Genomic DNA, 95,325 nt, shown 5'->3' with positions numbered 1-95,325 from the left:
CTGGGCGAGCCGGGGGCGTACCCGTACACCCGGGGCGTCTACCCGAGCATGTACACCGGGCGGCCGTGGACGATGCGGCAGTACGCCGGGTTCGGCACGGCGACCGAGTCCAACGCGCGCTACAAGCAGCTCATCGCCAACGGCACCATGGGTCTGTCGGTCGCCTTCGACCTGCCCACCCAGATGGGCCACGACTCCGACGCGCCGATCGCGAGCGGCGAGGTCGGCAAGGTCGGCGTGGCGATCGACTCGATCGAGGACATGCGGGTGCTGTTCGACGGCATCCCGCTGGGCGAGGTCTCCACCTCGATGACGATCAACGCGCCGGCGGCCGTGCTGCTGCTGCTCTACCAGCTCGTGGCCGAGGAGCAGGGCGTGCCGGCGGCGAAGCTGACCGGCACCATCCAGAACGACGTGCTCAAGGAGTACATCGCCCGCGGCACCTACATCTTCCCGCCCAGGCCCTCGCTGCGGCTGATCTCGGACATCTTCAAGTACTGCCGGGCCGAGATCCCGCGCTGGAACACCATCTCCATCTCCGGCTACCACATGGCCGAGGCCGGGGCGACGCCCGCGCAGGAGATCGCCTTCACCCTGGCCGACGGCATCGAGTACGTACGCACCGCGGTCGCGGCCGGCATGGACGTGGACGACTTCGCGCCGCGGCTCTCCTTCTTCTTCGTCGCCCGCACCACGATCCTGGAGGAGGTCGCCAAGTTCCGCGCGGCCCGCCGGATCTGGGCGCGGGTGATGAGGGAGACCTTCGGCGCGAAGAACCCCAGGTCGCTGATGCTGCGCTTCCACACCCAGACCGCGGGGGTGCAGCTCACCGCCCAGCAGCCCGAGGTGAACCTGGTGCGCGTGGCCGTGCAGGGCCTGGGCGCGGTGCTGGGCGGCACCCAGTCACTGCACACCAACTCCTACGACGAGGCCATCGCGCTGCCCACCGACAAGTCGGCCCGGCTGGCGCTGCGCACCCAGCAGGTGCTGGCGCACGAGACCGACGTGACCGCCACCGTCGACCCCTTCGCCGGGTCCTACGTCGTCGAGAGGATGACCGACGAGATCGAGGAGCTGGTCACCGGGCTGATCGGGAAGGTCGAGGAGCTGGGCGGCGCGGTGGCCGCCATCGAGCACGGCTACCAGAAGGGCGAGATCGAGCGCAGCGCGTACCGCATCGCCCAGGAGACCGACTCCGGCGAGCGGGTGGTCGTCGGGGTCAACCGCTTCCAGCTCGACGAGGAGGAGCCCTACGAGCCGCTGCGGGTGGACCCGGCCATCGAGGCCCAGCAGGCCGAACGCCTGGCCAAACTGCGGGCCTGGCGTGACCAGGCCCGTGTGGACGAGTCACTCGTCCTGCTCAGGAAGGCCGCCGAGGGGAGCGACAACGTGCTGTACCCGATGAGGGAGGCGCTGCGCGAGCGCGCCACCGTCGGCGAGGTCTGCAACACGCTGCGCGAGGTGTGGGGCGCCTACACCCCCACCGACACCTTCTGACCACAGGCCCGAGGGGAGAGGAGGAACACGACGATGCGCAACCGAATCCGCGTGGTGATCGCCAAGCCGGGGCTCGACGGCCACGACCGCGGCGCCAAGGTGATCGCGCGGGCGCTGCGCGACGCCGGTATGGAGGTCATCTACACCGGCCTGCACCAGACGCCCGAGCAGATCGTGGACACCGCGATCCAGGAGGACGCCGACGCGATCGGCATGTCCATCCTCTCCGGTGCGCACAACACGCTCTTCGCCAAGGTGCTGGAGCTGCTGCGCGAGCGTGACGCGGAGGACATCAAGGTCTTCGGCGGCGGCATCATCCCCGAGGACGACATCGCCCCGCTCAAGGCCCAGGGCGTCGCCGAGATCTTCACGCCCGGCGCCCCCACCGGCCAGGTGGTGGAGTGGGTCCGCTCCCATGTGGGATCGGTGGCGGCCTGACCCCGTCCGGATCCTGCGACCGCCGGGCCCAGCCCACCGGTCTCCCCGGCCGCAGGGGAGTCGGCGGATCCGGTGGCGCCGACCGTACAGAACGGAATGCGCCGCACACAGGCGCCGTCGACCGAAGGTGGACCTCTCCATGACCAGCGACTCGGCTACACGCACCGCGAACGTGCTCGGCAGGCCCTTCTCCCTGGGAAGTCTCACTGTTCGCAACAGGATCGTGATGGCGCCGATGACCCGCGAGTTCTCACCCGGCGGCGTGCCGGGCGCCGAGGTGGCGGAGTACTACGCCCGGCGGGCTGCCGCTCAGGTGGGGCTGATCATCACCGAGGGCACGTACATCGGGCACCCCGCCGCCGGCGACAGCGACCGCGTGCCCCGTTTCCACGGGGAGGAGGCACTCGACGGCTGGACGAAGGTGGCGGACACGGTCCACCGCGCGGGCGGACGGATCATTCCGCAGCTGTGGCACATGGGCATGGCGCGTGCCGCCGGCTCCCCGGCTTTCCCGGACGTCCCGCGCATGGGCCCCTCGGGCATCCCCCCGCAGGGGAGGGAGCGGGGCCACGCGATGACGCAGGCGGACATCGACGCCGTGGTCGGAGCCTTCGCCACCGCTGCAGCCGAGGCCGAGGCCCGCGGCTTCGACGGTGTCGAACTGCACGGTGCCCACGGCTACCTGATCGACCAGTTCCTGTGGAACTACACCAACCGCCGCACCGACGCCTATGGCGGCGACCTCGTCTCCCGCACCCGTTTCGCCGCCGAAGTCGTCGCGGCCTGCCGTCAGGCGGTCTCCGCGGACTTCCCGATCCTCTTCCGCATGTCCCAGTGGAAGCAGGGCGGCTACCAGGCCAGGATCGCCCCGACGCCGCAGAAGCTCGAAGCCCTCCTGACTCCGCTGGTCGAAGCCGGAGTCGGCGCCTTCCACTGCTCCACGCGCCGCTACTGGCTGCCGGAGTTCGAGGACTCCGACCTCAACCTGGCAGGTTGGGTGAAGAAGATCTCCGGTCGTCCCACCGTCACGGTCGGTTCGGTGGGCTTGGACAACGAGTTCTTCAACGCCTTCCAGGGGAAGGGGAGCGGCGTCGCGGACATCGGCGCCCTTCTGGAAAGGGCGGAGCGAGACGAGTTCGATCTTGTCTCGGTCGGCCGCTCCCTGCTGGGTGACCCGGAGTGGGCCGCGAAGGTCCTCGCGGGCCGCTTCGGTGAACTCCGGCCCTTCGACGCGGAGAACCTCGCCACCCTCTACTGAGTCCGTCGTCCGTGCCGTCCCGGACGGCCGTACGGCAGCACACACGGGAGGCTCACCGAGGCGGGCCGGCTGGACGACCGCCGCGCTCGGCCCCGCCCGCGGCCGGGCCAGGGCTTCGCGCGTGCACCCGGCCACGACCGGCTGCTGTCCCGGACGGCCGTGCCGGTCGGGGGAGGGAAGGACTTCGGCTCGGGTTCGGGTGTGGGGTCCGGTTCGCCGCCGTCGTCCCCGTGCCCACTGAGCCGGTGGGCACGGGGACGCTGTGGCGTCGTCACAGCTCGATCTCGTCCAGCAGTTCCGTCGCCGACGCCCGCGCGCCCGGGGCGACCTTGTGGTCCAGCAGGCGGAAGACCTGCTCGGCGCGGATGGCCGGCCAGTGCTCGGGCAGGTGCTCGGCCGGCAGGTGCGGATCCTGGCGGACGAGCTGCGGCCAGTCGGTGTGCAGCAGGATCTGGCAGGCGAGGTCGTCGTCGGCGACCGGCGGGGTGCTGGTGTCCCACCGCTCCAGGAACGCCCGGTAGCGGGCGGCGACGGCCTCGACGTCGAAGGCGCGGCGGACCAGGTCGGCGGAGTCGGTCAGACCCGTGGGCCGGGCCCGCAGGGTGGTGATGTGGTCCCCCAGGCCGAGGGGGGCCAGGGCCGTCACGACGTCCCGGGTGCCCGCCGCGATCCACAGGCCGCCCTGGAGCGGGGCGAACCCGGCCCAGGTCAGCCGGGAGCGCAGGTCGTGGCGCGCGCTGCCCCGGTCGTTGGGCAGGGTGAAGCCGACCACGGTCCAGGTGCCGTCCCAGTCCCGGTTGATCGCGCCGGTGTCGCGGACCCGGCGGCGCCCGTCCTCCAGCACCCCGGCGGCGTGCTGCGTGAGCCCGAAGTACGCCTTGCGCCCCCTGCGGTGCCGGGCCAGCAGGCCGCGCTTGGTCATACGGGCCAGGGTGGAGCGCACCGCCTCCTCCGACACCCCGAGGCGGGCGAAGACGTCGATGACGCTTCCCGAGTAGACGGCGACCTCGCGGTCCAGCACGTAGATGCCCAGGAAGCTGAACATGAGCGACTGCGGACGGGCCGAGGCCGCCGCGGTGGGCTCGTCGTTGTCGGATGTCACGTCACGAGGGTAGACGAGGCGCCCGATGCTGGTCACGATCTCGACCCAGGCAAAAAAAGTGCCTCACTTTGAGTGGATCGGCCGACCGGGCCGGTCACGGCCCGCCACCCACCGGGCGCCCCGGGCGGTACGGGCAGCCACGTCAGCCGCCCCGGGAACACCGGTTCCCACCGGGCCGGCCCCCCTCGGCCGAGCAAGGAAGCTCACGACATGCAGGCCGCTTCCCCCCGACAGCCACACCCGAAGCCGGCGCACGACCCCGTACAACTGCGCCGGGCGGTGACCTCCAGCTTCATCGGGAGCGTCATCGAGTACTACGACTTCCTCCTGTACGCCACCGCCGCCGCGGTGGTCTTCGCCGAGGTCTTCTTCTCCAACCTCAGCCCGCTGGCCGCCACCCTCGCCGGCTTCAGCACCTTCGCCACCGGATACCTGGCCAGACCGCTGGGCGGCATCCTCTTCGGGCACTTCGGGGACCGGATCGGCCGCAAGCGGATGCTGGTCCTGACGATGTCCCTCATGGGCGTCGCCAGCTTCCTCATCGGCGTCCTGCCCACCTACGAGCAGGCCGGCACCCTGGCCCCGGTCGCGCTGGTGCTGCTGCGCATCGTGCAGGGCGTGGCGGTGGGCGGCGAGTGGGGCGGCGCCGTGCTCATGTCCGCCGAGCACGCCACCGGGCGGCGGGGGCTGTGGGCCAGCTTCACCAACGCCGGGGCGCCCTTCGGCATGGCGCTCTCCACCGTCGCCCTCTCCGGGACGGCCGCCATCGTGGGGGAGGACGCCTTCATCTCCTGGGGCTGGCGCATCCCCTTCCTGCTCAGCCTGATGCTGCTGGCCGTCGGCCTGTTCATCCGGCTGCGGGTCGCCGAGACCCCGGTGTTCGCCGAGGAGGAGAGGCGGCTGCGGCAGGCGCCGCGCCGGTCCCTGCCGCTGTGGGACGTCGTACGCCACCACCCCCGGGTGCTGCTGCTGGGGATCGGGGTCGGCCTGTCCGCGTTCGTCGTGCAGGGCATGCTGACCACCTACCTGATCGCCTACGCGGTGAACGGCGGCTACGAACGGCAGACGGTGCTCTACAGCCTGGCGCTCTCCTCGACCCTGGCGGTGGCCGGCATCGTGGGCTGGTCGTCGCTCTCCGACCGGCTGGGGCGCCGCCCGGTGGTGACGGCGGGCGCGCTGGCGGTGGCGGCCTACTCGTTCGTACTGTTCCCGATGGTCGACAGCGGCAGCACGGGAATGCCCGTCCTGGCGCTCGTGATCGGGCAGTCGCTGCTGCACCCGCTGATGTACGGCCCGCTCGCGGCGCTGTACACGGAGCTGTTCGCCACCCGCAACCGCTACACCGGCGCGTCCCTCGGCTACCAGATCGCCGGTCTCGGCGCCGGTTTCGCGCCGCTGATCTTCACCAAGGTGCAGGCCGAGACCGGGGACAACGCCACACTGGTCATCCCCGTGATCGTCGCCGCGTTCTGCCTGGCGGCGGTGGTCTGCATCGCCGTCCTCGGCGAGCCTGTGGCACTTCGCGGTGAGCGTGCTGCCGGGACTGCTGCAGACCCCGGCGTACGCGCGGGAGGTGCTGGCCGCGGGCGGGCTGGCGGGGGAGGAACTGGAACGGCAGGTCACGGCGCGGACGAGCCGGCGGGAGCTGCTGGAGGGCAAGAACGCCCCGCCGCTGAGGACGATCCTCTCGGAGGCGGTGCTGCGCACACCGCTGCGGAACGCGGGGGAGTGGCGGGAGCAGTTGGAGCACCTGCTGGAGATGGCCGAGCGGCCGAACGTCACGATGCAGGTGCTGCCGCTGAGCGCCGGCATGCACGGGCTGGTCAACGCCACCGTGATGTTCCTGCGGCTCCCGGGCGGACAGACGGCGGCCTACCTGGAGAACGGCTACCGGGGCGACCTCATCGAAGCGGACGCTCCGGTCGAACGCCTGCAACGCGCGTACGATGCGATGCGCGACTCCGCGCTGCCCCCTGCCGAGTCGCAGAAGTTCGTCCTGGCCATCCTGGAGGAAGTGCTGTGCGACGTTCCATCGACCTGAGTGCCGCGACCTGGCGCAAGAGCAGCTACAGCAATCAGGACGGAGGCGAGTGCGTCGAGGTCTGCGACGACTTCGCCGCCGTCGTACCCGTACGGGACAGCAAGACCCCGCAGGGGCCGGTACTCGTCTTCCCGGCGGCGGGCTGGTCCTCGTTCGTGTCGGCGGTCAAGAACGGGCACCCGACCGCCTGAACCCGAAAGCCGGTGGCCCCGCGATCGCCCGGATCGCGGGGCCACCGGCGTTGTCCGGATAAATGGCGGCCACGGGATATCCGTCGCGCCCATGCCGCCGGACCTGCTAGAAAGCCCGTCGGGGGCGCACTCCGGTCGGCCGTCGCGCCGGGCGACATCCGGGCGCGGGGCCGGGGGAACCGGGATGTCTCACACCGCGAGGTGTGTGCGCCGCCCTGTGCACACCGACCACTGCACCGCGAGAGACGGGCGGAAAAAAATCCATATGAGGAAGACTTCACGACGGGCCGCGAGCGGCCCCGGGGGGACCTGCCGGAAGGTACTGTCGGCCGCGCTGGCGACGGCCCTCTCGGCGGGAACGCTCGCACTTCTCCCGGCAGCCGCGACGGCCGCCGAGGGCCCCGCACACGAGGACTCCGCGCGGGTGTCGACGCAGTCGAACACCCCGCCGGACACGCCCTCCAACCACTCCACCGACCCGTCCGTGCCCTGCGCCGACGGCGTCATCGGCACCACCGACTACGTCACGCTGCGCGCCGAGGTGAACGACGCGGAGGACAACAACCTCACCGCCGAGTTCCGCTACGCGCCCGAGGACGGCCCGGCCGTGACCGCCGAAGTCAAGGCGAGCAGCGGCTCCGTGGCGAGCGTGTACGTCCCGTCGGACAACCTCCGGGAAGGGGTGACGTACTGGTGGGAGGTCAGGGCCGGTGACGGCACCGCCCACAGCCCCTGGACCGACAGGTGCACGTTCAGCCTGGACAAGGAGCGCCCGTCGAGCCCGCCCGGGGTGACCTCCGAGGAGTTCCCGGAGGAGGAGGACGGCAACCCGGTCCGTACGGAGGGGAAGTTCACCTTCACCGCGGGCGGTGTGGACGACGTCGTCCGCTATGTGTGGGGGACCGAGGACGGCGCCGGCGGGTCCATAGACGCCGACGGGCCGGGCGGTTCCGCGACGGTCACCCACCGCCCGCTGCGGTCCGGCCCGCAGTACCTGTACGTCCGCAGTCTCGACGCCGCGGGCAACCAGTCGGACCTGAGGCGCTACCTCTTCCACCCGACGCGCCCCCCGCACCGGGACAGGTCCGGTGACCTCGACGGTGACTCCGCCGTCGACCTGTGGCTTGTCGACCCGGACACCGGGGCCCTGCTGTTCCACCGGGGCCGGGGCGACGGCACGTTCGAGCCGGGCCGCCGGGCCGCCGGGTCGGCGACGAGCGGTTCTTCGGAGAGGCGGTCCTCACCCATCGCGGTACCTGGAACGAGGACTACTACGAGGACGTCGTCATCCTGCGCCCCGGCTGGGACGACCCGAGGGTCAAGGAACTGTGGGTCCACGAGGGCAACGGCGACGGCGGCCTTACCTCCCCGGACAGCGGGAGCTGGCAACTGAAGGTCGTGGACGATGCCGACGACCACTGGGCGGACGCCGACCAGATCCTGTCCGTCGGCAGCCTCAACGACGACGACGGCGACGGCAGGGTCGACGACAGCGACGCGCCCGATCTGCTGGTGAAGTCCGGCGGGGAGCTGTGGCTCTACTTCGGCCACCGGGTGAGCCCGTTCCTCGACGAAATCCTGCCGGTCCGGCTCGGCGGCGCCGACTGGCAGGACATGACGCTCCTCGCGCCCGGCGACCTGAACGGGGACGGCCTGCCCGAGCTGTGGGCCCGCGACACCGTGAAGGGCACCGTCCACCAGTACACCAGCCGCCCGAACCCGGTGGCGGACGGTGCCGCCGTCGCGGACCTGAGCGTGTACGCCGACCCGGCCGTCCGTACCACCTCCATCGGCAGTGGCTTCACCGCCGCCGCGTATCCGCACCTGTCCACCGGCGGCGACTTCGAGGGCGACGGTTTCGCGGACCTGTGGGCCCGGAGTGACCGGGGCGACCTGGTCGGCTTCTCCGGCCGTGCCCTCACCGACGGCTCCGCGTTCGGCCCGGCCCGCCCGCTGATCACCGGCGGCACCCCGTAGGACGGGCACCCGGTGGCCTCCCGTCCGGAGGCCACCGGCCGGTGGACGCCGAGCGGCGGCCGCCGGGGCTCCGGCGCACGGTCCCGGCCGCCGGGCACCCCCGGGTGCCCGGCGGCCGGGTCTCACAGGTCGAGGGAGTCGAGCCAGTCGATCAGGAGCCGGTTGGTCTCCTCGGGGCGCTCCTGCTGGACGAAGTGGCCGCAGCCGTCCAGGACGTGTGAGCCGGCGAGGTTGGGCAGGGTGGTGGGATACGCCGCGATGGACTTGGCCAGCCAGGTGGTCGAGGCGTCCAGGGAGCCGCCGATGAACAGCGACGGCTGGGTGATCGGGGCTCCGGCGTGGTCGGCCAGGTCCTCCCAGTCCCGGTCCATGTTGCGGTAGCGGTTCAGGGCGCCGGTCATTCCGGTGCGCTCGAACTCCCCGGCGTAGAAGTCGAGATCGTCCTCGCTCAGCCAGGCCGGAAGCCGGCCGTCGGCGGGGGCGCGGTCGCGCATCGTGCCGCCGCGGCTGACGAAGTACGGGTGCGGGGCGCCGGGCGGGGGCATGGTGTCGGCGGACAGTGCGGCACAGAGGCCGCCCAGCCAGCCGCGCACGTCCGGCTCGATCTCGGCCTCGGCGCGGCCCGGCCGCTGGAAGTAGGAGACGTAGAACTCCTCCTCCCCGCCGTCCCCGCCCATCCGCGCGAAGACCTCGGTGGGCCTCGGCCCGCCGGGTGGGGTGTAGGGCACGCTGAGCAGCCCGACCGCGCGGAAGGTCTCGGGCCTCAGCAGGGCGGAGGTGGCCGCGATCGGCGAGCCCCAGTCGTGCCCGACGATCACGGCGCTCCGCTCGCCCAGGGCGTGCACCACGGCGGCGTTGTCCGCCACCAGGTCGAGCATCCGGTACGCCTCCACGGCCTCGGGCCGGGAGGAGCGCCCGTAACCGCGTACGTCGATCGCCACCGCGCGGTAGCCCGCCTCGGCCAGCGCGGGCAGCTGGTGGCGCCAGGAGTACCAGGACTCCGGGAACCCGTGCACGAGCAGGACCAGCGGCCCGCTGCCCTGCTCCACCAGGTGGATGCGGCCGGCGGGTGAGGGCACCAGCCGGTGGACGGGGCCGGGGGTGGGCGTGTGCTGCATGAATCCTCCACGGTGCGGACGGCCGTTGCCGGCCGTTGTCGGCGGACGGAACGGCCCGGAGCCCGCTGTCGCCGCTCCGGCCGCGCCGGTCCCCATCATGCTGCGTCCCGTTCCGCGCTCGTCACGCCCGTTGCCGTTCCGGCAAGAAACCGGTGTGTACCGGCGCCGCTCCCCTCGCGCCTTGAAAAACGGAACATCGTTCCGTACGCTACCGGAACGACGCTCCGTTTCGGCTGGAGGCCGGCACGGACGTCCCTTCCCACCGCACCCGCCGCCGACCGCACGAGACCGGCCGGCCGGGCGGCGGCCGGTCAGACACGAGAAGAGTTTCAAGATGATCCTGGTTACCGGAGGCCTCGGCTTCATCGGCTCCCACACCGTGCGGGCCCTTTCGGACCTGGGCGAGGACTGCGTACTGGTCCAGCGCCGGGCGGCCGAACCGCCGGCCGCCCTCGACGGCACCCGTACGGTGGTGGAGCGGTCCGACATCACCGACCTGACGGCGCTGCTCGACGTCGGTGCCCGCCACAAGATCACCGGCATCGTGCACCTCGCCGGATCCATGCCCTGGCCGCCCGACCCCGGCCGGCCCGTCGAGCAGACCCGCGAGGTGATCGGCGGCCTGTGCAACGTCTTCGAGGCCGCCCGCACCTGGGGCGTCACGCGGGTGGGCGTGGCCAGCACGATCGGCGTGTACGGCGGCGTCACCGCCGAGGGCGCGCTCGGCGAGGACCTGCCCCTGCCCATGACCGCACCCCACCTGATCCCCACCTTCAAGAAGATCGGCGAACTCCTGGGCGGCCACCTGGCCGACGCCGCCGGCGTCGAGGTCGTCAACTACCGCATCTCCGCGACCTGGGGACCGCGCGACCCCCACGGCCCGCTGTTCTTCGCCGCCCCCGAACTCGTCCGCGCCGCCGCCCTCGGCACCGAGCCGGACCTCTCCCTCCTCGGCAGGCCCGCGTACGCGGAGGACGCCATCGACCTGTGCTACGTCAAGGACACCGGCCGGGCCATCGCCCTCCTCCAACTCGCGGACCACCTGGGCCACCGCACCTACAACATCGGCTCCGGCCGTGCGACGACCAACGCCGAGATCATCGCCGCGATCCGGAAGACCGTCCCCGACGCCCGCATCGACCTGCCCACCGGCGGCACCGCCTCGCGGACCCACCTCGACATCACCCGCCTCCGGGCGGACACCGGTTACCGGCCCGACTACGACACCGAACGCGCCGCCGCCGACTACCTCGCCTGGCTGCGCGCGGGCAACGAGCGCTGAACGGGACCGCCGAACGGGAGCGCCGAACGGAACCGCGGGGTGGTCGTAGCATCCTGCGGTGTCCTCCTCCCGCTTACGGTCCCTGTCGGCCGACTCCGCCGTCGCCCTCGGCTTCGCGGCGGTCACCTGCGTCGCCGGCACCTACTACCAGCCCTCCGGCTGGCGCGCGTTCGACGGGCTCGGCTACGTCCTGGCCGTCCTGACCGCGCTGCCGCTGGCGGCACGGCGGCGGCTGCCGTTCCTGACGGTGCTGGCGTCCGGGGCCTGCTACGCCGTCTACCTCGGCTGCGGCTACCAGCCGTCCGTGAACTGGTGGACGCCGGTCATCGGACTGTTCAGCCTGGCCGGGTGCCGCCCGGTCGCCGTCGCCTGGGCCGCGGCCGTCCCCGTGGCGGCGGTCACGGTGCTGAGCGGGCTCGCCGGACGTCTGCACCTCGCACTGGTGGTCGCCCAGGCCGTTCTCGTCCCCGTGGTGGCCGTCTTCTTCGGCCACACCCGCTACCTCCTCGTCCGCGCCAACGCCAGGCTCCGCGAGGTCACCGCGGAACTGGTGGCCGAGCAGGAGGCACGCGCCCGCGACGCCGTCACGCTCGAACGCATGGCGATCGCGCGGGAACTGCACGACGTGGTGGCCCACCACATGTCGGTGGTCACCATCCAGGCCGGGCTCGCGGAGACGGTGCTCACCTCGGACGTCCCCACCGCCCGCGGTGCCCTGCGGACCGCAGCGGAGGCCGGCCGCGGCGCGCTCGACGAACTGCGGCGCCTGCTCACCGTCCTGCGCGTCCAGTCCGACGACGACGGACCGGAGGCGGCCTCCTACGAGGCGGCGCCCCGCCTCGCGAGGCTGCCGGAACTGGTCGGCGGCGCCGCCGCGGCCGGCCTGGACGTACGGTTCGCGCAGTCGGGGGAACCGGTCCCCCTGCCGCCCACCGCCGAGGTGTGCCTCTACCGGGTCGCACAGGAGGCGCTCACCAACGTCATCAAGCACGCCCCCGGCGCACACGTGGACCTCACCCTCGACCACACCCCGGACGAGGTCGCCCTCGTCGTCCGGGACGACGGCGCCGGCGGCGGCCCGGACGGCCGCGCCCGCCGGAGCACGGGGCCAAAAACCGTCCCCGGCTCGGGACTCGGCTTGGTCGGCATGCGCGAACGGGCCAGGATCTGCGGGGGACGCCTGTCCGCGGCACCGCGGGACGGAGGCGGTTTCGAAGTCGAGGTGGTCCTTCCGGTCCACGCGCGTCACCGTGCGGACCCGGAGGGCCGGGGGGAGCGCAGAACATGACACGCGTGCTCGTGGTGGACGACCAGGAACTCGTCAGAGCCGGCCTGGCCGCCCTGCTCCGGACGGCGCCGGACATCACCGAGGTGAGCGAGGCCTCCGACGGGGAGGCGGCCGTCGAGGCGGCGCGCCGCGAGCGGTGGGACGTGATCCTCATGGACATCCGGCTGCCGGGCATGAGCGGCATCACCGCCACCGAGGAGATCCTGAGCAGCGTGCCGGACCCGCCGCACGTGATCGTGCTGACGACCTTCGACGTGGACGAGTACGTGTACGCGGCGCTGCGCGCCGGCGCCGGCGGCTTCCTCCTCAAGGACACCTCGCCGCGGCGGCTCGTCGAGGCGGTCCGGGTCGTGTCCCGGGGCGAGATGCTCTTCGCCCCGGCCGTCACCCGGCGCCTGGTCGAGGCATACACCCGGCGGCCCGCCGCGGCGGTCGGGCCGGCGGCCCTGTCGGGGCTGACCGCGCGGGAGAGGGAGGTCCTGCGGCTGGTCGGCCTGGGCATCGACAACGAGGCCGTCGCCCAGCGGCTCCACGTCACCGAGGGAACCGTCAAGACGCACCTGCACCGGATCATGGTCAAGCTCTCCCTCAACAGCCGCGCCCAGGCGGTCGTCATGGCGTACGAGAGCGGGCTGGTCGTCCCCGGCCAGGCCCGGTGAGCGCGCGGCGTGCCGCCCCCGTCGACGGCACGCCGCACGGGACGGCCTCAGCCGTCCGCACTCACCCGCGACACCTCGTTGCACCGGCTGAGCGTGTTGTCGCTGTTGAAGAGGCAGACCTTGACGCCCACCTTCTCACCGGCGGTGACGTTGCCGACGGGGTCCCAGAGGACGGCGGCGCCGGCCAGCCCGTTGGTGTTGTTCCTGGCGCCGAGGTACACGCCGTCGACCCAGGCGTACGCCCGGACGCCCTTGCCGTCCGAGCAGTAGTCGTGGATGACGAGGTAGTCGTCGTTGTTGCCGCCGCCCGGCCAGCCCTCGCCGTAGTCGACGAAGTCGACCGAGCCGCATCCGCCGCTCGTGGTGTACACCGAGAAGCTGTCGTTCACGGCGGCGAAGGCGGTCTGGGTGCCGAGCAGCATCGTCGCGGCGGCGACCGCGGACGTGGTGAACGCCGCCCGGGCGGCCGTAGCACGGAAGTTCATGGTGAATCCCCCAATTCGGTGTCGCCGGCCGCGGCGTTCCCGTCGCGGTGGCCGGCTCGCTGACAGGTCGTCGTCCGACCTGGGCATGGACACTACGAGCGCCGCGCCGCCCGGTCGTCCAGCCCAGACCTGAGATGTGCCGGACCGCCGTGTGCCCTGTGCCGTATGCCCGTGGTTGACCTCCGGGCCGCGCCCGGTGCCTCTCACCCCGTGGCCCCGGGCCGGCCGCCCGGTCACGGACCTCGGTCCTGCCGCGCCCCGGCCTTCCGCGACAGTGCTCCGCTCGCCCGGGAGGAACCCGGCCCACCGGTCAACTGCTCGCCCCGCCGTGCCGGTTCGGTTCTCCCGCGGTCCGGGCCGAGGGAGGGCCGACGGCATTCCGCAGTTGCCTGCCGCATATTCTTCTGTCCCCTCCCGTGCACGGACCGCGGCAGAATCGCGGCCCGTGACGGCGGACAAGGCCCGGCCACCCCTTCCGGGCCCACCGGATGACGAAGACCACGGGCCGGAGGAGAACCGACAGCGGCGTGGCGGCATCCGACAGGTCGGGGGGCCTCCACGGGGGCCCACCCGCCGGCCGGGGCCGGCAACGGCCGGAACACCGCGCCGGCACGTACGCCGGGCGGCCGGCAGGCCATACGGCCCTGCGTGACCCGTCCCCCCGGCGGCCGGGGGGACACGCGACAGCACGACCAAGGAGACACGTGATGCCTCGCCAGGAGCGTTCCAGGGACACGGAGACGCCGGCCTCCTCGGGCGGCCCTGCGGAGAACGACTCGTCCGTCCGCCGGGCGGTCGCGCTGCCTTCCGTGGCCGCGGACCCGGGACAGGCGCTGGCCCCGTCCGTCCCGGCCCGGACTCCGGCGCCGGGGAGCGAGGAGAAGGCGGTGCGCCCGGACACCGCGTCGGACGAGCGGACCGCCCGGGCAGCCGATTCGGCGGCGACGGCCGTGTCGGCCGATCCGGAGCCGGAGCCGGAGAAGGCCGAGCCGGAGCCGAGGACGGCTCCGGAGGCCACCGCCACCGCCGCCGCAGCAACCTCGTCCGCAGCCCCGTCCACCGCGCCGGACACCGCTCTGGCCCCGGCACGGGGCCGGACCCGGGCCCAGGACCGGAGCGCCACCGGAGCGGCGGAGCCGGACACCGCCGGGGCCCTCTCGGCCGCCGCGCCCGCCGCGCCGCTCGGCACGGGCGCCGCCGCCGGGAACGGCGACGCCCCTCCCGGCAGCCCGAAGAAGCCGATGCTGGCCGCGGCCGGCATCGCGGGCTCGGTCCTCATCGCGATTCCGCTGCTGATCATGGTCAACGGCGGGTCCGACGAGGAGGAGAAGGACACCGTCGTGGTCGCCGACAGCGCCGACACCTCGCTCGGCGGCGACGAGCTGCGGCGCCCTCCGGCCACCTACGCACCCGCCACGCCGGACTCGAAGTCCGCGAAGGACAAGCCCTCGAAGACACCGTCGGCCGGGACGGTGACCAAGCGGGCCGTGCCGCCGGCCGGTGCCGGGGAGGACGAGGAGAAACCCTCCAAGGAGGCGCAGAAGAAGAAGGTCGTGACGCGGAAGACCGAGACCAAGCCCCCGACCAAGCCCGCGGCCGAACCCGGGATCAGGACGGTCCGGGTCGTCAGCGCCGACACCGGCAAGTGCCTGAGCGCGGGGGACGGAAACCTGGGGGCGAAGCTGGTCGTCTGGGACTGCGACGGCTCCCAGGCGCAGAAGTGGCGCTTCCCCGGCGACGGCACCGTACGGATCGACGACAAGTGCATGGACGTCCAGAACAGTTCGCAGTCGACCGAGGCCGTGATCCAGATGTGGGAGTGCAACGGCACGCAGGCCCAGCAGTTCCAGCTGAGCGCCAAGGGCGAACTCGTGGCCAAGATCTCCGGTCTCTGTCTGGACGTGTGGCACGGGCGGTCCAACGGCACCGGCGTCACGACGTGGCACTGCAACGATCAGCCGAACCAGCGGTGGACCCGCACCTGACCGACCGCCGCACCGGAGCCGCGGGAAGCGGCCGCGCGGCAGTTCCGTGCCGCGCGGCCGCTTCCCCAGGGTGTCTCCCCGGCATACCGTCTCCAGCAGTTCCGGGTCGTGCCCGGCCGCCGCGACACGCTGCCGGACGTGCCGGTGCGCTGCCCGGCGTACGACTCGGGTCGCCTCGGTGTACGAGTACCCTCGCGTGCCCGTACCGTCCCCGCCCTCGTTGAGCAGGTACGACCAGTACGACGAGGCGACGAGGGGTCCGCCATGGCGGACAACAGCAGCCGGCCCGAGACGTCCGACAGCATGAAGGCGTTCGGCGCCGTCCTCAAGGTCTTCCGTGACCGCGCCTCGCTCACTCAGGAGGAACTCGGTCCGCTCCTCAACTACTTCTCCCACTTCGTCAGTTCGGTCGAGCAGGGCCGCCGCCTGGCACCCGCCGACTTCGTCGAGCGGGTGGAGGAGGTCCTGGACGCCTTCGGCGCCCTGCGCGCGGTGGCCAGGCACATGGGGTGGCAGCCGGGGCTGGCCGTGTGGTTCCGGATGTGGGCCGGGCTGGAGAGGACGGCGGTGAGTCTGTGCACGTACGAGTGCCGGGTGGTCCCCGGCCTGCTCCAGACCGAGGCGTACGCACGGGCGGTCATGCGGGCCGTCCCGCCCCTGCCCACCGAGGAGGAGCGAGGCAGCGGATCGGCGCGCGGCTGGACCGGCGGCGCCCCGTCCGGCTCAGCCGTCCTTGCGGACCAGCTTGCCGTCGGGGGCCACGGCGAACCACTCGCCGTCCAGGCCCTGGCCGTTGAGCTCGCCCGGTCCGGCGTCCCCGACGTAGTAGTACAGCGGCCACTCGCCGTACACCGCCTGACTGATGCCGCCGCCGCGCCGGTCCTGCCGGAGCAGGCTCTTGTCCGCGCCCTTCCCGGCCGCCACCTCGCCGGGGCTGATCAGCGCCGGCCACTCCGCGACGCAGTCGGCGTCGCAGTCGCCCGCCCCGTCCTTGTCCTTGGTGAAGGCGTACAGGGTGCGGCCGGAGGAGTCCGCCAGGATGCGCCCGAGGTCCGACTCCACGACCTGGACGGCGACGCGCGGCGCGGTGCGTCTGCTCCGCGCGGTGCCGCCGGAGCCGCCGGACGTACCGGCCGAGGCGTCCCCGGCGTCCTCCCGGCCGTCTGCCGAGCCGTCCCCCGCCCCGTCTGCCGGCCCCTCCGCGGGGGCGCTCGCGGACGGTGCCCGGGACCACGCCTCGACGCCGGAGGAGTCCGCCGACACCGGCGGGGGCGCGCTCGCGGCGGAGCCGTAGCCGTTCGGGTCCCCGCCGCCGCAGGCGGCCAGAACCAGCGCCAGGGGCGCTACGAGCAGAGCTATGCGGGTGCGCATGACGACCGTCCTCGTGTCCGTGATATCCGTGTGCCCGTCGCGGTGCCGCCGCCGGTCGCGGCGACCGCGTCGCGAGGGGGATACGCACGACTCTCGCCCGGTGACTCAGGGTTGGTGCGAAAGCGTCAAAGTCCGGTCCCGGCTGAGTGGCCCACCGCGCCGGTCCGTGGAAGGGGACGACCGGCCGTCCCGTGCGGGGCGGCCCGGCCGACCCCTGGCCTCCCGGAAGGACGCACACATGAGAAGGCGTTTTCTGCCCCTGTCGGCCGCAGCGCTCGCCCTCGCACTGCTGGGCGGAGTCCCGGGCGCGTCCGCTGCCCCGGCCGCCCCCACGCCCGGCGCCCTGCACACCACGAGGGGCGCGTCGTTCTCCCTGGCGGCCAAACTCACCGGCGACCAGGAGGTCCGTGATCCCGGCGGGCCCGCCGCCGGGGACGGCCAGGGCAGGGCGATCGCGCTGATCACCGTCAAGGGCAAGCGGCTGGTCTACGCACTCAAGTGGCAGGGCATCCGGCCGCCGAGCGCGGGCCACATCCACATCGGCGGTGCCGGGCGGAACGGCGACGTGAAGATCCCGCTGTTCACGACGGCCATGCCGAAGACGGCGCGCTCCGCCGCGGGCCGGGTCACGGTGGGCACCAAGGCGCTGAAGGCCCTCGCCGCCCACCCCGGCGGCTTCTACGTCAACCTGCACACCGAGGAGTTCCCGGGCGGGGCGGTGCGCGGCCAGCTCCGGCACCTGAAGAAGAAGGTCAACCCGCTCGCCGTCTTCACGGCGGGCAAGCTGCGCGCCCTGGCCAGTGGCTTCCAGGAGATCGGCGAGGACGGCGAGCCGTTCGCCGGTGACCTGGACGGCTACGGCGTCGGCTTCGTCCAGCCCCGGGGCGGCCGGGCGGACTACTCCGTGGCGTGGCTGAACATCGGCAGCCCCACCGCCGCGCACGTCCACCAGGGCGGGCCCGGTGTCAACGGCCGGGTGCGGTTCCCGCTGTTCACCCAGCCGGTGCCGGAGAACGTCTTCGCGCTGGGCGGCACCGTGGGCGGACTGGACCCCGCCGGTCTGAAGCGCATCGCCGCCAACGCGCCCGGCTTCTACCTCAACCTGCACAACGAGGAGTTCCCCGACGGCGCCGTCCGCGGCCAGCTCGGCCACTGACGGGGCCGGTGGTGAAGAGTGGTGATACCCCGCTGGTATCACAGCGGATCGAAGCGGTCTTGGACAAGATCATCCAGCGCGCGCAGGCTCAGCTTGTCACTTCGACGGTCGTCATCAGAAGGAGCAAGCGGTGAAGAAGCCCGATTTTCGGCGGTGGCGGGCGGCGGCCCTGGTCGGCATCGCGCTGACCGGCGTGGTCGTCACCGGCCCGAGCGCCGCGTACGCCGGTCAGCCGGCTCGCCACAGCGGTGACCTCGACCTGCGGGTCGCGGTCGGGGTCAACGGAGTGGATACGGTCAGGATCCACGCCGAGCGGTACGTCCCGGCGGGGAAGGTCCGCGGGGTGCAGGTCATGGTGCCCGGCGCCACCTACGACCACCACTACTTCGATCTCGGCGGGGGTGGTGTCGTGTCGCAGGCGCGGCAGGCAGCTCGGGAGGGGTGGCTGGTGATCGCGCTCGACCGGGTCGGCACCGGTAAGTCGTCGAAGCCGCCGGCCGCGTCCGTCACGACCGCGGTGCAGGTGGCGTCGATCGACCACTTCGTCGATCGGATCGACGCCATGTACCGGGGGCTGCCGATCGCCCTCGTCGGACACTCCTACGGCAGCGTGGTCGCCGAGGGCGTGGCCGCCCGGTCGGACAAGGTCGACGCGCTGGTCGTCACAGGGTTCCTGTACCGCCGGACAGCGCCGTCGTTCGACGGGTTCCCCGAGCTCGTCCCGGCCGCCACCGATCCCGTGCTCGGCAGGGAGAAGTTCCCCGCGGACTACCTGACCACGTCGCCGGGATCGCGGAAGTTCTTCTACCACCTCCCGAACGCCGACCCGGCGACGGTCGCCGCCGACGAGCGGACGAAGTCGGCCACGACGGCGGCGGAGGTCCCGGGCTTCACGGAGGAGCTCGTGGGCCGCGCCTTCGCGAAGGCCGTGCGTGTGCCGGTTCTGGTCGTCGTCGGAGAGGAGGACTACCTCTATCGGGGCAACGACCCCGCGGCGTTCGAACCCGATCAGCGGAGCGCGTTCGCCGCGGCGGCCGACGTCCGGGTCGTGCTGATTCCCGGTGCCGGGCACGATCTCGCGCTGCACCGCAACGCGCCGTTCACCACCATGGTCATCAACTGGTGGGCGTCCTCGGCGGTCGCGTGACCCGGGAGGAACTCCCGGCCCGAACACCTGGTCCTGACAGGTCACCACGGCGATTCCGCGGAGCTGTCGCGCGGTACCGGGCCCGCCGGTCCGCTGGACGAACCCAACTCCCGCATCGTCGGTCCCGATCCGCGCATCGGGCCCTCGTGCCCGGTGAAGCCAGGTGTCCACCGGGAGGGCGGACTGGAGCGCACCCGGCGCCCCCGGCGTACCGGATCCGGCCGCTGCCGGAAGAGCACCACTACGGCGAGGACACCGACATCGGGAAGCGGTACGGCCTGGCGGCACTGCGCACGACTCCCGGAACGGGGCACGGCGAGAGCCGTGTGGAAGACGTCCCCGAGCCGTGATCGCCGGAACTGCGCCTGATCCGTACCGAGCGCGTCGCCGTGCATGAGGCGTCAGCCGACCGGGTGGCCGGCTGTCCACGGGGGCGGGGCGCGGGTCACTTCACCGCGCCCCGCGCGAAGCCGTTGTAGATGTAGCGCTGGAGGAAGAGAAAGAGCAGCAGCGTCGGCAGGATCACCAGGATCGCGCCCGCCGAGATGTGCTCCCAGTGCGCGCCGAACGGGCCCTTGAAGCGGAACAGCGCCGTGGACATCGTCCCCAGCTCCTGCGAGGGCATGTAGAGGAAGGGGATGTAGAAGTCGTTGTAGACGGTGATGCCCTTGATGATCACCACCGTGGCGACCGCCGGCTTCAGCAGCGGGAAGACGATCCGCCAGAAGATCGTGACGGTGTTCGCGCCGTCCAGCCGCGCCGCCTCGTCCAGCGTGGTCGGGATGCCCCGGATGAACTGCAGGAAGACGTAGATCGACACGATGTCGGTGCCCATGTAGAGCAGGATCGGCGCCCACCGGGTGTCGAACAGCCCGAAGCCGTTGACCACCTGGAACGTCGCCACCTGGGTGGTCACGCCCGGCACCAGCGTGGCGACGAGGAACAGCGCCACCACCAGCTTCCGGAACCGGAAGTCGAAGCGGTCGATCGCGTACGCCGTCATCGACCCGATCACCACCGTGCCCGTGATGGAGAAGGCCAGGATGAAGGCGGTGTTCCCGAACGCGGTGAGCAGGCGCCCGTCGGTGAACGCCGTGGCGTAGTTGCCGAAGTTGAGCCAGTCGCCGGGCAGGGACAGCGCGTCGCCGCCGCCCGTCACCTCCTTCGAGGTCTTCAGCGAGGTCAGGAAGACCACCACCAGCGGCAGCAGCACCACCAGGCAGGCGAGCACCAGCGACAGGTAGGTCAGCGCGGGGCCGAGCCACCGGCGCCGCTCGCGGGGCGGCGCGGCGGCGGATGCGGAGGTGGGGACGAGGGCGGGGGCGGGCGGTGGAGCGGGCACCGGGGTCATACCAGATCAACCCTCTCGTCGGGCACGATACGGCGCTGGATCCAGGTGACCAGCAGGATGATCAGCAGCAGGACGACGGCCGCGGCCGAGGCCAGCCCCGTCTTGTTGAACTGGAAGGCCAGCTTCACCGTCTGGATGACGAACGTCTCGGTCCCCGTCGCCCCGCCGGTCATGATGTACGGGATCTCGAACACCGACAGCGAGCCGGAGACCGCCAGGACCACGCTCAGGCTCAGCACCGGCCGGATGCCCGGCGCGATGATGTACCGGAACTGCTGCCACCGGCTCGCGCCGTCGAGCTGCGCCGCCTCGTACAGCTCGCCGGGGATCGACTGGATCGCGCCGAGGAACAGCACGAAGTTCAGCCCCATGAAGCGCCACACCGACACCCCCGCCAGTGAGGTGTTCGCCGACTCGGGGGTGCCCAGCCAGGCGTGGTCGGTGCCGGCGCCGAACCAGGACAGCAGGGAGTCCAGCGTCCCGCCGTCCTGGAAGAAGTAGAGGAAGACGAAGCCGATGGCCACGCCGTTGACCAGGTAGGGGAAGAACAGGATCCCCTTGAACAGGTTGCGGAAGCGGACGTCGAAGCTCAGCACCGTCGCGAAGTACAGCGCGAGGACGATCTGCACCGCCGAGGCGGCCAGGTAGTAGAAGCTCACGAAGAACACCCGGAACAGCTCGGGCCGGGTGAACAGCTCGGTGTAGTTGCCGGCGCCGACGAAGTCCCGGTCCGGGCTCACCCCGTCCCAGTCCGTGAAGCTGTAGAAGACCATGTTGCCCACGGGGACGTAGGTGAACGTGATCAGCAGCGCCAGCGGCACCGCCAGGAACAGCCACGGGGTGACGCGGCGCAGCGGGTGGTCGCGCCAGGATCTCGGGGGCGGGGCGGGGGAGGCGGTGGGGGAGCGGTCCCGACGGGTGCCGGGCGGCGCGGCGGCCGCCTTGCGGACGCCGAGCGCCGGGGCGGCGTCCGTCGTGCCGGCCGTACCGTCCGCGGCGGGCGTGCCGGGCGTGCCGGTGGTGTCTGTCGTATCGCTCATGTCGGCCCTTCGTCTCGGCCTGTCGTCGTCCGCGGACACGGGAGCGGGGAGAGGGGAGAGAGGAGGCGGGGAGGCGGGGGCGGGGGAGAGCACGGGCCCCGGGGCGGGCGGCCGACGCGTACGCCACCCGTCCCCGGTCCCCGCGGCCGGGTGTCAGCCGGCCGTCCGCACGGCCTCGGACCAGCGCTTGTTGAGCTCGGCGAAGTAGCCCTCCAGGTCGCCGTCCTGCGCGCCGCGGGCGATGTCGACCAGCTTCTTGCGGTAGTCCGGCTTGGCGAGGCCGATCTCGGAGGCGTTGTCGACGGCGTTGACCTCGCCGGTCCTCGCCTCGGATCGCTCGATGAACTCGACATCGTTGTCGAGGTAGGGCCGGAGGGTCTCGGGCATCGGGTCCTCCTTCAGGACCGAGACCGCCCCCTCCGTCTCCGCGTAGCCCGACTCCTCGGTGAACCAGTCGATCCAGGCGCGGGCCGCGGACTTGTGGTCGGAGTGGATGTTCACCGCCTGCTGGTAGTCGGAGAGCAGCGTGGCGCAGAACTTCCCGTCCTTCTGCGCGGGGAACGGCATGAACCCGATGTCGTCCGGGTCCGTGCCCGCCTGCTCGGCGGCGTCCCGCAGCTGCGTGATCGCCCAGGAGCCCAGCAGCATGGTGCCGATCTCGCCCCGGGCGATCATGCCCTTGGAGTTCTCCCAGTTGGTGGTGGTCGGGTCCTTCTCGGTCAGCCCGTCCGCGACGATGTCGTGGAGCAGCTTGTCGATGACGTACAGGTCGCCGCCCTCGGTCCAGGGCTCCTCGGTGTCGGCCAGCTCGTCGTTGGCCTTTGTGTCGCAGCTGACCGAGCCGACGCTGTTGGACCAGGGGCTGGACAGCGGCCAGCCGTCCTTGAAGTTGGTGTAGTAGGGCACCGCGCCGGTCCTGTCCTTGATCGCCTCCAGAGAGGCGAGGAACTCCCCGGGAGTGGTGGGCCAGTCGGTGATCCCGGCCTTCTCCCAGACCGCCTTGTTGTGGACGAAGCCGTTGACGGTGCCGAAGCTCGCGATGCCGTACGTCTTCCCGTCCACGTCGGTCTTGCCGGTGAAGCGGTACTTCTTCGCCAGTTCGGCGGTCTCGCCCAGCGGCGCGAAGAACGTGGGGTAGTCGTTCTGGGCGATCACCCCGGGGATCATCAGCACGTCCCCGTAGTTCTCCGTGTTCATGCGGATCTTGACTTCGCCCTCGTAGTCGGTGATGCCCTCGAACTTCACCTTCACCTTGGGATAGGTCCTGTTGAACTCGGCGGCGTACTTCTTCATCGTGCCGTCCTGGACGAGGTCGGTCCGGTGCGTCAGGACGGTGATGTCCCCCGAGACCCCGGCCGGATCGCCGGGGGCGGTCGCGGTCTCGGTCGAGGGCGTGCCCCCGCCGCCGCAGCCCGCGACGGCCAGCAGTAAGGCGGCTGACAGCGCCCCTCCCAGCGGTTTCGTCCTCATCGTCCGGCTCCTTCCGGTGGCTGACGCCTCGAAGTCATCAGCGGATGCCGGAACTATGTCAGTGAGAGGTGAACCGGTAAAGGAGGATGCGGTCTTCTGTCCCGGAAGCACCGCGGGGCGCGGCCGTACCGGACTTGTGGTGGCGGTGGCGGGGTAGCGGTTGCGGCGGGTTACGGGGCGGCGGGGCCGGTGCGGTGGGACGCCTCGCGGGGGAAGCCCTCCTCGGCGGTCATGTCCTGGGTGCCGATGACGGAGAGCAGTTCGAGCCGGTCGGCGTCCCGGCTGCCGGGCTGGGCGGTGAACCACAGCAGCCGCTGGCGGCCGTCCTCGCTGAACAGGCTGTGGCAGTCCAGTTCGATCACGCCCAGCGCGGGATGGACGAGACGCTTGTGGTCCCTGCGGCGCAGGGCGACCTCGTGGTCGTCCCACAGGGCGGCGAACTCCTCGCTGTGCCGCCGCAGTTCGGCCACCATCGACCTCACCCGGGCGTCATGGCCGCGCCGGGCGGCGACCGCCCGCAGATCGGAGACGAAGGCCCGGGACTGGTGCGGGTGGTCGTCCACCGGATAGAGCGCGCGGGCGGCGGGGTCGGTGAACCAGCGGTAGGCGTAGCTCGCCGACGGGCCGGGCGTCAGCGGCTGCCGGCCGATGAGGGCCACCGCCAGGGCGTTCTGGGCGAGGGTCTCGTGCAGGTCGGTGATGACCTGTGCGGGGGTGGTGGTGAGCCGGTCCAGCAAGCCGAGCAGGGCCGGCTGGACATGGGCCGCCGGACCGTGGGACGTCGGGGGGACGGGCCGGCCGGCGAGGTGGAACAGATGGTCGCGTTCGTCGCCGCGCAGGCGCAGCGCCCGGGCGAGGGCGGCCAGCACCTGGACCGAGGGCTGGGCGCCGCGGCCGCGCTCCAGTTCGGTGTAGTAGTCCGCCGACAGCCCGGCGAGCTGGGCGGCCTCCTCGCGCCGCAGGCCGGGCACCCGGCGCCGGGGCCCGGCGGGCAGGCCGACGTCGGCGGGCCGGACCCGGGCGCGCCGGGACTTCAGGAACGCGGCGAGTTCGGGAAGGTCCATGCCGCCATCCTCGCCGGTGCGGCCGGGCCGAACCAGGGGACGGCGACCCCAGGACCCGGGCTCGGCGCGGTACCGCCCGCCCTACACGGCGACCGGGAGGTGTCCGTACGGCGCGGCGGGCGGGTCCTGGGCGCGGCGCCGGACGATCAGCGCGGCCGTGCCCAGGGCCAGCCCGGTCACCGTGAGCACGCCGCCGCCCAGTACTCCGGAGAGCAGGAGCAGGGGCACCGCCGGGCTCTCCAGGGCCCGGCCGCGCACGGCGGTGGCCGGGACCGTGCCGGGCCGGTCGCCGGTGGCACGCAGCCGGGAGTCGAAGGAGTCGGCGCGGTCGTCGCCGGCCAGGAAGAGCTGCCCGTCGGGCACCCTCACGTCGAACTCCAGCCCGGGGACGCCGACCGGGTCGCCGCCCCGGACGTAGGGCTCGTCGAGCGGCCTGCCGTCGACGCTGATCCTGTTCCCCTCGCAGCAGGTGACCCGGTCGCCGCCGGTGGCGACGACCCGTCCCATGACCAGGCTGCCGTCCGGGCGCCAGGCCAGGTCCTGGAAGAGGACCACATCGCCGGGGCGGGCCTCGGAGCCGTCGATCCGTTCCGCGCCGATCCGCTCCCCCGCCCGGTAGGTCGGCTCCATCGTGGAACCGAACAGGACGATGTCGAGGTAGCCGCCGCGGAGGTGGAGACTCGCCCCTCCGGCGGCCAGTCCCACCACCAGCAGGACGACCGCCGCGATCCCCAGCCTCCGGCCCGGTCTCCGTACGCTTGCCCGACGCACTTCCCCTGCCCCCTGACTCCGTGTCGCTGTAAGCGCAAACAGTAGGATCGCTCCTACTGGTTGTCACGGGCCATGCACCGTTTCTCGCGATCTGACGGCCGCTCGGCGGATACGGGCGCCCCGGGCTTGGCCGTGCCCCGGCGGTCGGTGAGTATCGGAGGGCGGGGACGGCCAGGTGGGGAGAGCGGCGCGATGTTGACCTTGTACGACCTGACCGGCGGAGCCGGACAGATCCTGCGCCACCTGGGCGGGGCGGCCGGCGTACGGCAGGACGCCGCACGGGTGATCGGCCGGGTGGAGCCGTGCGACGACCGCTGGCGGCTCGCCGGCGCCGGCGCGCGGATGCGTGAGGCGCTGGCCGTCGTCCCGGCCGGGTCCGCCGGACCGCCCGGCGAACTCACCGCGGCCCTGCGGAAGCTGGCCGGCCGGGGAGTGGCCGCCGTCGCGCTCGCCACCGGGGACGGCGGCGCCGTACCGGAGGAGGAGCGGGTGGCCGCGGCGGCGCACGCGGCGGGACTGCCCGTGCTGGTACCCGTCTCCCCCTGCGGCGCGGCGGAACTCCAGGCACTCGTGCTGCGGCGGCTGGCCGGAGTGCTGCGCGAGGGTGTCGAGCAGCGCGACCGCCTGCTGCGGCTCTCGGCCCGGCTGGAGCGGCAGGGGGAGGACCCGGGGCGGCTGCTGCGGCTGCTGGCGGACGAGTGCGGCGCCCGGGTACGGCTGATCGGCCCCGGCCCCGGCCCCGGCTCCGGCCCCGGCACCCGGAAGCGGGAGGAGGAGTGGGAGGAGCTGGACGGTCACGGCCGGCTGCTCGACCGGGTCCGGGACGGGCGGGCCCACGCCGCCGCCCTGACCGCCGGAGAGCGGCACGTCCTGCTGCACGCGACGGGCGCCGAGGCCCCGCACCCGGTGCTCGCCGCGGTCCGGTCCGAACCCTGGCCGCCCCGGCTGCGCGATCTGGTCGCGCTGTCCGCCGGGCAACTGGGCCTGCTGCGGCACCCGCTGGAGAGACGCGCGGCGGGCCGCCGGCTGCGCCGGACCGAGATGGCGCTGCGCGTGTCGATCCTGCAGTACCTCATGGTGGGGGGAGTGGCCGCGGCGGTACGGGCGGCCGAACCGCTGGCGCCGGGCGTGCTCACCGCGGACGGCGGCCGGCTGGCCGTGGTGGAGTGCGCGGCCGCCGAGGACCGCGCCGGGGTCGCCCGGGAGTGCGAGGAGGCGGTGGGGAAGCGGGCGCTGGTGGTGCTCTGCCCGGCCGACGACCGGCACGTCATCGTCGTCCTCCCCGAACCGTCCGGTGCCGGTCCGGAATCCGGCGCGGACCCCGACCCCGGCCCGGAGCTGGGGTCCGCCGCCCCGCTGGCCTTCGTCGTCCGCGCGCCCGGCCGGGTGGCCGGGGTCAGCGGCCCCGAACCGTGGAGCCGCGCGGCCCGGGCCTACGAGTCCGCGTTCCGGGCCCTGGCCACCGCCCGGCAGACGCCGGAGCGGATCACCGTCCACACCGGCGGAACCCCGCTGGCCGCACTCCTGCCCGCCGCCGCGGGACAGTGGGCCCGCGCCCTGCTGGAACCCCTGGAGCGCCTGCCCGCCGAGCAGCGCGACCAACTGGTGCACACCACGCGGCTGGCGCTCGGCTACGGCACGGCGTTCGCCGCCCGGCTGGTCGGAGTGGACCGCACCACCGCGGGGAAACGGCTGTCGCTGGTCATGCGGCAGGCCGGGCTGGACCGGGGCAGACTGGCCGACCGCGCCGTACTCGAGCTCGCGTTCCGGCTCGGTGAGCACCCGCGAGCACCGGAGGAGCCCGGGGAGCCCGGGGAACCGGGAGAACCCGGCGGCGGACCGCCGCGGCTGCGGCCCCTGCTGCTCGGGTCCGGTCCGGCCCGGCAGCAGGCGGAGCGTTTCCTCGAACCGCTCGACACCGCCACCCGCGACCTGCTGGCGGCGTGGATCGCGGCCGACGGCGCGGTCGGGAGGACGGCCGCCGGGCTCGGCATGCACCGCAACAGCTGCTCGCAGCGCCTGGACCGGGCCGGGGCGGCACTGGGCCGCCCGCTGACACAGCCCGGAGCCGGCTGCCACGACGTGCTGTGGGCGCTGGTCCTCACCGGCGGACTGCCGGTGGAGATCCTCCACGACCCGGTGGCCGGCGACCCGCGCCCGGGGTGAGAACGGGGCGGCGCCCGCGGTGACGGTCGCCGCACGGGCCGGGGTGCCCGGCCCTCCGTCCGCGCGCATCGCCTGCACAGCCGGCCGCCGCACCTGCACAGCCGTACCGCCGCGCCCGCCCGCCTAACCTTTGGATGTCAGGCGCCGACGGGGTGCCGTGACACGGGGTACGTGCTGTATGGCCGCAGCACGGAGATCCGGCCCCGGCGGCTCCGTATGACGGGGGATGGTGCGAGCGGAGCGCACGCCGGGGCCGGCCGCCCCCGTGGTGGTTCCCTGGCCGGTGCACCGCCACGGGGACGGGCGCGGCGCGCGCGGGGGACGCGCCGCACCGGTGCCTCCCCCGCGCGCGCCGCGCCTCGACGGCGGCCCCGCGCGGACGCGGGCGGCGGCTCCCGCCGTCCCGGGCCCCTCGCCGGGCCCGGGACGGCCCCGGTCCGCCGGTGGCACACGCCACAGCGAGAAAAAGTGTGCCAAGCGACGAAGAAGCCGTCAGCGACGACCCGCAGCCCTCACGCCCACGGCGCCCGCCCCGGTCTATCCGCGGGAGCGGTCCCGGTGGTCCTGGTGATCCCGGTGCCAGGTTGCCAGTGAGGCGAGGACCGCCTGCAGGATGCCCTGCTCCAGGGCCTTCCCTATGTGGCCGTCGCCGAAGCGCTCACCGCGCACGATGTGGGTGGCCAGTCGCATCGCGTCGGCCGGAGGGAGCGGGGAGCCGTCGTCCGGCAGCCGCGGCGGGACGTGCCGCGTCCAGTGGTAGGCCGGAGTGACCGCGCCGACCTCGGACAGTGCCCGGCGGGCCCGGTCCACGCGTTCGCCGTAGACCGGGCGGCCGAAGGACATGCTGCCGTCCGGCTGCCTCCTGGGCATCTCCCAGCGCACGTCGTCCTCGGCGTGCGGACGGGACGCGAACTCGTCGGCCGCCGCCAGCAGACGCTCCCAGGCGTCGGCGCGTCCGGGGGTGGTGTCCAACTGTGCCAACAGCACCGCGTCGTCGGGATCGCCGTTGTCGTTCATCGCAGCACGGTAACCCCCCGGGAAGTGCCCCGTCCCCGATTGGCATGTACTGCGGCATGGTTGCCCGGAGTGTCCCGGAGTGCTGCCCTCCGCGCTGCCCGACGGGGCATCGGGCCAGGGTGTCGCGGAGGCCCCGGTTCCGCGTCTGACTCCGGGCGGCTCGCGTTCTGTGCAGGAAGCGGCGACAGGCGACATCTTGCTCGGTTCCCGGCTCGGTTCCCGGCCGACGGGACGAGGAGGGCGGAGACGGCACGCGCCGTCGGTATCGACCCCGGTACGACGAACTCCGCGGTGAGTGTCCCGGAGGGCGGCGAGCCCACCGTCGTCGCCAACGCCGAGGGTGCTCGAGGCCACCGTCGACATCGACGCCAACGGCATCATGCACGTCTCCGCCAAGGACCTGGGCACCGGCAGGGAGCAGCGCATGACCGTCACCGGCGGCTCGGTGCTGCCCAAGGACTCCATCGAGCGCATGATGCGCGACGCCGAGCAGTACGCGGAGGAGGACAGGCGCCACCGCGAGGCCGCCGGGACCCGCAACCGGGCCGAGCGGCTCGTCCACGCCACCGGGGGGTCCCTGGCGGAGGGCGGGGACAAGGTGCCCGGCGGCGTGCGGTCCGAGGTCGAGGCCGCGGTGGCCGACCTGAAGGAGAAGCTCAAGGGCGGGCCCACCGAGGCCGACACCACCGGTAATGTCGACAACGTCAGTAACACCGACAACACCGACAACACGGCGGCGATCCGTGAGGCCGCCGAGAAGGTCGCCACCACCAGCCAGAAGCCGGGCCGGGCGCTGTACGCCGACGCCCGGGGCCGGCAGCAGATCGCGGGCGGTGCGCAGGCCGGCGGCGGAGCCGGGGGCGACGTGGTCGACGCGGAGATCACCGACGAGGACAGGGGGGAGCGGCGGGAAGGCCGCCTGAGCACGCCCGCCCGGACCCGCCGGCCGGACCGGAGACGGCGTCCGGGCACTTTGTGCGGTGGTTCGGGGGCATTGTCGCCGGTTGTCCGGGAACTCAGGAAGGGCTGTGCCGGACAGCGGGCCGAAAAGAGGCCGGTCGGTCAGCCGGGAAGGAGATGTCGGCGATGAGGTATGACGAGTTCCTCGCCCGGGTCCGTGAGCTCGGGGAGTACAAGAGCAGTCAGGAGGCCGAGCGGATCACCACCTCGGTGCTGGAGGTGCTCGCCTCCCGGATCACCCCCGACGAGAGCGAGGACCTGGCCGCGCAGCTGCCGGGCCCGCTGGGCGACTTCCTCCTGGAGAGCCGCCCGGAGCGGCCCGAGACCTATGGCATGGAGGAGTTCCTCCGCCGGGTCGCCGACCGCACCGGCGCCCGTCCCAGGACCGCGGAGTGGGACGCCAGCGCCGTGCTCGCCACCCTGGCCGGCTCGGTCTCCGGCGGAGAGCTCAACCAGGTGCTGAGCCAGCTGCCCTCCGGCTACGCGGTGCTGTTCGGCAAGCCCGAGCTGAGCGGCTGACGGATGGTGCGCCGGTGTCCGTGCCGCCCGGTGACCGGGCGGCACGGACGCTCCGGGGATCCGGAACGGACACCCGCGGAGCCGTACAGACCCGTACGGCACGGCGCCGGACTCGTACAACAACGCCGTTCCGGTGCGTCACCGCTTGCCACGCTGCGCGACTGCCGTCATTGTCGGAGGTGCGACGCGGCTGTCGCCCAGGCCCCGCCCCGGTCACGAACAGTTGTGCCCGTCTGTGTCCGCACAGCTCCGGCAGACCGTTCCTCCCACCCTCTGTGACCGGGGCGGGGCCCACGGACGCTCCGGGCACTTTCCGGTATGGGTGGCGCGGGCGGCGTGCCACGGGGCCGCCGGGCTCAGAACGCCAGTACCGCCACGCTGCACAGGTAGACGGTCGTCAGCAGCACCCCGTCGAATCCCAGCTTCCACCAGCCCCGCTTCTGCCGCACCAGCAGCCCGCCGAGCAGCACGGTGGTCATCACCAGGGCCGTGCTGGTGAGGAAGAGCTCGCTGGTGCCGGCCGCGTGGAAGAGGGAGCCCCCGCGGAAGACCAGGTCGCCGACCGCGAGGTTGAGGACGTCCAGGCAGTTCCCGCCGATGATCGCCGCGACGGCCAGGGTCAGCGCGCCGCGCCGTACGGCCGCCACGGCCGCCACCGTCTCGGGCAGGGCGTTGACGACGCCCATCAGGACGGCCCCCACGAACCCCGCGTTCATCCCGGTCAGGTCCAACAGGCGCTCCGCGGCCCGGGCCACCGCCCAGCCGCCGGCCATGACCAGGACGGCTATCAGCGCGAACTCGGTCCACAGCGCGCGGGTCCCGCGCCCGGTGGCGGGCTGCTCGTCGGGCACGTCCGGCAGCGTCTCCCGGGTGCGGACCGCGCGCCACATCGGCTCGCCGTGCTCCCGGATGAGCCGGACGCCGCCCCAGTACAGGGCGATCAGCACGATCGAGGCCGGATGCACGCCCAGCAGGGTCACCTCGGGGCTGAAGGAGGCCATCAGGGCGACCCCCAGCAGTCCGGTGAGGAGGCAGCCGAACAGCAGGTTCGAGGGGGAGGCGGCGGCGTGCTCCAGGTTGACCCGCCGGTGGAAGGCGTCCGCGACCACCACGGCCAGGGTCTGCGCCGCGATGCCGCCCACCGCGTTGCTGTACGCGAGGGTGGGCCGGTCGGCCGCCGCGCTGACCGCCGTCATGACGATGCCCGACAGGGAGGTGATCAGACCGAAGAGCACCGCGCCGAACAGCGCCTCGCCCCAGCCCGTGCGGTCGGCGAGGATGTCGCCGAGGGTGGCGAGCCGGACGCTGCACACCACCGTGACGGCGGCGGCCACGAGGAAGACCCCCGTGCTCCACTCCAGGCTCCATGCTCCGGTCAGCAGTGAGAGCACCTGTCCGTTCCTCCTGTGTGGCTGTGCGGCTGTGCGGGATCGAGGGCCGTACGGCGGGCCGCACGGGGCCGGAGTGCGGCCGGGAGCCCGCATACCCGGTCGTGCGGAGGTCAGGCGGGAGGAAAATCTGACGGGGCGTGCGCGGAGGCGGAGGAGGACGGTGGCGGGCGGCGCCCGCCCTACCCCGCGAAGATGAACGGCAAAGGCGTTCCGGGTGTTCTCTCCGGGTGTGCGGCCCGCGTCCGGAAGCCCGGAACGGCGCATGGCGTACACGGGGCCACCCGAAGTGCCTACAGGAACCCTGTTGGCTGTGTGTAACCACTTGTGACGGAGAGCGACGAGCGTCACTGTGGAGGACGTGACGAACGACCTCGCTCCCGCACCCGGCCCCGATCGTCTCCCCGGCCCCGCTTCTCCTCTCCTCCCGCGGTACGGCACGCACCTGCCCGTGCCGTACCCGCCGCGGCCGGTGTGCCGTTCGGCCCGCAGGGGCGCGCGGACCCACGCCTACCGGGCCGAGGTCACCGCGGAGGGGCCGGTGAACGGCGCGACGGTCGCGGTGCTGCTCGGCAGCCGGACACTGCCCAACCGCCGCCTCGCGCTGCGCTGGCTGTGCGGGCAGGCCCGCCGGATCGCCGACGGCCTCGACCCCGACCCGGCGGTGTCCGCCTGGGCCGCGGATGGTGTGCTCGCCTCCGTGCCGGGCCAGTGGACCGACGCCCCCACGGAGCTGCGGCTGTGGTGCGGCAGCGAGGTGCGGCAGGAGGAGGCCGCCGACCGGCTTGCCGAGGGGTTGCCGTTCCAGCTCACCGCCGCCGACCACACCGGGGCGTACACGCTGCGGGCCTGGCCCGCCGGCGTCATCGCCCCCCGCCCCGGCGCGCTGCCGCCCGTGTACCTGGGGTGGGCCCACGGCAACCCGTCCTGGCCGTCCTGGCTGTCGGAGCACCACCCCGGCCCGTCCGCCCCGCACCGGGTGCCGGGCTCACCGGCCCACCTGGGGTGACCGGGGCGGGTCCGGTGCGCCGCCGAGGAGGTTGTCGGCAGGGAGGGCGATGGGGATCAGGAGCCGTTCCGATGCCGCTCGCGCGCCGGATGGGGGCAGGGGTGCCACGAGGGCCGCCACGGCCCCGACAGCCGCGGGGGACCAGTGGCCGCTGTCGCCTCCGGTGACGAGTTCGCCCCCCCGGGGCCGGCGCGATCGCCCAGGTGGTGGCCGCTCCGGCGGCGTCGCACCGCCCGGCCGTTCACCCGCCGACGGCACCTATACGGTGGTGTGGAGGACGCGGCGACCGGGGTGGAGGGGTGAAGTGGGGCGGGCGTTAGGGAGGTTCGCGGTGACGGCGGCCTGTGTGGTGGGGGCCGCGGGCTGGGTGGCCACAGAGGTGCTGGAGAGTGACACCCGGTACGACGGTCCGGCGCGGTGGGTGCCCGCCAGTGAACTCGGGTACCCCGAGCCGAGTGGTGATCCGGGCGCCGAGCTGAACGCGGAGCCGCAGTTCGTCCGCGAAACCGCATGGGAGGACAGGGCGGTTCAGGCGTGCGAGCGGGAGCCCGGTCCGGCGGCGGGTCCGTTCCCGGCTCCGACTCCGACTCCGGCTCCGCCCCTGGCTCCGGGGCCGTCCCCGGCCCCGGACGCGCTCGGCACCGTGATGGTGGACTACGCGGCGGTGCTGTGCGTCGTGGCGGCGGAAGAGTCCGTCGAGTACCGGAAGTGGGGGCTGGTGGCGCCGCCGCCGAGGACGCCGGACCGATGAGCGCGGCGGCCGGGACCGGCTGGTAGATCTGGACGCATGGACCACACAGGGCGCGGTGCGCGGGGCGGCGCGGACGAGGACGGACGGCACGGCGCACCGGGCGGTGACCCGGGCGGGCCCGGGGAACGCCGCCGCCCGCCGGGGCGGGCCGGGGAGCTCCAGGCCAGGCTGGCCCGTTTCGCCGCCGAGCGGGACTGGGGGCCGTACCACACCCCGAAGAACCTGGCGGCGGCGCTGAGCGTGGAGGCCGGGGAGCTGCTGGAGATCTTCCAGTGGCTGACGCCGGAGCAGTCGGCGCGGGTGATGGACGATCCGGTCACGGCACACCGGGTGGCCGACGAGGTCGCCGATGTGCTGGCCTATCTGCTCCAGTTCTGCGAGGTGCTGGGTGTCGACGCACTGGAGGCGCTGGCCGCGAAGATCGAACGGAACGAGCTGCGCTTCCCGGCACCGGAACGCGCCATGGATACGGAGAGTGACGAAGGTGGTGAGACGGGCGGCTCCGAGAGTGACGCCAAGCAGGCCAATCGTCACTCTTCGGAGTGGCATCGTTCGCCATAGTGTCGATATTGTTCACAGTTTCCCCAGAAGCTCTAGCCGATGAAGGGGGCGGGTATCACGCTGAGTAGCGGTTACTCAGCGGAGGGAAAAGGTGGATGCGTTATCACTCATCAAGGACACGCGCGACGCCCTGGCGCACAGTACGGAAGCGCCTGACGTCGTCACCGAAGCGTGGCAGGCGCAGGCGCTCGCCGAGGCGGTCGGGGAACACCTGGTCATGACGGGCCCGCCGGAGGTGCGGGTCCAGGCCGGCCGGCTGTGCGAGGCCGGCGGCCGTGCCTGCGGATCGCTGCGCGCCCCCGGGCAGCGGTCCGACGGGGCACGTGCCGCCCGGCTGACGGAGATCCGCGACCCGCTCTCCGCCCTGCACTGCCTGGGCGGGCTGCTGGACGCGGCGGGCGGCGCGCTGGTGCGGGCCGCGGTCGAGGCGGAGGAGGAAGGGCTCTACTGGCGGTGCATCGAGGGCATCGACGCCGCCGACGACTGCGGGGACCGGGTGGTGGCGATCCTCCGGCGGTTCGACCGGCGGAGGGCCTCCCGGGCCCGGGACGACCCGGCGCGCGGTGATCCGGTGCGCGGCTGACCGCCGTCCGGCGGCCGGGCGGGACGGGCGGGCCGGAGGAAACGGGACGGGGCGGACGCGGAGGGGCGCGCGGTGACCGTGCAGGATGGGAGGCATGGATCTGCGCATCTTCACCGAGCCCCAGCAGGGTGCCGGCTACGACACCCTGCTCACCGTCGCCAAGGCCGCCGAGGAACTGGGCTTCGACGCCTTCTTCCGCTCCGACCACTACCTGCGGATGGGAGACGGCGACGGGCTGCCCGGCCCGACGGACGCCTGGATCACCCTGGCCGGGCTCGCCCGGGAGACCAGCCGTATCCGGCTCGGCACCCTGATGACCGCGGCCACCTTCCGGCTGCCGGGCGTCCTGGCGATCCAGGTGGCGCAGGTCGACGCCATGTCGGGCGGCCGGGTCGAGCTCGGTCTGGGCGCGGGCTGGTTCGAGGCCGAGCACACCGCCTACGGCATCCCCTTCCCGAAGGAGAAGTTCGCCCGCCTGGAGGAGCAGCTGGAGATCGTCACCGGGCTGTGGGGCACCGAGCCCGGCAGGACGTTCTCCTACGAGGGCGCCCACTACCGGCTGACCGACTCGCCCGCCCTGCCCAAGCCCGCCCAGCCGAAGGTGCCGGTGCTCATCGGCGGCATGGGCGCCAAACGCACCCCGGCCCTGGCCGCGCGGTTCGCCGACGAGTTCAACATCCCCTTCGCCTCCGTCGGGGACAGCGAGCGGCAGTTCGGGCGGGTGCAGGCCGCCGCCGAGGAGCACGGCCGCGCACCCGGTGACCTGGTCCTCTCCAACGCCCTGGTCGCCTGCGTGGGCCGCGACGACGCCGAGGTGGCGCGCCGCGCGGCGGCCATCGGACGTGAGGTGGCGGAGCTCAAGGAGAACGGGCTGGCCGGCTCCCCGGCCGAGGTGGTCGACAAGATCGGCCGCTACGCCGGTATCGGCTCCACCCGGATCTACCTCCAGATCCTCGACCTGCACGATCTGGACCACCTGGAGCTGATCTCCACCCAGGTGCAGACCCAGCTGCCATGAGCGCACAGCCCCCGCGCGCAGCCCCGCCCGTGCCGCCGCATCCGCTCGCCGACGCCCTGGCGCACGGCCCGCTCGTCCTCGACGGCGGGCTGTCCAACCAGCTCGCCGCGCAGGGCTGCGACCTGTCCGGCGACCTGTGGTCGGCCCGGCTGCTCGCCGACGACCCGGCGCGGATCGAGGCGGCCCACACCGCGTACGCGCGGGCGGGGGCGCGGGTCCTCATCACCGGCAGCTACCAGGCCTCCCGCGCCGGTTTCGCCCGGCGCGGGCTCGGCCCGGCCGGGGCCGACGCCCTGCTGCGCCGCAGCGTGGCGCTGGCCCGCGCGGCGGCGGACCGCGCGATGCAAGGAGCGGCGGACCGGCCCGTGTGGGTGGCCGCCTCGGTCGGCCCGTACGGCGCGGTGCTGGCGGACGGCGGCGAGTACCGCGGCCGGTACGGGCTGACCACCGCCGAGCTGGAGCGCTTCCACCGCCCCCGGATCGAGGCGCTGGCGGCGGCCGGACCGGACGTCCTGGCGCTGGAGACCGTGCCCGACACCGCCGAGGCCGAGGCGCTGCTGCGGGCGGCGAAGGGCTGCGGCGTCCCGGTGTGGCTGTCCTACACCGTCGCCGGCGGCCGTACCCGCGCCGGGCAGCGGCTGGTGGACGCCTTCGCCCTGGCCGCCGGCGACGACCAGGTGATCGCGGCCGGCGTCAACTGCTGCGACCCGCGCGAGGCCGGGCAGGCCGTACGGCTGGCGGCGCGGATCACCGGCAAACCGGTGGTCGTCTACCCCAACAGCGGCGAGGGCTGGGACGCGGCACACGGCACCTGGACGGGCGAGGCCGTCTTCGACCCGGCCGCCGCCCGCGCGTGGGTGGCGGCCGGCGCCCGGCTGGTCGGCGGCTGCTGCCGGGTGGGCCCGGCGGAGATCGCCCGGCTGGCACGGGAGCTGGCAGGGCAACGGGGGACGTAGGGCCCGCGGGGGACCGCGCGAACCACGGGACCGGGCCGGAGGGCCGATCCGCGGGAAAACCGCTGGGCCCGGCCGTGCCCGCCGGGCCATACTCGCTCGGGTGTTCCTGACGACGACCACCACCGGCAGCGCCGCGCACCCCGCCACCGACCTGGGCTTCCTGCTGCACAAGCACCCCGACCGGGCACAGGAGTTCACCACCTCCCACGGCACCGCGCACGTCTTCTACCCCGAGGCCACCGAGCAGCGGTGCACGGCGGCGCTGCTGCTGGAGGTCGATCCGGTGGCGCTGGTCCGCCGCGGCCGGGGCAAGGGGCGCGGCGGCGCGCCCGACACGGCGCTGGCGCAGTACGTCAACGACCGCCCGTACGCCGCCTCCTCGCTGCTGGCGGTGGCGCTGGGCGCGGTGTTCTCCAGCGCGCTCAAGGGCCAGTGCCGGGCCCGGCCCGACCTGCCCGGCCGGGTGCTGCCGCTGCGGATCGAGGTGCCCGCGCTGCCCGCCCGCGGCGGTCCCGAGCTGGTGCGGAGCCTGTTCGCCCCGCTGGGCTGGGAGGTGTCGGCCGAGCCGGTGCCGCTGGACGTCCGCTTCCCCGACTGGGGCGACTCCCGCTACGTACGCCTGGTCCTGACCGGTGAGGCACGGCTGGCCGACGCGCTGCGCCACCTGTACGTGCTGCTGCCGGTGCTGGACGACGCCAAGCACTACTGGGTCGCCCCCGACGAGGTGGACAAGCTGCTGCGCGCCGGCGAGGGCTGGCTGGAGCACCACCCCGAGCAGCGGCTCATCGCCGGCCGCTACCTCGCCCGCCGCCACCGGCTCACCCGCGAGGCGCTGGAGCGGCTGGAGCTCGCCCGGCTCGCCGAGGCCGACGGCAGCGAGGCCGGGGAACTGGACAACGCCGTGGACGAGGACGCCGACACCGAGGAGCGGCCCGCCCCGCTGGCCGTCCTGCGCCGCCAGGCGATCCTCGCCGCGCTGCGCGAGACCGGCGCCGCCCGCGTCCTGGACCTGGGCTGCGGCCAGGGGCAGTTGGTGCAGGCGCTGCTGAAGGACGCCCGCTTCACCGAGGTGGTGGGCATGGACGTGTCGGTGCGGGCGCTGCACGTGGCCCGGCGCAGGCTGCGGATCGAGCGGCTGTCCGAGCGGCAGGCGGCGCGCGTCGCCCTTGTCCAGGGCTCCCTGGCGTACACCGACCCCCGGCTGGGCGGCTACGACGCGGCGGTGCTCAGCGAGGTGATCGAGCACATCGACCCGCCTCGGCTGCCGGCGGCCGAGTACGCGGTCTTCGGCGCGGCCCGCCCGAAGGCGGTGGTCGTCACCACCCCCAACGCCGAGTACAACGTGCGCTGGGAGAGCCTGCCCGCGGGCGAGGTGCGCCACCACGACCACCGCTTCGAGTGGACGCGGCGGGAGTTCCGCGCCTGGGCCGGGGCGGTCGCCGAACGGCACGGCTACACCGTGGAGTTCCGGCCCGTGGGGGAGGACGACCCCGAGGTCGGCCCGCCCACCCAGCTCGCCCTGTTCCGCGTCACCGACCGGACCGACCGGACCGCGACGAACACATCCGCAACGAGTACGGAGGAGGCAGTCGCATGACGGACCGCGCGACGGCACCGGCGACGGCGCCCACGACGGCGCCCACGACGGCGCTCGGTGTGCCCGACCTGTCCCTCGTCGTCCTGATCGGCACCACCGGGGCGGGCAAGTCCACCTTCGCCCGGCGCCACTTCGGGGCCACCGAGGTTGTCTCCTCCGACTTCTGCCGCGGCCTGGTCGCCGACGACGAGAACGACCAGAGCGCCAGTTCCGACGCCTTCGACGTACTGCACTACATCGCCGGCAAGAGGCTGGCCGCCGGGCGGCTGACCGTCGTCGACGCCACCAACGTGCAGACCGAGGCCCGCCGGCAGCTCGTGAGGCTGGCCCGCGAGCACGACGTGCTGCCCGTGGCGATCGTCCTCGACGTGCACGAGAGCGTCTGCGCCGGGCGCAACGCCGCCCGCCCCGACCGCGCGGACATGCCCGCCCACGTCATCCCGCGCCAGCGGCGCGAGCTGCGCCGCTCGCTGCGCTCCCTGGAGCGCGAGGGCTTCCGCAAGGTGCACCTCCTGCGCGGAACGGAGCAGGTGGACGCCGCCCGCGTCGTGCGGGAGCGGCGCTACAACGACCTGCGGCACCTGACCGGCCCGTTCGACGTCGTCGGCGACGTCCACGGCTGCCGCGCCGAACTGGAGACCCTGCTGGACAGGCTGGGCTACGCCCTCGTACGGGACGCGGCCGGCCGCGCGGTGGACGCCCGTCACCCCGAGGGCCGCACGGCCGTCTTCGTCGGCGACCTCGTCGACCGCGGGCCGGACAGCCCCGGGGTGCTGCGGCTGGTGATGGGCATGGTCTCCGCCGGGCACGCCCTGTGCGTCCCGGGCAACCACGAGAACAAGCTCGGCCGGTACCTCAAGGGGCGCAACGTCCGGCACACCCACGGGCTGGCCGAGACGATCGAACAGCTGGAGAAGGAGACCGAGGCCGACCCGGACTTCGCCGCCCGGGTGGGGGAGTTCATCGACTCCCTCGTCAGCCACTACGTGCTCGACGGCGGCGCGCTGGTGGTCTGCCACGCCGGACTGCCCGAGAAGTACCACGGCCGCACCTCCGGCCGGGTCCGCGCCCACGCCCTGTACGGCGACACCACTGGCGAGACCGACGAGTTCGGGCTGCCCGTGCGCTACCCGTGGGCCGAGGACTACCGGGGCCGGGCCGCCGTGGTCTACGGCCACACCCCGACCCCGCGCGCCGGCTGGCTGAACAACACCATCTGCCTGGACACCGGCTGCGTCTTCGGCGGCTCCCTCACCGCGCTGCGCTGGCCCGAGCGGGAACTGGTCGGCGTCCCCGCCGAGCGGGTCTGGTACGAGCCGGCGAAGCCGCTGGCGAGCGAGGCGCCCGGCGGGCACGAGGGCCGCCCCCTGGCACTGGCCGACGTGCACGGGCGGCGCGTCGTGGAGACCCGCCTCGCCGGCCGGGTCGCCGTGCGGGAGGAGAACGCCGCCGCCGCGCTGGAGGTGATGAGCCGCTTCGCGGTCGACCCGCGGCTGCTGCCGTACCTGCCGCCGACGATGGCGCCCTGCGCCACCTCGCAGCGGGCGGACTACCTGGAGCACCCGGCCGAGGCGTTCGCCGAGTACCGGGCCGCCGGGGTGGCGCGGGTGGTGTGCGAGGAGAAGCACATGGGTTCCCGCGCCACCGTCCTGGTCTGCCGGGACGCGGAGACGGCCGCCGAGCGGTTCGGTGTGCGGGACAGCGGAGCGGGAGCCGTGACGGGTGCGCTGTACACCCGCACCGGGCGGCCGTTCTTCACCGGGCGGGCCGTCACCGAGGAGGTCCTGGCCCGGGTCCGGGCCGCCGCCGACGGCGCCGGGCTGTGGGCGGAGCTGGACACCGACTGGCTGCTGCTGGACGCCGAGCTGCTGCCCTGGTCGCTGAAGTCGGCCGGGCTGCTGCGCAGGCAGTACGCCGCGGTCGGGGCCGCCTCCGGAGCCGTCTTCCCCGGTGCGCTGGGGGCCCTTCGGGCCGCCGCGGACCGGGGGCTGCCGGTGGCCGGACTGCTGGCGCGGCAGCGGGAGCGGGCGGCGGACGCGGCGGCGTTCACCGAGGCGTACGGCCGGTACTGCCGGCCGGTGGCGGACGGCTCGCTGGACGGGGTGCACCTGGCGCCGTTCCAGCTCCTGGCGGTACGCGGCCGCAGCCTGGCCGCCGTACCGCACGGCGACCAGCTCGCCTGGCTGGACCGGCTGGCCGCCGCCGACCCCACGGGGCTGCTGCGGCGCACCGGCCGGATCGCCGTGGACACCGGCGACGAGGCGTCCGTCGCGGCGGGCACCGACTGGTGGCTGGAGCTGACCGCCGCCGGGGGCGAGGGCATGGTCGTCAAGCCGGCGGACGCGCTGGTGCGCGGGCCGGACGGGCGGCTGGTCCAGCCGGGCGTGAAGTGCCGGGGCCGGGAGTACCTGCGGATCGTCTACGGCCCGGAGTACACCCGGGAGGAGAACCTCCGGCGGCTGCGGGTGCGCCATCTGGGGCACAAGCGCTCCCTGGCGCTGCGCGAGTACGCGCTCGGTCTGGAGGCGCTGGAGAGGCTGGCCGAGGGGGAGCCGCTGTGGCGCGTGCACGAGGCGGTCTTCGCCGTCCTGGCGCTGGAGTCGGAGCCGGTCGATCCCCGGCTGTGAGGGCGTCAGGCGGGGGAGGAGGCGGTGCACCGGCCCGTCCCCGTCCCCGCCCCGTCGCCGTCCCCGCTCCGTTGCCGGTCCCGGCGGGCCGGTGCCCGTGCGGCACGCCGTCCCACCGGAACCCGTACGCGGGAGCCGCTGTGGCGGGAAGGGGGGGCGGGGCCCGGCCGCGGCGGCCGGGGGAGTGCCGCGGCGGGCCCGGAGGCGGCCGGCGCCCTCCGGGGGCCGGCCTGCCGGGGCGCGGAAGGCATCAGGTGCCGGGCACAGCCGGTGTGCCGGGTGGTCCTGACGCCGATCTCCGGGCGGCCCGGCCGCCGTGGACGGCTGTGCGGGCCGCCCGGACGCGACGGGCCGGATTCCGCCGCCGTCCCGGCCGCCGTCCCGGCCGCCGTCCGGAAACGGCCGCGGCCCAGCGCGCCGGGGTGCCCGGCCGCCCCGGACCGCCGGGCGCGGGCACCCCGGTGACCGCGACCGGCGTCGCGGTGGTGGCCGCACCCGGCGGCCCCCGGCCCGGCGCCGTATCCCGCGCCGCCGGGTACGGCGCCGGGCCGCGGGGTGTAACCCACCGGTTCGCGGTCAGGTATGGGGCATGGGATTCCATGTGGACTCCGAGGTCGGGCGGCTGCGGCGCGTCATCCTGCACCGGCCCGGCCTGGAGCTGAAGCGGCTCACCCCGACCAACCGGCAGGACCTGCTCTTCGACGACGTGCTGTGGGTGCGGCGGGCGCGCGAGGAGCACGACGGCTTCGCCGCCGTGCTGCGCGAGCGCGGTGTGGAGGTCCACCTCTTCGGCGAGCTGCTGGCCGAGACCCTGGACGTCCCCGCCGCCCGCGCCTACGTGCTGGAGCGGACCTTCGACGAGCGGGAGTACGGCCCGCTTGCCACCGACCACCTGCGTGCCGTCTTCGACGAGCTGCCCACCACCGAGCTGGCCGAGGCGCTGGTGGGCGGCATGACCAAGCGGGAGTACCTGGAACGGCACCCCGAGCCGGTCTCCGTCCGCTTCCACGTGATGGACCTGGACGACTTCCTCCTCGCCCCGCTGCCCAACCACCTGTTCACCCGGGACACCTCCGCCTGGGTCTACGACGGGGTGTCCGTCAACGCCATGCGCTGGCCCGCCCGCCAGCGCGAGACCGTCCACTTCGAGGCGATCTACCACCACCATCCGCTGTTCGCGGACGGCTGCGGCAGGGCCGCTCCCGCGGACGGGGGCGCCGGCGGGGACCGGGGGGACGGCTTCCACCTGTGGTGCGAGGGACAGGGCACCCACCCGTCCACCATCGAGGGCGGTGACGTGCTGGTCCTCGGCGGCGGCGCGGTGCTGGTCGGGATGAGCGAGCGCACCACCCCGCAGGCCGTGGAGACGCTCGCCCACAACCTGTTCGAGGCGGGCTCGGCCCGCACGATCGTGGCGCTGGACATGCCCAAGCGCCGTGCCTTCATGCATCTGGACACCGTGATGACGATGGTGGACGGGGACACCTTCACCCAGTACGCGGGGCTGGGCATGCTGCGCTCCTACACCATCGAACCGGGCTCGGGCGGCCGCGAGCTGAAGGTCACCGACCATCCGCCCGAGCACATGCACCGGGCCGTCGCCGCGGCGCTGGGACTGGACTCGGTCCGGGTGCTGACCGCCACCCAGGACGTGCACGCCGCCGAGCGCGAGCAGTGGGACGACGGCTGCAACGTCCTGGCCGTGGAGCCGGGCGTCGTCATCGCCTACGAGCGCAACGTCACCACCAACACCCATCTGGCCCGGCACGGCGTCGAGGTCATCACCGTCCCCGGCAGCGAGCTGGGCCGGGGCCGGGGCGGACCGCGCTGCATGAGCTGCCCGGTGGAACGGGACCCGGCGTAGGCGCGGTACGGCCCGCGGTGCCGCCGCCCGGCGGTGACCGCAGGCGGTGGCCTGCGGTGCGGCCGGGAACCCGCACCCCAGCCGCATAGCGATGCGTTGCTTCGTATAGACTTCCGGTCTTCCTGTCGCATCCGACCGTTCTCTTAGGAGCCCCCATGGCGATCGATCTCACGGGCCGCCACTTCCTCAAGGAGCTGGACTTCACCCCCGGGGAGTTCCGGTACCTGATCGAGCTGGCCGCCGAACTGAAGGCGGCGCGGCGGGCGGGCACCGAGGAGCGGCGGCTGCGCGGCCGGAACATCGCGCTGATCTTCGAGAAGACCTCCACCCGCACCCGCTGCGCCTTCGAGGTCGCCGCCGCCCAGCAGGGCGCCCACACCACCTTCCTGGACCCGACCGCCTCCCAGATCGGCCACAAGGAGTCGGTGAAGGACACCGCCCGGGTGCTGGGCCGGATGTACGACGCGATCGAGTACCGGGGCAGCGCCCAGGAGACCGTCGAGGAACTGGCCGCCCACGCCGGGGTGCCCGTCTACAACGGGCTCACCGACCAGTGGCACCCCACCCAGATGCTCGCCGACGTCCTCACCATGACCGAGCACAGCGACAAGCCGCTGGAGGAGCTCGCCTACGCCTACCTCGGCGACGCCCGCAACAACATGGGCGACTCCTACCTGGTCACCGGCGCGCTGCTGGGCATGGACGTGCGTGTCGCCGCGCCCCGGAGCCTGTGGCCGGAGGAGTCCGTGATCGCCGCCGCCCGTTCGCTGGCCGAGCGCACCGGCGCCCGGATCACCCTCACCGACGAGGTCGAGGAGGGGGTGCGCGGCGCGGACTTCGTCGCCACCGACGTGTGGGTGTCGATGGGGGAGCCCAAGGAGGTCTGGGAGGAGCGCATCGAGCTGCTGCGGCCGTACGCCGTCACCATGGACGTCCTGCGCGCCACCGGCAACCCGGACGTGCGCTTCCTGCACTGCCTGCCGGCCTTCCACGACCTGGGCACGGCGCTGGGCCGGGAGATCCACGAGCGGTACGGTCTGGAGTCGCTGGAGGTGACGGACGAGGTGTTCGAGTCGGCGCACTCGGTCGTCTTCGACGAGGCCGAGAACCGGATGCACACCATCAAGGCCGTCCTGGTGGCCACCCTCGCGGGCGCCTGACACGAGCGCGGCGCCGGCCGGCGACACGGGGGCGGTCCCGGCGACGAGGGTCCGTTCCCGGCCGGGCGGGCTAGAGTGCGCGCGACACCGTCCTCGCCGAGAAAGGTCCGCCGTGCCCGCTCCCCGCGAGATCGACGACCTGCCCTACGCCGAGTACCTCGAACCGTTCGACGGCCGTCTGGAGCCGGAACGGCGCCACGACACCGTCCACTTCGACGGAACCGGCTTCGAGGACGCCGACTGCGGCGGAGCCGTCTTCACCGAGTGCGCCTTCACCTCGGTGGACTTCACCGGCGGACGCGGAAGCCGGGCGCGCTTCAACGACGTGTGGCTGCACACCGCCCGGTGGGTGGGAACCGAACTGGCCGAGACCGAGTGGCTGGACACCGAGACCGTCTCCGGGGTGTTCGCCGGGGTGGAGATGTTCGGCGCGCGGCTGCGCCGGGCCACCTTCCACAACTGCAAGTTCGACTCGGTCAACCTGCGCACCGCGGCACTGCGGGAGGTGCGCTTCACGGACTGCCTGCTGCGCGACGTGGACTTCGGGGAGGCCGCCCTGACCGATGTCGCGTTCCCCGGCACGGTGCTGGAGGGGGTGCGGCTGGACCGGGCGCGGCTGGACCGGGTCGATCTGCGGGACGCCGCCGTGCTGGGGATCGCCTCCGGCCACGAGGCGCTGCGGGGCGCGGTCATCGGCAGCGTCCAACTGCTGGAGCTCGCCCCGGCGTTCGCCCGGGTGCTCGGCGTCACCGTCCGGGACCACGATTCCTAATGGAGTTGTCAAGCCGCAAGAGTGACGGGCGGTATGGGGTCGTAGCACCGTCCGTCACGCAGGAGTGCCCACAGGACGTTGACCCGGCGGCGGGCGAGGGCCATGACGGCCTGGCTGTGCCGTTTGCCTTCAGCACGCTTGCGGTCGTAGAAGCGGCGGGACTCGTCGCAGCAGCGGACGCTGATCAGTGCGGAGGTGTAGAAGACGCGTTGGAGGCGTCGGCTGTAGCGGGTGGGACGGTGCAGGTTGCCGCTCACCTTCCCGGAGTCACGAGGCACTGGGGAGACGCCGGCGAAGGCGGCCAGCCGGTCCGCGCTGGCGAAGGCGGCCATGTCTCCGCCGGTGGCGGCCAGGAATTCGGCGCCCAGCAGAACGCCGATGCCGGGCATGCTCGTGATCACCTCCGCGTTGCGGTGGCGGCGAAACCGGCCCTCGATGAGCTTGTCGGTCTCCGCGATCTTCTCGTTGAGGGCTATCACCTCCCTGGCCAGAGAGTGCACCACGTGGGCGGTCATGTCCTCGCCGGGGACGGACGTGTGCTGCCTTTCTGCAGCTTGGACGGCCTTGGCGGCGAGTTCGTCGGCGCTGCGGACCTTGCGGTTGCGCAGCCAGGTGGCCAGACGCCGTCGGCCGGCGCGGCGGATGGCGGCCGGGGTCTGGTAGCCGGTCAGGAGTACCAGGGGGCCGACGTTGCCGAGGTCGAGTTCGCGTTCCAGGCCGGGGAAGATCTCGGTGAGGTGACTGCGGAGCCGGTTGATGGTCCGGGTGCGGTCGTCGCTGAGGTCCCGGCGGTGGCGGGTGAGGACCTTCAGCTCGGATACCAGCTCGTCGCCGGGCCGCAACGGGGTGAGGTCGCGCCGGATCCGGGCCTGATCGGCGATCACCGCTGCATCTTTGGCACCGGTCTTGCCATCCCCGCGGTAGCCCTCGGAAGCCCGGTTGACCGCCCGCCCGGGGAGGTAGAGGAGCTGCTGGCCATGGTTGAGCAGCATCGCGATGACCAGGGCGGCCCCGCCGTCCGCCAGGTCGATGCCCCAGACGGCTTCGTCGCCCAGGTCGAGAACGTCCCCGAGGAGCTTGAGCAGCTCGGTCTCGTCGTTGGCGACGCGTCGGGACAGCAGCCGCTTGCCGGTGTCGTCGATCACCACGCAGTGGTGATGGGTCTTCCCGGCATCGATACCGGCCCAGATCGCTGTCACTCGCTTCTCCGCAGGTCGTGTTCGTACAGGCACCACGGACGACCTCGCTGTCGAGTCCCTACTGAGCGACCAGTGCCGCAATTCCTAATGAGCAGCCGAGTCGTCGTGGGGCGCCGGGCGGCGAATCGAGGGAAGCCACAACCACGGCAGACCACTGAAAGCCACCCCCAGCGCCCCTGGGTGAGCCAACCCTACGAATGGCTCGCTCATCCCGATCAACAAGGTAGGGACCACTGACGCGACCATTGACGCGACCGCCGTGCGACCGCGGACGGCCCCGCGCGACCGCCGGGACGGGCGTGGGCGGACCGCTAGCATGAGCCGGTGCAGCGGATCCGGGTGGCGGAGGTACTGGCGGCGCTCTCCCTGACCACCGATGTCGCCGCCGGGATGTCCTTCGAGAAGGGCCTGCGCACCTGCGCGGTCGCCACCACGTTCGCCGAGCGGGTGCTCGGCGCCGATCCGGTGACGCGCCGGGCGGTGTTCGAGACGGCGCTGCTGCGCTCGGTCGGATGCACCTCCTTCGCTCCCGAGCTCTCGGCGGTCTTCGGGGACGACGTCGCGCTGCAGGCGGTCCTGAAAACGCTGGACCCCGGCGACGAGACGGTGTTCGCCGCCCAGCTCCGCGCCTACGCGGAGCGGTCCGGCGCCGCCGGACCGCGGCTGGCCCGCACCCTGGCGGAGACCCTGCCCACCCTCGGGGCGGAGGCCATGCGCAGCGGTTGCGAGACCAGCCGGGCCCTGGGCGACGGCCTGGGACTGCTGCCCCGGTCGCTGGCGGCCCTGGACGACGTGTACGAGCGGTGGGACGGCCGCGGCCTGCCCGACGGCCGTGCGGGGGAGGAACTGTCGCGGGTCGCGCGGATCGTGCACGTCGCGGAGCAGGCGGTCCTCGCGCACGCCCGGGGCGGGACGCCCGGCGCGGTGGCCGAGGTCGCCCGGCGCTCCGGCGGCCAGCTGGATCCGGGGCTGGCCGGGGCGTTCACCGCACGGGCGGCGGACGCCATGGCCCCGCTGGCGGAGCCGGACGCGGTCGCCGCCGTGCTCGGCCTGGAGCCGGAGCCGTACACCACGGTGCCGTTCGGCTCGCTGCCCGGGCTGTGCGCGGTACTCGCCCGGGTGGTGGACCTCAAGAGCCGCTGGCTGCTGGGGCACAGCGAGCACGTCGCGGCGCTGGCCGCGGGCGCCGGCGCGCTCGCCGGACTGGACGGGGCCGCGGTGGACGCGCTGCGCTGCGCCGGACTGCTGCACGACCTGGGCCGGGCCGGGGTGCCGGCCCAGGTGTGGGACCGGCCCGGCCCGCTGGGGACGGCCGAGCTGGAGCGGGTCCGCATGCACACCTACTGGACGCAGCGGATACTGGAGCGGGTGCCCGCGCTCGCGGCACTGGCCCCGGTCGCGTCCGCCCACCACGAGCGCCTCGACGGCGGCGGCTACCACCGCGGCACCCCCTCCGGGAGCCTGCCGCAGGCCGCGCGGATCCTGGTGGCGGCCGACACCTTCGCCGCCCTCACCGAGCCGCGTCCGCACCGTGCCGCCCGCGACGCGGACGAGGCCGCCGACCTGCTGCTGCGGGAGGCGGACAGCGGCGGACCGGACCGGTACGCCTGCGCGCTGGTGATCGAGGCGGCGGGACTGCCCCGCCCCGGCCGGACGCTGCCCGCCGGGCTGACCGGGCGGGAGGTGGAGGTGCTGCGGCTGGCGGCCCGGGGGCTGAGCAACCGGGAGATCGGCGAGCGGCTGCACATCTCGGCGCGGACCGTGGGGCACCACCTGACGCACATCTACGACAAGACCGGCCGCCGCACCCGGGCCGGGGTGGCGGTGTTCGCCATGGAGCACCGGCTGCTGCCCTGACGCGCGCGGCGGGCCGGGCCGGATAGGCCGATCGACCGATGCCGTCCCGGCGGCGGGCGCCGATCATGGTTGCCGCGGCCCGGGACCGGCCGCGTCCCGTCCGACCGGGGCGCCCGCCCGTCCGTACCGCCGCGTACGGTGGCGCGCCACCGCGCGCCGCCGCCACCGCCCGGCCGCACGGCGCGGCCAGGGCCCCACGGATGATCGGAGCGAGGATGAACCCCGCCCAGCCCCTCACGCACAAGGCTCAGGAGCAGGACCAGGACTCCCGGGTACTGCGGAACCAGGAGACGGTGTCCGGGATATACGCCGCCGTCGCCGACGGCGACATCGCGGCGGCCCTGGGCGCGATGAGCGAGCGGATCGAGTGGGTCGTGACCGACGGGCTGCCGTACGGGGGCACCTACCGTGGCCGCGCGGAGGTGCTGACCAACGTCTTCGCCCGGTTCGACACCGAGTGGGACGGTCTGGAGGTGGTGCCGGAGGAGATCCTGGCCGTCCGGGACGCGGTGGTCGCCCTCGGCCGCTACCGGGGGCGGCACCGCGGGACCGGGATCCTGATGACGGCGCGTTTCGCGCACGTGTGGCGCTTCGCCGAGGGCACCGCCCCGACCGCCTTCGAGACGATCGCGGACACCCACACCATGGTCGCCGCCATGCGCTGACCGGCCACCGCGCCGGGTTCCCCGGCCGCCGACTCCCCGTCCGGCGGGCCGCCAGATCCGATCTGGCGGCCCGCCGGACGGCGTCTGGCGCCTCCGGGGTGGGGGACGGCCACCGCACGGCGCGGCGCGGAACGCCGCCCGCGCGGTGCACCCGCCCCGGTCCGCGTGGACCGGGGCGGGTTTCCCCGGCCGGGAGCGATGAGTCCGGCGGCGGCGCGGAGTCTGCACCACGGAACGGCCGCGCCACCACACCGCGCCGCACTCCGCGGAGCGCGGGAGCGGCATGGAAGACGGACCAGGGACAGGGATGAGGACGGCAGACGATGAGTGACAGCGCGACCGGCCCGGCGATCGAGGCGTCCGGGCTGGTGAAGGTGTTCGGGGAGACCCGTGCGGTGGACGGCGTCGATCTGACGGTGCCCGCGGGCACCGTCTACGGGGTGCTCGGCCCCAACGGGGCGGGGAAGACCACCGTCGTCAAGATGCTGGCCACCCTGCTGCGTCCCGACGGCGGCGAGGCCCGGGTCTTCGGCCACGACGTGCGCCACGAGGCCGACGCCGTACGCAGCCGGGTGAGCCTGACCGGGCAGTACGCGTCGGTGGACGAGGACCTGACCGGCCTGGAGAACCTGATCCTGCTGGGCAGGCTGCTGGGACACCACAAGTCCGCCGCCCGGCGGCGGGCCGAACAGCTGCTGGAGGCCTTCGGGCTGGCCGAGGCCGCCCAGAAGCAGGTCAAGAACTACTCCGGCGGCATGCGGCGCCGCATCGACATCGCCGCGTCCATCCTCAACACACCCGACCTGCTTTTCCTGGACGAGCCGACGACCGGTCTGGACCCGCGCAGCCGCAACCAGGTCTGGGACATCGTGCGGGCCGTGGTCTCCCGGGGCACCACGGTGCTGCTGACCACCCAGTACCTGGACGAGGCCGACCAACTGGCCTCCCGGATCGCCGTCATCGACCGGGGGAAGGTCATCGCCGAGGGCACCAAGGGCGAGCTGAAGGCCTCGGTGGGCGCCGGCTCGGTGCACCTGCGGGTGCGGGATGCCGCGCAGCGGCCGGCGGCCGAGCGGCTGCTCGCCCGGGTGCTGGACGCGCGCGTCCAGCTCGACCCCGACCCGGTGTCCCTGACCGTCCGCGTCGGTGTGCGCGGCGAGCACGGCGAGGAGGGCGGCGAGGGGCACGGAGAAGGGATCGGCGAGGGGTACGGCGAGCGGGAGAGCGCCGCCGGGCAGGCGTCCCGGGCGCTGGCGGAACTGGCCCGCGCCGGGATCACCGTCGACAGCTTCGCACTGGGCCAGCCCAGCCTGGACGAGGTCTTCCTCGCCCTCACCGACCGCCCCGCGGTCCACACCACCGCTCCCGCCGCGGGCAGGGAGAACAAGGAAGGAATCCCGGCATGACCACCGCCACCGCACGAGAGCCGAAGACCGGGGAACCGGCCCCCGTCGCCACCGAGACCCTCGCCGGCCTGCTGGTGGCCGGGGAGCGGCCGCCGCGCCCCAGCGCCTGGTCCGCGTCGGCCACCTTCGGCTGGCGGGCGATGCTGAAGATCAAGCACGTCCCCGAGCAGCTCTTCGACGTCACCGTCTTCCCGATCATGATGGTGCTGATGTTCACCTACCTGTTCGGGGGTGCGCTGGCCGGCTCGACCACGGAGTACGTGCAGTTCGTGCTCCCGGGCATCCTGGTGATGAACATCGTGATGATCACCATGTACACCGGGGTGGCGGTCAACACCGACATCGACAAGGGCGTCTTCGACCGGTTCCGCACCCTGCCGATCTGGCGGCCCGCGGCGATGGTCGGCTACCTGCTGGGCGACGTGCTGCGCTACGCCCTCGCCTCGGCGGTGATGCTGACCCTCGGCCTGGTCATGGGCTTCCGGCCCGGGGGCGGGATCACCGGGGTGCTGGCCGGGGTGGCCCTGCTGATCGTCTTCTCCTTCGCCTTCTCCTGGATCTGGACGATGTTCGGCCTGATGCTGCGCACCGAGAAGTCGGTGATGGGCGTCAGCATGATGGTGATCTTCCCGCTGACGTTCCTCAGCAACGTCTTCGTCGATCCGAGCACGATGCCGGGCTGGCTCCAGGCGTTCGTGAACAACAGCCCGGTCACCCATGTGGCCTCGGCCGTGCGCGGACTGATGGAGGGGGAGTGGCCCGCCGCCGACATCGCCTGGTCGCTGGGGTGGAGCGCGGCGCTGCTGGCCGTCTTCGGACCGGTCACCATGCGGCTGTACAACCGCAAGTGACGCCGCACCGCGGGTGACCCCGGGCCCGCGGCGGGGCCGCCCCGCCGCGGGCCGTCACAGGCGCCAGGCGGGCCCGTCCCCGTCGGGCGGCAGATAGCGGCAGGCGGCACCGGTGGAGACGGCGGCCCGCAGATGGGCGGCCAGTTCCGGATGGCGCCGGTCCAGCCTGCGCAGGGTGTCGCGGATGCGCGCGGTGACGGCCTTGCGGGCCCGCTCGGCCTCGTCACCCAGCCGCCTGGTGCGCCCGGCGAGCCCGGCGGCGGCCCGCAGCTCTCCCAGCAGTGCCTCCCGCTCCCGGTCGAACGCGGCGGCCCGGTCGTCGCGGCCCAGCGCGGCGGCCCGGTCGATCTCCTCGTCCAGCCGGGCCAGCCGCTCCCGGTAGCGGGCCTTGGCCTCCTCGTCGAGCACCGGGTCGCCGCCCGGCCGCCGGGCGGCCACCGCGGTCTCGCCGCCGGCCGGGTTCAGCAGCCGTACCGCCGGTATGTCCTCACCCGGGCGGCCCAGCAGCAGACGCAGGTCCCGCAGCCCTTTGGCGTCGGGCAGGTGGACCGTGCGCCCCCGGTACGTCAGGGTCCACACCTCTCCGTCGAAGCGGAAGACGTTCTCCGGCGGCACCGGGGCGGCCCGGGCCTCCCCGGCCTCCGGTGCCGGGAGCCGGACGGGCCCGTGGTCTTCGCGGCCCGCCCCGGTGCCGCCGACCGCCGGACCGGCCGGGCCGACCGGGCCGGTACGGCGCGCCCGCTCGGCGAGATGCCGCATGCCCAGCCCCTCCGCCTCCCGGACCACCCCGGCCAGCAGGGCCTCGGCGGCCGGCCCGTCCCCCGGCCCGCCCCGGGCGAGCAGTGCCCGCGCCAGCTCCAGACGGGCCCGGACCGACCAGGGCCGGGCCCCGAGGCGGTCGGCCGACCGGTGGGCGGCGGTCAGGCGCTTCACCGCCTCGCCCCACCGTCCCCGGGCGGCCGCCACCACCCCCAGCCACAGGTCCATCGGGCCGCCGACGTCACACCCGTACAGCGACACCGTCCACTGGTCGGAGAGCGGCAGCAGGTCCGCGCGGACCCGCTCGCACAGCTCCGGGTCGTCCGCGACCGCCGCCGTCTGCGCCCGCAGTCGCAGCAGCAGCGGCACGAAGAACGGGGACACCGGCCCCGCGGCGTCGATCTCCGCCAGCAGGGCCGGCGCCGCTGCGGCGTCCCCGGGGCCGTCGCGCTCCAGCGCGGTGATGCCCTCCAGGATCCGGTGCTGGGGGTGCCCGTGCCCGGCGAGCGAGCGGTGCAGGTCCGCCAGTTCGCCGAACCGGCCCTGCTGCAGCCACAGCGCCCAGCGCAGATGGCCGATCATGTAACCGATGTGGGGGTGCCGCCGCTTCGTGAAGTACTCCTCGGCCCGGTCGAGCAGCGGCTCCACATCCGCGAAGCGGCCCGTCAGCGTGGCGATGATGCTCCGGTCGACGCACGAGGAGAAGTCGGCGCGGGGCCGCCCGGCCCGTTCGGCCAGGGCGGTGAACGCGCGGTACTGGTCCAGGAAGGCGGGGTCGCCCTGCTCCAGCAGCGCCACCCAGCGGAAGGACGCCGCGAGGTACTCCGTCTCCAGGTCGGCCCGGCGGCGCGCCACGGACATCAGCTCGGTGGTGAGCGCCACCCGCTCCGGCGCGCTGCCCGGGCCCCAGACGGCGTTGTGGCGGGCCCACAGCCCGAAGACCAGTGCCTCGTCGTCACCGCCGCGCCGGGCCCGTACGGCGAGACCGACGGTCAGCTCCCGGGCGAGCCGGTCGAGCGTCGCCGCCTCCCCGGGCGCCGTACCGGCGGCCGGCGCCGACGCGCCGGAGCCGCCGGAGCCCGCGCCGGGGGCCCGGCCGCCCACCAGCCGGTCGTATGCCTCGTACATCAGGCCGGTGGCGGACGGTCCCTCGGCCCCGTCGGGGGAGAGCCGCCGTGTCTCCTCCCGGTGCAGGGTGAGCGCCACCCGGGCCAGCAGCCCGGGATCACCGGTCTCGCGGGCGGCATCGACGGCCTCGGTGAACGCCCGCCGGGCGGCCTCCCGTTCGCCCAGGTACTCCAGTTCGTTGCCCAGATCCAGCAGGATCAGCACCTGCCTGCGCCGGTCGCCGCAGGCGGCGGCCGGCTCCAGCGCGCGGCGGTGGTGTCCGGCCGCCTCCTCGACGGCCAGTCTGCTGCCCGCGTCCCGGGCCGCGGCCAGCAGGATCTCCAGCGCCCGCGGCGCCTCGATCCCGTCCCCGGCCAGCCGGGCGTGCCGGGCCAGGTCGGCGGGGAGCACCTCACCGGCCGGCGCGGTGGCGGACTGGAGCGCGTCGACCGCCGCGGCGTGCAGGCGGCGCCGCTCGGCCTCGCCGAGCGACTCGTACAGCGTCTCGCGGACCAGGTCGTGGGCGAAGGCGTACCGCTCCGGGCCGAGCGCCGTCACCAGCCGGGTGGCCAGGGCCCGTTCCAGCAGTCGGTCCACCCGGGAGGCGGACTCGCCCGCGGTGGCCGCCAGGACGGCGCGGTGGAACTCCCGCCCGAGCACGGCGGCGCGGCTCAGCAGCCGTACGACCGCCTCGGGCAGTAACGACAGCCGGTGCCGCAGGGTGTCGCGGACACCGGGGGCGACGGCGGCGGCCGTACCCGCGCCGTGCCACAGCCGGGCGGTCTGCTCGACGAAGAACGGATTGCCGCCGGTGCGGCGGTGCACCTCCGCGATCAGCTCCTGTGCCGGCCGCCGCCCGGCGGTGCGGGCGATCAGGGCGCCCGTGCCGGCGCGGTCCAGCCCCGTCAGCGTCACCGTCACCGCCCGCGTCAGCAGCGGCAGGACCAGCGGCCGCAGCGGATGGCCGTCCGCCTCCAGCTCGTCGTCGCGGTAGGTGCCCACCAGCAGCAGCCGCTCGAACCAGGTGTGCCCGGCCGCGAAGCGCAGCAGCCGCAGCGACGCCGGGTCCGCCCAGTGCAGGTCCTCCAGGACGACGACCAGCGGGCGGTGCTGGGAGACCGCCACCAGGGCGGCGGTGACCGCGTCGTGCAGCCGGAACTCCCCCTCCGTGCCGCCGGCCGCCGGATCGCCCGTGCCGTCGGCCGCGCCGGGGGCCTCGCCCAGCAGCACGGCCAGGCCGCCGCCGGCGGTCTTCTCGGCCTCCGCCCACTGGCCGGCGGTGGTGCCGCGCCGCAGGGCGCGCAGGACCTGCGTCCACGGCCAGTGGCCGGGCGCGTCGCAGGAGTCCCAGCACGCTCCGCTCAGCACCAGGGCGCCCTGCCGCCGTGCCCGGTCGGCGGCGTCCGTCACCAGCGTCGTCTTGCCGATGCCCGCCTCACCGGTGACCAGGACCAGACCGCCGTGGCTCCGTGCCGTCCGGGCGACCTCCGCCCGCAGCACGGCGGCGGGATGGTCGCGCCCGATGAGCCGGGAGGCGGCGGCCTCGGCGGCGGTGCCGGTGCGGTCTGCGCCGTCGGTGGAGTCGGTGCGGTCGGTCTCGGAAGGCGATGGACGGTCCACGGTCCGAGCCTGGCACACCGCACCGACAACCGCCCCGGGGATTCGGACGGGCGGGCCCGGGGAGGGCGAACCGGGCCCCGGGCCTGTGCCGTGGCCCGGCCTCATGGCCCGGCCCCTGTGCTCCGGCTCCGCTCCGTGCGGAGTCCGGTCCCCGGGCGTTCGCACCCGGGGGTCGCGCCTCGCCCGCCGGTGGTCTCCCCCGCGCTCAGCCGCGAGCCCGCACGGCACGGGGCGCGGGCGTCCGGGCACCCGGCCCGGACGGCACCGATCAGGGGACGCCGGCGGGCCCGGCCCGTCCGTTCACGGCAGGGGAGGCGGGGTCCAGGGATCGGCCAGCGCCCGGGCCCGCGCGTAGTCGGGCGTCTCCGGTGCCCCGGCCGCCGGATCGGCGATCCGGACGGCCAGCTCCACCGCCCGTCCGAGGGCGGCGCGGAACAGCAGCGACCCCAGACTGATCCGGCGCACCCCCAGCCCGGCCAGTCGTTCACAGGTGTGCCGCCCGGGCGCGAACAGGACGTTCAGTGGCGCGTCCAGCTCGCCGGCCAGCGCGCGGATGCCGTCCTCGTCGGCCAGCCCGGGGACGAAGACGCCGTCCGCCCCGGCCGCCAGATAGCGGCGCGCCCGGCGCAGCGCGGCCGCCGTGGTCGGCTCGGCGGCGAGCCAGTGGGTGTCGGTGCGGGCGTTGACGAACAGGGTGGGAGCGGCCTCCCTCACCGCCGCGACCCGCTCCGCCTGCCGCACCGGGTCGGCCAGGGTCCCGTCGGGTCGGCCGTCCTCGATGTTCACCCCGGCCACCCCCGCCCCGGCCAGTTCCGCGGCGAACGCCGCGACTCCGGCGGGGTCGTCGGCGAAGCCGTTCTCGATGTCGACGCTGACCGGCACCGGCAGCCGGGCCAGCCGCCGTCCCAGCTCCAGGGTGCACTCCCGGGCGGCCCCGGTGGCGTCGGCCAGCCCCGCGGCGGCGGCCACCCCGAGACTGGTGGTGCCGATCGCGGGGAAGCCCTGGGCCGCCAGGGCGGCGGCCGAGGCGTGGTCCCAGGCGCACGGCAGCAGCAGCGGGCGGTCGGCGCGGTGCAGCTCGCGGAAGACGGCGGACATGGACGCGGGACTCACGGAATACGGCTCCTGTCGTGTGCGGTGCCGCCCCCGGCGCGGCTCACCCCAGACCGGAGGTGTCCAGTTCCATGGCGAACGGCTCGGGAAGCGGTACGGGGGTGCCGAAGGGGTGCGGCCCCGTCACCCGGGTGTAGCCGAGTCCGCCGGGCTCGGCGAACAGTGTGCAGGTGCGCTCCTGCCGGTCGATCAGCAGGTACAGCGGCGCGCCGTACTCGGCGTACCGGCGGCGCTTGACGGTGCGGTCGGTGTCGGCGTTCGAGTCGGAGGTGACCTCGACCACCAGCAGTGTCTGCTCCGGGAGCAGGGCCCCCGCCCCCTTGGCCAGGTCCCGGGGGACGACGGCCAGATCGGGCACGAACCAGTTGCTGCTCCCCGGCAGGTCCAGATCGCCCGACCCGGTCACGCAGCCGAGCCGCCGTACGACCGGGCCGATCTGCTCGCGGATCACATCCGCCGCCGTCTCGTGGTCCCAACTCGGTGACACCGGCTCGATGATCCCCTCCACGATCTGCACCCGGTCCCCCCGGACGTGCTGGATCGCGTACTTCAGCGCTGTTTCCGGGTCGACGGCTGCGTACGAGTGCGGCTGGGCGCTCATCGGTCCTCCACGGACGGTTCAAGTGCAGCATGACGACATACCCGGGTCTACCGCAATCGGGGCCGCTCCGTTGCCCGCCGCCCCCGCCGTCACCCGGAGGAGTGGCCCGCCGGGCCCCGGCTCTCATGGCGTCCCGTCCGCGGACCCGGCGGCGGACCGGAGGGCGAGGTCGGCGTCCGTGACGCCCAGCAGCTCGTACAGTGCCCGCCGCCCGGCGCCGGTCACCCGCAGCGCCCGCCGGGTGCCGATCCGCTCGCACCACCCGGCCTCCAGGGCGTGGCGGCACAGCTCGGCCCCCGCCACCCCGGCCAGATGGGGGCGGCGCTCGGTCCAGTCCAGACAGGCACGGGCCGGCGGGCGCCGGCCGCGCGGACGGGCCGTCAGCTCGATGCCCAGCCGCCCGAACCAGCGCAGCCCGTCGCAGGTCACCGCGAACCCGGTGTCCCGCTGCAGCAGGCCGCGTTCCAGCAGCGCGTCGGTGACCGCGACCCCCAGCCGTCCGGCCAGATGGTCGTAGCAGGTGCGGGCCCGGGCCATCGCCGCGTCCGCGGAGGCGGCACGCAGCGAACGGGGCGCGGGCGGCGGGCCGGCGTGCGCGGCCAGGTCCTCGACCAGCTGGGCCGCCCATGGGCCGGCCAGCCGCACGTAGCGGTGCCGCCCCTGCCGCTCCTCGGCCAGCAGGCCGCCCGCCACCAGCCGGTCCAGATGGCCGCTGGCCGTGGCCGGGGCGACCCGGGCCAGCCGGGCCAACTCGCCCGCCGTCCAGGCCCGGCCGTCCAGCAGGGCCAGGCAGAAACGGGCGCGGGTGGTGTCGGCGAGCAGCCCGGCCAGCCGGGCGAGGGCGGGGCCGGTGCGGTCGGGGGCACGGTCGGCGGTGCGGTCCATGGGGCCAGCATGCGGGCGGATCGCTTCGGCGGACACCGAAAGGTGTACCAGGCAAGTGATCACATGGGCATCACAATCGCACATTGGTTCGTCATCGGCATGTGCCGGTCATCACCGCACCTCTAAAGTGACCTGGTCACACGGGGTGAAGACGACCGGAGTGCGCTTCTTGCGCCACCGACCGGCTCCGCACCCCCTGAACTCCTCTCAAGCAGAAGGTCCATGCCCATGCCCATGCGTCCTGCCCTCGTGCGCCGTACCGCCCTCGCCGCCTCCGCGGTCTGCCTGGCCCTGCTGGCCACCGCCTGCGGCGGCTCGGACCCGGACGGCGGGAGCGACAAGGGCGGGGACGGGACGAAGGCCGGCAAGGCCGACGAGAAGGCCGCCGCCCAGCCGGCGGTCAAGGCGAAGACCGCCGCCGAGCTGGACGAGCTCGCGCTCGCCGAGGGCGACGTCAAGGACCACGAGATCCAGAAGGTCGGTGCCGGGGAGGCTCCCGACTCCGGTGACATCAAGGTCGACAAGGCCGGCTGCGAGCCGCTGGCGCACGCGATGACGGGCGTGCGGGTCGGCGAGCCCGCGGCGACCGCGCAGCGCGGGGTGAGCCAGAAGGCGAAGAAGCCGGCGGAGCCCTCGCTCGACGAGCTCGCCGAGATGACCGAGGAGGAGATCGCGGAGGCGTTCATCGGGGCCCTCGACATGACGATGACGACGGTCTCCCTGTCCTCCTACGACGGAGCGGGCGCCGAGCAGGCCCTCGCGGACCTGCGCACCGCCGCCACCGACTGCGGCGGCGGCTTCACCTCGACCGCGCCGAGGGACAAGCGGAAGGTCACCGGGATCACCGAGGAGAAGGTCACCGGCGGCGAGGAGTCGGCCGCCTGGACGCTGACGACCGACATGGAGGGCGACGTGGTGTCGGTCAAGCTGGCGGTCGTGCGCCAGGGCGGCACGCTCGCCTCCTTCGTCTCCCTCAACCTGGCCTCGGCCAGCGGCAAGAAGGACTACCCGCTGCCGACCGCGGTCATCGACGCCCAGCTGGCCAAGCTCGGCTGAGCGGCACACCGCACTCCGGCCGCCCCCCCGGCCCCGGCGATCCGCACAGCGGTCGCGCCGGGAGCCGGGACCCGGCCGGAACCGTCACCCAAAGCCGTCCGCCGACCGGCGGACACACGATGCCCACAGGGGGGCCGCTCTTCATGAACCCCGATCATCCGGACTACGCCGAGCACCTGGACGGTTCCAGGAATCCGGCTCGTTCCGCCGGTCCCGTCCCCGTCGCGCCGACGGGACTGGCGAAGGCCGTCACCGTCCTGCTGGGGGCGGTGATCGCCGCGGACGTGTTCTCGCTCTACGGCGGGCTGGCCGTGCACGGACTGGTGGACGACCTCATCGCCGGACGACCCGTCACCGAGGCGGAGTCGGCCCGGGCCGACCGGCTGTACGGGCTCGCGGGTGTCGCACAGTTCGCGACGATGCTGGCGGCTGGCGTCGTCTTCCTGGTCTGGTTCCGCCGGGTGCGGGTCAACGCCGAGGTGTTCGTCCCCGACGGGCACCGTAAGAGCCGCGGCTGGGTGATCTGGGGCTGGTTCGTGCCCGTGGTCAACCTGTGGTTCCCGCGCCGGATCACCCTCGACATCTGGAACGCGAGCTCACCGGTGCCGCTGAACGACCCGGACCCGGAGCGTCCCTCCCGGCCCCTGGTCAACGCCTGGTGGACGCTGTGGCTGCTGGCGACATACGTCGGGAACGGCGCCGGCAGGATGTACGACCGGGACGAGTACGTCGAGACGATCCAGTCGGCACTCGTCATGCTGATCGTGTCCGACATCCTGAGCATCGTCGCCGCCGTGCTGGCGATCCTGGTGGTACGCGCCCTGACCCGGATGCAGCAGGCCCGGATCCTTCAAGGCCCGGGGCCGCTGTACCCGGCGTTCCCCGCCTCCTGACCTGACCCCGGCGGGGCGGGGCCGCCCGGCCCCGGAACGGGCACCGGCCTCCGGGCCCGGCGCGTGTCGCCGGGCCCGGAGGCCGGCCGCCGCCGCACCGCCAACGACACTGTTCGTAATCCGGCCTGGCGAGAAGGCTTTCCGGCCAAAGATGATCGCAATCGACCTGTTGTGACCACATCTCCCTTGACCGAGCCGGTGATCGATCGATTGGATACCCAGGTTTTGAAGATCATGTGAAGCCTGGGGGGAAGCGTGAACTTACGGTGGGGGAGTGGCGCTTCGAGGGTGACTCCCGGGCGACCACGGAAGAGGGCACTCGGCTTCGTCGGCATCACCCTCGTGACAGGGATGACGGCGGGGCTGCTGTCGGCGTCGCCGGCACAGGCCGATGTCAGGACCGGGGAACCCCCGGCCCCGACCGAGGGGCAACGGGCCCTGGCCGAGGCGGAGAAGACCGGGGAGCGGGTCGAGGTGACCGGCGAACGGTCGGAGCACTCGACGGTGTTCGCCAATCCCGACGGCCACACCTTCACCCTGGAGGAGTCCTCGGTCCCGGTACGGGTGGCCGGGCCGGGCGGCGGCTGGCAGGCGCCCGATCCCACCCTGGAGGTCAGGCCGGACGGCTCGGTGGGGCCGAAGGCCGCCGCGGCGGAGATGACCTTCTCCGGCGGGGGAGACGATCCGCTGGTGCGGATCGCCGAGCAGGGGCGCTCCCTGGAACTGGACTGGCCGGACAGCCTGCCGGAGCCGGAACTGAACGGGACGAGCGCCCTGTACCGCGAGGTGCTGCCGGACACCGACCTGCGGGTGACCGCCTCCACCGAGGGCTTCCGGCACGTACTGGTGGTCAAGACGCCCCGGGCGGCGGCCAACCCCGAACTGAAACGGATCGACTACCGGCTCAAGGCCGCAGGACTGAGCCTCCGCGAAGGAGCCGCCGGAAGCCTGACGGCGGTCGACGGGGACGGGAGGACGGTCTTCCGCGCCCCGCCCGCGCAGATGTGGGACTCGGCCGGCGAGGACGCCGAACAGCAGGCCACCGGCCGGCAGACACCGCGCCTCACCACCGGCACAGCGAAAACTTCGGAGCGGGCCGAGACCGGTGACTCCCCCGGCGCCGAGGCCGATCCGGAACCGGAACCGGAGCCGGGTGACACGGTGACTCGGATGGAGGTGGAGGTCACCGAGGACACCCTCACGGTGGTCCCCGACGCCGGGATGCTGACGGACACCGACGCCTCCGTCTACCCGCTGCACATCGACCCGTCGGTCACGCTGAACGAGTCCGAGCGCACCCTGCTGCGCAGTGACGGCTACGAGTCCTACGGCTGGGGCAACGGCAGCGACGGCCGCGGCAAGGGCGCCGGCAAGTGCGGCAGCTGGAGCGGCTACTACTGCGGGCCGGGCTATGTGCAGCGCCTGTACTTCGAGTTCTCGCCCGCCAAGCTGAAGGGCAAGAACATCCTGGACGCCACCTTCCGCGTCACCGAGCCGTGGGCGTTCCAGTGCGACCCGCGGTGGGTGAACCTGGTGCGCACCAACAACATCTCCTCCGCCACCACCTGGTCCTCCCGCCCCAAGGAACTGGACCTGATGGTCGACCGGCACGTGTCGGCGGGCCGCGGCTCACTGTGCGACCCGGACTCGCCGGACGCACCGATCGAGTTCAACGACAACCCGGAGGAATCCAACGAGAACCTCACCCCCACCGTGCGGAACTTTGCGGCGGGCAAGTTCTCCCGGTTCACCCTGCAGATCCGGGCGAAGGACGAGTCCGACACCTCCGCCTGGAAACGCTTCAAGAACGACGCGGTCCTGGCGGTGAAGTACGTGGCGCGGCCGGCGCTGCCGAAGAACGTCGGTCTGCTGTCCGGCGACGGCACGGTCTGCTCGACCAGCGAGGCCGACCCCGACGTGGTCAGCGATCCCACCCCGGCGGTGACCGGCAGGCCGCGGACCGCCGCGGGCGGTGAGGCGGGGGCGAACCTGCGCATCCGCTGGCGCACCGACCGCTGGAACGGCTCCTCCTGGGTACGCGCGCACACCGATGTCGACAGCCCGACCTCCGGGTACGCCGGGAACCTGGCGGTACAGACCAGGAGCCTGCCCGCCCTGTCGGAGGGGGTGAAGTACCGGCTGCGTGCCCTGACCATGTCGTATTACGAGGACGGGTCGAACCGGCTGCACACCGGTTACACCACTGCGTGCCACTTCAAGGTCGACTCCACCGCGCCCAAGGCGCCCAAGGCCAGGATCGGCAGCCCGTACACCGAGTGCACGGTCAACGAGTGCGTGCCCGGCGGGGGGCCTGGGGAGCCGGTCACCTTCACATTCAACGCCGCAGATGGTGAGCAGCTCAGTACAACGGCATTCCAGTACCGGCTTACCACCACCAGCACATGGCTCGACGCCAAAAAAACCTGTTTTCCCACCATACCTGTCTACGCATGCGAGGGTGCGCCTCCGATTCTTGTATCGGTGATCGGGTGGCAGGGCACTTTCACCCCCGACCGGCCGGGCACCTACCGCCTGTATGTCCGGGGCAAGGACGAAGTCGGACGCTGGGGCGCTCAGCAGGTGAAGGACTTCCTGGTCGCCGCGGGCGAAGGGCCGGTCGGCCGATGGCACTTCGACGAGGCCGACGGCGTTGCGAAGGACTCGGCGGCCGGAGGCGGAACCCGGCACGACGCCACCCTCCACGGCGGCGCCGCGCGTGACGATCGCGGAAGGCGCGGTCTGATCACCCATGACGGCGACGGCGCACCACTGGAGACCCCGGTCACGGACAAGGGGCTGGCGCTGGACGGCAGCGGCGGCTACGCGGCGACCGGCGGTCCGGTACTGGAGACGCGCTCGGCCTACACCGTGTCCGCGTGGGTGCGGCTTCAGAACACCGGCTCGGAGGCCATCATCGCCTCACAGGACGGCACCCAGTACTCACCCTTCATCCTGGGGTACTCCAAGAGCAACGGCCGGTGGTTCTTCGGAGTGAAGGAAAAGGACGCGGCGACGGGGACGGCTTACCACGGCGTCATATCCAAGCAGGCACCGAGCACCGGGATCTGGACCCATCTGGCAGGAACCTACGACCCGGCATCCCAGAACCTCTCCCTGTACGTGAACGGAAAGCGGCAGGGTGCCGTCTCGGTCCCGGGTTCCTGGTCGTCGACGGGCGCGTTCCAGATCGGGCGCTACAAGTGGGCCAACGTCCACCAGTACTACTTCCCCGGCTCCATCGACGAGGTCGCGGCGTGGCAACGGGCGCTGACGGCCGAGGAGATCGCCGACGAGGCGCGGCTGAAGATCAGCGAGGGTCATGCGGCGGTCGAACTCGTGGCCCACTGGGACCCGTCCACCGGCAGCGGCACCACCGTGGCGGACACCGTCTCCGGCTACGGGAGGGACCTGAAACTGACCGGCGGGGCCTCACTGGACGGTGAGGCGATCGTCTTGGACGGCGTCGACGGCGCCGCCACGGCCACCGGCCCGCTGGTGGACGACACCGGCTCGTTCACCGTGACGACCGCGGTGGAAGTGGACAGCGCCAGAATCCTGGCCAAGGACGCCGGGTACACCGGCCAGGTGCTCGGCCGGCGCACCTCCGACGGCTCGGCATGGGGTCTGTGGTACGAGCTCACCGGCAAGAGGACCGTCTACGACCCCGAGACGGACACGGACCGGACCGAGGCATCGGGCCGGTGGCACTTCGGGCGGATGAACGCGGACGGCACGTTCTCCTCGGTGGTCTCGGAGGAAACCGCGGAACTCGACAGCGCGGTCCGTCTGACCGGGGTGTTCGACGCCCAGGCCGGAACGATCAGCCTGTACGTGGGCCATCTGCAGAACGGTGACGCGCAGGTGTTCACGGCCCGGGCGGGATCGGGTGACTTCGCCGTGGGCCGGGGCTTCACCTCGGGGCAGTGGAAGCACCACCTGCCCGCCCGGGTGGCGGAGGTGCGGCTGTGGGCCGGGGCGATGACCGGTTCCGAGCAGATCGAGGACCGCGTGGGCGGCTGACGGAACGGCACGACAACGGTGCGGGCGGCGTCCGGTCGAGCCGCCCGCACCCGCCCCGTTCGGGGCTTCGACGGTGGCTTGGCGATCTCCTGTGTGACATGGGTGGGGCATTCTCATGAACTCTGGTACGGGCACCTCAAGGCAGGGCAGAGGCAAGGAAAGACGCCGGGGAGCGCGGCTGCTGGCGCAGTCGTTGATCCTGGCGGTGGTGGTATCGGGCGGCATCACGCCCGTGGCACGGGCCGAGAACGGGAAGCTGCCCGCGCTGCCGGAACCGCCGGAACCGCGCGTGGCCAAGGTCAGAGAGATAACCGGACAAGGCGCGGCGGAAGCCCGTGAGCGGGTTGCCAAGACCCAGGAGGCCAACGCCGAGCAGGCCCGGCGCGCGAAGGCCGAGCAGCGGGCCGCCTGGCCGGAGCCCGGCGAGGCGGAGGTGAGGCTCACCGCCGGAAAGGCGGCCAAGGCGTCACCGGGCGACCTGCCGGTGACCCTGAGCCCGCAGACTGAGGCGCCCGGCGCGGCCGCAGGCGAGGCCCGGGTCGCGGTGCTGGGCCAGAAAGCGGCGCGAGAGGCCGGAGTCACCGGTGTGCTGCTGACCGCCGAGGCGGACACTGCAGGCCGAGCAGCGGTGCGCGTCGACTACGGCGACTTCGCCGGAGTCGTCGGCGGCGGCTGGTCCCAGCGGCTGCGCCTGGTACGGCTTCCGGCCTGCGCGCTGACCACACCGCAGAAGACCGAATGCCGCAAGCAGACCCCACTCGCGTCGAGCAACGACATCACCGGCCAGACCGTCTCGGCACAGGTCCCGCTGGCCGGGACCGAGAGCGGCCTCTCCACGCAGACCGCCGACAACACATCGGCGGCGACCGTGCTCGCGCTCACGGCGACATCCGCGGGAACGGGCCAGTCACCCACGGGAACGGGCGACTACTCCGCCACGGAGCTGTCCGAGTCGTCCTCCTGGCAGGCGGGCGGCAGCTCGGGGTCCTTCACCTGGTCCTACGACTTCATCCTGCCCCCCGCGGCGGCCGGCCCGTCCCCCGAACTGTCGCTGTCCTACGACTCCGGAAGCGTCGACGGCCGCACCGCCACCACCAACAACCAGGGCACCCCGGTGGGCGAGGGCTTCTCGCTGACCGAGTCCTACATCGAGCGCTCCTACGGAAGCTGCGACGACGACGGCCACAAGGACGTCTTCGACCGCTGCTGGAAGTACGACAACGCCCGCCTGGTGCTCAACGGCAAGGCCACCCGGCTGGTGAAGGTGGACTCCGACACCTGGCGGCTGCAGAGCGACGACGACTCCAGGGTGACCCGCTCCACCGGCGCGGACAACGGCGACGACAACGGTGAGTACTGGACCGTGGTCACCGGTGACGGCACCAAATACGTCTTCGGCCGGGACAAGCTCGACGGCGCCGGCGACCAGCGCACCAACTCCACCTGGACCGTCCCGGTCTTCGGCGACGACTCCGGCGAGCCCGGCTACTCCCGGGACGGCTCCTTCTCCGGACGCTCACTGACCCAGGCATGGCGGTGGAACCTGGACCACGTCGAGGACACCCACGGCAACGCCACCACCTACTGGTACGCCAAGGAGACCAACCACTACCGCAAGAACAAGGCCGACAAGGCCAACGCCTCCTACACCCGAGGCGGTTACCTGAAGGAGATCCGGTACGGGCTGCGCAAGGACGCGCTGTTCACCGACGACGCCGACGCCAAGGTCACCTTCACCCACGCCGAGCGGTGCACCGCGACCGACTGCTCGAAGCTGACCGAGGACACCGCCGACAACTGGCCGGACGTCCCCTACGACGCCATCTGCTCCGACGGCGACGATGACTGCGACTCCGCCGGCCCGGCCTTCTTCACCCGCAAGCGGCTGACCGGTGTCCACACCTGGTCCTGGTCGGCCGCTTCCTCCGCCCATGAGCCGGTGGACTCCTGGACACTGGCACAGCAGTACCTCGACGGCGGCGACATCGGAGACACCTCCGACCATGTCCTGACACTGAAGTCGATCAAGCGCACCGGCAAGGCCGCCACCGACCACATCACGGTGAACCCGGTCACCTTCACCTACCAGATGCGCCCGAACCGGGTGGACGGCACCGACGACATCCTGCCCCTGACCCGGCCACGCATCTCCACGATCACCTCCGAGACCGGCGCGATCACCAATGTGGCCCTCTCCGGTGAGGAGTGCCGCCGCAGCGAGGTCATGAAGGCGGCCGAGGACACCAACACACGCTCCTGCTACCCGCAGTACTGGCACATCAACGGCGCCCGGGAGGCGTCGGTGGACTGGTTCCACAAGTACCGCGTCCTGGCCGTTGTCAACGCCGACCCCACCGGGAAGAACGGGTCGGTCGAGCACGAGTACGTCTACTCGGGCGCCGCCTGGCACTACAGCGACGACCCGCTCACCCCGAAGAGCGAGCGGACCTGGTCGGACTGGCGTGGCTACCGTCAGGTGACCGCCTACATCGGCGCCAAGGACGTCACCCGCTCCAAGACCGTGTCCCACTACATGCAGGGCATGGACGGCGACAGGAGGAAGGACGGCAGCACCCGCTCGGTCACCGTCGCCCCGCCGGCCTCGCCCGACCTCGGCGTCGCCGCGATCACCGACAGCGACCAGTACGCCGGCCAGCTGCGGCAGGAGGTCGTCTACGACGGTGCCACCGCCATCAGCGCCACCGTCAACGACCCCTGGTCCAAGGAGACTGCCCGCCAGGACGCACCCGACGTCGGCGACCACATCGCCCGCTACGTGCGCACGAAGAAGAGCACCGACTACACCTATCTGACCGCCTCCCGGACCTGGCGGGCCAGAGCGGTCACCACGACGTACGACGACCACGGCATGGCCGCCACCGTCGACGACTCCGGCGAGGTCGGCAGGAGCGGCGACGAGACCTGCACCCGCACCTGGTACGCCCGCAACACCGCCGCCGGCCTGACCAGCCTGGTCTCCCGCACCCGCACCGTCGGCCGCTCCTGCTCGGTCACCGACGCCCAGCTGAACCTGCCGGCCACCCCGGCCACCCGAGGTGACGCGCTCTCCGATGTCGCCACCGTCTACGACAACCCGCAGGCCACCGGCTGGACGGCGGCACAGAAGCCCACCAGGGGCGCGGCCACCTGGAACGGCCGCGCCACCGGCTACGCCACCACCACGGCGGACGGTGACCGTCTCCCCACCGGCTGGCAGACGGTCACCACCACGACCCACGACGCCCTCGGCCGCCCGCTGACCGTCACCAATGCCGACGGCAAGGCGGTCACCACCGCCTACACGCCCGCCACGGCAGGCCCGCTGACCAAGACCAGGACCGCCGACCCCAAGGGGCACAAGGCCACCGAGTTCCTGGATCCGCGCCGCGGAATGGTCCAGCGCAGCTACGACCCGAACGGCGGGGAGACCCAGCTCGCCTATGACGCGCTCGGCCGGCTGACCGAGGTCTGGCTGCCCAACCGCATCCGCGGCGAGGACCTTCCCAACACCAAGATGGCCTACCACCTGTCCGGCACCAGGCCCTCATGGGTGTCGACCTCGACGGTGCGGAAGGACGGCAAGACCTACAACACCGCCTACACCCTCTACGACGCGCTGCTGCGCCCCCTGCAGACCCAGTCCCCGACTCCGCTGGGCGGCCGGCTGCTGACCGACACCCGCTACGACACCCGCGGCCTGGCCCACGAGACCTACGCGGACATCTTCGACGACACCAGTACCCCGAACGGCACCTACACCCGCGCCGAGCACGGCGAGGCACCCAGGCAGGTCCAGACCGTCTTCGACGGTGCCGAACGGGCCGTCTCCAGCAGCCTGCTCGTCCTCGGCGTGAAGAAGTGGAGCACCACCACCAGTTACACCGGAGACTCCACCGCCACCACCGCCCTCGACGGCGGCTCGGCCCGGCGGGCCATCACCGATGTCCGGGACCGCACCGTCGAGACCCGCGAGTACGCAGGGGAGAGCCCGGCCGACGCCTCCTACGGCACCGGCCCGGGCGCGCCGTACACCGCGGTGAGGACCACCTACACCCTGGACGACCAGCAGCGGACCATCACCGGTCCCGACGGTGCGAAATGGACCTACGGCTACGACCTGTTCGGCCGCCAGGTGAGCGCCGACGATCCGGACAAGGGCGAGACCACCACCGCGTACGACATCCTCGACCGCGCGGTCAAGAGCACCGACGCCCGCGGCAGGACCATCCTGACCGCCTACGACGAGCTCGACCGCGTCACCGGCACCTGGGCGGGGGAGAAGACCGACGCCGCACAACTGACCGCCCGCACCTACGACACCGTCCTCAAGGGGCAGCCGGCCACCTCCACCCGCTATGTGGGCGGCAAGGGCGGACAGGCGTACACCAAGGCCGTCACCGCCTACGACAGTCTGAACCGGCCTGTCGGCACCGCACTGCGGCTCCCGGCGGACGACCCGTTCGTCCGGGCCGGGGCGCCCGCCGAGCTGACGTACGTCAGCGACTACAACATCGACGGCACCCTCGGTCTCGTCCAGGAACCCGCCCTCGGTGGCCTGCCGTCGGAGAACATCACATACGGCCACAACGCGCTGGGCCAGGTCACCTCCGTCAGCGGCGCCACCGGCTACCTCCTGGACACCGACTACTCACCCCTCGGCCAGGCCCAGCAACTCGTCCTCGGCACCTCCAGCGAATCCGGAACCGCCAAGGTGTTCATCAGCAACACCCATGAGGAGGGCACCGGTCGGCTCACCCGCAGCCGTGTCACGGACCTGGACGGTGTGCTGCAGGACCTCACCTACCGTTTCGACGACGCGGGCAATGTCACCTCCATCGCCGATCCCACCACCCTCGGCGGTACGGGCAAGGCCGAGACCCAGTGCTTCGACTACGACGGCCACCGCCGCCTGATCGAGGCATGGACTCCCGCATCCCAGGACTGCTTCGACTCCCGCAGCGCGGGCCGTCTTTCCGGCCCGGGGCCGTACTGGAACAGCTACACCTACAACGACGCCGGACAGCGCACCAGCGAAACCGTTCACAAGACCGACGGCGCCGACACCACCACCTACTGCTACACCGGAGACAAGCCCCACACCCTCACCGGCACCAGTACGGACGCCGACTGCGCCAACCCCGACCGTACCTACGCCTACGACCCCTCGGGCAACACCACCCGCCGCCCCGGTGAGAGCGGCCCCCAGGAACTTGACTGGTCCGAGGAGGGGCAGCTCACAGAACTCACGGAGAGCGACACCTCAACGGGCTACCTCTACGACGCCGACGGCACCTTGCTGATTCGCACCACCGAGAACGGCGAGCGGGTGCTGTACGCCGGAGCCACCGAACTCCACCTCGGAGCCGACGGCACCGCCTGGGCTCAGCGCTACTACTCTGCCGGAGACCTCACGGTCGCCCTCCGCACCAATGCCTCCGGCACCAACACACTCCGGTACCTGGCCGGAGACCACCACGGCACCTCCACCCTGGCCATCAGCTCCGACACCCAGAAGGTCACCAAGCGCTACACCACCCCCTTCGGTGCCGAACGGGGTACACCTGTCGAGGGTCCCTGGCCCGACGACAAGCAGTTCCTGGGCAAGACCCACGACACCACCACCGGCCTCACCCACATCGGGGCCCGCCAGTACGACCCGGGCACCGGTCAGTTCATCAGCGTCGACCCGCTTCTCAACCCCGAACAGCACCAGTCGGTCAACGGCTACAGCTATGCCGGGAACAACCCCGCCACCTTCGCCGATCCCACCGGCAAGGCGTACCCGGAGTGCGCCAGCGGACAGTACGACTGCACCAACGGATCCGGCGGAACCGGCGACATCAAGAAGATCAAGCGCGGCAAGAACTACCACAAGGAGACGGCGGCCCAGGGCGGAACCGGCGGTGGCCGCCAGTACGGCAGCAGGTACGGCAACAGGGGAGGGGGAGGCGGAACCCACCGCAGCAGCAACAAGGTCTTCAAGGTTCAGGTTGCGCCGCCGTCCTGTGCGTGGCGCGCCAACACCTGCTCCCAGCCTCCTGTCGACGAACCGGACTGGAAGTTCCTCTGGGAGACGGGGACGGCTCTGCTGCTGCCCGATGTCGACGCCTGGGACCGGTGTTTCACCGAGGCGGATCTGGCCGGCTGTGGCTGGGCCGCGACGGACCTTCCCTGGCTGAAGGTCGTCAAGGGCGGCAAGATCCTCGCCAAGTCCATGAAGAGCTGCAAGTGCTTCCTGGCCGGCACCGACGTCCTCATGGCCGATGGGGCGACCAAGGACATCGAGGACGTCGAACTCGGTGACAAGGTGCTGGCCACCGACCCCGAGACGGGCGAGACGGGACCCAGAGAGGTCACCCGTCTGATCGTCACCGAGGACGACAAGCACTTCAACAAACTGTCCATCGCCACCGGTGACGGCGTCGAGACCCTCACGGCGACCCATGAACACCCCTTCTGGTCCCCGTCGGAGAAGCGCTGGGTCGAGGCTGAGGACCTGCGTCCCGGCATGACGCTGCTGACGGACGAGAACGAGACCGTCATCGTCACCGCCAACCACCCCTTCACCAAGCGCGCGACGACCTACAACCTCACCGTTGACGACCTTCACACGTACTATGTGCTGGCGGGGGCCACGCCGGTTCTGGTGCATAATTCCGGCGGTCCTGCATGTGGATTTCCGAACGTTGCCGATGGCGATTACCTCTGGCATGAGATGAGCACCCCGCACGGGGTGGTTGGAATTGGCGGCAATGTGGAAGTAAATGGTGCGCGTGTAACCATTTCCAACGTTGCTGTTTATGGAGAGGACGGTCTTGAGCGCGGAAGCCTTGGAGTTGGGCCAGTCCTTTCGGAGCTTCGAGGTAACATAGCTCCGTCTCTGGCAAGGCAGGGGTACGAATCACTTAGGATTGAGGGAGAGAGACTGAGCGGGCCTGTCGGGCATAAGGTCGACTTCACCATCGACCTGACCAGGTATTCTGGAGAATCCAAGTGATCGGACAAGCGCAGTACGAGACGGCTCTGCAGGAGCTTCGACCCAAGCTGAGACAGGGCATGGGAGTCGAAGCCGTGCTTGAATACCTCAAAGGGCGCGGATTCTCGCAGATCGCTTGCATTCGTGCAGTGAATGATCTGGGGATTTGCCCAGCTGCCGAAGCTAAGCGTCTGGTTCATTACAGCCGAGCATGGTCATCGACGCGTGAGCAGAATGAAGCCCTGCATGAAGGGCTTGCGGAAGAGCTGGGCAAGGAGATCTGAGCGCAATAGGTGACCCGTGAAGCCCCGTCAGTTGGGTCCTGGCGGGGCTTCTCACGCGTTTGACGGCAACGCTGACGGCAACGTCAGCGGACGACGGCTGCAGCGGGTGGATCGTCGGGGTCGTCGCCGGCGGAGCCGAGGGCGTGGCCCAGTGAGGTTTTCTCGTGCGCCCAGCAGGACAGGGGGTGACACCGTGACGTAGCGGTGTTCTTGCTGTTCGTAAGCTCGTCGTCGCCTGCCGGTGGAAGTCCGGTCCGGGTAGCTGCCAGGAGGCCCGGTAGCAGGCTGGCGGCGTCGGAGGGAAACGTCCGGCGTCGAAGCCCAGCGTCAAAGGCCCTGTAAAGGGGGAGCGACGATACGGTCCGTAGCATCACGCGAAGCCTGCGGCGTCGTTACTCAGCCATCCTTTCGGGTGGAACGAGGGAGTGCCGAGCCCTTCGAAATCGGGGCGAAGGCCATGGAAGCGGTGAAGATCCTGGACGGGCAGCCGTGAAGGACTCCCCGGCGTATGGGGCGCGGAACGTATCGAGGGTGGCGGCGGGAACTGGGGAGGCCCTCCCCGGCCCGGTGACCTGCGGAGAATCGTCACCGGAAGCGGTGCGCCCTATAACCGGTGATCCCGGGAAGTGGGCGTGAGCCGGGTGGGCGTCGGAGGTGGCCGTAGTACTGCTTGAGCTGAGGAGACAGCACAACTCCCGGTGAGGGAAGGGCCACTGCTTCGTCGGTGCGTCATGGTGACGAGGAGGGGCCCGGTGAGTGCCGGTATGGCTAGTCCCGCCGTCGGGGGACGTTCTCCCTCGGACAAGGTCCGCGCTTTGCAGTATGCGCTTTACCGGTCGGCCAAGGCCGATCCCGGACGGCGGTTCCACGCGCTGGGAGACAAGATCCACCGCAGGGATGTGCTCCGGCGTGCGTGGGCCATGGTGCGCGCCAACAACGGCGCACCGGGCATCGACCGCACCACCCTGGCCGGCGTCGAGGGGTACGGCATCGACCGTCTTCTCGGCGAAGTGGCCGACGAGTTGGGGCGGGGACAGTACCGTCCCCAGCCCGCCCGCCGGGTGTTCATCCCCAAGCCGGGGGTGAAGGACGAGGCAAGGCCGCTGTCCATCCCGACGGTTCGTGACCGCATCGTGCAGGCGGCGATGAAGATCGTGCTCGAGCCGGTCTTCGAGGCCGACATGCTGCCGTGCAGCTTCGGGTTCCGCCCGAAACGCTCGGCGCACGATGCCCTGCAGGTGCTCATCGACGAGCACCATCGGGGCCGGCGGTGGGTGGTGGAGACGGACATCGCCGAGTGTTTCTCGGCGATCCCGCATGACAAGTTGATGCGCGCGGTCGAAGAGCGCATCTGTGACCAGTCCGTTCTCAGGCTCCTGCGGCAGATCCTGCGCGCCGGGGTGATGGAGGACGGGCAGGTGCGGCGGCCGGTGACCGGGACCCCGCAAGGCGGTGTGATCTCACCGTTGATGTGCAACGTCTATCTGCACCGGCTGGACCGGGCATGGGACGAGCACGACGGAGTCCTGGTCCGTTACGCCGACGATGTGGTCGTGATGTGCTTCTCCCGCAGTCAGGCCGAGCGGGCACTCGCCCGGCTGGTCGAACTGCTGGAGGAGTTGGAGCTGAGGCTGAAGGCGTCCAAGACGAGGATCGTGCACCTGGCGACGGACGGGGAAGGATTTGACTTCCTCGGGTTTCACCACCGTCAGGTCCGTTCCCGGGGACTGCGCGGACGCCGACGCGTCGACTTCCTGGCCCGCTGGCCCTCGGACAGGGCGATGCAGCACGCCCGCGACCGGATCCGGGAGATCACCGCCCGGCGTCGGCTTCCGCTGCATCCCGAAGCGATCGTGGGGGATGTGAACCTGTTCCTCCGCGGGTGGATGGCGTACTTCCGCTACGGCCACTCCGCCCGCCGCTTCAGCAAGATCGGACGATTCGCGCGGGAACGCGTCGCGCACTTCATCAGCAGAAAGCACCGGCGCAGCCGGGCCTTCGGCTGGTGGGTACTGACCGTCTCGTCCCCGAATGAACTTGGCCTGATCAGCCCGTATGGAACCGTCGTGGCACCCAGGGCCGGAAAGCCCTGGCGGGAGAGGCCGAATGCCGTCGGTGAACGGCGTCGGTGAGCCGTGTGCGGGAGAACCGCATGCACGGTTCGAAGCGGCGGGGGCTGGAAACGGAGCGGAAGCACTCCGCCACCGCGCCAGCCCCCGACCCTACAGCGGTGATCACTTCCAGATTGTGTTGAGGGTGAGGGCGGCGCGGGCGATGTCGCCGATCCGGCTGGGGCTGAGGGTGATGTGCTGCAGCGTGCGCCAGCGTTGCTTGAGTTCGGCTGCTGCGCGTTCACCGAGCGCTCGGATGCCCCTGATCAGGCTGTTGGCGGTTCGTGTGTCGGCGTGCAGGGTCTGTTCGGAGCGGCCCTTCGGGCGGCGGTGCGGAATGCGGATGCCGATGCCGGCGCCGATGTAGCCCTTGTCGGCCAGGGTGGGCAGCCCGTCTGCGGCCGCCTTGTAGAGGGCGGGCAGGGCGTGGATGCGGGCGGCGGTGATGTCGGGGGTGGAGCCGGGTTCGACGTCGGAGACCCACAGCGGGGTGCCGTCCGGAGCTGCGAGGAACTGCACGTTGCCGCCGAATGCCTTGTGTTTCTGGCTGAACCACAGGTCGTTGCCGTTGTCACGGACGCCGGCGAGGCGGTCCGTTTCGATGAGCGTGCCGTCGAGGATCACGTGGGTCATGCCGTCGCGTCGGCAGTGGTCCAGGACCTCGTGCAGATCCGGGGTCTTCTCGGCGAGGACGTCGATGCCTTCGTGCAGGTAGCGGTAGCCGGTGGCCTGGGAGATGCCCGCGTCGCGGGCCAGGCAGTGCACGCAGCCGCGTTCGCGGAACCAGCGCAGGACCAGCACGGCTTGGCGGAACGGACCGAGTGCCCGGCTGCCGCGCGGAGTGCCGATGCGGCGGCGGTGGGCGGCGAGCAGACGCGAAAGATGATCCACGACGTGGCGCGGGACATCGAGCGTGGCAACATAGGTGACCAACGTGAAGCCTCTGGTGCAGCGGACGATCTTGTGGTGAGACCTGTCCTACCAGGGGCTTCACGTCTGTCTGCAGGCGGGTGCGGCCCATCCGACCTGCTCACGCGTGGAGTGGTTCATGCCGCTTCGCGTAGATCATTTCGCTGAGAAAACGTCACTGCGAAGCTACGGGAGATCGCCCAGCGGTACCCCCGCATGTTCGCGCACTGGCGTCTTACCGTGGACGCCGCCCTGATCTGACGATCAGAGCGACAAGAGCCGTGTAACGGGTGACTGTTACGCACGGTTCTGTGAGAGCCGAGGGGTGAAATTCCCCTCGGCTACTCGGCGGAACGGGTCTGCCAAGATCACGTTCCGTACAACCAGAGGCTTCACATGCCGTCCAGTATCACCTACACCGCTGTCCTCGACGTCCGCAGGGAGACCGCCACGCATCTCGCGATGCTGCTGCGCGGCCACCGCGACCGGCTGGGAACCCGCAGGGGTGCACGGGTTCTGGGCGTCTTCAAGCAGGCCGTGCTGGTACTGCGCTGGTTCGTCGACGGCACGCGTCTGGTCCAACTCGCCCGCGACAACGGCATCTCGCTGCCCACGGCCTACCGGTACCTGCACGAAGGACTGACCGTACTCGCCGACCACGCGCCGGACCTGTCGACCGCGCTGGAGCGGGCCGCGACGGCCGGATACACCCACCTCAACCTGGACGGCACGGTGATCCGCACCGACCGGGTGGCTGCGGCCGGCCCCAACAGAGCCGATCTGTGATGGTCCGGAAAACACCGGCACCACGGCGGGAACGTGCAGTTCACCGCGGCCCCGGACGGCTGGCCCCTGTGGGTCTCGCCGGTCCGCCCGGGCCGCGAGCACGACACCACCTGCGCCCGCGCCCACGGCCTGGTCGACGCCCTCAACCGGCTCGCCGCCACCCTGGGCACCCCCACCTTGACCGACCTCGGTTACGAGAACATCGGCCCCGGTTTCCGCCACCCGGTCAAGAAGCCCCAGAGCGGCGAACTCACCGAGCACCAGCAGGCGTTCAACAAGGTCATCCGGGGCATCCACGGCGTCGCCGAACGCGCCAACGCCCTACTCAAGGTCACCTTCAAGGCCCTACGCCGGGTCAGCCTCGACCCCGCCGCCATCACCCGCATCGCCCGAGCCGCCCTCGTCCTGCTCCAACTCGAACACGGACGCACCACCTGACGAAGATCACAAACCGTCACGAGAAGTTACCGAGAAGACCTCACTCTCACATCCCGGCTATCAGCCATCCCCGAGCCATGCCCGTGAAGGGTGTCAGGGCGATGGCGAGGGCCAGTAAACCGCCCCGGAGGCCGGGGCGGCTCCCGGCCGGTGCCGAGGGTGGAGCGGACGGTGGAGCAGGGGTACGCGCTGAACTGCTCCGGCAGTTCCGGCGGTGTCTCCGTCACCGTGGACCTGTACCAGAACTCCGCGTTCGGCTCGCACACCGGCATCTCCGTCGAGACCCCGGAGGGCGAGTACGGCGGCGGCCGCGGTCCGGTGGAGGACCCGCTGTTCTCCGGTGGAGCCGTCAGCGCCGGCATCCCGATCCGGCGGCTGGACGACACCGGGGAGCCGGCCGGCGAGGCGGTCGTCACCGGCACCTACACGGCCGCCGGGAAGCCCGCCCGGGTGCACGAGGTGACCGAGGACCCGGCGGACCACTACGTGATCACCCGGGGCACCAACACGCCGCTGACGGCGTCCGTCGCCGCGGAGGTCCTCGGCGAGCGCGTGCCGCTGACCTGTTCCACAGCCTTCGCCTTCGATCTCACGGTCACCCGGGTGACCGCGGGCCGGGGCTGACGCGTGCCGGGACGGCGGCGGTGCGGGCTCGGCCGTGTGCCCGGCCGCCCTCGGTCAAGGGGGGAGGCGTGCTCCCGCTCCCCGGCGGTGCGCGGGAGCGCGGAGGTCGCGGGAAGGCGGACCTCAGGAGTCCTTGAGCGGGTCGTGTCCCCAGTTCATCAGCGAGTGGCGCCAGGTGGTGTCGGCGATGTCGCCGGAGGGGCGCTGGGCCAGGTGCCGTTTGATGTAGCCGGTCACCTTGCGCATGTGTGCGAGGTCGTCGTCGCTCAGGTCGGACTTCGAGGTCCGCAGCAGGTCGACGATGCGGCGGCCGGAGGCGTGGCCGGTGCTCTCCCCGTCGTCCTTGTGTTGTCCGGCGGCCTTGGACTCCTCGCTCCCCAGCCAGTCCTCGAGCTGCTTGGGGGTGAGGTTGACCAGTTCGCCGAACTCGCCGACGGTCTCGTCGCGGTCGTCCCGGCGCTCAGTCATCTCCGGAGTCCTTCTCGCGGAGGGCGTCGGGGCGGTGCACCGCTTCGCCGCCGGACTTCTCGCTGCGCACCCGGTACTGCGGATCGTCGGGGGAGGCGTTCACCGTACGGCCCCCGGCCTCGGTGCGGGAGGTGATCTCCTCCTCGACCCGGCCGACGGCCTCGCCGCCGTGGCTCTTCCAGGAGACCCTGTCGCCCTTGCGCGGCTTCCCGCTCTTCTTCGCCATCGTTCCTCCCACAGACAAGGCAGCGGAACCAGAAAGCAGCATCATTATAACTTTTTGCCCGTACTGCGGCTTTTGGTAGTCCTGTCGGCGGGGTCCCGCGGGGGAGCCCCGGGAAGGCGCACGGATGCCGCCGCCGGCGGCTTCGCCGAGTTCGCCGGCCTCGCCGCCGCCTGGCTGCGTCGCGGCGCCACGGTCCATCCGGCTGCCGTGACCGCCCCCACCCTGACCGCCGACGACCTCACGTCCCCGGCCCGTACGCTCACCGATGACTGACCCACCCGCCTCCGCCTCCGCCCTGCGGTCACGCCCGTTCACGAATCGGCGGAAGGAAAAGGAACCGGTCCACAGACCGCCTCCGAACGCGGGGGTCCGGGCGCCGAGCACCTGTGGCCCCGGCGGGTCCGCCGCCCGCCGCCGGCCGGCCACCGTGGAGGGAAGAGCGGACGGGGGAACTGTGCCGCCGTTCCCCCGTCCGTGTTCGTCACCTGCCGGCGGCGAACGCGCGGGTGAAGTGGTCGGCGGCCTGCCGCTGGGCCTGTTCGGCCTTGTCCAGGACGGCCGAGGCGCCGAAGAACTCGTGCATGACCCCGTCGTAGCGGGTGAGGGTGGTGGGCACCCCGGCGTCCTGCAGGTGGTGTGCGAACTCCTCGCCCTGGCTGCGCAGGACATCGCGCTCGGCGGTGATCACCAGGGTCGGGGGCATGGCGGCCAGCCGGTCGGCCAGCAGCCCGAGCAGGTCGATCCTGGGATCCTTGGCGGCGTCGGGCCTGCCGTCGAAGGCGTGTGCCGCCATCCAGCTCAGCAGCGCGCGGTTGAGGGGCCTGCCGTCCGCGGCGTCCTCCATCGACTCCCCGTACTGCTCGGCGGTCGTCAGGGGGTAGACGCAGACCTGTGCCGCGGGGACCGGCTCTCCCGCGGCGGCGAGCTGCAGGACCGTCGCGGGCGCCATGTTCCCGCCGACGGACTCCCCGCCGATGCCGACGCGGGCCGGATCGCCGCCGATGCGGGAGGCGTTGGCGACGGTCCAGCGGTAGGCGGCCAGCACGTCGTCGTGGGAGGCGGGGAAGACCGCCTCCGGGGCGCGCCGGTAGTCGGGCGACACCACGATCGCGCCGGTCCTGTTCGCCAGTCCGCGGCAGGAGGCGTCGTAGGTGTCGATGTCGAAAAGCACCCAGCCGCCGCCGTGGATCCACATGATCACGGGCAGCGGACCGGAGGCCGGGGCGGCGGGGGTGTAGACGCGCAGGGTCTGCTCGCCGCCGGCCGCGTCGGGGATCGTCAGGTCCTCCACGGACCCCACCGGCTCGGGGCCGTCGGTCCCCCGCTCCTCCATCACCTTCCGCACGGCGGCGTCGGGGCCGGGCTGCTTGCGGGCCCGGTCCGGGGTGAGGGTCTCGAAGGGGAGGGGTTCCAGGGCCGAGTGGGCGTCGACGACGGCCTGGGCCTGGGGGTCGAGCAGCCCGGACGCGTCGGTGGCCAGCCGCTTCTTCTTGCCCGTCGCGGCGGCCCTGCCCTCGTCGACGGGCTTGGCGAGCTTGCCGGCGGCCTTCTCGGCGGCGCCGCCGCCGTCGGGCGCGTGCGGGTGCGGGGCGGGCGGTGCCTGCCGCTTTGCGGCGATGAACCGCCTGCCGAGCTCGGCCATCCGCTCCGGGCCCACCTTGGCGCGGAAGGCCGGGAGTTCCTCCCCCTCCTCGTCGGCGACGTGATGGCGCACCAGGGCGACGAGTTCGGTCAGCGCCCGTTCGAACTCGGCCTCGCCAGGTTCGCCGCCGTCAAGGGTGACCAGCAGTTCCTTCATGCCGTGGTGCTCGCCGCGGGCGTCGTGGTTGGCGTCCTGCATGCCCAGTCCGGGCCAGAGCGGGTACAGGACGGTCTCCTCGGCGAAGGCATGCAGCGAGAGCTCGAAGCCGATCTGGTCGACGAGGGCCCGGCGGTCGCCACGGCCCGCCTCCAGGTGCTGGAACTGCCTCTCCACGATCGCGTGGTCGTCGGCGATCAGATGATCGATGTCGCCGGGCTGGGTGGGGTAGGACAGGGCCACGTCGTCGACTCCTTGCCGGGATGCTCGTGCGGTCGCCGGGGTACGGCACCGGCAGGAGTACCCGTGGAGCGGAACGTATGAGCACTGTCGGCGTTTCTTCCCGTGTTCGGTGCAGGGGTGCACCCGAACGCCCGATGACGTGTTGCCGGGCGAGTACGGCTCAGAGCCCGTGTGCGGTTCCGTGGTTACGGCTCGGAGCAGCGGCAGGCGGCGAGGGCCTGCTCCACCTGGCCGGGGTCGTGCTCGCGCACGTGGTCCAGCACGGCGTGCAGCGACTCCCACAGGCTGTAGACGCCGAGTCCGAGGAAGCCGACGCGTTCCCCGGCGGGCAGGGCGAGGTCGTGCCCGCGCAGCCACCGGGCGAACTCCAGCACCTCGGTGTTGGCCCACATCCACCGCGGCCAGCGTCCGAAGCCGTCCAGCACCTCCCCGGGGTCCTCCGGGCTGCCGGGGGCGCCGGTGACGCAGTGGTGCAGTGGTGCAGTGCCCGGCAGTCGGGCCAGTCGCCCTCCACGGCCACCAGTGAGAAGCCCTTCTCCCCGATCAGCCGGCGGGTCAGCTCCGCCCGCCACCGGTAGAACTCCGCGGTGCCGTGGGATGCCTCGCCGACGGCCACGCAGCGGGCGTCGCCGATCCGCTCCGGCAGGGGGTCGAGGGAGTGCGGGCCGGTCAGCGGCAGGGCTTCGTCGCGTATCTCCCGCACCTCCCGCACCTCCCGTGCCTGCCGGCCCTCCCGCGCCGCCGTGCCGTCGGCGGAACCCCCGGTGACTGCCATCGCCGTGCTCTCCCTGGTCGCGCGGATGCCTGCGGACGGGCCCCGGTCCGCCGGCTGCCGGTGCCCGGTCCGCGGTACCCCGGGGCGGGTGGCGTGACACCCCTCCCACGACCGCGGTTCGCGGTTCGCGGAGTGGTGCCCGCTGTTTCCGGTGGCGGGGCCCCGGGCACCCGCGACCCGTTCGGAAGAACGCGACCGACCTGCGAAGGGGTGCGTGCTGATGAAGGCCGTCGTATGGCACGGGGTGGGCGACATCCGGGTGGAGGACGTTCCGGAACCGAAGATCCACGAACCGTACGACGCGATCGTGCGAATCACCTCGTCGGCGATCTGCGGGACCGACCTGCACTTCGTGCGCGGCACGATGCCGGGCATGAAGGAGGGCCGGATCCTGGGCCACGAGGCCGTCGGGACCGTGGCGGAGGTCGGGCCGGGGGTGCGGAACTTCCGCCCCGGTGACCGGGTGGTGGTGCCCTCCACGGTGGCCTGCGGGACGTGCAGCTACTGCCGGGCCGGCTACTACGCCCAGTGCGACAACGCCAACCCCGGCGGGCGCCGGGCGGGCACGGTGTTCTTCGGCGGCCCCGAGGCGGCCGGCGGTCTGGACGGGCTGCAGGCGGAGTACGCCCGGATCCCCTACGCCCACGTCGGGCTGGTGCCGCTGCCGGACACCGTCGACGACGCCCAGGCGATCCTGCTGTCCGACATCTACCCCACGGCGTGGTTCGGCGCGCGACTGGCCGAGATCGGCTCCGGCGACACGGTCGCGATCCTCGGCGCCGGCCCCGTGGGCCAGTCCGCCATCGCCTGCGCCCGGCTGCAGGGCGCCGGGCGGATCATCGTGGTGGACGGCGTTCCCGACCGCCTGGACCTGGCCCGCGACCAGCACGCCGAGACGGTCGACTTCAACGCCGAGGAGCCCGTCGAGGCGGTCCTGGACCTGACCGGCGGCATCGGCGTGGACCGGGTGATCGACGCGGTCGGTGTCGACGCGCAGCGTCCCGCCCGCGGCCCGGCCGCCGAGGCGCTGGCCGGGCGGGCGGAGGAGTTCGACCGCGAGCGCGACGAGGTCGCCCCCGGGCAGCGGCCCGACGGGGAGACCTGGGTCCCCGGCGACGCGCCGTCGCTGGCGGCCCGCTGGGCGGTGCAGATGGCGGCCAAGGCCGCAACCATCGGAACCATCGGGGTCTATCCGCCGCAGGTGGAGCACTATCCGTTCGGCGAGGCGTTCATGAAGAACCTCACCCTGCGGATGGGCAACTGCAACCACCGCCGCTACCTGCCCCGCCTGGTGTCCATGGTCGCCTCCGGCGAACTGGACCCCACCCCGCTGCTGACCCGCTGGGCCGAGGTCCCCGACGCGGTCGAGGCGTACCGGACGTTCGACCGCCGGGAGTCGGGCTGGACGAAGGTGGCCCTCGGCGTGGACGGCCACGGCTCGGTCGCCCCCGGCATGGGGGAGGCGGCCGGCACCGGAGCGGCCACCACCGCGGGCACCAACGGATGACGACGGGTCCTCCCAGGAGACAGGAGGTGAGCGCGGTGGCCGCGCACGCGGGAGAGAAGGCGCAGAAGACCGGCGACTTCTACTGCGCCCAGTGCTCGGAGAAGGTCCACGTGCGACAGGGCGACGAAATCCCCCGCTGCCCCAACGGGCACACCGAGTTCGGGGCCCGGCGCCACGAACCGGGCAACAAGTCCTGAGGTGCCCCTCCACCGCGGTGGAGCACCCCTGGGACCGTGTCTTCCGACACCCGTGAGGCGGGGAGGACGGCCGTGCTCTTCGGCTGGTGGACCTGCCCGCCGATCGAGGGGCGCTCGTTGCGGCCCGCGGGAGCCGACCGCGGGCGCGAAGTCCCGGAGAAGTCCCACAGCTGCCGCCGTAGCCCTTCCCGACCCGTTGCGTCGCAGGTCGGACAGGGTGCGGCGGCATCCGGTGATCAGATGTCGCGGAACGTCTCGATCTGCGCGCCCACCGAGTTCAGCCGCTCGGCCAGCTCCTCGTAGCCGCGGTTGATCACGTAGACGTTGCGCAGCACCGAGGTGCCCTCGGCCGCCATCATCGCCAGCAGCACCACCACCGCCGGGCGCAGCGCGGGCGGGCACATCATCTCGGCGGCGCGCCAGCGGGTGGGGCCCTCGACCAGGACGCGGTGCGGGTCCAGCAGTTGCAGGCGCCCGCCGAGCCGGTTGAGGTCGGTCAGGTAGATCGCCCGGTTGTCGTACACCCAGTCGTGGATGAGGGTCTTGCCCTGGGCGGTGGCGGCGATGGCCGCGAAGAAGGGCACGTTGTCGATGTTGATGCCGGGGAACGGCATCGGGTGGATCTTGTCGATCGGCGCCTCCAGTTTGGAGGGCCGCACGGTGAGGTCCACCAGCCGGGTGCGCCCGTTGTCGGCGTGGTACTCGGCGCCGCGGTCGTGGTCCAGGCCCATCTCCTCCAGGACGGCCAGCTCGATCTCCAGGAACTCGATCGGCACCCGGCGGATCGTCAGCTCCGACTCGGTGACCACGGCGGCGGCCAGCAGGCTCATCGCCTCGACCGGGTCCTCGGAGGGGGAGTAGTCCACGTCCCGGTCGATGTGCGGCACGCCGTGCACGGTCAGGGTCGTGGTGCCCACGCCCTCGATCCGCACGCCCAGCTCCTCCAGGAAGAAGCACAGGTCCTGGACCATGTAGTTGGGGGAGGCGTTGCGGATGACGGTGACCCCGTCGTGGCGGGCGGCGGCCAGCAGGGCGTTCTCGGTGACGGTGTCCCCGCGCTCGGTCAGCACGATCGGGCGGGTGGGGCGCACCGAGGGGTCCACCACCGAGTGGTACGTGCCCTCGGTGGCGGTGACCTCCAGGCCGAAGTGCCGCAGCGCGCTCATGTGGGGCTGCACGGTGCGGGTGCCCAGGTCGCAGCCGCCGGCGTAGGGGATGCGGAAGCGGTCCATCCGGTGCAGCAGCGGGCCGAGGAACATGATGATGCTGCGGGTGCGGCGGGCGGCCTCGGCGTCGATGGCGTCCAGGTCCAGCTCGGCCGGGGGCACGATCTCCAGGTCGGCGCCGTCGTTGATCCAGCGGGTCCGCACGCCGATGGAGCCCAGCACCTCCAGGATGCGGTAGACCTCCTCGATCCGGGCGACCCTGCGCAGCAGGGTGCGCCCGCTGTTCAGCAGGGCGGCGCACAGCAGCGCGACACCGGCGTTCTTACTGGTCTTGACGTCGATGGCGCCCGACAGCCGACGGCCTCCGACGACCCGCAGGTGCATCGGGCCCGAGTAGCCCAGCGAGACGATCTCACTGTCGAGGGCCTCGCCGATACGGGCGATCATCTCAAGGCTGATGTTCTGGTTGCCGCGCTCGATGCGGTTGATCGCGCTCTGGCTGGTGGCCAGTGCCTCCGCCAGCTGCGTCTGGGTCCAGCCGCGATGCTGCCGGGCGTCACGGATGAGCTTGCCGATGCGCACGAGGTAGTCGTCGGTCATGGGGTCGATGTTATCTCAGATATGAGATGTCAACTCCTGGGAGGAATGGTGCGTTCGGGTCTTTCTCATATTTTCCGCACGACTTCCTCGCATCTCCCTCCGTGTTTCCACTCCCGGGCGGGTCAAGGGGGCCGACCGGGTGGAAGTGCCGGGCCGGGCCCGGCCGGTTGAGGCGGGGTGCGCGGGTACCCGGAAGGCAGGCCGGGGCATGACCGCCGGGCGGTCATGTACTAGAGTTATCTCGACATCGAGATATCTGCCGAGAGACGCACCGCCGCCGCGTCCGCCGACAGAACCGGTGGGATGAGCCGAACTTAGGCGAACCTTACCGGAGAGGTCGGGGTCCGGGGCGGCAGGATCGCGGTGGTACGCGCGAACTCATGCAATTGAAGGAGACTGTCGTGTCGGCGAACAGCTTCGACGCCCGCAGCACGCTGCAGGTGGGCGACGAGTCGTACGAGATCTTCCGGCTGGACAAGGTGGAGGGCTCCGCCCGGCTGCCGTACAGCCTGAAGGTGCTGCTGGAGAACCTCCTGCGGACCGAGGACGGCGCGAACATCACCGCCGATCACATCCGCGCCCTGAGCGGCTGGGATCCCGGGGCCCGGCCCAGCCAGGAGATCCAGTTCACGCCGGCCCGCGTGATCATGCAGGACTTCACCGGCGTGCCCTGCGCGGTCGACCTCGCCACCATGCGCGAGGCCGTCAAGGAGCTGGGCGGCGACCCGGCGCGCATCAACCCGCTGGCCCCCGCCGAACTGGTCATCGACCACTCGGTGATCGCCGACGTCTTCGGCGCCCCGGACGCCTTCAAGCGCAACGTGGAGCTGGAGTACGACCGCAACAGGGAGCGCTACCAGTTCCTGCGCTGGGGCCAGACCGCCTTCGACGAGTTCAAGGTCGTACCGCCGGGCACCGGCATCGTCCACCAGGTCAACATCGAGCACCTGGCCCGCGTGGTCATGGTCCGCGACGGCCGGGCCTACCCCGACACCCTGGTGGGCACCGACTCGCACACCACCATGGTCAACGGCCTGGGCGTGCTCGGCTGGGGCGTCGGCGGCATCGAGGCCGAGGCCGCGATGCTCGGACAGCCCGTCTCCATGCTCATCCCGCGGGTGGTCGGCTTCAAGCTGACCGGCGAGCTGCCCACCGGCACCACCGCCACCGACCTGGTGCTGACCATCACCGAGATGCTGCGCGAGCACGGCGTCGTCGGCAAGTTCGTCGAGTTCTACGGCGAGGGCGTCTCCGCGGTGCCGCTGGCCAACCGCGCCACCATCGGCAACATGTCGCCGGAGTTCGGCTCCACCGCCGCGATCTTCCCCATCGACGGCGAGACCATCACCTACCTGAAGCTCACCGGGCGCACCGAGCAGCAGCTCGCCCTGGTCGAGGCGTACGCCAAGGAGCAGGGCCTGTGGCTGGACCCGGCCGCCGAGCCGGCGTTCTCCGAGCACCTGGAGCTGGACCTGTCCACGGTGGTCCCCTCCATCGCCGGTCCCAAGCGTCCGCAGGACCGCATCGCGCTGTCCGAGGCCAAGCGGCAGTTCCGCGCCGACCTGCCGAACTACGTCGCCGCCGGTGTCACCGGCGGTGAGGACCGCAGGGCGGGCGTGCCGCAGCAGGAGCAGCCGCACGGCGTGACCTCCCCGGTGGACGAGGCGAGCGCCGAGTCGTTCCCGGCCAGCGACCCGCCCGCCTACGGCAACGGGGAGAACGGCGGCGGCGCCCCGCAGCACTCCGCCGCCTCCACCGCCGACGGCCGCCCGAGCAACCCCGCGCGGGTGACCGCGCCCGACGGCACCGAGTACGAGCTCGACCACGGGGCGGTGGCCATCGCCGCCATCACCTCCTGCACCAACACCTCCAACCCGTACGTCATGGTCGGCGCCGCGCTGCTGGCCAAGAAGGCCGTCGAGCGGGGCCTGACCCGCCGGCCGTGGGTGAAGACCACCCTGGCCCCCGGCTCCAAGGTCGTCATGGACTACTACGACCGGGCCGGCCTGACCCCGTACCTGGACAAGCTGGGCTTCAACCTGGTCGGCTACGGCTGCACCACCTGCATCGGCAACTCCGGCCCGCTGCCGGAGGAGGTCTCCCGGGCGGTCAACGACAACGACCTCGCGGTGACCGCGGTGCTGTCCGGCAACCGCAACTTCGAGGGCCGGATCAACCCCGACGTCAAGATGAACTACCTGGCGTCCCCGCCGCTGGTCGTCGCCTACGCCATCGCCGGCTCGATGGACATCGACATCACCAGCGAGCCGCTGGCCACCGACTCCGAGGGCGAGCCGGTGTACCTGCGGGACATCTGGCCGTCCGAGCAGGAGGTCGAGGAGGTCGTCGCCTCCACCATCGGCCAGGAGATGTTCAACACCAGCTACGCGGACGTCTTCGCGGGCGACGCCCAGTGGCAGGCGCTGCCGGTCCCCACCGGCGACACCTTCGAGTGGGACCCGGAGTCCACCTACGTCCGCAAGCCCCCGTACTTCGAGGGCATGGGCACCGAGCCGGAGCCGGTCCAGGACATCTCCGGCGCCCGGGTGCTGGCCAAGCTGGGCGACTCGGTCACCACCGACCACATCTCCCCGGCCGGCGCCATCAAGGCCGACACCCCGGCGGGGAAGTACCTCACCGAGCACGGTGTCCAGCGCCGCGACTTCAACTCCTACGGCTCGCGCCGCGGCAACCACGAGGTCATGATCCGCGGCACCTTCGCCAACATCCGGCTGCGCAACCAGATCGCGCCCGGCACCGAGGGCGGCTACACCCGCGACTTCACCGTCGAGGGCGGGCCGGTCTCCTTCATCTACGACGCCTCCCAGAACTACCAGGCCGCCGGCATCCCGCTGGTCGTCCTGGCGGGCAAGGAGTACGGCTCGGGCTCCTCGCGCGACTGGGCCGCCAAGGGCACCGCGCTGCTGGGCGTGCGGGCCGTCATCGCCGAGAGCTACGAGCGCATCCACCGTTCGAACCTGATCGGCATGGGCGTGCTGCCGCTGCAGTTCCCGGAGGGCCAGACGGCCCAGTCGCTGGGCCTGACGGGTGAGGAGGCCTTCTCCATCAGCGGTATCACCGCGCTCAACGAGGGCGGCGTACCGCGGACGGTGAAGGTGACCACCGACACCGGCGTGGAGTTCGACGCCGTGGTCCGCATCGACACGCCCGGTGAGGCGGACTACTACCGCAACGGCGGAATCATGCAGTACGTCCTGCGTTCGCTGCTGCGCAAGTGACCGGACGGGCCGCCCGCGCCGCCTGAGGCGCCGTTCGGCCAATGGTGACGGAGCCGTACCTCCCTTGGTGGGAGGTACGGCTCCGCCGCGTTTCCCGGAGGTCTCAACTCGGGAAAGTCTGACGGCCGACCACGCATCGATCTTGCCCATCGGAAGGGAAGTGGACTATACCTGTCGGCGTCCGAGCGGTCGTACGAGATGACCGCTGGCCCGGGAGAGAGCGGTCATCGGCACGGCCCCGCACGGCCCCCGTACGGTTCTGCGCAGCCCCGGCACACATCCCGACCACCCAGCTTCATCAACTCACCGGCGGTGCCCGGAGACCCCGGCACACCACCCGAGTCCCGGAGAAGGCGAGGACCTGAGCATGGGATCCACCGATGTCAACCGTCGTGATCTGATCAAGCGGGCCACCGCGGCGGGCCTGGTCGCCGTCCCCGCCATGGGTGTGCTGTCCTCCTGCGCCACCGGCGGCGACGGCGACAACGGCGACAAGGGGGTCACCGGGGGGAAGAAGACCGACGACAACCCCCTGGGCGTCAACAAGGACGCGGGCCTGGACTTCGTCATCTTCGACGGCGGCTTCGGCACCCAGTACGGCAAGGACGCCGCGAAGATCTACGAGCAGGACTACGGCAAGGTCAAGCTCACCGCCACCCAGAAGATCCGCTCGCTCCTCCAGCCCCGGATGGTCGGCGGCAACCCGCCGGACCTCATCGACAACTCCGGCGCCGAGCAGATGGACAACCCCACCCTGGCGGCCAAGGACCAGCTCACCGAGCTGAGCCCGCTGCTGGACGCCCCCTCGGTCGACGACCCGGACACCAAGGTCCGCGACACCCTCTTCCCGGGCACCATCGAGATGGGCCAGTACGGTGACGAGAAGGTCTGGTGCCTGAACTACGCCTTCACCGTCTACGGCCAGTGGTACTCCAAGAAGCTGCTCGCGGACAACGACTGGGAGTACCCGAAGACCTGGGACGAGATGCTCGCCCTGTGCGCCAAGGCGAAGAAGAAGGGCATCGCGGGCTGGACGTACGCCGGCCAGCACCCGTACTACATCCCCTTCACCCTCTACCCGTTCATCGGGAAGATCGGCGGCCCCGAGGCGCTGAAGAACATCGACAACCTGGAGCCCAACGCCTGGAAGCAGGACGCCGTCAAGAGCGCCTTCGAGGCCTACCACGAGCTGGCCGCCAAGGGCTACGTCCTCAAGGGCACCCCGGGCCTGGACCACATCCAGTCCCAGACCCAGTGGACCAAGGGCAAGTGCCTGTTCATCCCCAACGGCTCCTGGGTGGAGAACGAGGCCGCCGACACCACGCCGAAGGACTTCGGGATGGCCGTCGGCCCGGTCACCGGTCTGGACGCCTCCGACAAGCTGCCCTTCGGCACCCTGTGGGCACAGGCGGGCGAGCCGTTCATCGTGCCCAGGGACGCGAAGAACGCGGCCGGCGGCATGGAGTTCCTGCGGATCATGCTGAGCAGGCAGTCCGCGCAGAACTTCTCCAAGCTGGTGAAGTCGCTGAGCTGTGTCGCCGGGGCCACCGACGGCCTGGACATGTCCTCCGGCCTCGCCTCGGCCAGCAAGGCGCTGGAGGACGCCGGGGACAACGTGCTCAACCCCCGGCTCTTCGACTGGTACCCGACGCTCCACAAGCAGCAGATCGGCTCGGTGCTCGCCGAGCTGATGGCCGGCCGGACGAAGCCGGCCGACGCCATGAACAAGTGTCAGGAGTACGCCGACCGGACGGCGAAGGACGACTCCGTCAAGAAGTACAAGCACGCCTGAACGGCCGGGGGACGCCGGGGAACAGCCGACGACACGCAGACGGGACGAGGGCGGCATGGCCAGTGACAGCCGTACGGCGGCCGGGGCCGGCGGGGCGCCGGCACCACCGGCGGGGACCGGCGCGAAACGGGGCACCGGGAGGACCGGGAAGCGGGGAGGACCGCGGAACTCCCCGCACTACCGGACCTATCTGAAGTACCGTTTCGTCGCGGGCTTCCTCGCGGTGCCGCTGGTGCTCTACGGCATCCTGGTCGTGTCGCCCTTCTTCCAGACGTTCTGGTACTCGCTGACCGACTGGACGGGGCTGAGCAGCGACTTCGCCTTCGTCGGCCTGGACAACTTCGAGCGGCTGCTGGACGACGAGATCTTCCGCAAGGCGCTGTGGCACAACGTCCTGCTGCTGCTGGTCCTCCCGGTCCTCACCCTGGGCCTGGGCGTGTTCTTCGCCTTCATGCTCAACGTCGGGGGCCGGCACCGGCGGGGCGAGGCGGTCGCCGGAGTCCGCGGCTCGCACTTCTACAAGATCGTCTACTTCTTCCCGCAGGCCCTGTCCATCGCGATCGTCGTGGTGCTGTGGAAGTACATCTTCAACCCGGCCGGCGGCCTGCTCAACGGCGTGCTGACGATCCTCGGCCTGGAGGAGTGGCACCAGAGCTGGCTGGGTGATCCGCGACTGGCCTTCTGGTGCGTCGTGACCGTGATGGTGTGGGCGAACGTCGGCTTCTACGTGGTGCTGTTCTCCGCCGCGATGGGGTCGATCCCCCGGGAGATCTACGAGGCCGCGCTGCTGGACGGCGCGGGCCGGGTCGCCACGTTCTTCCGCGTCACCCTGCCGCTGATGCGCGACACCGTGCAGACCGGCTGGGTGTACATGGGCATCATGGCGCTCGACGCCTTCGCCGTGGTGCACATCCTGACGGTGAACCAGGGCGGTCCCGCCTACTCGACCATCGTCACGCCGGTCTACCTCTACAACAAGGCGTTCCAGGACGGGCAGGCCGGTTACGCGACCGCCGTCGCCGTGGCCCTGCTGATCGTCACCATGGTCTTCGCCGTGGTGGCGATGACGCTCGGGCGGAGCAAGGACCGGATCGAGTTCTGACCAGGACGCGTGGGGAGAGCAACACCATGACCGCAGCAGGACCGTCCCCCTCCATCCGCCCGGGGGACCCCGAGGAGACCGCCGCCGCCCTCACCAGGGGCGCCGGCGAGGACATCGGGAGCACGGACGGCACGGGCACCCCCGCCGGCGCCGGGGCCGGGAAGCAGGAGCGGCCCGGGCCCGGCAGCGAGGGGGGCCGCACCCTCAACGCCTTCTCGCACGCCTTCCTGGTGCTGTGGGCCGTGCTGGCCGCGGGCCCCCTGCTGTGGGCGGTGATGAACTCCTTCAAGTCCTCCGGGGCCATCCTGGAGGATCCCTGGTCGCTGCCGTCGAAGCTGCACTGGGAGAACTGGTCCTTCGCCTGGAACGAGGCCAACATCGGCCAGTACACGGTCAACTCGCTGATCGTGGTGGCCGGTTCGGTGTCCGGCACGATGCTGCTGGGCTCGATGGTGGCGTACGTCCTGGCCCGCTACGACTTCCCCGGCAACCGGCTGGTCTACTTCCTGTTCGTCGGCGGCATGGCCTTCCCGATCATCGTCGCCCTGGTGCCGCTGTTCTTCGTGATGAAGAACTTCGCGCTGCTGGACACCTACCACGGCCTGATCCTGGTCTACATCGCCTACTCGCTGCCGTTCACCGTCTTCTTCATGGCGGCCTTCTTCCGGACGCTGCCCGCCTCCATCGCGGAGGCGGCGGAGATCGACGGCGCCTCGCACAGCCGGATCTTCTTCCAGGTGATGCTGCCGATGGCCAAGCCCGGCCTGATAAGCGTGGGGATCTTCAACTTCCTGGGCCAGTGGAACCAGTACCTGATCCCCCAGGTGGTGCATGTGGGGGATCCCGACAAGTACGTCCTCACCCAGGGCCTGGCCAACCTGGCGGCCCAGACGGGCTACCGGGGCAACTGGGGCGGCCTCTTCGCGGGGCTCACCCTGGCGGTGCTGCCCATCCTGGTCGTCTATGTGGTCTTCCAGCGCCAGGTGCAGGCCGGACTGACGGCCGGCGCCCTGAAGTAGCGCTTCATGCCCGCCGTCTCCGGCATGCCGGGCATGTCCGGCCCGGGTGCTCTCCCGCGTTCGACTTCTTGACGGGCTCCCCGGGGGCGGCCGCCGGGGAGCCCGTCCTGCCGCGGTGAAAGCCCCGCACACACAGCTCGTCACCCTCCGTGATTGTTCGGCGGGTGAACGCCCACCCCGCTCAAGGTCTTGACGGGAGACAGCGCTTCAGGCTGTCCTTGGAGTTCACGTGTTGGAGACAAGCCGCACCCCCGTCGGCGAGGTGCGGCGGACGGGCAGGCGGTCGGGCCGCCCGTCGAGGCGGGAGTGGATGAGTCGTGGAGACTCCGGGGTCGCAGTCCTCACTGCACCGGGCCAATCTGGAACGGGTGGTGCGGGCGGTGCGCATGGCGGGCTCGCTGACGCAGGCGGAGATCGCCAGGACCACCGGACTGTCGGCCGCGACGGTCTCCAACATCGTCCGGGAGCTGAAGGACGGCGGCACCGTCGAGGTCACGCCCACCTCCGCCGGCGGCCGCCGGGCCCGCAGCGTCTCGCTGTCGGGGGACGCCGGGATCGTCGTGGGGGTGGATTTCGGCCACTCCCATCTGCGGGTGGCAGTCGGCAACCTGGCGCACCAGGTGCTCGCCGAGGAATCCGAGCCGATCGACGTGGACGCCTCCGCCCCCCAGGGCTTCGACCGGGCCGAACGGCTCGTCGAGCGGCTGATCGCCGCCACCGGTTTCCGGCGCGAGAAGGTCATCGGGATCGGTCTGGGCGTCCCCGGCCCGATCGACGTGGAGACCGGGGCGCTGGGCTCCACCGCCATCCTGCCGGGCTGGGTCGGCGCCAACCCCCGCGAGGAGATGTCCGCCCGGCTCGGTGTGGCGGTCCACGTCGACAACGACGCCAACCTCGGCGCGCTCGGCGAGCTGGTGTGGGGCGGCGGGCGCGGCGCACGGGACCTGGCGTACATCAAGGTGGCCAGCGGGGTCGGCGCGGGGCTGGTGATCAACGGCCGGATCTACCGGGGCCCGGGCGGCACGGCGGGGGAGATCGGCCACATCACCCTGGACGAGTCCGGCCCGGTGTGCCGCTGCGGCAACCGCGGCTGTCTGGAGACGTTCACCGCCGCCCGCTACGTCCTGCCCCTGCTGTACTCCAGCCACGGCTCCGACCTGACCATGGCCGAGGTGGTCAGGCTCGCCCGCCGCGGTGATCCGGGCTGCCGCCGGGTGGTGGCCGACATCGGGCGCCATGTCGGCAGCGGGGTGGCCAACCTGTGCAACGTGCTGAACCCCAGCCGGATCGTGCTCGGCGGCGATCTGGCGGAGGCCGGCGAGCTGGTGCTCGATCCGATCCGCGACTCCGTCTCCCGGTACGCCATCCCCAGCGCCGCCCGGCGGCTGACGGTGGTGCCGGGCGCCCTGGGCAGCCGTGCCGAGGTGCTCGGCGCGCTGGCACTGGTGCTGAGCGAGATGGGCGACTCCACACTGCTGGACGGTACGCCGGGCACCCTGAGCACCGTGCCCGCGGTCGCGGCGTCCGCCGCCGGGGCCTGAGCGGGCGGGCGCTCCCGTCGGCACACACGCACCGGGGCACGTCCCGCCGGAGCCGGTCCGGACCGGCTCCGGCGGGACGTGCCCCGGTGCGGCCCTTCACGTCGCTCCGCGCGGTCACTGCCGGCCCGGAGTGAGACCGAAATGGCCGAAAAACGATGAACCCGAGAGGACGGGAGAGCGCTCTCCGACAGAAGAGAGCGCTCCCTCGGACACTCTGCGTTCACCTTGTTCACGCATGGCATTGTTGTGGTCTCGTTAAAGATTTACTTCTTGACGGCGGACACTCGTGCGAGTTGACTTCCAGCCACCTCGGCCGCAGTGACGCGGCCTCGTCAGGGAGGTTCTGGATGAACACGCAACTGCGCCGTACCGCTGTGGCGGTGGCCGCCGCCGCCATGGCCGTCTCGCTCGCCGCCTGCGGCAGCGCCAAGGAGGCCAGTGACAACGGCTCGGGCGGCGACGAGAAGAAGAAGGACGGCCCGCTGACCATCGGCCTGCTGATGCCGGACGACCAGACGGCCCGCTACGAGAACTTCGACCGGCCGCTGATCGAGGAGCGGGTCAAGGAACTCTGCGCCGACTGCGAGATCAGCTACGTCAACGCCAAGCAGGACGCCTCGGTCCAGCAGCAGCAGATGAACTCGATGGTCACCAAGAAGGTGGACGTGATCATCCTGGACGCGGTGGACTCCAAGTCCATCGCCAACTCGGTCAAGAAGGCCGACGACGCCGGCATCCCCGTCGTCGCCTACGACCGGCTGGCCGAGGGCCCGATCTCCGCCTACACCTCCTTCGACAACGAGGAGGTCGGCAAGGTGCAGGGCCAGGCGCTGCTGGACGCGCTGGGCGACAAGGCGGACGACGGCCAGATCGTGATGATGAACGGTTCGCCGACCGACCCGAACGCCGCGCTGTTCAAGAAGGGCGCCAAGTCCGTCCTCGACGGCAAGGTGAAGGTGGGCAAGTCCTACGACACCACCAACTGGGAGCCGGGCGAGGCCAACAAGAACATGAACGGCGCCATCGCCTCCGTGGGCAAGGAGAACATCGTCGGCGTCTACTCCGCCAACGACGGCCTGGCGGGCGGCATCATCACCGCGCTCAAGAGCGCCGGCGTCAGCCCGCTGCCCCCGGTCACCGGCCAGGACGCCGAGCTGGCGGGTGTCCAGCGCATCGTCGCGGGCGAGCAGTACATGACGGTCTACAAGCCGTTCAAGCCCGAGGCCTACGCCGCCGCCGAGATGGCCGTCGCCCTCGGCCGCGGTGAGAAGCCCGACACCGACGCCACCGTGGACAGCCCGACCCACAAGGGTATCCCCGCGACGCTGATCCAGCCGATCTCGGTGACCGCGGACAAGGTCAAGGACACCATCGTCAAGGACGGCCTCTACAAGGTCGAGGAGATCTGCACCTCCAAGTACGCCGCGGCGTGCAAGAAGGTCGGCCTGCAGTAAGCGGTACGGCCAGTCCCTTCGATCCCGCCGGTGCCCGCGCCCCCCTCCATCCCACCGGGGGCGCGGGCACCGGGCGGCTGGTTCCCACCCCGTTCTAGGAGTTGGTTCACGTGTCCGCTACGCCCGTGCTGGCGTTGCGCGGAATCTCCAAGCGCTTCGGTGCCGTACAGGCGCTCACCGATGTCGAACTGGAGGTCCACGCCGGCGAGGTGGTCGCCCTGGTGGGCGACAACGGTGCCGGAAAGTCCACCCTCGTGAAGGCCATCGCCGGCGTCGGCCCCGCCGACGAGGGCGTCTTCGAGTGGCAGGGTGTCCCCGTCGAGGTCAACAGGCCGCACGACGCCCAGGACCTGGGCATCGCGACCGTCTACCAGGACCTCGCGCTGTGCGACAACCTCGATGTCGTCGCCAATCTGTTCCTCGGCCGCGAGATCATGCACGGCAGGGTCCTCGACGAGATCGAGATGGAGCGCCGCAGCCGCGAGCTGCTCGACACCCTGTCGATCCGCATACCCAGTGTCCGCATCCCCATCGCCTCGCTCTCCGGCGGCCAGCGGCAGACCGTCGCGATCGCCCGCTCCATGCTGGGCGAGCCCAAGCTCGTCATCCTCGACGAGCCCACCGCGGCCCTCGGCGTCGAGCAGACCGCACAGGTGCTCGACCTGGTCGACCGGCTTCGCGACCGCGGTCTCGCCGTCATCCTCATCAGCCACAACATGGCGGACGTCAAGGCGGTCGCCGACCGGGTGGCGGTACTCCGCCTCGGCCGCAACAACGGTGTCTTCGACGTCGCGACCACATCGCAGGAAGAGATCATCTCCGCCATCACCGGCGCCACGGACAACGCCGTGACCCGCCGCAAGGCGCGTACCGCGGGGAGCCGACCGTGAGTGAGACCAACCTTTCCAAGACCTCCTCCGAGGCGGCGGACGCCGCCCGGGCGGACTCGCCGGCCGACACCACCCCGGCCGGCGGCAACAGCGCGGCCACCAGGGGCGCCACCACCGCCCTCGACCCGCGGCTGCTGGTGCGCGAGCAGGGCCTCGCCGGCTACTGGACCGACTTCAAGCGGAAGATGCGCACCGGCGAACTGGGCTCCGTCCCGGTCGTGGTCGGGCTGATCGTCATCTGGGCCATCTTCCAGTCGATGGACTCGGCCTTCCTGTCCGCGGAGAACCTCTCCAACCTGTCGGTCTACATCGTCGGCACCGGCCTGATCTCCGTCGGCATCGTCTTCGTGCTGCTGCTGGGGGAGATCGACCTGTCGGTCGGCTCGGTCAGCGGTCTGGCCTCCGCCGTCTTCGCCGTACTGGCCGTCAACAACGGGATGAACGAGTGGCTGGCGCTGGTGCTGGCCCTGCTCACCGGCGCGGCGGTCGGCGCGTTCCACGGCTTCTTCTTCGCGAAGATCGGCGTGCCGGCCTTCGTGGTCACCCTCGCCGGCCTGCTGGCCTGGAACGGTCTGATGCTGAAGGTGCTGGGCACCACCGGCACCATCAACCTGGACAGCGAGGGTCTGGTCGCCAACTTCTCCAACCACTACTTCAACGACGTCGCCGTCGCCTACGGCACCGCGGTGGTGGCGGTCGCCGTCTTCTTCGTCGTCCAGTACCTCGGTGCCCGGCGCCGGTCGGCGGCCGGCATCCCCTTCCGGCCGATGACCGAGATCGTGGTCCGCACCGCGGTGCTGGCGGTGCTGGCCTTCGGCGCCGCCTACATGCTCAACCAGTACCGCGGCATGCCGCTGGCGCTGCTGCTCTTCCTGGTGGTGCTGGTGTCGATGGACTTCGTCGTACGGCGCACCTCCTACGGGCGCAAGGTCTTCGCCCTGGGCGGCAACACCGAGGCGGCCCGCCGCGCCGGCATCAACGTCGAGTTCGTCCGCATCACGGTGTTCTCCATCGCGGGCGCCATGGCCGCCTTCGGCGGCCTGCTCATCGCCTCCCGCATCATGGCCGCCAACCAGGGCGCGGGCAGCGGCAACCTGCTGATGGAGGCCATCGCCGCGGCCGTCATCGGCGGCACCAGCCTCTTCGGCGGCCGCGGCTCGGTGTGGTCCGCCCTGCTGGGCATGCTGGTGATCGGGTCGATCGCCAACGGCATGGCGCTGCTGGGCATCGCCGCCTCCGTGCAGTACATGATCACCGGAGCCGTGCTGCTGGCCGCGGTCGTCATCGACTCGGTCTCCCGGCGCACCCAGCGTTCCGCCGGACGGACCTGAGCCGCACCCGGGGCGGACCCTCCGCGGTCCGCTCCGCCGGGCCCGTACCGCCCGGCGTGCTCCATATCCGGTGCCGGGCCCCGCGCGGGGCCCGGCACCGGCCGTTCGGGTCCGGGGGGCCCGGGTAAGCCCGGGGCCGGGTGTGACGGGCATCGCGGTGGCCGGCGCACACCCGGCCGGCCGGAACATTAGACTCGTCGGATCGGCACAGGCCCGTACGGCTCGACCAGCAAGGAGGCACGGGTGGCTCTGCTGACCCGCATCACGGGACCGCGCGATCTGGACCGGCTCGGCCCCGAGCAGCTCGATCAGCTCGCCGGGGAGATCCGGACCTTCCTTGTCGACGCCGTCTCGAAGACCGGCGGTCACCTGGGACCCAACCTGGGGGTGGTGGAGCTGACCATCGCCCTGCACCGCGTCTTCGACTCGCCCAGGGACAAGGTCCTCTTCGACACCGGGCACCAGAGCTACGTCCACAAGCTGCTCACCGGCCGGCAGGACTTCGCGGGACTGCGCGCGAGGGGCGGCCTGTCCGGCTACCCCTCACGGGCCGAGTCCGAGCACGACGTCATCGAGAACAGCCACGCCTCCACCGTGCTGGGCTGGGCCGACGGCCTGGCCAAGGCCAACCAGCTGCTGGGCCGCGAGGACCAGGTGGTCGCGGTCATCGGCGACGGCGCGCTCACCGGCGGCATGGCCTGGGAGGCGCTGAACAACATCGCCGCCGCCAAGGACCGCCCCCTGGTGATCGTCGTCAACGACAACGAGCGCTCCTACGCGCCGACCATCGGCGGCCTGGCCAGCCACCTGGCCACCCTGCGCACCACCGACGGCTACGAGCGCTTCCTGGCCCGCAGCAAGGACCTGCTCAACCGCACCCCGGTCGTGGGGAAACCGCTGTACGAGACCCTGCACGGCGCCAAGAAGGGCATCAAGGACGTCATCGCCCCGCAGGGCATGTTCGAGGACCTGGGCCTGAAGTACGTCGGCCCCATCGACGGCCACGACATAGCGGCCCTGGAGTCCGCCCTGGCACGCGCCAAGCGCTTCGGCGGCCCGGTCATCGTGCACTGCCTGACCGAGAAGGGCCGCGGCTACCAGCCCGCCGTCCAGCACGAGGCCGACCGCTTCCACGCCGTCGGCGTCATCCACCCGGACACCGGCCTGCCGGTGTCCGCCTCCGGCGCCGACTGGACCTCGGTCTTCGGCGACGAGATGGTCCGCCTCGGCCGCGAGCGTCCCGACGTCGTCGCCATCACCGCGGCGATGCTCCAGCCGGTGGGCCTGGGGCGGTTCGCCGAGGAGTTCCCCGACCGGGTGTACGACGTGGGCATCGCCGAGCAGCACGGCGCGGTCTCGGCGGCCGGACTGGCCACCGGCGGGCTGCACCCGGTCTTCGCCGTCTACGCCACCTTCCTCAACCGGGCCTTCGACCAGGTGCTGATGGACGTCGCCCTGCACCGCTGCGGGGTGACCTTCGTCCTGGACCGGGCCGGGATCACCGGAACGGACGGCGCCTCCCACAACGGCATGTGGGACATGTCGATCCTGCAGGTCGTCCCCGGGCTGCGAATCGCCGCGCCGCGCGACGCCGACCAGCTCCGCGCCCAGCTCCGCGAGGCCGTCGGGGTCGACGACGCACCGACCGTCGTCCGCTTCTCCAAGGGCGCGGTGGGCCCCGCGGTCCCGGCGGTCGGCGCGGTCGGCGGCATGGACGTGCTGCGCGAGCCGGGGCTGGAGGAGGGCGAGCGCCCCGACGTGCTGCTGGTCTCCGTCGGCGCGCTGGCCCCGATGTGCCTGGAGATCGCCGACCTGCTCGACAAGCAGGGCATCTCCGCCACCGTGGTGGACCCGCGCTGGGTCAAGCCGGTCGACGAGGCGCTGCCGTCGCTGGCCGACCGGCACCGGGTCGTGGTCACCGTGGAGGACAACGTCCGGGCGGGCGGGGTCGGCTCGGCGATCGCCCAGGCGCTGCGCGACGCGGGCGTGGACGTGCCGCTGCGCGACTTCGGCATCCCGCCGAGGTTCCTGGAGCACGCCTCCCGCAAGGAGGTGCTCGCCGAGATCGGGCTGACCGCGCCCGACATCGCCCGCCAGGTCACCGGGCTGGTGGCCAAGCTCGACGGACGCTACCCCGACGAGCGGGGTGCCGAGCACACCACCGAGCCGGCCGGGGAC

At 72.3% G+C, this 95,325-nt stretch carries 69 protein-coding genes and 5 pseudogenes (1 of these 74 running past the window's edge); 52 read left to right on the top strand and 22 right to left on the bottom strand.

Annotated features, from left to right (window positions below; all coding sequences use genetic code 11):
* The 3 genes from CUT44_RS32530 to CUT44_RS32520 form a co-directional block, all read left to right on the top strand.
* On the top strand, window positions 1-1,497 hold a 1,497-nt coding region (locus tag CUT44_RS32530), incomplete at its 5' end, for an acyl-CoA mutase large subunit family protein (RefSeq protein WP_100205583.1).
* Between the two features lie 33 nt (window positions 1,498-1,530).
* Window positions 1,531-1,935, top strand: a complete 405-nt coding sequence (locus CUT44_RS32525; protein WP_100205582.1) for a cobalamin B12-binding domain-containing protein — start codon at window positions 1,531-1,533, stop codon at window positions 1,933-1,935.
* Between the two features lie 139 nt (window positions 1,936-2,074).
* Complete coding sequence (locus CUT44_RS32520; RefSeq protein ID WP_100205581.1) at window positions 2,075-3,193, top strand: NADH:flavin oxidoreductase; 1,119 nt, start codon at window positions 2,075-2,077, stop codon at window positions 3,191-3,193.
* Between the two features lie 271 nt (window positions 3,194-3,464).
* Here CUT44_RS32520 and CUT44_RS32515 read toward each other — a convergent pair whose 3' ends face one another.
* Window positions 3,465-4,295: a PaaX family transcriptional regulator gene (locus tag CUT44_RS32515; RefSeq protein WP_233221826.1), complete on the bottom strand. Its 831-nt coding sequence runs from the start codon at window positions 4,293-4,295 to the stop codon at window positions 3,465-3,467.
* Between the two features lie 210 nt (window positions 4,296-4,505).
* Here CUT44_RS32515 and CUT44_RS34425 point away from each other — a divergent pair.
* The 5 genes and pseudogenes from CUT44_RS34425 to CUT44_RS32485 all read left to right on the top strand — a co-directional run.
* Window positions 4,506-5,726 (top strand): annotated as a pseudogene (locus CUT44_RS34425) (MFS transporter); the annotation flags it as partial.
* Window positions 5,727-5,793: 67 nt separating this feature from the next.
* A pseudogene (locus tag CUT44_RS34420) lies at window positions 5,794-6,336 on the top strand (DUF5753 domain-containing protein); the annotation flags it as partial.
* Window positions 6,315-6,527 (top strand): DUF397 domain-containing protein, encoded by a 213-nt coding sequence (locus CUT44_RS34415; RefSeq protein ID WP_100205624.1) that lies wholly within the window; start codon window positions 6,315-6,317, stop codon window positions 6,525-6,527. The pseudogene CUT44_RS34420 and the gene CUT44_RS34415, both read left to right, overlap by 22 nt.
* A gap of 424 nt (window positions 6,528-6,951) precedes the next feature.
* Window positions 6,952-7,920 carry a hypothetical protein gene (locus CUT44_RS32490; protein ID WP_146252338.1) on the top strand — a complete coding sequence of 323 codons (969 nt, stop codon included), beginning with the start codon at window positions 6,952-6,954 and terminating at the stop codon, window positions 7,918-7,920.
* Window positions 7,921-7,925: 5 nt separating this feature from the next.
* Window positions 7,926-8,504 (top strand): hypothetical protein, encoded by a 579-nt coding sequence (locus tag CUT44_RS32485; protein ID WP_100205578.1) that lies wholly within the window; start codon window positions 7,926-7,928, stop codon window positions 8,502-8,504.
* A gap of 122 nt (window positions 8,505-8,626) precedes the next feature.
* Here the strand turns inward: CUT44_RS32485 and CUT44_RS32480 are convergent, their stop codons facing one another.
* On the bottom strand, window positions 8,627-9,622 hold the full coding sequence (locus tag CUT44_RS32480) for an alpha/beta fold hydrolase (RefSeq protein WP_100205577.1): 996 nt from the start codon (window positions 9,620-9,622) through the stop codon (window positions 8,627-8,629).
* A 334-nt stretch (window positions 9,623-9,956) separates the two neighbouring features.
* Here CUT44_RS32480 and CUT44_RS32475 point away from each other — a divergent pair, with 334 nt between their 5' ends.
* From CUT44_RS32475 to CUT44_RS32465, 3 genes are read left to right on the top strand one after another with little or no spacing between them, the layout of a single operon-like run.
* Window positions 9,957-10,904, top strand: a complete 948-nt coding sequence (locus CUT44_RS32475) for an NAD-dependent epimerase/dehydratase family protein (RefSeq protein WP_100205576.1) — start codon at window positions 9,957-9,959, stop codon at window positions 10,902-10,904.
* Between the two features lie 58 nt (window positions 10,905-10,962).
* Complete coding sequence (locus CUT44_RS32470) at window positions 10,963-12,192, top strand: sensor histidine kinase (protein WP_233221825.1); 1,230 nt, start codon at window positions 10,963-10,965, stop codon at window positions 12,190-12,192.
* On the top strand, window positions 12,189-12,851 hold the full coding sequence (locus CUT44_RS32465; protein WP_100205575.1) for a response regulator: 663 nt from the start codon (window positions 12,189-12,191) through the stop codon (window positions 12,849-12,851). Before CUT44_RS32470 ends, CUT44_RS32465 begins: the two co-directional genes overlap by 4 nt.
* Window positions 12,852-12,898: 47 nt before the next feature.
* Here CUT44_RS32465 and CUT44_RS32460 read toward each other — a convergent pair whose 3' ends face one another.
* On the bottom strand, window positions 12,899-13,336 hold the full coding sequence (locus tag CUT44_RS32460; protein WP_100205574.1) for a hypothetical protein: 438 nt from the start codon (window positions 13,334-13,336) through the stop codon (window positions 12,899-12,901).
* Window positions 13,337-14,043: 707 nt separating this feature from the next.
* Between CUT44_RS32460 and CUT44_RS32455 the strand changes: the two genes are divergently transcribed.
* Complete coding sequence (locus CUT44_RS32455; protein WP_100205573.1) at window positions 14,044-15,321, top strand: RICIN domain-containing protein; 1,278 nt, start codon at window positions 14,044-14,046, stop codon at window positions 15,319-15,321.
* A gap of 264 nt (window positions 15,322-15,585) precedes the next feature.
* Window positions 15,586-15,933, top strand: a pseudogene (locus CUT44_RS32450) (helix-turn-helix domain-containing protein); the annotation flags it as partial.
* A 111-nt stretch (window positions 15,934-16,044) separates the two neighbouring features.
* Here CUT44_RS32450 and CUT44_RS32445 read toward each other — a convergent pair.
* A complete protein-coding gene (locus tag CUT44_RS32445; RefSeq protein WP_100205572.1) occupies window positions 16,045-16,692 on the bottom strand; it encodes a COG4315 family predicted lipoprotein in 648 nt (215 codons plus the stop codon).
* Window positions 16,693-16,930: 238 nt separating this feature from the next.
* On the opposite strand from CUT44_RS32445, the gene CUT44_RS32440 reads away from it, so the two are divergent.
* Window positions 16,931-17,848, top strand: coding sequence for a CHRD domain-containing protein (locus CUT44_RS32440; protein WP_100205571.1), 918 nt, complete (start codon window positions 16,931-16,933; stop codon window positions 17,846-17,848).
* 130 nt (window positions 17,849-17,978) lie between these two features.
* A complete protein-coding gene (locus CUT44_RS32435) occupies window positions 17,979-18,995 on the top strand; it encodes an alpha/beta hydrolase (protein WP_100205570.1) in 1,017 nt (338 codons plus the stop codon).
* 445 nt (window positions 18,996-19,440) lie between these two features.
* On the opposite strand, the gene CUT44_RS32430 is transcribed toward CUT44_RS32435, so the two are convergent.
* From CUT44_RS32430 to lepB, 5 genes are all read right to left on the bottom strand, one after another.
* On the bottom strand, window positions 19,441-20,346 hold the full coding sequence (locus tag CUT44_RS32430) for a carbohydrate ABC transporter permease (RefSeq protein WP_100205569.1): 906 nt from the start codon (window positions 20,344-20,346) through the stop codon (window positions 19,441-19,443).
* Window positions 20,343-21,386, bottom strand: a complete 1,044-nt coding sequence (locus tag CUT44_RS32425; RefSeq protein WP_100205568.1) for a carbohydrate ABC transporter permease — start codon at window positions 21,384-21,386, stop codon at window positions 20,343-20,345. Before CUT44_RS32425 ends, CUT44_RS32430 begins: the two co-directional genes overlap by 4 nt.
* Window positions 21,387-21,539: 153 nt before the next feature.
* Complete coding sequence (locus CUT44_RS32420) at window positions 21,540-22,856, bottom strand: ABC transporter substrate-binding protein (RefSeq protein WP_100205567.1); 1,317 nt, start codon at window positions 22,854-22,856, stop codon at window positions 21,540-21,542.
* A 170-nt stretch (window positions 22,857-23,026) separates the two neighbouring features.
* Window positions 23,027-23,920 carry a helix-turn-helix transcriptional regulator gene (locus CUT44_RS32415; protein WP_100205566.1) on the bottom strand — a complete coding sequence of 298 codons (894 nt, stop codon included), beginning with the start codon at window positions 23,918-23,920 and terminating at the stop codon, window positions 23,027-23,029.
* Between the two features lie 81 nt (window positions 23,921-24,001).
* On the bottom strand, window positions 24,002-24,691 hold the full coding sequence (lepB, locus tag CUT44_RS32410) for a signal peptidase I (RefSeq protein WP_233221824.1): 690 nt from the start codon (window positions 24,689-24,691) through the stop codon (window positions 24,002-24,004).
* Between the two features lie 192 nt (window positions 24,692-24,883).
* Between lepB and CUT44_RS32405 the strand changes: the two genes are divergently transcribed.
* A complete protein-coding gene (locus CUT44_RS32405) occupies window positions 24,884-26,857 on the top strand; it encodes a helix-turn-helix domain-containing protein (protein WP_100205565.1) in 1,974 nt (657 codons plus the stop codon).
* A 537-nt stretch (window positions 26,858-27,394) separates the two neighbouring features.
* Here the strand turns inward: CUT44_RS32405 and CUT44_RS33350 are convergent.
* On the bottom strand, window positions 27,395-27,874 hold the full coding sequence (locus tag CUT44_RS33350) for a DUF6508 domain-containing protein (RefSeq protein WP_100205564.1): 480 nt from the start codon (window positions 27,872-27,874) through the stop codon (window positions 27,395-27,397).
* A gap of 316 nt (window positions 27,875-28,190) precedes the next feature.
* Here CUT44_RS33350 and CUT44_RS32390 point away from each other — a divergent pair.
* Window positions 28,191-28,772, top strand: a pseudogene (locus CUT44_RS32390) (Hsp70 family protein); the annotation flags it as partial.
* 188 nt (window positions 28,773-28,960) lie between these two features.
* Window positions 28,961-29,353, top strand: a complete 393-nt coding sequence (locus CUT44_RS32385) for a DUF2267 domain-containing protein (RefSeq protein WP_100205562.1) — start codon at window positions 28,961-28,963, stop codon at window positions 29,351-29,353.
* Between the two features lie 356 nt (window positions 29,354-29,709).
* On the opposite strand, the gene CUT44_RS32380 is transcribed toward CUT44_RS32385, so the two are convergent.
* Complete coding sequence (locus CUT44_RS32380) at window positions 29,710-30,735, bottom strand: sodium:calcium antiporter (RefSeq protein ID WP_233221842.1); 1,026 nt, start codon at window positions 30,733-30,735, stop codon at window positions 29,710-29,712.
* A gap of 457 nt (window positions 30,736-31,192) precedes the next feature.
* On the opposite strand from CUT44_RS32380, the gene CUT44_RS32375 reads away from it, so the two are divergent.
* The 11 genes from CUT44_RS32375 (at window position 31,193) to CUT44_RS32320 (ending at window position 43,639) form a co-directional block, all read left to right on the top strand.
* A complete protein-coding gene (locus CUT44_RS32375) occupies window positions 31,193-31,750 on the top strand; it encodes a hypothetical protein (protein ID WP_100205560.1) in 558 nt (185 codons plus the stop codon).
* Between the two features lie 331 nt (window positions 31,751-32,081).
* Window positions 32,082-32,501: a hypothetical protein gene (locus tag CUT44_RS32370; RefSeq protein WP_100205559.1), complete on the top strand. Its 420-nt coding sequence runs from the start codon at window positions 32,082-32,084 to the stop codon at window positions 32,499-32,501.
* A gap of 36 nt (window positions 32,502-32,537) precedes the next feature.
* Window positions 32,538-33,062 carry a nucleotide pyrophosphohydrolase gene (locus CUT44_RS32365; protein WP_100205558.1) on the top strand — a complete coding sequence of 175 codons (525 nt, stop codon included), beginning with the start codon at window positions 32,538-32,540 and terminating at the stop codon, window positions 33,060-33,062.
* Between the two features lie 91 nt (window positions 33,063-33,153).
* The gene (locus CUT44_RS32360) at window positions 33,154-33,645 is read left to right on the top strand and encodes a DUF6099 family protein (protein WP_233221823.1); all 492 of its coding nucleotides are present in this window, start codon (window positions 33,154-33,156) and stop codon (window positions 33,643-33,645) included.
* Window positions 33,646-33,739: 94 nt separating this feature from the next.
* Window positions 33,740-34,663 (top strand): LLM class F420-dependent oxidoreductase, encoded by a 924-nt coding sequence (locus CUT44_RS32355; RefSeq protein ID WP_100205557.1) that lies wholly within the window; start codon window positions 33,740-33,742, stop codon window positions 34,661-34,663.
* Window positions 34,660-35,619, top strand: coding sequence for a homocysteine S-methyltransferase (gene mmuM / locus CUT44_RS32350; RefSeq protein WP_100205556.1), 960 nt, complete (start codon window positions 34,660-34,662; stop codon window positions 35,617-35,619). The genes CUT44_RS32355 and mmuM overlap by 4 nt, the downstream gene beginning before the upstream one ends.
* Before the next feature lie 100 nt (window positions 35,620-35,719).
* Window positions 35,720-37,216, top strand: a complete 1,497-nt coding sequence (locus CUT44_RS32345) for a 3' terminal RNA ribose 2'-O-methyltransferase Hen1 (RefSeq protein ID WP_199185930.1) — start codon at window positions 35,720-35,722, stop codon at window positions 37,214-37,216.
* Window positions 37,213-39,843, top strand: a complete 2,631-nt coding sequence (locus tag CUT44_RS32340; RefSeq protein ID WP_100205554.1) for a polynucleotide kinase-phosphatase — start codon at window positions 37,213-37,215, stop codon at window positions 39,841-39,843. The genes CUT44_RS32345 and CUT44_RS32340 overlap by 4 nt, the downstream gene beginning before the upstream one ends.
* 589 nt (window positions 39,844-40,432) lie before the next feature.
* Window positions 40,433-41,707, top strand: a complete 1,275-nt coding sequence (locus tag CUT44_RS32330; RefSeq protein ID WP_100205552.1) for an arginine deiminase — start codon at window positions 40,433-40,435, stop codon at window positions 41,705-41,707.
* A gap of 155 nt (window positions 41,708-41,862) precedes the next feature.
* Window positions 41,863-42,867 (top strand): ornithine carbamoyltransferase, encoded by a 1,005-nt coding sequence (argF, locus tag CUT44_RS32325; protein WP_100205551.1) that lies wholly within the window; start codon window positions 41,863-41,865, stop codon window positions 42,865-42,867.
* A 112-nt stretch (window positions 42,868-42,979) separates the two neighbouring features.
* Window positions 42,980-43,639, top strand: coding sequence for a pentapeptide repeat-containing protein (locus tag CUT44_RS32320; protein WP_100205550.1), 660 nt, complete (start codon window positions 42,980-42,982; stop codon window positions 43,637-43,639).
* Window positions 43,640-43,647: 8 nt separating this feature from the next.
* On the opposite strand, the gene CUT44_RS32315 is transcribed toward CUT44_RS32320, so the two are convergent.
* Window positions 43,648-44,838 carry an IS110 family RNA-guided transposase gene (locus tag CUT44_RS32315; protein WP_100205549.1) on the bottom strand — a complete coding sequence of 397 codons (1,191 nt, stop codon included), beginning with the start codon at window positions 44,836-44,838 and terminating at the stop codon, window positions 43,648-43,650.
* Window positions 44,839-45,162: 324 nt separating this feature from the next.
* Here CUT44_RS32315 and CUT44_RS34655 point away from each other — a divergent pair, with 324 nt between their 5' ends.
* The 4 genes from CUT44_RS34655 to CUT44_RS32295 all read left to right on the top strand — a co-directional run bounded on the left by CUT44_RS34655 (window position 45,163) and on the right by CUT44_RS32295 (window position 49,617).
* A complete protein-coding gene (locus CUT44_RS34655) occupies window positions 45,163-46,695 on the top strand; it encodes an HD domain-containing phosphohydrolase (protein WP_100205548.1) in 1,533 nt (510 codons plus the stop codon).
* Between the two features lie 215 nt (window positions 46,696-46,910).
* On the top strand, window positions 46,911-47,360 hold the full coding sequence (locus tag CUT44_RS32305) for a nuclear transport factor 2 family protein (RefSeq protein WP_158239704.1): 450 nt from the start codon (window positions 46,911-46,913) through the stop codon (window positions 47,358-47,360).
* 323 nt (window positions 47,361-47,683) lie between these two features.
* Entirely contained in the window at window positions 47,684-48,766 is a 1,083-nt protein-coding gene (locus CUT44_RS32300; RefSeq protein ID WP_100205546.1) for an ATP-binding cassette domain-containing protein, read from the top strand.
* Window positions 48,763-49,617: an ABC transporter permease gene (locus tag CUT44_RS32295; protein ID WP_100205545.1), complete on the top strand. Its 855-nt coding sequence runs from the start codon at window positions 48,763-48,765 to the stop codon at window positions 49,615-49,617. The genes CUT44_RS32300 and CUT44_RS32295 overlap by 4 nt, the downstream gene beginning before the upstream one ends.
* A 54-nt stretch (window positions 49,618-49,671) precedes the next feature.
* On the opposite strand, the gene CUT44_RS32290 is transcribed toward CUT44_RS32295, so the two are convergent.
* From CUT44_RS32290 to CUT44_RS32275, 4 genes are all read right to left on the bottom strand, one after another.
* Window positions 49,672-53,103 (bottom strand): ATP-binding protein, encoded by a 3,432-nt coding sequence (locus CUT44_RS32290; protein ID WP_269846260.1) that lies wholly within the window; start codon window positions 53,101-53,103, stop codon window positions 49,672-49,674.
* 300 nt (window positions 53,104-53,403) lie between these two features.
* A complete protein-coding gene (locus CUT44_RS32285; protein ID WP_332888306.1) occupies window positions 53,404-54,216 on the bottom strand; it encodes an isocitrate lyase/PEP mutase family protein in 813 nt (270 codons plus the stop codon).
* A gap of 43 nt (window positions 54,217-54,259) precedes the next feature.
* Window positions 54,260-54,817 (bottom strand): Uma2 family endonuclease, encoded by a 558-nt coding sequence (locus CUT44_RS32280; RefSeq protein WP_100205542.1) that lies wholly within the window; start codon window positions 54,815-54,817, stop codon window positions 54,260-54,262.
* A 123-nt stretch (window positions 54,818-54,940) separates the two neighbouring features.
* Window positions 54,941-55,702 carry an ArsR/SmtB family transcription factor gene (locus CUT44_RS32275; protein WP_100205541.1) on the bottom strand — a complete coding sequence of 254 codons (762 nt, stop codon included), beginning with the start codon at window positions 55,700-55,702 and terminating at the stop codon, window positions 54,941-54,943.
* Window positions 55,703-55,930: 228 nt separating this feature from the next.
* On the opposite strand from CUT44_RS32275, the gene CUT44_RS32270 reads away from it, so the two are divergent.
* From CUT44_RS32270 to ltrA, 6 genes are all read left to right on the top strand, one after another.
* Window positions 55,931-56,758: a hypothetical protein gene (locus tag CUT44_RS32270; protein WP_332888305.1), complete on the top strand. Its 828-nt coding sequence runs from the start codon at window positions 55,931-55,933 to the stop codon at window positions 56,756-56,758.
* A 143-nt stretch (window positions 56,759-56,901) separates the two neighbouring features.
* A complete protein-coding gene (locus tag CUT44_RS32265; protein WP_100205540.1) occupies window positions 56,902-57,651 on the top strand; it encodes a DUF4328 domain-containing protein in 750 nt (249 codons plus the stop codon).
* Between the two features lie 351 nt (window positions 57,652-58,002).
* Complete coding sequence (locus tag CUT44_RS32260; protein ID WP_100205539.1) at window positions 58,003-61,671, top strand: LamG domain-containing protein; 3,669 nt, start codon at window positions 58,003-58,005, stop codon at window positions 61,669-61,671.
* A gap of 115 nt (window positions 61,672-61,786) precedes the next feature.
* Window positions 61,787-68,668 (top strand): polymorphic toxin-type HINT domain-containing protein, encoded by a 6,882-nt coding sequence (locus tag CUT44_RS32255; protein WP_100205538.1) that lies wholly within the window; start codon window positions 61,787-61,789, stop codon window positions 68,666-68,668.
* Window positions 68,665-68,931, top strand: coding sequence for a hypothetical protein (locus CUT44_RS33345; RefSeq protein ID WP_158239703.1), 267 nt, complete (start codon window positions 68,665-68,667; stop codon window positions 68,929-68,931). The genes CUT44_RS32255 and CUT44_RS33345 overlap by 4 nt, the downstream gene beginning before the upstream one ends.
* Before the next feature lie 752 nt (window positions 68,932-69,683).
* On the top strand, window positions 69,684-71,063 hold the full coding sequence (ltrA, locus tag CUT44_RS32245; protein ID WP_100205619.1) for a group II intron reverse transcriptase/maturase: 1,380 nt from the start codon (window positions 69,684-69,686) through the stop codon (window positions 71,061-71,063).
* Between the two features lie 102 nt (window positions 71,064-71,165).
* Here ltrA and CUT44_RS32240 read toward each other — a convergent pair whose 3' ends face one another.
* A complete protein-coding gene (locus CUT44_RS32240) occupies window positions 71,166-71,975 on the bottom strand; it encodes a transposase family protein (RefSeq protein ID WP_199185929.1) in 810 nt (269 codons plus the stop codon).
* Window positions 71,976-72,347: 372 nt separating this feature from the next.
* Between CUT44_RS32240 and CUT44_RS32235 the strand changes: the two are divergent.
* Both CUT44_RS32235 and CUT44_RS32230 read left to right on the top strand, forming a co-directional pair.
* Window positions 72,348-73,175 (top strand): annotated as a pseudogene (locus CUT44_RS32235) (HARBI1 family protein).
* Between the two features lie 159 nt (window positions 73,176-73,334).
* Window positions 73,335-73,799 (top strand): hypothetical protein, encoded by a 465-nt coding sequence (locus CUT44_RS32230; RefSeq protein ID WP_100205535.1) that lies wholly within the window; start codon window positions 73,335-73,337, stop codon window positions 73,797-73,799.
* Window positions 73,800-73,922: 123 nt separating this feature from the next.
* On the opposite strand, the gene CUT44_RS32225 is transcribed toward CUT44_RS32230, so the two are convergent.
* The 4 genes from CUT44_RS32225 to CUT44_RS35010 form a co-directional block, all read right to left on the bottom strand.
* Entirely contained in the window at window positions 73,923-74,267 is a 345-nt protein-coding gene (locus tag CUT44_RS32225) for a DUF3140 domain-containing protein (protein ID WP_100205534.1), read from the bottom strand.
* Window positions 74,260-74,493, bottom strand: coding sequence for a hypervirulence associated TUDOR domain-containing protein (locus CUT44_RS32220; RefSeq protein WP_100205533.1), 234 nt, complete (start codon window positions 74,491-74,493; stop codon window positions 74,260-74,262). Before CUT44_RS32220 ends, CUT44_RS32225 begins: the two co-directional genes overlap by 8 nt.
* A gap of 481 nt (window positions 74,494-74,974) precedes the next feature.
* Window positions 74,975-76,534 (bottom strand): alpha/beta hydrolase fold domain-containing protein, encoded by a 1,560-nt coding sequence (locus CUT44_RS32210; RefSeq protein ID WP_100205531.1) that lies wholly within the window; start codon window positions 76,532-76,534, stop codon window positions 74,975-74,977.
* 185 nt (window positions 76,535-76,719) lie between these two features.
* Window positions 76,720-77,106: an erythromycin esterase family protein gene (locus CUT44_RS35010; RefSeq protein ID WP_199185928.1), complete on the bottom strand. Its 387-nt coding sequence runs from the start codon at window positions 77,104-77,106 to the stop codon at window positions 76,720-76,722.
* 423 nt (window positions 77,107-77,529) lie between these two features.
* Between CUT44_RS35010 and CUT44_RS32200 the strand changes: the two genes are divergently transcribed.
* On the top strand, window positions 77,530-78,816 hold the full coding sequence (locus CUT44_RS32200) for a zinc-dependent alcohol dehydrogenase (protein ID WP_100205618.1): 1,287 nt from the start codon (window positions 77,530-77,532) through the stop codon (window positions 78,814-78,816).
* Between the two features lie 26 nt (window positions 78,817-78,842).
* On the top strand, window positions 78,843-79,013 hold the full coding sequence (locus CUT44_RS32195; protein ID WP_199185927.1) for a zinc ribbon-containing protein: 171 nt from the start codon (window positions 78,843-78,845) through the stop codon (window positions 79,011-79,013).
* 236 nt (window positions 79,014-79,249) lie between these two features.
* On the opposite strand, the gene CUT44_RS32190 is transcribed toward CUT44_RS32195, so the two are convergent.
* Window positions 79,250-80,779, bottom strand: a complete 1,530-nt coding sequence (locus tag CUT44_RS32190; protein WP_100205530.1) for a helix-turn-helix domain-containing protein — start codon at window positions 80,777-80,779, stop codon at window positions 79,250-79,252.
* A 401-nt stretch (window positions 80,780-81,180) separates the two neighbouring features.
* On the opposite strand from CUT44_RS32190, the gene CUT44_RS32185 reads away from it, so the two are divergent.
* The 9 genes from CUT44_RS32185 to dxs form a co-directional block, all read left to right on the top strand.
* Window positions 81,181-84,018, top strand: coding sequence for an aconitate hydratase (locus CUT44_RS32185; RefSeq protein ID WP_100205529.1), 2,838 nt, complete (start codon window positions 81,181-81,183; stop codon window positions 84,016-84,018).
* A 367-nt stretch (window positions 84,019-84,385) separates the two neighbouring features.
* Window positions 84,386-85,810, top strand: coding sequence for an N-acetylglucosamine/diacetylchitobiose ABC transporter substrate-binding protein (gene ngcE / locus CUT44_RS32180; RefSeq protein ID WP_100205528.1), 1,425 nt, complete (start codon window positions 84,386-84,388; stop codon window positions 85,808-85,810).
* Window positions 85,811-85,865: 55 nt separating this feature from the next.
* A complete protein-coding gene (locus CUT44_RS32175) occupies window positions 85,866-86,912 on the top strand; it encodes a carbohydrate ABC transporter permease (RefSeq protein ID WP_100205527.1) in 1,047 nt (348 codons plus the stop codon).
* Window positions 86,913-87,025: 113 nt separating this feature from the next.
* Window positions 87,026-87,931, top strand: coding sequence for a carbohydrate ABC transporter permease (locus CUT44_RS32170; RefSeq protein ID WP_408646838.1), 906 nt, complete (start codon window positions 87,026-87,028; stop codon window positions 87,929-87,931).
* Window positions 87,932-88,248: 317 nt separating this feature from the next.
* Window positions 88,249-89,472 carry an ROK family transcriptional regulator gene (locus tag CUT44_RS32165; protein WP_100205525.1) on the top strand — a complete coding sequence of 408 codons (1,224 nt, stop codon included), beginning with the start codon at window positions 88,249-88,251 and terminating at the stop codon, window positions 89,470-89,472.
* A 347-nt stretch (window positions 89,473-89,819) separates the two neighbouring features.
* A complete protein-coding gene (locus CUT44_RS32160; protein WP_100205524.1) occupies window positions 89,820-90,926 on the top strand; it encodes an ABC transporter substrate-binding protein in 1,107 nt (368 codons plus the stop codon).
* 101 nt (window positions 90,927-91,027) lie between these two features.
* Complete coding sequence (locus tag CUT44_RS32155; RefSeq protein ID WP_100205523.1) at window positions 91,028-91,816, top strand: ATP-binding cassette domain-containing protein; 789 nt, start codon at window positions 91,028-91,030, stop codon at window positions 91,814-91,816.
* Window positions 91,813-93,147 (top strand): sugar ABC transporter permease, encoded by a 1,335-nt coding sequence (locus tag CUT44_RS32150; RefSeq protein ID WP_233221821.1) that lies wholly within the window; start codon window positions 91,813-91,815, stop codon window positions 93,145-93,147. Before CUT44_RS32155 ends, CUT44_RS32150 begins: the two co-directional genes overlap by 4 nt.
* Before the next feature lie 243 nt (window positions 93,148-93,390).
* On the top strand, window positions 93,391-95,325 hold the 5' portion of the coding sequence (gene dxs / locus CUT44_RS32145; RefSeq protein WP_100205522.1) for a 1-deoxy-D-xylulose-5-phosphate synthase. Its footprint extends 3 nt past the window's final position; the window shows 1,935 of its 1,938 coding nt (coding positions 1-1,935); it begins with the start codon at window positions 93,391-93,393; its stop codon lies off the right edge, out of view.

The organism is Streptomyces carminius, from assembly GCF_002794255.1.
GTDB classification, from domain to species: Bacteria; Actinomycetota; Actinomycetes; order Streptomycetales; family Streptomycetaceae; genus Streptomyces; species Streptomyces carminius.
The sequence above is the reverse complement of the archived record's forward strand: the minus strand, read 5'-3'. Positions and strand labels throughout refer to the sequence as shown.

Coding starts and splice junctions, on each gene's coding strand:
- argF (WP_100205551.1), top strand. CDS start 41,863: ATGGCGATCGATCTCACGGGCCGCCACTTCCTCAAGGAGCTGGACTTC.
- CUT44_RS32430 (WP_100205569.1), bottom strand. CDS start 20,346: ATGACCCCGGTGCCCGCTCCACCGCCCGCCCCCGCCCTCGTCCCCACC.
- CUT44_RS32525 (WP_100205582.1), top strand. CDS start 1,531: ATGCGCAACCGAATCCGCGTGGTGATCGCCAAGCCGGGGCTCGACGGC.
- CUT44_RS32365 (WP_100205558.1), top strand. CDS start 32,538: ATGGACCACACAGGGCGCGGTGCGCGGGGCGGCGCGGACGAGGACGGA.
- CUT44_RS32255 (WP_100205538.1), top strand. CDS start 61,787: ATGAACTCTGGTACGGGCACCTCAAGGCAGGGCAGAGGCAAGGAAAGA.
- CUT44_RS32425 (WP_100205568.1), bottom strand. CDS start 21,386: ATGAGCGATACGACAGACACCACCGGCACGCCCGGCACGCCCGCCGCG.
- CUT44_RS32160 (WP_100205524.1), top strand. CDS start 89,820: ATGAACACGCAACTGCGCCGTACCGCTGTGGCGGTGGCCGCCGCCGCC.
- CUT44_RS32385 (WP_100205562.1), top strand. CDS start 28,961: ATGAGGTATGACGAGTTCCTCGCCCGGGTCCGTGAGCTCGGGGAGTAC.
- CUT44_RS32355 (WP_100205557.1), top strand. CDS start 33,740: ATGGATCTGCGCATCTTCACCGAGCCCCAGCAGGGTGCCGGCTACGAC.
- CUT44_RS32475 (WP_100205576.1), top strand. CDS start 9,957: ATGATCCTGGTTACCGGAGGCCTCGGCTTCATCGGCTCCCACACCGTG.
- CUT44_RS32280 (WP_100205542.1), bottom strand. CDS start 54,817: ATGAGCGCCCAGCCGCACTCGTACGCAGCCGTCGACCCGGAAACAGCG.
- CUT44_RS32300 (WP_100205546.1), top strand. CDS start 47,684: ATGAGTGACAGCGCGACCGGCCCGGCGATCGAGGCGTCCGGGCTGGTG.
- CUT44_RS32405 (WP_100205565.1), top strand. CDS start 24,884: ATGTTGACCTTGTACGACCTGACCGGCGGAGCCGGACAGATCCTGCGC.
- CUT44_RS32260 (WP_100205539.1), top strand. CDS start 58,003: ATGACGGCGGGGCTGCTGTCGGCGTCGCCGGCACAGGCCGATGTCAGG.
- CUT44_RS32265 (WP_100205540.1), top strand. CDS start 56,902: ATGAACCCCGATCATCCGGACTACGCCGAGCACCTGGACGGTTCCAGG.
- CUT44_RS32445 (WP_100205572.1), bottom strand. CDS start 16,692: ATGCGCACCCGCATAGCTCTGCTCGTAGCGCCCCTGGCGCTGGTTCTG.
- CUT44_RS32190 (WP_100205530.1), bottom strand. CDS start 80,779: ATGACCGACGACTACCTCGTGCGCATCGGCAAGCTCATCCGTGACGCC.
- CUT44_RS32295 (WP_100205545.1), top strand. CDS start 48,763: ATGACCACCGCCACCGCACGAGAGCCGAAGACCGGGGAACCGGCCCCC.
- CUT44_RS32175 (WP_100205527.1), top strand. CDS start 85,866: ATGGCCAGTGACAGCCGTACGGCGGCCGGGGCCGGCGGGGCGCCGGCA.
- CUT44_RS32200 (WP_100205618.1), top strand. CDS start 77,530: ATGAAGGCCGTCGTATGGCACGGGGTGGGCGACATCCGGGTGGAGGAC.
- CUT44_RS32220 (WP_100205533.1), bottom strand. CDS start 74,493: ATGGCGAAGAAGAGCGGGAAGCCGCGCAAGGGCGACAGGGTCTCCTGG.
- CUT44_RS32415 (WP_100205566.1), bottom strand. CDS start 23,920: ATGGACCTTCCCGAACTCGCCGCGTTCCTGAAGTCCCGGCGCGCCCGG.
- CUT44_RS32275 (WP_100205541.1), bottom strand. CDS start 55,702: ATGGACCGCACCGCCGACCGTGCCCCCGACCGCACCGGCCCCGCCCTC.
- ngcE (WP_100205528.1), top strand. CDS start 84,386: ATGGGATCCACCGATGTCAACCGTCGTGATCTGATCAAGCGGGCCACC.
- CUT44_RS32305 (WP_158239704.1), top strand. CDS start 46,911: ATGAACCCCGCCCAGCCCCTCACGCACAAGGCTCAGGAGCAGGACCAG.
- CUT44_RS32440 (WP_100205571.1), top strand. CDS start 16,931: ATGAGAAGGCGTTTTCTGCCCCTGTCGGCCGCAGCGCTCGCCCTCGCA.
- CUT44_RS32520 (WP_100205581.1), top strand. CDS start 2,075: ATGACCAGCGACTCGGCTACACGCACCGCGAACGTGCTCGGCAGGCCC.
- mmuM (WP_100205556.1), top strand. CDS start 34,660: ATGAGCGCACAGCCCCCGCGCGCAGCCCCGCCCGTGCCGCCGCATCCG.
- CUT44_RS32455 (WP_100205573.1), top strand. CDS start 14,044: ATGCCTCGCCAGGAGCGTTCCAGGGACACGGAGACGCCGGCCTCCTCG.
- CUT44_RS32330 (WP_100205552.1), top strand. CDS start 40,433: ATGGGATTCCATGTGGACTCCGAGGTCGGGCGGCTGCGGCGCGTCATC.
- CUT44_RS32420 (WP_100205567.1), bottom strand. CDS start 22,856: ATGAGGACGAAACCGCTGGGAGGGGCGCTGTCAGCCGCCTTACTGCTG.
- CUT44_RS32465 (WP_100205575.1), top strand. CDS start 12,189: ATGACACGCGTGCTCGTGGTGGACGACCAGGAACTCGTCAGAGCCGGC.
- CUT44_RS33350 (WP_100205564.1), bottom strand. CDS start 27,874: ATGAACGACAACGGCGATCCCGACGACGCGGTGCTGTTGGCACAGTTG.
- CUT44_RS32340 (WP_100205554.1), top strand. CDS start 37,213: ATGACGGACCGCGCGACGGCACCGGCGACGGCGCCCACGACGGCGCCC.
- CUT44_RS32480 (WP_100205577.1), bottom strand. CDS start 9,622: ATGCAGCACACGCCCACCCCCGGCCCCGTCCACCGGCTGGTGCCCTCA.
- CUT44_RS32225 (WP_100205534.1), bottom strand. CDS start 74,267: ATGACTGAGCGCCGGGACGACCGCGACGAGACCGTCGGCGAGTTCGGC.
- CUT44_RS32460 (WP_100205574.1), bottom strand. CDS start 13,336: ATGAACTTCCGTGCTACGGCCGCCCGGGCGGCGTTCACCACGTCCGCG.
- CUT44_RS32270 (WP_332888305.1), top strand. CDS start 55,931: ATGCCCATGCGTCCTGCCCTCGTGCGCCGTACCGCCCTCGCCGCCTCC.